We start from the raw sequence: 114601 nt of genomic DNA on the forward strand, positions 1-114601 counted from the left end.
CACAGAAAGGCCCCTGCATGCCGCATGCCCCTCAGCACGTGGACGCCGACGCCGGCTCCACCACCGCGGACGCCGTGGCGGATCTGGAAGCGGCCCTGCGGGGCGGCCCCTTCCACGTCGCCCTGCGGGCCGCGATCGCGGCCCGAGGGCTGCCCCTGCAACGCGTGCAGCACCATCTGTCGCGGCACGGGGTCAAAGTCGGCGTCACCAGTTTGAGTTACTGGCAGCAGGGCGCTCGCCGGCCGCAGCGCCCGGAGTCCCTGCGGGCCGTGCGGGCGCTGGAGGAGATCCTGCGGCTGCCGGACGAGTCGCTGATCCGGCTGCTCACGGAGACCGACGCGGATCTGGCCGCCGGGCAGCCCGCGGGGCGCTCCTACCGTGCGCTCATGGCGGCCTCGGACGTCCTGGAGAAGCTCTTCGGCGATCTTCAGTGCCCTCTCGACGACGGTCTGCACACGCTCGGCCACCACGAGCGGGTCCGGATCGGCGGGCACCGCGAGCTGCTCGGACGCGAGTCGCAGCACATCGTGCGGGCCCACCGCGACGGCGTGGACCGCTTCGTCGCCGTCCATCACGGGGACCCGGGGTGCGTGCCGGACCGGATGGCGGTGCAGGCCCTGGAGAACTGCCGCACCGGCCGGATCCGCCGCCACCACGACACCGGCGTCCTGGTGGCCGAGCTCCTCTTCGACACCAGGCTGCGGGCCGGCGACACCTTCCTCTTCCGCTACGGCGTGCGGGACGGCACCGCCGGGGCGTGCCGCGAGTACGTCCGCGGTTTCGACGCGCCGGGCGGCCAGTACGCCCTTCAGATCCACTTCGCCGAGGACGCGTTGCCGGTCCGCTGCCACCGCTTCTCCCGGCACTCCCCCGCCGCCCCGCGCAGCGGCCGTCAGGAGCTGCCGTTCAGTCACCGGCACCGCTCGGTCCACCTCGTCGAGCCGCGGGTACGGTCGGGCATGCTGGGCATCGGCTGGGACTGGGAGTGAACGGGCCCTCGCCCCGCCGGCCCCTGGTGCCACCGAGCTTTTCATGGAAGGAAACCGCCCCGTGATCGTCGTCGCCGGTGAGGCCCTGATCGACCTGGTGCCGCAGGGCACGGGCGCCCTCGCGGCGCTGCAACCGGCGCTGGGCGGCGGCCCGTTCAACACGGCGGTGGCGCTCGGCCGGCTCGGCTCCCCCACCGCCTTCTGCTCGCGTACCTCCCGTGACTCCTTCGGTGAGGCGCTGCTCGGCCGGCTGCGCGAGTCGGGCGTGGACGTCTCGCCGGTGCAGCGCGGTCCGGAACCGACGTCCCTCGCCGTCGCCACGCTCGACGGCGACGGCTCGGCCGCCTACTCCTTCTACGTCGACGGCACCGCCGACCGGCTGTTCGCCGCGCCGGCCGGCCTGCCCGCCGGGACGCGCGCGGTGTCGTTCGGCACCTGCTCGCTCGTCCTGGAGCCGGGCGCGAGCGCGTACGAGGAGCTGATGCGGGCCTCGGCCGCGCAGGGGCTGTTCACCGCGCTCGACCCCAACATCCGGCCCGGGCTGATCCCGGACGCCGACGCCTACCGGGCCCGCTTCAAGAGCTGGCTGCCCTCGGTGACCCTGCTCAAGTTGTCTCAGGACGACGCCCGGTGGCTGGGCGGCACCCCGCGCGAGTGGCTGTCGGCCGGTCCGGCGGCCGTCGTGGTCACGCACGGCGGCGACGGGCTCACCGCGCACACCGTGTGCGGTGACGAGTACGCCGAGTACACGGTGCCGGCCGAGAAGGTCGAGGTCGTGGACACGATCGGGGCCGGCGACACCGTGAACGCGGCCCTGCTGCACGGGCTCGCGGTGCGCGAAGCGCTGTCCCCGGCCGCGCTGGCGGCCCTGGGCCGCGACGGCTGGGAGCGGCTGCTGCGGTTCGCGGCCCGCGCTGCGGCGGTCACCTGTTCCCGGGCGGGCGCCGAACCTCCGTACGCGTCCGAGCTGGGAGAGTTCTGAGGGCCGTCGGGCGGCGGACTCCGAAAGCGCACCGGTGACCGGTGTGCCGACGACGGACGGCGGCCCGCGGGGGGTTCCCGCGGGCCGCCTCGGGCCTTGAGGGTCTTACCGCTTGGCCGCCGCCTTCTTACGGGCCGTCGTCTTCTTGGCCGGCGCCTTCGCGGAGGGCGTGGCGTCGCTGATCTTCTCCGGCGCCAGGATCTCGCGCAGGAACTTGCCGGTGTGGCTGGCCGGAACGCCGGCGACCTGCTCGGGCGTGCCCTCGGCGACGACCACGCCGCCGCCCGCGCCGCCCTCGGGTCCCATGTCGACGACCCAGTCGGCGGTCTTGATCACGTCGAGGTTGTGCTCGATGACGATGACCGTGTTGCCCTTGTCGACCAGGCCGGAGAGGACCTTGAGGAGCTTGCTGATGTCCTCGAAGTGCAGACCGGTGGTCGGCTCGTCCAGGACGTAGACCGTGCGGCCGGTGGAGCGGCGCTGCAGCTCGCTGGCGAGCTTGACGCGCTGGGCCTCACCGCCGGACAGCGTGGTCGCGGACTGGCCGAGCCGGACGTAGCCGAGGCCGACGTCCTTGAGGGTGTTGAGGTGGCGGGCGATCGCCGGAACGGCCTCGAAGAACTCCGTGGCCTCCTCGATCGGCATGTTCAGCACGTCGGCGATGGACTTGCCCTTGTAGTGGACCTCCAGGGTCTCCCGGTTGTAGCGGGCGCCGTGGCAGACCTCGCACGGGACGTAGACGTCCGGGAGGAAGTTCATCTCGATCTTGATGGTGCCGTCACCGGCGCAGTTCTCACAGCGGCCGCCCTTGACGTTGAAGGAGAAGCGGCCGGGCATGTAGCCGCGGACCTTCGCCTCGGTGGTCTCGGCGAACAGCTTGCGGACGTGGTCGAAGACGCCCGTGTAGGTGGCGGGGTTCGACCGGGGGGTGCGGCCGATGGGCGACTGGTCGACGTGGACGACCTTGTCGACGAGGTCGTCGCCGTCCACTCGGGTGTGCCGCCCCGGCACGTTCCTCGCGCCGTTCAGCTCGCGGGCGAGGTGCGTGTACAGGATGTCGTTGACCAGGGTCGACTTTCCGGAGCCGGACACGCCGGTGACCGCGGTGAACACGCCCAGCGGGAAGGAGACGTCGATGTCCCGCAGGTTGTTCTCGCGGGCGCCGTGCACGGTGAGCTGCCGGGACAGGTCGCGGGGGCGCCGGATGTCGGGCAGCGGGATCGCCTTCTTGCCGGACAGGTACTGCCCGGTCTGCGACGCGCTGTTGGCGAGCAGCTCCTTCAGGGAGCCGCTGTGCACGACCTCGCCGCCGTGCTCGCCGGCGCCGGGGCCGATGTCGACGATCCAGTCGGCGACCTTGATGGTGTCCTCGTCGTGCTCGACGACGATGAGCGTGTTGCCCATGTCGCGCAGCCGGACGAGGGTCTCGATCAGCCGGTGGTTGTCGCGCTGGTGCAGGCCGATGGACGGCTCGTCGAGGACGTAGAGGACGCCGACGAGGCCGGAGCCGATCTGGGTGGCCAGCCGGATGCGCTGGGCCTCGCCGCCGGAGAGCGTGCCGGCGGCACGGTTGAGGGAGAGGTAGTCCAGGCCGACGTCGACGAGGAACTTCAGCCGCTCGTTGACCTCCTTGAGGACCCGTTCGGCGATCTTCTTGTCGCGGGCGTCGAGCCGGAGTTCGCCCAGGAAGTCCGCGCAGTCGCTGATGGACATCGCCGAGACCTCGGCGATGGACTTGTCCATGATCGTGACCGCGAGGACGATCGGCTTCAGCCGGGTGCCCTCACAGGTGGGGCAGGGCACCTCGCGCATGTAGCCCTCGAAGCGCTCGCGACTGGCGTCGCTCTCGGCCTCGCTGTGACGGCGCTTGATGAAGGGGACGGCGCCTTCGAAGGGCGTCGTGTACAGACGCTCGCGGCCGTAGCGGTTGCGGTAGCGGACCTCGATCTGGGTCTTGTGGCCGTGCAGGAGCGCCTTCTTGGCCCGCTGCGGCAGACCGGCGAAGGGGATGTCCGTGCGGAATCCCAGCGCGTCGGCGAGGGCGCCGACCAGCCGGCCGAAGTAGTCCTTGGTGTGGCCGTGCGACCAGGGGTGGATGGCGCCCTCGTCGAGCGACTTGTCCTCGTCGGGCACGATCAGCTCGGCGTCGACCTCCATGCGCGTGCCGATGCCGCTGCACTCGGGGCAGGCGCCGAAGGGCGAGTTGAACGAGAAGGAGCGCGGCTCCAGCTCCTCGAAGGACAGGTCGTCGTAGGGGCAGTACAGGTGCTCGGAGTACATGCGCTCGCGCTCGGGGTCGTCCTCGGGGAGGTCGACGAAGTCGAGCACGACCATGCCGCCGGACAGGCCGAGGGCGGTCTCCACGGAGTCGGTGAGCCGGCGCTTGGCGCCGTCCTTCACCGTGAGGCGGTCGACGACCACCTCGATGGTGTGCTTCTCCTGCTTCTTCAGCGTGGGCGGGCTGGACAGCTGGACCGTCTCGCCGTCCACGCGAGCGCGGGAGTAGCCCTTGGTCTGCAGGTCGGCGAACAGGTCGACGAACTCGCCCTTGCGCTCGCGCACGAGCGGCGAGAGCACCTGGAAGCGGCTGCCCTCCGGCAGCTCCAGGACCCGGTCGACGATGGCCTGCGGCGACTGCCGCGTGATCGGGCGGCTGCACTCGGGGCAGTGCGGCTTGCCGATGCGCGCGAAGAGCAGTCGCAGGTAGTCGTACACCTCGGTGATGGTGCCGACCGTGGAGCGGGGGTTGCGCGAGGTCGACTTCTGGTCGATGGAGACGGCCGGGGAGAGGCCTTCGATGAAGTCGACGTCGGGCTTGTCCATCTGGCCGAGGAACTGGCGGGCGTACGAGGAGAGCGACTCCACGTAGCGCCGCTGGCCCTCGGCGAAGATCGTGTCGAAGGCCAGCGAGGACTTGCCCGACCCCGACAGGCCCGTGAAGACGATGAGCGAGTCGCGCGGGAGGTCGAGCGAGACGTTCTTGAGGTTGTGCTCGCGCGCTCCACGGACGATGAGACGGTCGGCCACGCCGGTCCGCACCTTTCTTGAGAGAAGTGACAGGGGCGGGGCCCCCGTCTTTCTCAGACTAGGGGGAGCCACTGACAACGCCGGTCGGGATGCATGGGTTCACAACAATCCCCGGCTCTCCAGCATGCCCGACGTCACCTCCGACCATATAGCACGCACATTCGATTTACGGGCGCTCTCCGCCTCCTTCACCCCGAGGGGTGGGCGGGATTAGGGTCAGCAGCATGATTGATCACGCTCATGACCTGGTGTGTGTACGGGAGGCGACGGAGCGGCTGCTGACCGCGGTCGCGAAGTTGGACGACGAGTCCGTGGCGACACCGTCCCGTCTGCCCGGCTGGAGCCGGGGCCATGTCCTCGCCCACCTGGCCCGCAACGCGGACGCCCTGGTGAACGTTCTGGCGGGCCGCCCCATGTACGTCGACGCCGCCGCCCGCGACGCCGACATCGAGCGGGACGCCCCGCGTCCGCTGGAAGCGCATCTCACCGACCTGCGGGAGAGCGCGGCCCGCTTCCAGGAGGCGGGCGCCGTGCCCGGCGACTGGTCGCGCACGGTGGAGCTGCGGAACGGCGTCACCGACTCCGCGTCCCGGCTGCCCTTCCGGCGGTGGGTGGAGGTCGAGCTGCACCACGTGGACCTCGGGATCGGGTACGAGCTGGAGGACGTGCCGGAGGAGTTCACCGAGCGGGAGACCGGCTTCCTCGCGGACCGGTTCGCCGGTCACCCCGACGTGCCGCCGACGCGCCTGACGGACGGCACGCGCGCGTGGCGGACCGGCCGGCCGGGCGACGCCCAGGAGACGAGCGTCACGGGCGCCCCGGCCGACCTCCTGGGCTGGCTCGCCGGCCGCCGCGACGGAGCCGCGCTGACCGCTTCCGGCGGAACTCTGCCCGCGCTTCCCCCGCTATAGGCTGCCGACATGACGTACAGCGGAGAGGTGCGGGTCGGCGGCCCGGCGGACGTGCACGAGCTGAAGGACCTGATGATCACCAAGATCGCGGTCGGCCCGATGGACAACAACGCCTATCTACTGCGTTGCCGGGCCACCGACGAGCAGTTGCTGATCGACGCGGCCAACGAGGCGGGGACGCTGCTCGGCATGATCGGTGACGACGGCATCGCGTCCGTCGTCACCACCCACCAGCACGGCGACCACTGGCAGGCGCTCGCCGAGGTGGTCGCGGCCACGCGCGCGCGTACGTACGCCGGCCGCGAGGACGCCGCCGGCATCCCCGTGCCGACGGACGTGCCGGTCGACGACGGCGACGTCGTCCGGGTGGGCCAGGTCGAGCTGACCGCGCGCCATCTCGTCGGCCACACCCCGGGCTCGATCGCCCTCGTCTACGACGACCCGCACGGGCACCCTCACGTCTTCACGGGCGACTGCCTCTTCCCGGGCGGCGTGGGCAACACCCGCAAGGATCCCGAGGCGTTCGCCAGTCTCATCCACGACGTGGAGACGAAGATCTTCGACGTCCTGCCGGACGAGACGTGGGTCTATCCGGGCCACGGGGACGACACCACGCTGGGCGCCGAGCGTCCGCATCTTCCGGAGTGGCACGCGCGCGGATGGTGAGCAAGGGGGCGCGCACTGACACTCGCGCGCCCCGTGTGAACGACGTGCACGCGCCGGGGCCGTACGCACACTCCCCGCCCCACCTGGTTGCGCGGTCAACTGGTCACAGCCCCGCGCGGGATGACGGCTCCCGCTCGGACGGGCCGCCGGCCTACGTTCCCCGCCCTCGGCCGGCGGCCCAGGCCCTCCCCGCGCCCCTGTTCACGCTGCTGCAACACCCGTTCCCAGCATGCGGACAAAAGGCCGGTTGACCTCGACAGACGCGGGTTTCGCTGTCACTCTCCCGCCATGCACCTCGCCCCGCGCACCCTGCGCCGCGCCGTCGTCGGCGTCACCGTAGCCCTCCTCGCCACCGCCGTCGGCTGCGCACCGCAACCGGAGGAGAAGGCCGCCGCCGCGCCGTCCGGTGCGGCCAAGAACGCCTGCGCCAAGGGCGCGCTGCCCACCAAGACCTCCGGCAAACTGACGGTCGCCACCGACACGCCCGCGTACGAGCCGTGGTTCAAGGACGACAAGCCCGCGAACGGCGAGGGCTTCGAGTCGTCGGTCGCCTACGCCGTGGCGAAGCGGCTCGGCTACGGCGAGGACGCCGTCGTCTGGCAGAGCGTGCCGTTCAACAAGGCCTTCGCGCCCGGCGAGAAGACCTTCGACTTCGACGTCAACCAGGTGTCGATCAGCGCCGAGCGCAAGCGGGCCGTGGACTTCTCCTCCGGCTACTACGACGTGCGCCAGGCGGTCATCGCGCTGAAGGGGTCCAAGGCCGCGGGCGCGAAGAGCGTCGCCGACCTCAAGGGCCTCAAGCTGGGCGCCCAGGTCGGCACCACCAGCCTCGACTACATCGACGGCGTGGTGAAGCCGACGCAGGCCGCCGCCGTCTACGCCAAGAACGACCAGGCCAAGTCCGCGCTGAGGAACGGCCAGGTCGACGCCGTCGTCACCGACCTGCCGACCGCGTTCTACATCACCGCGGCCGAGGTCACCGACGCCACCATCGTCGGCCAGTTCGAGAACCACGGCGGTACGCCCGAGCAGTTCGGGCTGGTGCTGGACAAGGGCAGCGCGCTCACCTCGTGCGTGTCGTCCGCCGTGGACGCCCTCCGCGCGGACGGCACCCTGGCGAAGATCGAGCAGCAGTGGCTCTCCGACGCCGTCGACGCCCCGGTCCTCAAGTGACCGTCGTCAAGGAGCAGTCCGGCCCGGAGGACGCCGGCGAACCGGACGAGAGCGGGGAGCGGGCGCCCGGCGGCGACGAGGCCGCTCAGGGCGACGGGTACACGCCCTCGCGGCGACGGCTGGAGCGGGAGCGCTACAAGCGCGCCCGTGCCCGCCGCGCCACGGCGCTCGCCGCCCTGTCGACCCTGGTCACCGCCGTCGTCCTCTACCTGGTCGTCGTCAGCGCGCCCGGCTGGCCGCGCACCAAGGAGACGTTCTTCGACGGACGGTACGCGCGCGAGGCGCTGCCGAAGGTCCTGGACGGGCTCTGGCTGAACGTACGCCTGCTGCTCGTCTGCGGGGCCGCCGTACTGGTGCTCGGCATGCTCATCGCCGTGGCCCGTACGCTGCGCGGCCCGGTGTTCTTCCCCCTGCGGGCGCTGGCGGCCGCGTACACGGACTTCTTCCGCGGACTGCCGCTCATCATCAACCTGATGATCGTGGTGCTGGGCGTCCCGGCGCTGCGCCTTCAGGGCGTCACCGTCGACCCGGTCCTGCTCGGCGGCACGGCGCTCACCCTGACGTACTCCGCGTACGTCGCCGAGGTGTTCCGCGCCGGCATCGAGTCCGTGCACCCCTCGCAGCGTGCCGCGGCCCGCTCGCTGGGGCTGACCAACCGGCAGGCGCTGCGGCACGTGGTGCTCCCCCAGGCCGTGCGCCGTCAGGTGCCGCCGCTGCTGAACGACCTGGTCTCGCTGCAGAAGGACACCGGTCTGGTGTCCATCGGCGGGGCGGTCGACGCGGTGCGGGCCGCCGACATCATCGTGGGCCGCAGTCTCAACTACACGCCGTACATCGTCGCGGGACTGGTCTTCGTGGCGCTGACCATCCCGATGACCCGCTTCACCGACTGGGTGACCGCCCGGATGGACCGTCAGCGGGCCCAAGGAGGACCACTGTGAGCGCGACGGCCCAGGACGGCTCGCCCCTGCTGCGGATGGAGTCCGTCCGCAAGACCTTCGGCGACTCCGTGGTCCTTCGGGACGTCGACCTGGAGGTCGCCCCGCACACGGTCACCGCGCTGATCGGCGCCTCCGGCTCGGGCAAGTCCACGCTGCTGCGCTGCGCCAACCTGCTGGAGGACATCGACGACGGCGCGATCTGGCTGGACGGCGAGGAGATCACCGACCCGCGCGCAGACCAGGACGCGGTACGGCGCCGGATCGGCGTGGTCTTCCAGGCGTACAACCTGTTCCCGCACATGACGGTGCTGGAGAACATCACCCTCGCCCCGCGCCGCGTGCACGGCGTCCCGCGCGCGCAGGCCGAGGAACGCGCCCGGGAGCTGCTGGAGCGGCTCGGGCTGGCCGGGAAGGCGGGCGACTACCCGGACCGGCTCAGCGGCGGTCAGCAGCAGCGTGTCGCGATCGTGCGCGCCCTCGCCGTACGCCCCCGGCTGCTGCTGCTCGACGAGATCACCGCGGCCCTCGATCCCGAGCTGGTGGGCGAGGTCCTGAACGTCGTCCGCGATCTGAAGGGCGACGGCATGACCATGGTGCTGGCCACGCACGAGATGGCCTTCGCGCGTGAGGTCGCCGACCAGGTCTGCTTCCTGGACGGGGGCGTGGTGCTGGAGCGCGGCACCGCCGAGCAGGTCTTCGGCGACCCTCGGCAGGAGCGCACACGGCGTTTCCTGCGGCGCACCGGAGCAGGGGCTTCGTAAGGGGCGTGGCCCTGGAGGCCGGTGCTTACGCGTCGGCCTGGGCCGCCCCCGCCAGCGCCGCCACCCGCTCCACGCCGAAGACATATCCCTGCACGCCGCAGCCCGCGATGACACCGTCGGCGCGCAGGGAGACGTAGGAGTGGTGCCGGAACGACTCGCGCCGGTGGATGTTGGAGATGTGGACCTCCAGCACCGGCAGGCCGTCGCAGGCGTTGAGCGCGTCCAGGATCGCGACCGAGGTGTGCGAGTAGGCGCCGGGGTTGATGACGATCCCGCAGTGGTTCAGCCGCGCCTCGTGGATCCAGTCCACCAGCTCGCCCTCGTGGTTGGACTGCCGGAAGTCGACCGTGCCGCCGTGCGCGGCCGCCGCCTTCGCGCACATCGTCTCGACGTCGGCGAGCGTGTCCGAGCCGTAGATCTCCGGCTGGCGCTGCCCGAGGAGGTTCAGGTTGGGGCCGTTGAGGATCATGATCGGGGCGTTGGCCAGGCTGCGGGGCACGGGGTCCTCCGGTTCGGTGAAGGCGGGCTGCTCCTCCCCCGTTTATCACGATGCGCCGCCATGGCACCGGCCGTACCCTCCCGGCATGACCATGATCTCGTACCCTCCCAAGCCCTCCCCCGGCGACCGCATAGCCGTCGTCTCGCCCGGCGCCGGCCTGCCCGGCCTCTTCCCGCGCCCCTTCGAACTGGGCCTGGAGCGGCTGCGCGAGGACTACGGGCTCGAACCGGTCGAGTACCCGGCCACCCGCAAGATGGGCGCGACGCCGCAGGAGCGCGCCGACGACCTGCACGCCGCGTTCGCCGACCCGGACGTGAAGGCGGTCATCGCGTCGATCGGCGGCGACGACCAGATCACCGTGCTGCCGTTCCTGGACCGGGAGTTGATCAGGGCCAACCCGAAGCCCTTCTTCGGGATGAGCGACAACACGAACCTGCTGATGTATCTGCGCAACACGGGGATCGTCGGCTACCACGGCGCGACCGTGATGACCGCGCTGGGCCGGCCCGTGCGCATGGACCCGCTCACCGCGGACTCGCTGCGCGCCGCGCTCTTCACCTCGGGCGAGTACGAGCTCAGGCCCGCCGAACGCTGGAACGACGTCGACCGCGACTGGGCCGAACCGGCCACCTTCGAGGCGGAACCGGAGACCCGGCCCGGCGGCGGCTGGATCTGGCGGAACGCCGACCGCGTGGTGGAGGGCCGCAGTTGGGGCGGCTGTCTGGAGATCGTCGGCTGGCTGCTGATGGCCGACCGGGAGATCGCGCGCGACCTCTCCGAGTACGACTCGGGGGTGCTGCTGCTGGAGACGTCCGAGGAAATGCCGAGCGGCGAGGAGGTCTTCCGGGTCCTGCGCAACATGGGCGAGCGCGGGCTGCTCCAGCGCTTCTCGGCGCTGCTGATGGGCCGGGCGAAGACCTGGCCCTTCGAAAGCCCCAACAGCCCGGAGGAGGCCGACCGTTACGCTGCCGGGCAGCGCGAAGCCGTGCTGCGCGCGATGCGTGTGTATGCCCCAGACACCATGATCGTCTTCGATGTGGACTTCGGTCACACCGGCCCGCAGTTGGTGATCCCCTACGGGGGCGTCGTGCGCGTCGACGGGCCCGCCCGGCGCATCACGGTCACGTACTGAGGAGGACGGCGCGCCTCCGCGCGCCCCCCGTAACCAGCGGTCACCGTGGGTAGTTGACGCGGCATGCACGACGTACGCACCGTGAGGGCGCCTTCCATGCCACGGCTCGCGGCCGCCTCGCTCGCCGGGACGGCCATCGAGTTCTACGACTTCTTCGTCTACGGGACCGCGGCCGCACTGATCCTGGGGCCGCTGTTCTTCCCGTCCTTCTCCCCCGCCGCGGGGACGCTGGCGGCCTTCGGGACGTTCGGCGTGGGCTTCCTGGCACGGCCGCTGGGAGCGGTGCTCTTCGGGCACCTCGGGGACCGGCACGGACGCCGGCCGGTCCTCGTCGTCTCCCTGCTGCTGACCGGCGGCGCGACGGTCGCCGTCGGGTGTGTGCCGACGTACGACACGATCGGTGTCGCCGCGCCCCTGCTGCTGCTCGGGCTGCGGTTCCTGCAGGGGCTGGGGCTCGGCGGGGAGTGGGGCGGCGCCGTCCTGCTGACCGCCGAGCACGCGCCCGCCGGGCGGCGGGCCCTGTGGTCGAGTTTCCCCCAGGTCGGGCCGGCGGTGGGCTTCGTGCTCGCCAACGGGGTGGTCCTCGCGCTGTCGGTGACGCTGAGCGAGTCGCAGTTCGCGCAGTGGGGGTGGCGGGTGCCGTTCTGGGCGGCGGGGGTGCTCGCCGCGATCGGGCTGTGGCTGCGCTCCGCCCTGCCGGAGAGCCCCCGGTTCCTGGAGATCGACGACCACGCGCGTGTGCCCCTGGTGGAGGTGATGCGCTCCCACTGGAGGCTCGTCCTGCTGACCGCCGGCGCGCTCGCCGTGGGGTACGCGATCTTCTACACCGTGACGACGTGGTCCCTGGCGTACGCCACCGAGCGGCTGGGAGTGAGCCGGAACGTCATGCTGGTCTGCGTGATGGCCGCCGTGGTGGTCAAGGGGGCGCTGACGCCGCTGATGGCGATGCTCGGCGACCGCCACGGGCGGCGGCCGTTGTGTCTTGTCGGGTGCGCGGCGGCCGCCCTGTGGATGTTCCCGATGGTCGCGCTGCTGGCGACCGGCGAACCGCTGCCCATGTTCCTGGGCATCGCGGGGGCGCTGATCGCGTTCGTCACGATGTTCGCCGTGATCGCGGCCTATCTTCCGGAGCTGTACGAACCGCGTGTGCGCTGCACGGGCGCGGCGGTCGGGTACAACCTCGGGGGCGTCCTCGGCGGTGCGCTCACCCCGCTCGCCGCGACGGCTCTCGCCGGGCACGGTGGGCGGGTCCCCTGGGGCGTGGGGGCGTATCTGACGGGCGTCGCACTGCTCAGCCTCGGCTGCTTCGCCCTGCTGCCGGAGACGCGCCCGGCGCCCGCGACGGTGGCGCGGACGGCTATGGATTGAGCGCCAGCTCCAGGTAGGCCGCGAAGATCACCAAATGCACCCCGCCCTGGAGCGGGGTGGCCCGGCCGGGCACCACGGTGAGCGAGCTGACGACGACGGTCAGCGCGAGCAGCACCATGTGGGTGGCGCCGAGGCCGAGGACGAGCGGCCCGGAAAGCCAGACGGAGGCGAGGGCGACCGCGGGGATGGTGAGGCCGATGCTGGCCATCGCTGAGCCGAGCGCGAGGTTGAGGCTGGTCTGCACACGGTCGCGGCGGGCGGAGCGCAGGGCGGCGATGGTCTCGGGGAGCAGGACGAGCAGGGCGATGACCACGCCGACGACGGCATGATGCAGTCCGGCCGCCTCGACTCCGTGCTCGATGGTCGGCGAGACGCCCTTGGCGAGGCCGACCACGCCGATCAGGGCCAGGCCCAGCAGCCCGAGGCTGATCAGCGCGGTCCGGGAGGACGGGGCGCCGGCGTGGTCGTCCGCGGTGATCACGTCGCCGTGCCGGGTGACGGGCAGGAAGTAGTCGCGGTGCCGCACGGTCTGGGTGGCCACGAACAGGCCGTACAGGACGAGTGACGACAGGGCGGCGAAGGTGAGCTGGACGCCGGAGAACTCCGGTCCCGGCTTGCTGGTGGTGAAGGTCGGCAGGACCAGGCTGAGCGTCGCCAATGTGGCCACGGTGGCCAGGGCGGCGCCGGTGCCCTCCGGGTTGAAGACCGCCGTTCCGTGCCGGAGCGAGCCGACGAGCAGGCACAGGCCGACGATGCCGTTGCAGGTGATCATCACGGCGGCGAAGACGGTGTCGCGGGCCAGTGTGGAGCTCTTGTCGCCGCCGTCCACCATCAGCGTGACGATCAGGGCGACCTCGATGATCGTCACGGCGATGGCGAGAACCAGCGAGCCGAACGGCTCGCCGACCCGGTGGGCGACGACCTCCGCGTGATGGACGGCGGCCAGGACGGATCCGGCGAGGACCGCGGTCACGACGACGACGATCACGCCGGGCAGGTCCCGGCCCCAGGTCAGGACCAGCATGACGACCGCGAGCACCGGCACGAGGGACGTCCACCGGGCCGTGACCGTCCTGAGCCGAGCCGTCATGCTGCGATGGTCCCAGAGCGGTACGGGCCGCGCACTCCGGCCGCCAGCACGGCCGGCCGGAGCGTGGAGCGCCGGGGTCGGCGCCCGGCGCTGTGCCGGGCGCCGCCTTCGAGGACCGCGTCAGACATCGACGCTGTCCTTCGGAGCGCCGTCGCTCGCCTGCCCAGCCTCCCCGGCCGCCGCCTGCTTCTTCGACGCCCGGAGGCTGGTGATCGTGGTGACGATCAGGACGGAGCAGATGACGCCCAGCGAGACCGGGATGCTGATCTCGGGGACGTGCACCCCGGACTCGTGCAGCGCGTGCAGCACCAGCTTCACGCCGATGAAGCCCAGGATGATCGACAGGCCGTAGCTGAGGTGGACCAGCTTCCTCAGCAGGCCGCCGATGAGGAAGTACAGCTGGCGCAGACCCATCAGCGCGAACGCGTTGGCCGTGAACACGATGTACGGATCCTGCGTCAGGCCGAAGATCGCGGGGATGGAGTCCAGGGCGAACAGGACGTCCGTGGAACCGATCGCCAGCATCACGACCAGCATCGGGGTCATGACCCGCTTGCCGTTCTGCTCGATCCACAGCTTGGTGCCGTGGTACCGGTCGGCCACGCCGAACTTGCGCTCGACGGCCTTGAGCAGCTTGTTCTCCTCGAACTCCTCGTCCTCCTCGTCGGCCCTGGCTTCCTGGATGAGCTTCCAGGCCGTCCAGATCAGGAAGGCGCCGAAGAGGTAGAACACCCAGGAGAAGCTGGCGAGGATGGCGGCGCCGGCGGCGATGAAGATCGCGCGCAGCACCAGGGCTATGAGGACGCCGATGAGCAGGACCCGCTGCTGGTACTGCGACGGGACCGCGAACTTCGCCATGATCAGGACGAAGACGAAGAGGTTGTCGACGCTCAGCGACTTCTCGGTGATGAAGCCGGCGAAGAACTCGCCGGCGGGCTGACCGCCGCCGAACAGGAACAGCCCGAGCCCGAAGAGTCCGGCGAGGACGATCCAGACGACCGTCCAGATGCCGGCTTCCTTGAGCGACACGTCGTGCGGCTTGCGGCCGATGAAGAAGTCGACCGCGATGAGGGCGGCTAGGCCCACGATGGTAAGGACCCACAGGCCCACGGAAACATCCACTGCGCCTCCGGCAGTACGTAACGGCAGGTGATCAGCGTCGTCGCGCTGCCGGAGGTCTCTTCCACCCCGGGCCCCGGCACGCCGAAGCGCGTGGGACCACACGGGCCGACGCCCCGGGATCTGGCCTGATCCGTATTGACGGGTACGCCGCAGCAGACAGGGAGTACTCCCCTCCGTTGAGAAAGACAGTACCCCAATCACCAAGGATTGGTAAAGGGCTTGGCAAAAGAAAGGCCAAGTCTGCTGTTCAGAGCGGCTTTACGAGGCTTTACGGATGCCCGGCGGGCCTCTCGGCCGGCCTCACCGGGGCCGGGAGCCCCGGGCTCGGGCGACCTGCGCCAGCACGGTGTCGAGCACCCGGCTGCCGGGCGGCGTCAGCGTCGGCTCGTAGGTCCAGGCATGCCCCACCCAGGGGTCGGCGAGGTGATCGTCGGGCACCGGCGTCAGACGCATCAGCCCGCGCCACAGCGGGTCCAGCAACGGTCCGTAACCGGCGGCGTCCTCCCGGTCGGCGACCATCATCAGGTGGACGCCGACGGCCGGACCCTCGTCGGCGAGATAGCGCAGCTGGTTGACGGCCCGGTCGTCGAAGCCGTGCGGGAAGTCGTTGACCACCAGGAGCTGCTGGGAGGTGTCGAAGCCGGGCGGAAGCGAGTCGGCCGCGCCGCCGCGCACCGCCATCTGCACCAGGTCGACGCGCTGGGTGAGACGGGCCAGCGCGTCCGTCACACCGGCCGCGCCCACCGCCGGCTCACCGGCGAGCACACCGGCCCGCACGAGCGGCGCCAGGCTCTGCGCACCCGACCCGGCCGGGTCGATGACGTGCACGGTGAACTCATCCGCCGGATGCACCGCAAGCAGCCGTGCCGTGTGCGCCACGGCCGACTCCAGGGCGAGGCGACGCAGTTCGTGGGAGTCGAAGAACGTGCCGTCGACCGACCCCGTCCGCCCGCTGTCGATCCACAGGCCCCGCTCCAGCGGCAGGCGGATCAGCATCGGTATGCGCAGCCGGTCGCTCTCGGGCAGGTGGAGATCGCCCAGGCGCAGGGCCATGGGCATCTCCATGGGGACGCGGTAGGCGTGCCAGACCGGGTTGTCCCAGCGCGCGTACGCCGGCGGAAGCGCCGGTTCCACCACGTCGGCCTCGGCGGTGAGCTGGGCCAGGTCGCGGTCCAGGACCTGGCGGGCCTGGTCGACGAGTTGGCTGTGCTTGGCGCGGGCGCTCTCCCGGGCGGCGTCGCCCTGTCCGCCGATCCGGCTACGCGGGTCGGACAGGAGCTCGTCGAGCTCCTTCTCCATCCGTGTGTCGGCGAAGTCGACGGCGCTGCGATAGGCGGCCGTGGTGCGGGCCAGGTCCTCGAACATGCCCCACACCTGGTTGTAGAGCCGCTCCTCCATGGACCAGCCGGTGGCGTCGCCCGCGACGGGCTGGGCGGGCTGCCCGGGCTGGGCCGGGGGCGCGGTGGGCGGTGGGGGCGGGGCGGTGTTCTGCCTGCGCGGGTGGCTGTAGTCGATCGGGCCGCCGGCGGCGGGCGTCTGCGGCGGGGTGGGCGGCGCGTTCGTGGGTCCGGGGCCCGTGACGTAGCCGGCCGGTGGTTCGGCGGGAGTCTGCGGGGGCTGTGTGCCGTTCGGACCGCTCTGGGACGGGCCGTAGGGGCCGGGGCCGCTCTGGGGGTGCTGTCCGGCGTGGGAAGAGCCGCTCTGGTCGGGGCCGGGCGCGGGGCCCGCCGTCTGCCGGGAGCGGCCGCCGTCGGGCGTGAGCGGGGGCGGGGCGGGCACCGAGCGGGCCATGCCCTGCTCCACCGCCTTGTCGATGCCGGCCGCGAGCTGCCCGGCCTGCGGCAGGCCCTGGTCGGTGAGGAGCTCGGCGAGACCGCCCGCGTAGCCCTGGCCGATGGCCCGCACCTTCCAGGCGCCCTGGCGCCGGTAGAGCTCCAGGGCGACGACGGCGGACTCCGCGCTCAGGCCGGTGATGGTGTAGCTGGCGACCTCTGTTCCGTCCAGGCCGGTGACCGCGACGAAGGGGGCCGGGACGGAGCCGAAGCTCGCGGGCCCCGCGACGCCCGTGGGCAGGGCGAGCAGCACTCCGACGCGGTGCACGGCCTCGGCGACGGCGTCCAGGTCGACGGCGAGGCGGTGCTCGGCGGCGGCCTGACGGGAGACCTCGACGCCGGGCAGGACGGGTGAGCCCGGGTGGGCCACCCATTCCACTCCGTGCACCGTGCCGTTCTCGTCGCCGAGCGTGGCCCCCACCACGATCGGCGTGCCGGCCGAGACCCTGATCTCGAGGCGGACCTCGACAAGCGGGTGGTTCTGTCCCCGCACCAGCTCGGCCGTCATCGCCTGTCGTCCCCCTGCGTCGCGTCGGTCGCGTCGGTCGTGTGTGGTGTTGTCGTGTGCCGCTGGGACCGTCGTCCTACAGCGCCGGCAGGATCGCGGGCATCAGGTCCTGGAAGGTACGGCCGTTGGCCGGCGTGCCGAGGGCCGTCATGTTCCAGCCCGAGCCCACCCGGTGCACCTTCGCCATGATCTGGGCCGTGTAGGCGCCGCCGCCCGCGAGCGTGTAGCGGGCCAGCTCCTGGCCGTTGGTCTCGTCGACCAGGCGGCAGAACGCGTTCTGCACCTCCTGGAACGTCTGGCCGGTGAAGGAGTTCACCGTGAAGATGATCTGGTCGATGTGGACCGGCACACGGGACAGGTCGACGAGGATCGCCTCGTCGTCGCCGCCCTGGCCCACACCGCCGACGAGGTTGTCGCCGGTGTGCCGCACGGAACCGTCGTCGCTCACCAGGTGGCGGAAGAAGACGACGTCGACCGGCTGCTTGTCCGCGAAGAGGACGGCGGAGGCATCGAGGTCGATCTCCCGGGTGCGGGAGCCGAACAGGCCGCGCCGAGGTGCAGCCTGCCATCCGAGACCCATGCGCACCGCGGTCAGGCTGCCTCCGTCGTTCTTCTGAAGACTGATGGCCTGACCCTTGGTCATGTTGACGGTCACGCGCTGATTCCCCTCTCGGCTGTCCCCTGTTGCCGCGGAACCCGCGGTTGACGAAAACCCTACGCAAGGGCACTGACAGTGCCGTACCCACGCCCGGACTTTGTGTCGTTCTTGCAACACAGAGCGTCCTGCGGCGGGCCCCTCCGGCACCTCAGGCCAGACCGGCCTCCTTCATCTGGCGCAGTTCCTTCTTCATCTCGGAGACCTCGTCGCGCAGTCGGGCCGCGACCTCGAAGTGGAGGTCCGCGGCGGCGGCCCGCATCCGCTCGGTCATCGCCTCGATCTGCTCGGCGAGTTCGGCCGCCGGACGGTCGGTGGGGACCGTCTCCTTGGCCTTGCCCTTCGCGGGCCTGGCCGGCTTCGCCGCCCCCAGGGCCTTGTCGCCGAGAGCGGGCACCGGCGCCTTGGCGCCCCGGCCGTCCTTCTTCGCGCGATAGCCCGTGCCGAGCAGCTGCTCGGTGTCGACCTCCTCGCGGGCGATCTGCGCCACGATGTCGTTGATCTTCTTGCGGAGCGGCTGCGGGTCGATGCCGTTCGCCTCGTTGTAGGCGATCTGCTTCTCCCGGCGGCGGTTGGTCTCCTCGATCGCCCGCTCCATCCCGGGGGTGATCTTGTCGGCGTACATGTGCACCTGACCGGAGACGTTGCGCGCGGCGCGGCCGATGGTCTGGATCAGCGAGGTGCCGGAGCGCAGGAAGCCCTCCTTGTCGGCGTCGAGGATCGCCACCAGGGAGACCTCGGGCAGGTCGAGGCCCTCGCGCAGCAGGTTGATGCCGACGAGTACGTCGAACTCGCCGGCCCGCAGCTCACGCAGCAGCTCGATCCGGCGCAGCGTGTCCACGTCGCTGTGCAGATAGCGGACCTGGATGCCGAGTTCGAGGAAGTAGTCGGTGAGGTCCTCGGCCATCTTCTTGGTGAGCGTGGTGACCAGGACGCGTTCGTCCTTCTCCACGCGCGCGCGGATCTCGTGCACCAGGTCGTCGATCTGGCCCTCGGTCGGCTTGACGACGACCTCCGGGTCGATGAGGCCGGTGGGGCGGATGATCTGCTCGACGACGCCGTCGCCGCGGGAGAGTTCGTACTTGCCGGGCGTCGCCGAGAGGTAGACGGTCTGTCCGATGCGCTCCTGGAACTCCTCCCACTTCAGGGGGCGGTTGTCGAGCGCGGAGGGCAGCCGGAAGCCGTGGTCGACGAGGGTGCGCTTGCGGGAGGCGTCGCCCTCGTACATGGCGCCGATCTGCGGCACGGTGACATGGGACTCGTCGATGACGAGGAGGAAGTCGTCCGGGAAGTAGTCGAGCAGGGTGTTGGGCGGGGATCCGGGCGAGCGGCCGTCGAAGTGCATCGAGTAGTTCTCCACGCCGGAGCAGCTGCCGATCTGGCGGAGCATCTCGATGTCGTAGGTGGTGCGCATGCGCAGGCGCTGGGCTTCCAGGAGCTTGCCCTGCTTCTCCAGCTCGGCGAGGCGCTCGACGAGTTCCTTCTCGATGTCGTTGACGGCCCGCTCCAGGCGCTCGGGGCCGGCGACGTAGTGGGAGGCGGGGAAGACGTACAGCTGGTCGTCGTCGCTGATGATCTCGCCGGTGAGCGGGTGCAGCGTGGACAGCGCCTCGATCTCGTCGCCGAACATCTCGATGCGGACGGCGAGTTCCTCGTAGACCGGGAAGATCTCGATCGTGTCGCCGCGCACCCGGAAGGTGCCGCGGGTGAACGCCAGGTCGTTGCGCGTGTACTGGATGTCCACGAAGCGGCGCAGCAGTTCGTCCCGGTCGATCTCCTCGCCGACCTTCAGCCGGACCATGCGGTCCACGTACTCCTGCGGCGTGCCCAGGCCGTAGATGCAGGAGACCGAGGCGACCACGACGACGTCGCGGCGGGTGAGCAGCGAGTTGGTCGCGGAGTGCCGCAGCCGCTCGACCTCCTCGTTGATCGAGGAGTCCTTCTCGATGTAGGTGTCCGACTGCGGGACGTACGCCTCGGGCTGGTAGTAGTCGTAGTACGAGACGAAGTATTCGACCGCGTTGTTCGGCAGCAGTTCGCGGAACTCGTTCGCCAGCTGGGCGGCCAGCGTCTTGTTCGGCGCCATGACGAGCGTGGGGCGCTGGAGCTTCTCGATCATCCACGCGGTGGTGGCGGACTTGCCGGTGCCGGTCGCGCCGAGCAGGACGACGTCCTTCTCGCCGGACTCGACGCGCTTGGCGAGTTCGGCGATGGCAGCGGGCTGGTCGCCGCTGGGCTGGTAGGGACTGACGACCTCGAAGGGCGCCACCGTGCGTTCGATGTGGGAAACGGGCCGCATGCCATCAACCGTACGACCCGGCACTGACAACGGGGTCCGATCAGCGGTTCTGCGGGGTCCGGGACTCGTGGGCGGTCACCTTGCTGCGGGTGCGCTGCGGGGGCCGCCGGGCGGTGTGCGCCGGGTGAGCGGGGCGGGCGGGGGCGCCCCGCCCGGTCCGTTCCGGCATCCGGTCGGGCCTGCCCATGACCATCAGCGGGTCGAACATCACGACGACGCCCGCGAGGCAGAGGAAGGCGAGGGGGCCGATCAGCATCGGCGCGAGCAGACCGGCCGGTGAGTCGCCCTGGGAGGGGGCGCCGGTGGTGTGCAGGTGGACGCTGAGGGCGGCCATGCCCGTGTAGTGCATGCCGGTCACGGCCAGTCCCATGACGAGGCTCGCGCCGACGCTCCACAGGAAGCCCCTGACCTGGCCGGCGGCCCACAGGGCGGCGGTGGCGGCGGCCATGGCTATGGCGACGGAGAGCGCCACCGTCAGCGTGTTGTACTCGAACCTGCCGTTGAAGCGCATCCCGGCCATGCCCAGGTAGTGCATGGACGCGATGCCCAGTCCGGTGATGGTGCCGCCGGTGAACAGCGCGGTCCCGGTCGCGCCCCGGTAGCCGACGATGAAGATCCCCACGCCCACCATGACGATCGCGACGCCCAGACTGGCGTAGGTCATCGGCTTGTCGTAGTGGATGGGGGCGCCCGCCACCGAGAAACCCATCATGGCGATGAAGTGCATGGTCCAGATGCCGGAGCCGATCGCCGCCGCGCCCAGGGCGAGCCACCCGGGGCGCCAGGAGTGGGCCACGAGCAGGGCTCTGGTCGTGCAGCGCAGGCCGAGCGCACCGCCGAGGCAGGCCATGAGGTAGGCCACCAGCGGTGTGACGAGTCCGTAGCTGAATCCGTCGACCGTGCCGTGCATGCGCGGTTGCCCTTCCGCCCTGTTGCTGGACTTCCTGAAGCGCGCCCCTTCCCAGATCGCGCGAGCGGCCGGGGATGACGCAGAAAGTATGACCCCCACCGCAATGGTCGAACGATTTTCCGGCAAAGAATCACGTCCTTGCCCCACTTGTGCGGCCTTGGTGAGCGGGCCAGGACGCCGTCTTTCCTTCTGTGGGCATCCTGAACCGCCGCCGCCGATGACTCTCCGCTGCCACAGTGGTGCTGAACGTGACATCTTGATGCGAGGAGTCCGCAATGCACGCGCGCGCAGTCGCCCCGGCCACCGCGCTCCTGGGCGCCGTCGCCCTCCTGCTCCCCGTCGTCGACGCCCCCGCGGCCGTCGGCGTCCGGCCTGCCCTGATCGCCCACCGGGGCGCGTCCGCCCGGGCCCCGGAGAACACCCTCGCCGCCGTCGACGCGGCGGCCGGCCTGGGCGTGTCGTGGGTGGAGAACGACGTGCAGCGCACCAAGGACGGTGAACTCGTCGTCGTCCACGACGAGAGCCTGGAGCGGACCACCGACGTCGAGGAGGTCTTTCCCGGGCGCTCCCCCTGGAAGGTGCAGGACTTCACGGCTGCCGAGATCGCGCGGCTCGACGCGGGCAGCTGGTTCGCCCCCGCGTACGCGGGCACGCGCGTGCCGACGCTGACGCAGTACGTCCGCCGTGTGGAGCGCCACCACCAGAGGCTGCTGCTGGAGATCAAGAACCCTGAGCTGTATCCGGGGATCGAACAGCAGATCCTCAAGGTGCTCGGCGACGAGGACTGGCTCGACCGGCGCCACCTGCGCGGCCGGCTGATCGTGCAGAGCTTCAGCGCGGCCAGCCTGCGCGCGGTCCACGACCTCGACCCGGCGGTGACGACCGGACTGCTCGGCAGACCGGCGGTGGCGGACCTGCCGGCCTGCGCCCGCTTCGCCGATCTGATCAATCCCTCGCACGTCTCCCTCTCGCCGGAGTACGTCGCCGCCGTGCACGCGACGGCCGGGCCGCACGGCAGGCCGTTGAGGATCTTCGTCTGGACCGTCGACGACGCGGCCCTCGCCCGCAGCGTGGCCGGCTACGGCGTCGACGGCCTCATCACCGACAAGCCCGACGTGGTCCGGCAGGCGCTGGCCTCGCCCTGAAGCCCGCCGGGCGCCCGGGGTGCGTTGTCAGTGGCGGGTCGTACGGTGGGCGCATGGACAGCCAGGGGCAGAACGAGCAGCGCGTCGTGTGGACCGTCGTCGGTACCGGCATCGGTCCGCTGCTGCTGGCCGCGACCGACGAGGGGCTGGTCAACGTCGTCTTTCACGCCGCCGACGCGGTGCGGGACCGGGCGCTCGGCCGTCTCGCGGACCGGCTGGGGGCGGAGCCGGTCGAGGCGCCCGCCGCCCCCCTGCTGGCGGAGGCGGCATCTCAGGTGGTGGCCTACTTCGCCGGCGCGCGCAAGGATTTCGAGCTGCCGCTGGACTGGTCGTTGATCTCCGGCTTCAACCGGCGGGTGCTGCGTGAGCTTGCCGCCGGCGTGCCGTACGGAGCGGTGGTGGGGTACGGCGAGCTGGCGAGACGGGTGGGGCAGCCGCGGGCCGCGCAGGCGGTGGGGCTGGCGATGGGCGCCAACCCGCTTCCCGTCGTGGTGCCCTGTCACCGGGTCGTGGAGAGCGACGGCGGGATCGGCGGGTTCGGGGGCGGACTGGAGGCCAAGCGGAAGCTGCTCGCGCTGGAGGGGGTGCTGCCCGAGCCGCTGTTCTGAGGCCGCGGGATGGGCGGGAAGGCAGGCAAGGGGGACACTGCGCCAGTGACCATTCATGACACGCACACGTATCCGTCCGGCCGGGGGCCGGCTCGGTCCAGCGACCGCCTCCACCAGGCCGGGTGGACGTCGTGACCGCTGTGGAGGGGGCCCTCCCGACCGTCAGCGCGGAGCTGCTGCCCGCGCTGCGACGCCGCACGACCGCGGTGCTGGTCGTCGGCCAGATCCTCGGCGGGCTGGGCGTCGCCACCGGCATCGCGTTGTCCGCCGTGCTGGCGCAGGAGGTCAGCGGCACCGAGGCGCTGTCCGGGCTCGCGGCCACCTCGACCGTCGCCGGCACGGCCGTGCTGTCGGTGCCGCTGGCCGCGCTGATGACCGCGCGGGGCCGCAGGCCCGGGCTGGTGCTGGCCTACCTCGTGGGTGCGCTGGGCGGCGGTCTCGTCGTGCTGGCGGCACGGATCGGGAGCTTCCCGCTGCTGCTGTGCGGGATGGCCGCGTTCGGCGCGGCGTCGGCGGCGAACCTCCAGGCCCGGTACGCGGCCGCCGACCTGGCGGAGCCGGACCGGCGGGCCCGGTCCATCTCGCTCGTCGTGTGGGCGACCACCGTCGGCGCGGTCCTGGGCCCGAACATCGCCGCGCCCGCCGGCCGCAGCGTCTCCCCCCTGGGGATACCCGCGGCGGCGGGACCGTTCCTGTGGGCGGCCGGGATCTTCCTGATCTCGGCGGTGGTGATCGCCGTCCTGCTGCGCCCGGACCCCCTGCTGACGGCACGGTCGCTCGCGCCCGAGGAGGAGCGGTCGGCCGAGGCCCGTTCCCTGCGCGCGGGGCTGTCCGCGGTGGCCTCCTCGCCCCTCGCGCGGCTCGCGCTGGTGACGGTCGCCGTGTCCCACACGGCGATGGTGTCGGTCATGTCGATGACCCCGGTCGCCCTCGCCCACCACGGCGCCGGCATCGATCTGATCGGGCTGGTCATCAGCGTGCACATCGCGGGCATGTACGCGTTCTCCCCGCTGATGGGGCGGCTGGCGGACCGGGTGGGGCGGCTGTCCGTCACGGGGCTGGCGGCCGGGCTGCTGGCCTGTGCGCTGTTCCTGTCCGGCACGGCGGGCGGCAGCAACGGGCAGACCGCCGCAGGGCTCTTCGTGCTCGGTCTGGGCTGGTCGGCGGGGCTGGTCTCCGGGTCGGCGCTGCTCACCGACGCCGTGCCGCAGCCCGCGCGGGCCGCCGCACAGGGGCTGTCCGACCTCGTCATGAACGCCTCGGCGGGCATCGGCGGAGCGGTCGCCGGCCTCGTGGTCGCCCGGGCGAGCTATGGATGGCTGAACCTGGTGGCGGCGTGTCTGCTCCTTCCGCTGGCCGCGCTGGCGCTGTTCACCCGGGGCAAGGTCCTGCGGGCGTAGCGCCGGCCTCGTGCGGCCGGTCATGCGCCTCGGGCCGGCCGTGCCGCTCGTGCGTCCCGGGCGGGTGTCGCCGGTCATGCGTCCCGGGCCGGTGGCGTCGCCGACAGGCTGCGGGGGTTTGACCGGGCGTCCCGCCCGCCAGAGATCCAGAGACGAGGCAGGACCGATCGACGGGAGGCCGGCTCGTGGTGCTGGTGGTGTCGGAAGAGGTGCGGGAGGCGGTCGACGCGCGTCGCCCCGTGGTGGCCCTGGAGTCCACGATCATCGCTCATGGGCTGCCGCGCCCACGCAACCTGCAGGTGGCGCGGGAGCTGGAGGCGGTGGTGCGTGCGGAGGGCGCTGTGCCCGCGACGATCGCCGTGCTGGACGGGCGCCCCCATGTCGGTCTGGACAAGGAGCAGTTGGAGCGGGTCGCCAACGAGGACGGCATCCGCAAGCTGGGCCACCGCGACCTGCCGCTCGCGGTCGCCTCCGGGGCGAGCGGCGCGACCACCGTCTCGGCGACGGCCCTGTTGGCCACCCTGGCGGGCGTCCGGGTGTTCGCCACGGGCGGGCTCGGCGGGGTGCACCGGGAGTGGACGGCGAGCCAGGACGAGTCGGCCGACCTCGGCCTGCTGGCGCGCACGCGGATCACGGTCGTGTGCGCGGGCGTGAAGTCCATCCTGGACGTGCCCGCGACCCTGCAGCGCCTGGAGACGCTGGGCGTCGCCGTGGCCGGGTACGGCACGGACCGCTTCCCCGGTTTCTACCTGTCCGACTCGGGTCATCCCGTGGACTGGAGGCTGGAGAGCCCTGCGCAGGTGGCGGACGTGATGCGCGCGCAGGACGAGCTCGGCGGGCCCGAGTCGGCGCTGATCGTCGCGAATCCCGTGCCCGAGGCGGAGCAGCTCGATCCCGGTCTGCACGCGCGCGTGCTGGCCGACGCGCTGCACGCGTGCGCGGCGGAGGGCGTCACCGGTCAGGGCGTCACCCCGTTCCTGCTCGACTACCTGGTCCGGCACACCGACGGCGCGTCGCTGAGCGCCAACCTGGCGGCGGTGCGGGGGAACGTGCGGCTGGCCGGGCGGATCGCGTCGGCGTGGGCCGGGGCGTGAGCGTGGGGCCCGCCGGGGCGGCGCCCGGCGCCGGCCCTGGCGGGGCCGGTGAGGGCGCCTCCGGCAGGGGCCGTGAGGGCGGTTCGGGCGGGGCGCTGCTGGTCGTGGGGGACGTCGTGACGGACGTCGTCGCACGGCATCGCGGACCGCTGGCCTCGGGCACCGACACGGCCTCCGTGATCCGGACCCTGCCGGGCGGGGCGGGCGCCAACGTGGCGTGCTGGGCGGCGCACCGGGGGTGTGCGGACGTACGGCTGCTCGGCCGGGTGGGGGCGGACGGGGCGGCCTGGCACGAGCGGGCGCTGATCGCCTGCGGGGTGCGGCCCCGGCTCGTCGTCGATCCCGAGGCGACGACGGGCACGGTGATCTGCCTGGTCGACACGGGGGCGGCGGGCGAGCGGACGTTCCTCACCGACAGCGGCGCGTCCCTCCGGCTGGAGCCGGACGACTGGTCGGACGCGTTGCTGGACGGGGTCGGCCGGCTGCATCTGTCGGGGTACCTGCTGTTCTCCGCGTCCGGGCGGGCGGTGGTGCGCACGGCGCTGGCGTCGGCACACGCGCGTGGCGTGCCGGTGAGCCTGGATCCGGCGTCGGCGGGGTTCCTGGTGAAGCTGGGCGTGGAGCGTTTCCTGACGCTCGTGCAGGGTGTGGACGTGCTGCTGCCGAGCCATGACGAGGCCTGTCTGCTGACGGGCCGGTCGGACGGGGCACAGGCGACGGCCGCCCTGAGCCGTCAGTTCCCGCTGGTCGTGACGAAGCACGGCGCGGACGGTGCGGTGGTGGCCCGGGGCGGCGCCGTGATCGCCCGCGTTCCCGCGGTCCCGGCCACCCCGTGCGACACCACGGGAGCCGGCGACGCCTTCACGGGCGCGTTCCTCGCGGCCCTGCTCGCCGGAGCCGCCCCGGGCGACGCGGCCGCCGAGGGCTGCGCGGCGGGCGCTCACGCGGTGGAACGCGTGGGCGGCAGACCGCCCGCGCCCGGCGACCACGCGACGCCGAGGGCGGACAGGACGGTCACCGGCTGAGCGCACCGCCGCCCGGGGCCACCGGCCGCCCCTCGGCCGGGCGCCCTATCCCTTCCGCCCCCACGCGGAGATCATCGGCGCAGTGGCCAGGTCCATACCGCCGGAGGCGACGTTGGCGAGGTGGCGGTCGATCTCCTGGTCGGTGGCGATGCCGGCGGTGACGAGGTCGGCGCGGATCTGACGGACCGTCGCCGACTCCAGGGCCGCGCAGGCGGGCGAGGTCAGCGGGAAGAAGGCGTCGGCCTCGACCTGTCGCAGCCCGGCCTCGCGCAGCAGGCGGGGAAGCTTGCGGCCGTAGGACAGGTCGGCGCCCCTGCGTTCCAGCAGCGAGCGGAACCCGTGCCGCAGCCGGTTGGCGAGCTGCTGCTCGGGGCCGTGCTCGTCGGGGCAGAGCAGGGGTTGCAGGGCGGGGTCGGCGTCCTCCAGCAGGAGCCGTCCGCCGGGACGCAGCGCCTTGACCATCGAGCGCAACGCCCGCTCCCGCTCCGGCACATGGACCAGAACGAGCCGGGCGTGCACCAGGTCGAAGCCCTCCCCCGGCGGCTCCTCGGCGCCGACGTCGTGCACGCGCGCCTCCACCGGCGGACGGGCGGCGGGCGTCAGCCGGGAGGTGTCGATGTCGGTGGCGACGACCTTCCCGGTCGGGCCGACCTTCTTGGCCAGCCAGGACACCACGGAGACGCCGCCCGCGCCGACCTCCCAGCAGCGCCAGCCCGGTCCGATCCCGAGCCCTTCGAGGTGGCGGAACGTCGTGGGGTCGAAGAGCGCGGCGAAGGCCTCGAAGCGTTCTCCCGCCTCGTCGCGTCGGTTGTCGAGGAGATACCCGTCGGTTCGCGTCATGCGGCGATCATCGCAGCCGTCCGGGCCGTCCGCGGTGGTCGACGCGGCCGGGTCGCCCCGGTCCGGGGCTTCGGCCGGCGATGAGCCGAGGGCGGGTCACCGAGGGGCCGACGGCGTGTCCACGCGGGTCACCGGGGGCCCGCGCCGGTCCTGGCGTAGACGCTCTCCACCCAGGTCGCCATCTGGTCGTCGGTCAGGTGCTGGGCGAGGTCGGCCTCACTGATCATGCCCACGAGGCGCTTGTCCTCGATGACGGGCAACCTGCGGATCTGGTGGTCCCGCATCTCCCGGAGCACCTCGTCGACTTCGGCGTCGGCGTCTATCCAGCGCGGGGTGCCCTTGGCCATCTGCCCGGCGGTGACCTTGGCGGGGTCATGGCCCCTGGCCACGCAGCCCACGACGATGTCCCGGTCGGTGAGAATGCCGCAGAGCCGCTCGTTCTCGTCGCTGATGGGCAGGGCGCCGACGTTCAGCTCGCGCATCAGCTGGGCGGCGCGGTCGAGGGTCTCGTGGGCGGGTATCCACTGGGCGCCCCGGTGCATGATCTGTCCGGCGGTGGTCATGGTGTTCCTCCCGGTGCGGGCGGCCGACGCGACGCGGATCGCGCCGCTCCCGGCGCCCTGGGGTGTCGTTTCGCGGCGTCCTTCGATTCTCACCGGCCGGATGGAGGGGCGCACCTTCGCTCGTGGCCTCAGCCGTTCCACGCGGGATGGCGCGGATCGTCGGTCCGTACGAGAACGTCGGCCGTGCCGGCCGGGTCCGTGTCCTGCTCGTAGCGCTCGAAGGCGGGGAGCGTCCAGTGGTCGGCCTCGGGGGTGCGGCGGCGCAGGGCGCCCGGGGAGAGGCGGAGGTGGACGGTCAGGTCGAAGGGGAACCAGTGCCGCAGAAGCAGGGGCCCGTGCAGCAACAGGACCCCGCCGGGCGGGAGTCGGACGTAGTCGCTGCGGGTGGCGCGGTCGGAGACGGGGTCCCGGAGGTCGGGCAGGATCCGGCCGTCGCCGCCGGCTTCGAGCGGGCCGAACACCTCGCGCCACAGCGCGCCGGTGTCGAACCAGCCGTCGTAGTAGGCCTCCACGTCCTGGTGGCCGTACTCCAGGCGGAGGGAAGCGGGGCGCAGGAAGCCGTGCGTGTCGACGACCCGGGACGGCCGGCCGCGTACGCGCAGGGCCTCGGCGACCCGCTCGGCGAGGTCCCCGGCGCGGGCCGCCGGGGCGCCGTCGAAGGCGACGCGCGGCCAGGGACTTCCGTCGCCCGGCTCCAGGTCGAGCAGCCGGTCGGCGAGGTGGTCGCCGAGCCGTTCCCAGGTGATCGCTTCGAGTCGCACACGGCCCATGATGCGTCAGGCGGGCCTCGCCGCCGACGGCCGGGGCGGGAGACGGCACCCGGCCGCGCGGCCCGGAACGCCTGCCTCACACGCCGGCGCGCAGCCGGGCCCGCCGCGGGGAAGGACACCGGCCGGCGCGCAGCCGGACTCACCACCGGGAAGGACACCAGCCGGCGCGCAGCCGGACTCACCCCAGGCAAAGACACCAGCCGGCGCGCAGCCGGACTCACCACCGGCAAGGACACCAGCCGGCGCGCAGCCGGACTCGTCGCGGGGAAGGAAGCCGGTATGCCGGCTCTCGCACCTCACCCGGGCCCCGGTGGGCTCCTCGTCCTGCAGCCGCTGCGCCGCCGCCACTGCGCGGGCTGCCGGCGCGGGCCGCTGCCGATGCTCGTCCTGGAGGACGGCGCGCCACGCTGCCTCGGCTGCGCCGATCTGGGGCACCTGGTGTTCCTGCCGCGCGGCGACGCGGCGCTGACGCGCAGGTCGCGGGAGGAGAGCGCGCTGTCGGCGGTCGTCGTCCGGTTCAACCGGCGCAAGGGGCGCTACGAGCGGCAGGGCGTGCTCGTCGAGGAGGCGGGGCTGGCCCGGGCCGAGGTGCGGTGCCTGGCGGACGCCGAGGCGCGGCGGCGGCGCAGGGCGCGCGACGCGCGGCTGCGGGCGGCGCGGGACGAACGGTTCGTGGAGGCGTTCGCGGCGGAGGTTCGGCGGCTGTTCCCCTGTTGTCCGGCCGAGCGGGCGTGGAGCGTCGCCGCGCACGCGTCGGTGCGGGGCAGCGGGCGGGTCGGGCGCACTGCGGCCGGGCGGGCACTGGCCGAGGGCGCGGTGGTGTCGGCGGTCGTGGCCTCCGTACGGCATCTGGACACGCCGTACGACCGGCTGCTGATGGGCGGCGTGCCGCGCCGGGAGGCGCGGCTGCGGATCGCGGCGGAGGTGGTGGCGGTGCTGCGGGCCTGGGGTTGGGAGGGGCGGTTCGGCTCCGCAGGGTCCTGAGCGCGCGCCCGGACTGCGCCCCCCACGCGTGCGCTGGACGCCGGCGTATGCGTTCGCGGCTCTGGGCCATGGCCGTCGGCGCCGCACGCGGGTTCAGTGGTGACGGACGGGGCGTGCGGGGTATCGGGGCAGCCAGGACCTGGAGGTGGAGTTGACATGATCGATGAGCCGTACTTCGTGCTGACGGTGCTCGGGGTGCTGGGGACCGGGCTGATGGCGGGCGTGTTCTGCGCTTTCTCCACCTTCGTGATGAAGGGGCTGGCCGCGTTGCCTCCCGCGCAGGGGGTGGCCGCGATGAACGCGGTCAACGCGGCCGCGACGACACCGGCGTTCATGGTCGTCTTCCTCGGTACGGCGGTGCTGTGCGCGATGATCGCGGTGGTGACGTTCGTGCTGTGGCCGGACGAGGGGGCCGTTCTGCTGCTGGTGGGCAGCGCGCTGTATCTGTTCGGCTCGTTCGGGGTGACCGTGGTGGCGAACGTGCCCCGCAACGAGACGCTGGCCGGGCTGGAGCCGGGCACCGCGGAGGCGGTCGCGTACTGGCCGGCGTACGTGCGGGAGTGGACGGTGTGGAACCACGCCCGCACCGTCGCCGCGGCCGGCGCGGCCCTCGCGTACGTGCTGGCGCTCGCCTGAGAGCGGGGGCTGTCTCCCGGTGGGCGAGAAAGCGCTGTCAGGGTCCTGCGCTCACCAGGGCCACGACGTATCGTGGCCGCAAGAGCGCCGTCCGAAGACGCGGCGCCGCCTGGAGACGCACGGCTCGCCGCACGCGTACGCAAGGAACACGGCCATGGCCGATCCCAAGGGATTCATGACCACGCCCCGCCAGGACTGGCCCCGCCGGCCCGTCGAGGAGCGGGTCCGGGACTGGGACGAGGTGTACGTCCCCGGAGCGCTGCTCCCCATCATCAGCGAGCAGGCCGATCGCTGCATGGACTGCGGCGTCCCCTTCTGTCACGACGCCTGCCCGCTCGGGAACCTGATCCCCGAGTGGAACGACCTGGTGTCGCGCGAGGACTGGCTCGCGGCAAGCGACCGGCTGCACGCGACCAACAACTTCCCCGAGTTCACCGGCCGGTTGTGCCCGGCGCCCTGCGAGGCGGGGTGTGTGCTCGCCATCAACCAGCCCGCTGTGACCATCAAGAACGTCGAGGCCGCCATCGCCGACCGGGCCTGGAGCGAGGGGTTCACACCGCCGCGGCCCCCGGACCGGCTGTCCGGTCGGACGGTGGCGGTGATCGGCTCGGGTCCCACCGGGCTGGCCGCGGCCCAGCAGCTCACCCGGGCCGGGCACACCGTCGCGGTGTACGAGAAGGACGACCGGCTCGGCGGGCTGATGCGGTACGGCATCCCCGAGTTCAAGATGGAGAAGCACCATCTGGAACGGCGCATCGGGCAGATGCGCGCCGAGGGGACCAAGTTCCGTACGTCGACCCAGGTCGGGCGCGATGTCATGGCCGCCGATCTGCGGTCCCGCTACGACGCGGTGGTGATCGCCACCGGCGCCACCGCCTGGCGCGAACTGCGTGTGCCGGGGCGGGAGCTGACCGGCATACACCAGGCCATGGAGTATCTGCCGCTGGCCAACCGGGTGCGCGAGGGCGATCTGGAGGCGTCCCCCATGTCGGCCGCCGGACAGCACGTCGTGATCGTGGGCGGCGGCGACACCGGGGCGGACTGCCTGGGGACGGCCGTCCGGGAGGGCGCCGCGTCGGTGACCCAGCTGGACATCTACGCCCAGCCGGGAGAGGAGCGCGACGAGGACACCGACCCCTGGCCCACCTATCCGAAGGTCTACCGGCTCTCGGCGGCGCACGAGGAGGCGCGCGATCTTCGCACCGCGCCGGCGGCGGACGCGGACGCGCGCCTGTTCGCCGCGTCCACGCTCCGCTTCAGCGGCGACGAGAGCGGGCACGTCCGCTCGCTGCACCTGGTGGAGGTGGACGCGCGCCGCAGGCCGGTGCGGGGCAGCGAGCGGACGCTCCCCGTCGACCTCGTGCTGCTCGCCCTGGGCTTCTCCGGGCCCGACCGGGAGGACGGGCTCGTCGAGCAGCTGGGGCTGGCCCTGGAGCCGCGCGGCACGATCACACGGGACGCCGGTTTCGCGACGAACGTGCCCGGGGTGTTCGCGGCCGGGGACGCGGCGCGCGGGCAGTCGCTGATCGTCTGGGCGATCGCGGAGGGCCGGGCGGTGGCCGCGGCCGTCGACCGCCATCTGACGGGGAGTTCACGCCTGCCGGCGCCGATCGGGCCGTACGACCGGCCGATGAGCGTCTGACGGTGCGACCGGCCGATGAGTGTCTGACCGTACGCCCGGCCGATGAGCGTCTGACCGTACGCCCGGCCGACGGGCGTCCGAGTGCCGCGGCGTCGCCCGCGCCCGCCCGTAGGGCGTCAGGGGCGTTCGTCGGTGCCCGCCACCTTGCCCGTCGCCAGGGCGACCCGGTTCCAGGTGTTGATCGTGCAGATCAGGGCGATCACCTGGGCGAGCTCCTCGTCGTCGAACCGGGCCGCGGCCTCGGCGTAGACGTCGTCGGGGACGCCGCCGTCGGCCACGCGCGTGATCGCCTCCGTGAGCGCCAGCGCGGCCTGCTCCCGCTCGGTGAAGAAGTGCCGGGCCTCGCGCCAGACGGGGACCATGTGCAGCCGGTCCTCGCTCTCGCCGGCCTTGCGGGCGTCGTTGGTGTGCATGTGCAGGCAGTACGCGCAGTGGTTGAGGTGGGAGGCGCGGATCTGGATGATTTCGACGAGTGCCGGGTCGACGCCGTCGCGGGCCGCCGCGTCGAAACCGACGAGAGCGCGGAAGGCCTTTCGGGCGGACTTCCCGAAGTCGAGGCGGGTGCGCGCGGCCTCGGCGGTGGCGATGTCGGGGGTGACCACGGCGCCGTCCGTGTGCGCCGCCGTAGCGGTGGTCGTGGTGCCGGCCGTGTGCGTCGTCGTGTTCGTCATGTCCCTCAACCTACGGGCCGTAAAGACCCCTTGTAGGGTGCATTTCCATGGGGGAATCATGGGTCAATTACGCGGAGCGCATCGGTGTCGACCTGCATCTGGAGCTGTCCGCGCCGGGCGGTCGGCGGGCAGCGCTGACCGGGGCGCTGCGGGAGGCCGTGCGCGCCGGGCGGCTGGCCCCGGGGACCCGGCTGCCGCCGTACCGGTCGCTCGCCGCCGACCTCGGCGTCGCCCGCAACACGGTGGCCGACGCCTACGCGGAGCTGGTGGCGGAGGGCTGGCTGACGGCTCGCCAGGGCTCCGGCACCCGGGTCGCCGACCGCGCGGAGCCTGCGCGGGCCGCGGCGCGGGCGCCCAGGAGGACGCCACCCCGCGCGCGTGGGCCGCGGCACGATCTGCGGCAGGGCAGTCCGGACGCGTCGTCGTTCCCGCGCGCGGCCTGGCTGGCGTCCTACCGGCGGGCTCTGCAGGGGGCGCCCAGCGAGGTGTTCGGACCGGGCGATCCGGCCGGCCGCCGGGAGCTGCGGGAGGCGCTGGCCGAGTATCTGGCACGCGCGCGTGGCGTGCGCGCCGATCCCGGGCGCATCGTGATCTGCTCCGGTTTCGCGCACGCCCTGCGGCTGCTGTTCGAGCCCGGCCACGCGAAGGGCAAGGGCAGCGGCGGGCCGGGGGACGCGGTGCTGCGCGGCCCGCTGGCGGTGGAGGCCTACGGGCTCGGCTTCCACCGGCGGTTGCTGACGGCGGCGGGCGTGCGGACGGTCCCGCTCCCCCTCGACGACGACGGGGCGCGCGTCGGACTGCTGGAGCGCGAGCGGGGCGTCCTGCTCACCCCGGCGCACCAGTTCCCGACCGGCGGCCCGTTGCACCCAGGTCGGCGCGCCGCCGTCGTCGACTGGGCACACGCGCGGGACGCCGTGGTGCTGGAGGACGACTATGACGGCGAGTTCCGCTACGACCGCAAGCCGGTCGGCGCCGTGCAGGGCCTCGATCCCGAACGGGTCGTCCACATCGGCTCGGTCAGCAAGAGCCTGTCCCCGGCGCTGCGGCTGGGCTGGATGGTGCTGCCGGAGCGGTACGTGGACGGCGTCCTCGCGGTCAAGGGGGAGCGGGAGGCGTGGGCGAGCGTCCTGGACCAGCTGAGCCTGGCCGACTTCATCGCCTCCGGGGCCTACGACCGTCATGTGCGGCGTATGCGGCAGCGGTACCGCAGGCGCCGGGACCGGCTGGTCGAGGCGCTGGCGGAACACGCGCCGCACGTCGAGGTGACGGGGGTCGCCGCCGGGCTGCACGCGGTGCTGCGGCTGCCGCCGGGCACCGAGCGCTCCACGCTCAAGGCCGCGGCCTGGCAGGGCGTCGCACTGGACGGGCTCGCGGAGTTCCGGCATCCGCAGGCGCGCACGGCGCACGACGCGGACCCGGCGGTCGGGGACGGACTGGTCGTCGGATACGCGACACCTCCCGAGCACGCCTACGGGGCGGCACTGGACGCGCTGTGCGCCGTGCTGCCGCCGCCGTAGGGAACGCCCCTCGGCGGGGGCGCGTCAGAGCTTGCGGCCCACCGCCCCGTACCCCGGGATGACGCCGTCGTCCTGGCCGGGCACGGGCTCGCCGAGTTCGGGGTGCCAGTCGGGCACCACGGCGACACCGGGCTCGACCAGGTCGAGGCCGTCGAAGAAGCGGGCGAACTCCTCACGGGAGCGCAGCGCGAGGGTGACGCCGGCCGCCTTGAGCTTCGCCGTGGCCGCCGCGGACTCCTCGGGGGTGAAGTCGGCGGTGGCGTGGGTCATCATCAGGTAGCTGCCGGACGGCAGTTCGGCGAGGAGCCGGCCGACCAGGTCGTGCGCGCCGTCCTCGTCAGGGACGAAGTGCAGCAGGGCGACCAGCGACAGGGCCACGGGCCGGTCGAAGTCCAGGATCTTCCTGGCCCCCTCGACGATGGCGGCCGGGTCGCGGACGTCCGCCTGGAGATACTCCGTGACGCCGTCGGGAGTGCTGCGCAGCAGCGCGGCCGCGTGGGCCAGCACGATCGGGTCGTTGTCGCAGTAGACCACGCGCGCGTCGGGTGCGACCTCCTGGGCGACCTGATGGAGGTTCGGCTCGGTCGGGATGCCCGTGCCGATGTCCAGGAACTGCCGTACGCCGTGGTGGGCCAGCCAGCGGGTGGCCCGGTGCATGAAGGCGCGGTTGACGCGTGCCATGACCGGCACGCGCGGGTCGAGGGCGAGCATCTGCCGGCCCATCGCCTCGTCGACGGGGTAGTTGTCCTTGCCGCCGAGGTACCAGTCGTACATGCGCGCCGGATGGGGCGTGCTGGTGTCGATGTGGACGGCGGCGGTGGGGTCCGGCCCGGTCATGAGGCACTCCGTAGGACACAGTGGGTGATCAAGTAAGGACCAAAATAGGGAAGTTGAGCATCAGAAGGACAGTCGAAGGGCATGCAAGGGGCGAGATCGGGTCAGGACAGCAGGAAGTCCGCCTTCCCCGCCTTGGCGCCCTCGATGAAGGCCGTCATCTCGTCGGTGGTGTAGATCAGCGCCGGACCGTCGGGGTCGGTGGACTGACGGACGGCGATCCGGCCGTCGGCGAGCTTCATCGCCTCCAGGCAGTTCCCGCCGTTGCCGCCGCTCCACGGCTTGTGCCAGCCTTCGCTGCCCAAGTCCCGCGCGGGCATGCCGTTGTAGACCCGTTCGCGCGGCTTGATGCGATCCATTCACAGCTCCTTGCGGAGATCCTCGAGGATCTCCTTCGTGCGATGTGCGGTGGCGGCCTGCGCCGCCATGCGGTCCATGACCTCGAGGTGGGTCGCCACCTCGGTGCGCGCGTCCAGGTAGACGGCGCCGGTCAGGTACTCGCTGTAGACCATGTCGGGAAGCTCCGGCACGGCGAATCGGAAGAGCACGAAGGGCCCGTACGTGCCGGGGTGCGGCCCGTTCGCGAACGGGGCGACCTGGAGGGTCACGTTCGGGAGCCTCGTGGCGTCGATCAGTTTGCCGATCTGCGCGCGCATCGCCTCCGGGCAGCCGACGGGGCGGCGCAGCACGGTCTCGTCCATGACGACCCACAGGCGGGGCGCGTCCGGGCGGGTGAGCAGGTCCTGGCGGCGCATGCGCAGGTCGACGAGGCGCTCGATGTCCTCCGGCCGGGCCTGGCCGACCGCCCCCGAGGTCAGGACGCCGCGCGCGTAGTCCTCGGTCTGGAGCAGTCCGGGGATGAAGTGCGGCTCGTACTGGCGGATGAGGGAGGCCGCGCCCTCCAGGCTGACGTGCATGGAGAACCAGCCGGGCAGCACATCGTGGAACCGCTGCCACCAGCCCGGCCGGTTGGCCTCCTCGGCCAGCTGGACGAAGCCCTCGGCCTCGTCGTCGCTCACCCCGTACGCCTTGAGCAGCAGTTGGAGGTAGGGGATCTTGAGCCCGACCTCGGCCGTCTCCATACGGCGGACCGTGGCGGGGGCGACGCGGAGGATGCGGGCGGCTTCCTCGCGTCGGAGGCCGGCGCGTTCCCGCAGGTCCAGCAGGCGCCGGCCCAGGACCACCTGTCCCACCGTCGGCGCGGACCGCGGTTCGCTCACGCTCCACCTCCAAACGAAGAGCAGGGGCCGGACGGTCACTTGAGCCACCCTCGGCCCGACCGGCCGGTCACGGAAGAGATTCCTGACAGCCTTACGGCGCCGCGCGAAGACCGATTCGGAGACCTGTACGAATGGGTACGGATCTCCGGTGCTCGCAACTGGCGCCGTTCCCTGTGCTGTTGCGAGCAGTGTGCCACGGCGCCTCACCGCGTCACACAGCACTCTGCATTTTTCAGAGTGACACTTGCCAAGTGTTCATGGCGGGGCGATAGTGGCAGGCGTGATTCCGTCCGCGCCTTTAGGAACAGACGCCGCAGGCCGCCCCCAGGGTCTCGGTGCCGCCGGGGGGGCAGGCCCTGACCAGGCCGCCGCCGAGCGCCGGTTCCGATTCGAGCTGGCCGCCCATCCGGGCTCTCCGGCCCGGGCCAGACGCCTGGCGCGGGAACGGCTCACCGGCTGGTCGGTGTGCGAGGACACCTGCGACACGGCCGCCCTGGTCGTCTCCGAGCTGGTCACCAACGCCATCGTGCACACCGCGAGCGGCGTCGTCGTCTGCGAGCTGCAGGACGGCGACGACCTCGTGCGCATCGCCGTGCGCGACGAGGGCTGCGCCCCCGGCGAACCGCTCCCGTCCCCGCAGCGCCCCCATGAGGAGCACGGCAGAGGGCTGTTCCTCGTCGACGCCCTGTGTCGCGCGTGGGGGGTCGAGGACTGCGGCCCCGGTCTGCTCGTCTGGGCCGACCTGCCCCGCCACCCCGAGAGCGCGGACGCCGACGACACCCCGGGCGAGCTCTGCCCCACGCCCGCTGGGGACGCGGAGCTCTCCGTCGGCCTCGCCGACACGAGCTTCGCCCGCACTGACGATCTCGACGCCGGCCACGACGCGCCGCGCGGCGACCTCGGCTGGGGCGCCCGCCCCAAGCCCGGGCCGGCGGGCGGTCCACGGGACGACGAGGACGCCGCCGAGCACGGCGAGCAGTCCCACGGGGACCGGCGAAGCCACCCGGGCCGCCAGGCGCAGCACGGCTCCCAGAGTTTCGAGGCGCCCGGCTGGAAGACCGTGCGCGCCCGATGGCCGCACCCCTCCCCGCAGACGCGCCCCCTCCCCGTCGTCGCCCAGCAGCGCCGCCGCACCCCGGAGCCGGAGGTCCCCGCGGGGGCGAACGACCGCTCTCCGGGCGCGGCCGCCCGGCTGCAGCCGGCGGCGGGGGCGACTCAGCCCCTGGGGGGTTCGTTCGGCCACGACCGGGACCCCGACCGGGATTCCGTGTGAGCGCCCTGCGCGGTGGGGCTCCCGCCATGGGCCTCGACACGCTCGTGCGGCTCCGGCGCGCCCAGGGCGACCAGGCGCGGACGCCCCGCCGGCTCGCCGTGCCCGACGGCATGACGGCTCCGCTGGGCTGCGACGCCGTCGCCGCCCCGGCCCGCCTGGGCCCGCTGGTCCTCCCCCGGCTGCCGCTCGTGGGCTGCGTGTACGCCGATGAGACGCACTGGTGGTGGCTGGTCCCGGCCGACTCCGACCACGCCCTGGAGTGGCCCGCGCCCGCGCACTACGCCACGGGCGCGCTCCTCGAGGACGCCCCGCGGTCCCCCGCGCTCATCCACCGGCCCGACGGGATCCTCCCGTACACCCCGCCGATACCCCTCTATCTGACGCTGTGCCGTCTCACGGGCACCGCGCCGGCCTGGTCCCGCCCGGTGACCGCGTGACCCGGGACGCCCCGGCTCTCTGAGCGCCCCCCGGCGTGAAGCACACGCCGAGGCGTCCTCGTACCCGGGCGGCGACCCGGGCGCACACCCGCGCGCGCCTCCTCCCCCGCCTCGCGCCCTGCCCTCGCGCAGCCCGTCCCGCGATAGTGGCCACTTGCCCACGATCGGGGGAGGTCGACGGTGCGGAAGGCGAAGCCGCCGAGGAAACCGAAGGCACGGCGCGCGGACGGGCGTGACGTCTCCGAGTCGGAGCAGCTGCTGTTCGGCGGCCCGCTGCGCTACGACACCGGCTGGAACCAGCACCAGGAGGCGTTCCTGGAGCTGGACTTCCGGGCCATGATCAGCAGGCTGCCCGCCCTCCTGGGCGTCAGCCTCCGGCTGGCCCGGCAGGCCGATCCGCGGGCCGCCGGGATCGTCGTGGGCGCCGAGGTGGGCCGGGGCGTGGCCGAGGCCGTGGGCCTGCTCGCGGTGAACACGATCCTGGGCCGGCTGGTGGGCGGCGGCGCGATCGAGGACCGGTTGCGCGGCGCCGTCCCCGCGCTGACCGTCATGGCAGCCGTCCTCCTGGTCGGGGCGGTGCTGCGGGCGGCGTCGACGTACGCCACCGGACGCCTGGAGCCCAAGGTGGAACGGGTGGCGACCGAGCTGTACCTGGAGCGCGCGGCGGCGGTGGAGCTGTCCGCGATCGAGGACCACGCCTTCCACAAACTGCTGGACACCGCGCAGTACGGCGCCCGGTCCAGCCGCTACATGATCAGCCACGGGACGCGCGTGGTGAACGCGATGATCTCGCTGGTCGCGGCGGCCGGCGTGCTGACCGTGCTGCATCCGCTGCTGCTGCCGCTGCTCGTCACGATGACGCTGCCCAGCGCCTGGAGCGCCCTGATCAACGCCCGTCGCCGGTACGAGTCCTTCCACACTTGGGTGCAGCACGCGCGCGCGGGGCATCTCATCGCGAGTCTGCTCACCGAACCGGAGGCGGCCCCGGAGATCCGCGTGCACGGCGTCGGGCCCTTCCTGCTGCGGCACTTCCGGGCGATGTCGGAGACCGCGGAGGCGGAGCAGGCCCGGCTGGCCCGACTCGCCGCCCGCACCGGTCTGTTCGCTGCGGCCTGGACCGGCCTCGCGACGGTCGCGACGTACGCCACGCTCGGCGGACTGCTGCTCACGGGGACGATGGCGCTGGCGGTGGCGGGCACGGCCGTGATCGCCATCCGCAGCGGTTCCACCAGCTTGAACACCCTCGTCCTGGAGATCAACCAGCTCCACGAGGAGGCCCTGTTCGTGGGCGATCTGCAACGCCTGTACGGGGAGGCCGCCGAACGGGCGATCCCTCAGGGCGGTGCCGCCCTGCCCGAGGACCCCCGGGAGATCCGCTTCGAGAACGTCACCTTCGGCTACCCGGGGGAGTCGGCGCGCCCGGCCCTCGACGACGTCAGCCTCACCCTGCCGCTGGGGCGGATCGTCGCGCTCGTCGGCGAGAACGGATCGGGCAAGACGACCCTGGTGAAGCTGCTGGCCGGTCTCTACCAGCCGGACCGGGGGCGGATCCTGTGGGACGGCGTCGACGCGGCCGGGGCGGACCGGCGGCTGCTGGCCGAGCGCATCGCGATGGTGGCCCAGGACTTCAAGCGGTGGCCGTTCACGGCCCGGGTCAACGTCGCGGTGGGGCGTTCCTCCGCGCCGCTGACCGAGGGCCGGCTGGCCGCCGCGATCGGGGAGGCGGGCGCCGAGGACGTGGTCGCCGATCTGCCGCGCGGCCTGGACACCCTGCTCGCCCGGCACTTCAGCGGCGGGCACGAGCTGTCCGGGGGCCAGTGGCAGCGGCTGGGCATCGCGCGGGCCGCGTACCGGCGCGGGCGCATCCTGATCGTGGACGAGCCGACGGCGGCCCTGGACGCGCGGGCGGAGCTGGAGGTGTTCGAGAAGATCCGCGCCCTGGCGGACGGCGGCCAGACGGTCGTCCTGATCACGCACCGGCTGGCGTCGGTACGCCACGCGGACCTGGTGCACGTCCTGGAGCAGGGCCGGCTCGTGGAGTCCGGCACGCCCGAGGAACTACTGGCCGGCGGCGGTGTCTACGCGGAGCTGTACGCGCTCCAGGCGGAGCAGTTCGCGAACCCCCCGGCCGCGGCGCACACGCCCGACCGGCAGGCGGGCCAGGGCCGCGGCGCGCCCGTGCGGGACGCCGTCACTCCGTGACGTCGCCGCCGCGGACGACCACCAGGAACGTGTCCGTCGCGAGGTCCATGACGACCTCGGCGGCCAGCCCCTCCATGCGCCGCGCGTGCGCGAACTCCTCGGCCGGCCACGATCCCCGCGGCCCGCCCGCGGGAAAGCGTTCGAGCACTGTTCGCCCGTTCACCATCTCGCACCTCCAGGAAGCGTTGTCCTGTAGGAGTTAACGCTGTCCGGAGCCGAAACGCCTCGCGCGGTGACGGTACTGAGACGTACTTGACACGCGCCCGGTGCGGACCGTGAGGATCCGGTCACTTCGCGAACATGACGAGCACATTGCACACCGGAAAGATCACCCTTCGCGATCCGCCTCACACGGCGACGGCCGGCCCCTGCGGGCCTTCCACCGGCAGTCCGAGGCGGTCCCGGTGCGCCGACAGTTCCTCGAGCAGCTCGGCGAGTTGTCCGCTTTGTCGGCTGCTGAGGCTTCCGGTCTCATCGAGGTGGACGGCGCAGGCGGTGGTCGTGTCGACGAGCCGTTCGAGGAGAGCGGCGATCTCGTCGGCGCCCTCCGTGTGCCGGGCGAGCGCGGGAAGTTCGGCGGCGGAGAGGGCGATGGCGGTCCGGGCCTCGGCGAGCGTGCGGTAGGCCTCGCGGCGCAGGGTCCAGCGGACGGCGCGGACGTCGGAGCGGTCGGGGGCGTACAGGGCACTGCCGGAACTGTCGGTGCCGCCGGTGCTCGGGAGGGGGCGGGCGGCACCCGAGTGGTCGGTTCCGTAGGGGGTGTTGACGCCGTCGCGGGTGTCGGGGCCGTCGAGGACATGGACGAGGTAGGCGTGCGCGGCGGTCGCGGCGGCGGTGAGCCGGGCCTGCACCTGCCCACCGCGCTCCCCCGGCATCGGCAGGTGCCCCACGATCAGCACGATCGCGCAGGCGAGCAGGGTCTCCGTGATACGGCTGACGGAGGCCTGCGGTTCTCCGCCGACCATGACGAGGGCCAGGACGAGGACGGTGACGACGGAGGTCTGCGCGGCGAAGTGCCGGGTGGAGACCGGTACGAGCGCCCCACAGAGGGCGACCAGCGCCACGAGCCCCTCCGGGCGGGGCAACACGGCGGCGAACGCCGCGAAGAGCAGCGCGCCGAGGACGGTTCCGGCGGCCCTGCACAGCACCCGGGACACCAGCGGCCCGAGGTCGGGCTTGACCAGGAAGACGGCGGTGGCGGGCAGCCAGTACCAGTGCGTGTGCTGCCCGTACCAGTGCGAGTGGTACAGGCCCTGGGCGACGGCCGCGCTCGCCCCGAAGCAGAGGGCGACCCGCAGCCCGTACTCCCGTCCGCCGACCCCGAAGACGGTCCGCAGCAGGTCCCGCGCGCCGCGCCGCCGCGTGTGCAGATCGCCCCCGCCGCCCTGGTCGAAGGCGTCGGCGGCCCGCAACAGGGCGTCGTCCAGGGCCCGCAGTGCGGGTACCGACCGGGAGGGGGCGGGCAGCGGCCCGGTGGACGCGTTGCCGCGTACGGCGGCGGCGAGGCGGCGCGGGCCCTCGGAGGCCCGCTCGGTGAGGGGTTCGCCGGCCCAGGCGAGGGCGGTCGCCGCCTCCGCGAGGGGCAGCGCTGCGGCGTACTGCGCGTGCAGCCGCCGTTCGGCGGCGGAGCTGGCGTACCGCCGCAGCCGGGGCCCGGCCAGGGAGTCCTGCGCGTGGTCGAGGGCGGCGGTCAGGGCCGCGCGACGGGCGAGGGCGTCCTCGGTGCCGGTCGCGTCCAGCAGCTCGGCGACGGCGTCGTACACGGTGGCGACGGCGGCCCGCTCCCCGTCGAAACGGAAGTCGAGGCGGGAGCCGGGGCGGAATGCGCCGAGCCTTTCGTGGCGGGGCTCCCCCGGTCCTTGGGGCGCGCGGCGGAAGTCGCCGGCCAGCGCGCCGGGCGTGGGCAGGACGAGCCGCAGCACGAGCAGCCAGCCGGCCCCGGCGAGGAAGGCGAGGGCGCGCACCCAGCCGCTGTCGGGCAGCGGCATCCCGGCCCCGATCGCCGCGGCGACGAGGAGTTGGGTGCCGGCCCCCGAGGCGACCGGCCCGATCGCGCTGATCCCGCCGGCGAGCAGCCCCAGTCCGGTGAACACGAACGTCAGCGCGACCGCCCCGACGTGCTCGCCCGCGTACGTCCCGGCGAGCAGCCCGGCCGCTCCCGCCAGCGCGGGCGCCCCGAGCCGCCGCACCGAGGCGCGCCGGCTGCCGGGCCGGTCGTTGATGCCGGCGAGCATGGCGGCGACGGCGGCGACCACCCCGAGGGAGACCCGGTCGACGAGCACCGCGACCAGCAGCAGCGGTCCCGCGGCGAGCGCCCCGCGCACGACGGCGCTCCACGGCACGGGTCCGCGCTGCGCGCGCAGGGCGTGAGCGAGCCAGGGCGGCAGAGCGGCGCGTACGCGAACGGGAAGGGACGGGCGCGGGGACACGGAGCTCCTGTCGGTTCGAGGGCGGGGTGTGCCTTCGGGCGACGGCGACCGGGGCGGGGTGCTGAGCTGTGTATCCACGGTACGGCCCGAACCGCGGGAAACCAGGGCCGCTCACGTTGCGACGAGGTGACACCCGGCCCGAATCCCGTGTTCTTTATGAACGCAACTCCCCGCGGGGACGCTCCGGAAATCCGCAGGCCGACGCTCCTCGGAGGCCCTAGACTCGCTCGGCCCTTCGGGCACGGGTTCGAGGGGGATGACTCGGTGGACGGGATGGGGAGAAGCTGCATGGTCAGCAGACGTGGGCTGTTGAGTGGCGCCGCGCTCGTGGGGGCGGGCGCGATGACCGGAGTGCTGGGCGGGGCGGGGGCCGCCGTGGCCGACGCCCCGCTCGGCACCCCGTTCACGCCGGTCGGCGTACCGCACCTCGCGGAGGCGGAGCGGATGGTGCAGTACCAGCGGCTGCTCGCGGCCGGCTATCTGCCGGGCGGCCTGGCCGGGCACTGGCCGCTGGACGGCTCCGGCGCGGACCGCTCCGGGCTGGGCCGGCCCCTCACCCTCGGCGCGGGCGCGAGCTGGTCGGCCCTGCGGGCCGGCGGCGAACTGAGCCTCGACGGCGGCCATGCCGCCACCGCGTCCGTCCTGGACACCACGGCCCCCTTCACCGTCTCGGCCTGGGTCCGGCTCGCGAACGACGCCGCCCTGACGTCCATGCACACCGCGGTCAGTCAGGACGGGGCCGCCTGCAGCCGCTTCCTGCTCCAGTACGACGACAGCGCCGGCAAGTGGGCGTTCAAGGTCCGCGGCGAGGACCAGAGCGTCAAGATCTCCGCCTTGTCCGCCACCGCCCCCGAGCCGGGCCGGTGGACCCATCTGACGGGCGTCTGGGACGGCTCCCGCGTCCACCTGTACGTGAACGGCACCCTGGAGGGCAGCGCCGACGCGACCCTCTCCTGGGCCGCGTCCGAGGGCTTCAACGTGGGCCGGGCCCGCTGGAACGGCGCGTACGTGAACTTCTTCAAGGGGGCCGTGGACGACGTCCGCGCCTACGGCCGCGCGCTGAGCGCCCCCGAGGTCTTCCTCGTCAGCGGCCGGCAGGCGGCCGAGAACAACCGCTACCTGATCGGCTCCCCCTCGACCGTCACCTGGGGCACCCCCGACGACCTGACCAGCTGGATCGCCAAGGCCCGCTGTTCGTCCTTCGTCACCTGGGTGCTCCGGCACACCTACGGCTGGGCCTCAGACGCCTACTTCACCCAGTACTTCCAGGACCGGATCCCCGAGGCCGCCGACTACCGGCAGGCCTTCGCGGCCGGCACGGCGGGTCCGCGCTTCCAGCAGATCCGCAAGGTCACCGACCTCCAGCCGGGCGACCTCGTCGCGGTGGACTACCGGGGCGAGGTCGAGGGCAACACCGGCCACATCGTCATGGTCCGCGAGGTCAAGGGCGTCTTCACCGGGGTCGCGGACTTCGCCGGCGAGACGCAGTACGCCGTCGAGGTCGTCGACTGCACGGCCGAGCCGCACGGCGTGTACGCGCTGACCAACTACCCGAAGTATCCCGACACCCGCATGGTCAGCCTCGTGAAGGAGGAGAACCACGAGGGCGTCGGCATCGGTCACATGATGTTCTACGCCTCCCAAGCCACCGGGGAGTTCTCCCGGTACCGGTGGAGCGTCAACACCCACAAGGACAACGCCTACCCGGTCTCGCAGCGACCGCTCGCCGCAGCCCGCGTCGTCTGACCCTCCCGCGGACCGGCCACGGACGCGTCGGCGGCGGGACGGGCCCGGGTGAAAGCTCCCGTGCTCCTACGGCAGTCCCGCCGCTGTCGCCGCCGTCCGCAGGACGTCCCTCAGCATCTGCGGGGTGAGCCGCCCGGTGAAGGTGTTGCGCTGGCTCACATGGAAGCAGCCGAAGAGTTCGAGGCCTCCCAGCTCCACCCGCTTCCCATGGGCGAAGGCCGGTCGCGGGCGGGGCACGGACCAGCCCGCCTCGGTGAACGCCGGCAGCGCCGCCTGCCACCCGAACGCGCCGAGCACCACGACCGCCCGCAGCGTCGGCCGTAGCAGCCGCAGTTCCTGGACCAGCCAGGGCCGGCAGGTGTCCCGTTCCCCCGGGGTGGGCTTGTTGGCGGGCGGCGCGCAGTGCACCGGCGACGTCACGCGCACACCGTGCAGGGCCAGTCCGTCCCCTGCGGACACGGACGTCGGCTGCGAGGCGAGCCCCACGTCGTACAGCGCCCGGTAGAGGACGTCACCGGAGCGGTCTCCGGTGAACATGCGGCCGGTGCGGTTGCCTCCGTGCGCGGCCGGGGCGAGCCCGACGATCAGCAGACGGGCGTCGGGCGGACCGAAGCCGGGCACGGGGCGGCCCCAGTACGTCCAGTCCGCGAAGGCCGCCCGCTTGGTGCGGGCCACCTCCTCGCGCCAGTCCACCAGCCGGGGGCAGGCCCGGCAGCCCGTGACGCGCCGGTCCAGTTCGGCGAGGGCGTCCATGTCCCCACCGTACGGCCCCACCGCGCGGGACCGTTCACGCCCCGCGTCGCACGAGCCGCAGCAGATCGGTGTTGGAGCCGCGCCGCGTCCAGGCGATCAGGGCCAGGGGGACGAGCAGGATCAGCGGGGTCGCCGCGTTCTGCCCGTCGAACACGGCGACCTGCACGACGAACGCGCCCACCATCAGCGCGCCCAGCGCCACCGCCGCCACCGACTGCAGCACCGGCACCAACAGGGCCACCGCGCCGGCCAGTTCGAGGACGCCGATCGCGTACATGCCCGCGCTGCCCCAGCCCATCTCCTCGAAGGCCTCGGACGCCGTCGGATGGGCGATCAGCTTCGGCAGCGCGCTCGCGATCCCGTAGAAGAGGGCGAGCAGCACCTGCAGTCCGCGCAGCGCGATCCGGGCGGCCCGAGGCCGGCCGGTGGTCCCGGAGACGACGGAACCGGAGGAGGCGGTGGGAGCGGGGGAAACGGCGGAGGGAAGCGAAGCGGGGGTCTCGGACATGGGGGTCTCCTGTTGGGAAGCGGTCCGTCGTGCTGTCACGGAGGTAGACCGGCCCCTCGCCCCGAACTCATCGCCGCCGGGCGACTCCTTTCACTCCGCCCGCGCCGCCGGCACCGCCCGCACCCAGATCCGGTCCTCCGTCAGATACCTGTCCACTCTCAGTCCCGCCTCCTTCAGCGCGTCCTCGAACTGTTCCCGGGTCAGCGGCCGGGAGCGGAAGGTCTGCGTCCAGACCGCGTCCGGGAACACGTACTCGGCGCGCACGGTGTTGACCCCATCGCCGACGGGCTCGGCGGAGACGATGCGCAAGACGAACCCGGTCGGATCGACGCGCTCACGGGGCAGGTCGGTGTGGTAGTCCTCGCCCTCCCGCTGGATCAGCACGCAGCCGCCGTCGGCGACGTGCCGCGCACAGGTGCGCAGCAATCCCCGCCGCACCTCGGCGTCCCCGGTGTGCACGAGGAACGACGCGAGCATCACCACGTCGAACCTCTCCCCCAGGTCGAGTCCCTCGATGGGGCCGCATATCGTGCGCGCCCCTCGGACCCGGTCCAGCATCTCGGGGGACTCGTCCACAGCGGTGACCGTGAAACCGCGCTCAACCAGCGCGTGGGTCACACGCCCGACGCCGCTGCCCAGCTCCAGGATGTGCGCCCCGGCCGGGACCGCCGCGGCGATGATGTCGGGTTCGTCCCGCACGGGCAGCCGGCTGTAGAGCTCCACCGCGCAGCCGTCCGGAGTGATGGCCCCAGGGCCCGTCCCGTCGTGCCCCTCACGCATTTCGAGTGTCATACCCGCCCAACGCCCCGCCCCCGACGCGGCGTTCCCCGTCGCGCGCCGATCACTCGTCAGAGGGACAGCCACCCCGTTCTGACGTACCAGTGCTCCCCGTACCGCAGATGGCCGAGGACCGCCCGTTGCAGGACGGTCCGGCGCGGGAGCCGCTCCAGCGGCACGTCGGTGGTGCCGAAGACGAAGCGGACGGGCGTCATGTCCTCCGGCTCGGCCGGCTCCTCGCCCAGTTGGAACCGCTCCTGGAAGCGGACGATGTTGGAGTCATCGGGCAGGTACCGCTTCAGCTGAGGGTCGAGCAGCCAGGAGGCGCAGGTCGCCACGGAGCAGGGCTCCTCGGCGTGGTGGCGGGCGAAGAAGTCCCGGGCAAGGGCCAGGGAGCGGTCGCAGGCACGCGGGGACAACGGGCCCATGAAGTCGGGCACGTGGACGCTCAAGGCGGGGTCGTCAAGCCCGGGCGCGAGGCCGGCCGCCGCGATCGAGTCGCTCGTGCGCCCATCGATCCGGGAGCGCTGGAACTGCAGCCGTCCCAGTTGGTACAGCTCACCCCGCAGGTGCAGGGACAGCCAGCGGGCCGACAGAATGCCGCCCGTGCCGTGCCACCGGCGGTGCAGCGGGACGGCGCGGCCGACGTCAGGCGAGCGTGCGCCGGGAGACCTCCTCCGGGACGCCCAGCTTCCGGTGGTGGGCGCGGGCGTGGGGCAGCGCGCCGACCAGCACGTACAGCGGGAAGAACCGGGCGAGGGCTCCGGACGCGCCGGGGAGGCCGGGCACGTCGGCTCCACCACGGTTTCCGCGCCGTCGCCCCGCGGGCCCGCCCGCGACGCAGCAGCACGGATCTGACTCCCCTCTTCGCGATCACCGCCTCTTCTGGAGAACGCCCGAGCCGAAGAGTACGTTTCATAGGAGGAGTGATGATCCGATGCGTACAGGCAGTGAGCCGACGACGGCGCGCAGTCCGCTGAGGATGCGGTTGTGGCTGACCGTGTGGGGGCTGCTCTGGGCGGCCTTCGGCACGGTCGCGTTCGCGCTCGCCGGGCGGGCCGGATGGGCCGCCGCCTGCGGGGTGCTGTGGCTGGTGATCACCGTCGACCTGGCGATGATCGTGCGGCATCTCCGCCAGGGGCCCCACTACCAGCCGGGCCGCGACGTCCCGCCGTACACGCCGCCGGAACACCGGCATCCGTGACACGACACCGTCCGGCGGGCGGCGAGGGCCCGCGCCGGGGGCCCTCAGGAGTCGAAGCGCGCCGCTTTCAGGTACTGCGGGTTGGGGTCGAGCGCGGCGGCCAGCCGGAAGTGACGTTTGGCCTGGTCGCTCCGCCCCTGCCGCTCGTAGGTGCGGGCGAGCGCGAAGTGCGCGAACGCGTTGTCCGGCTCGCGCTCCAGGACGATCGTGAACTCGAGCTCGGCGGGCCGCAGTTGAGCGGCGGCGAAGAAGGCACGCGCGCGCAGCAGCCGGGCCGCCGTGTTCTCGGGGTAGGCGGCGATGACGCCGTCGAGCAGCTTCACCGCGCCCCGCGGGTCCCGTGCGGCGAGCAGTTGCTCGGCGGCACGGAAGTCGATGACATGCGTCTCCGGAGTTCGTCCGGTCGAACCGCTGGTTTCGGGCACGGAAAATTCCTTCCCTCGCTGCACGCGTTCAACGCGTCGGGGGACCGGCGCTATTCCGGGGGCCGCGGGCCGGGAGAAACCTCAGGCGGCGCGTGCCCGGCGCTCCAGGTCGGCCCACACGTCCTTCACGCGCGCTTCCAGCTCGGCCAGCGGTACGTCGTTGTCGATGACGACGTCGGCGATCTCCCGGCGCTGCTCGCGCGTCGCCTGGGCCGCCATGCGTGCGCGTGCGTCGTCCTCGGTCATGCCGCGCAGACGGACCAGGCGGTCGAGCTGGGTCTCGGGGGCCGCGTCGACGACCACCACGACGTCGTAGAGGGCTGCGAGGCCGTTCTCGGTGAGGAGCGGGACGTCGTGGACGACGACGGCGTCCTCGGGCGCGGCGGCCTGAAGTTCGGCGGAGCGGGCTCCCACCAGGGGGTGCACGACGGCGTTGAGCGCGGCGAGCTTGTCCGGGTCGGCGAAGACGAGGGAGCCGAGCCGGGGGCGGTCGAGGCTGCCGTCCGCCGCGAGCACGCCCTCCCCGAAGGTCTCGACGATCGCGGCGAGGCCCGGTGTGCCGGGCGCGACGACCTCGCGCGCGATGCGGTCCGCGTCGATGAGCACGGCCCCGCACTCCACCAGCAGCCGTGACACCTCGCTCTTGCCGGCGCCGATGCCCCCGGTCAGGCCCACTGTCAGCATGTCGTGCAGCTTACGGCCTGCCACCGGCAGCCCGCCCGGCGCTCCCGGCATCCGCCTCCGCGCCGGCCCCGCCCGCACCGCCGCGCCGGGCGGGGCTCAGCCCTCGCCCTCCCGCTCCGCGAGGAACTTCTCGAACTCCCGTCCGATCTCGTCCGCCGAGGGGATGTCGACGGGCTCGGCGAGCATGTTGCCCCGGGTCTCGGCGCCCGCGGCGGCGTCGTACTGGTGCTCCAGGCCCTGGACCAGGGCGGTGAGCTCGTCGTCGCCCTCCTGGATCTGGCGGTCGATCTCGGTCTGGGTGCGGTGGGCCTCGTTGCGCAGGGAGTGCGCGATGCCCGGCAGGACCAGCCCGGTGGCGGCGGTGAGCGCCTCCACGACGGTGAGGGCGGCGTCCGGGTAGGGGGAGCGGGCGATGTAGTGGGGGACATGCGCGGCGATGCCGAGGACGTCGTGGCCGGCTTCCATCAGGCGGTACTCGACGAGCGCCTCCGCGCTGCCGGGGACCTGAGCCTCGTCGAAGGGGCTGCGATGGCCAGGGACGAGGTCCGTGCGGTTGCCGTGCGGGGTGAGCCCGACGGGGCGAGTGTGCGGGACGCCCATGGGGATGCCGTGGAAGTTCACGGACAGGCGCACGCCGAGCCGCTCGACGATCTGCCGGACGGCGACGGCGAAGCGCTCCCACTCCACGTCCGGCTCGGGGCCGGACAGCACCAGGAAGGGGGCGCCGGTGGTGTCCTGGACGAGCCGCACCTCGATGGCGGGCTCCTCGTAGTCGGTCCACCGGTCGCGCTTGAACGTCAGCAGCGGGCGGCGGGCCCGGTAGTCCACCAGCCGGTCGTGGTCGAAGCGGGCGACGACCTGGTGGGGCAGCGCGTCGAGGATCCCGTCGACGATCTGCTCGCCGGTCTCCCCCGCGTCGATGTATCCGTCGAAGTGGTAGAGCATGACCAGTCCGGCCGACTCCTGGGCGAGCGCCATGTCGACGACGGCCAGCCCCTTCGGCTCCCATGCGTACAAACCCTGCGGATCAAGCACTTGGACCGCTCCTCCTCGTGTTCCCTCTTCTCAACACGCGTGAGGACAGGGGCATTCCCACTTCGGCCCATGATCACGTGGATCCGTCCCCGGCGCGGGCGCGTTCCCTTCGGCAACGGCTGAGGGGCCGTACCCCGGAAGGTACGGCCCCTCAGTCAGGAGCTGGTGCTCAGTCGGACGTCAGCTCTGACCGCCGGCGAGCTTCTCGCGCAGAGCGGCGAGCGCCTCGTCCGAGGCGAGCGCACCGGAGGTGTCCGCGCCCTCGGAGGAGTACGAACCGCCACCGGCGGCCGGAGCCGCACCGGCCGCTTCGCCGCCCTCGGCAGCGGCCTTCTCGTCCGCCTCGCGGGACTTGATGACCTGCTGCTGGTGCTGCTCGAAGCGGGTCTGCGCCTCGGCGTACTGGTGCTCCCACGCCTCGCGCTGGGTCTCGTAGCCCTCGAGCCAGTCGTTGGTCTCGGGGTCGAAGCCCTCGGGGTAGATGTAGTTGCCCTGGTCGTCGTAGGACGCGGCCATGCCGTACAGGGTCGGGTCGAACTCGACCGTGGACGGGTCGGCGCCGAAGGCCTCGTTGGCCTGCTTCAGCGAGAGGCTGATGCGGCGACGCTCGAGGTCGATGTCGATGACCTTGACGAAGATCTCGTCGTTGACCTGGACGACCTGCTCCGGGATCTCCACGTGGCGCTCGGCCAGCTCGGAGATGTGGACCAGACCCTCGATGCCCTCGTCCACGCGGACGAACGCACCGAACGGAACCAGCTTCGTGACCTTGCCGGGCACGACCTGGCCGATCTGGTGGGTGCGGGCGAACTGCTGCCACGGGTCTTCCTGGGTCGCCTTCAGCGACAGGGAGACGCGCTCGCGGTCCATGTCGACGTCGAGGACCTCGACCGTGACCTCCTGGCCGACCTCGACGACCTCGGAGGGGTGGTCGATGTGCTTCCAGGACAGCTCGGAGACGTGGACCAGACCGTCGACGCCACCCAGGTCCACGAAGGCACCGAAGTTGACGATCGAGGAGACCACACCGGAACGGACCTGACCCTTCTGGAGGGTCGTGAGGAACGTCTGGCGGACCTCGGACTGGGTCTGCTCCAGCCAGGCACGGCGGGACAGGACCACGTTGTTGCGGTTCTTGTCCAGCTCGATGATCTTGGCCTCGAGCTCCTTGCCCACGTAGGGCTGGAGGTCGCGGACGCGGCGCATCTCGACCAGGGAGGCCGGGAGGAAGCCACGGAGGCCGATGTCGAGGATGAGACCACCCTTGACGACCTCGATGACGGTACCGGTGACGATCCCGTCCTCTTCCTTGATCTTCTCGATGGTGCCCCAGGCACGCTCGTACTGGGCGCGCTTCTTCGAGAGGATCAGGCGGCCTTCCTTGTCCTCCTTCTGGAGGACAAGGGCCTCGATCTCGTCACCGACGGCGACGACCTCGTTGGGGTCGACGTCGTGCTTGATCGAGAGCTCGCGGCTCGGGATCACACCTTCGGTCTTGTAACCGATGTCGAGCAGGACCTCGTCCCGGTCGACCTTCACGATGACGCCGTCGACGATGTCGCCGTCGTTGAAGTACTTGATCGTCTCGTCGATCGCGGCGAGGAAGGCTTCCTCGTTACCGATGTCGTTGACCGCAACCTGCGGGGTGGTGGCGGTGGTCTCGGTGCTGCTCGTCATGTGGGAAAGGGCTCCGGTACGGACATTGAGTCGTAGGTACTGCTACGCCGGGAGCCCGTATCGCTCTGAAGAAGCCGGACAGCCTAGGAAGCGCCCCACCGGTGAACCGGTGATGACGCCTCGACAACCGAGGGGACATACGACAGATGCGAGCGCAGCCTGCTACGTCTGAGGTGCGCAGGCCCGCAGCGCAACTTGTAGCATACGGGGGCAGCCGGGCAGGGTCAATGCACGAAGGCGCACACCCGGGGCAGAACGCCGCAATCCCGGCACAAGAAACGTCCTACGAGGCCGGCCGGGCCGGAAAGACCTCTTCCGCGACACCTCCCTGACGGGATGAACGGAAGAGTACGACGAGGGAGCAGATCATCCAAGAGCCCGATGCGTTCGAACCGGAAGCCACCCGGCGCGACTCCGGTGTCACGGAGAGTTCCCGCGCCAATCGCGGCTGGTGGGACCGGAACGCGGACGACTACCAGATCGAGCACGGCACCTTCCTGGGCGACGACCGCTTCGTGTGGTGCCCGGAAGGCCTCGACGAGGTGGAGGCCGAGCTGCTGGGCCCGGCCGAGGAGCTGAAGGGCAAGGAGGTGCTGGAGATCGGCGCCGGCGCCGCCCAGTGCTCGCGCTGGCTGGCCGCCCAGGGGGCCCGGCCCGTCGCCCTGGACCTCTCCCACCGCCAGCTCCAGCACGCGCTGCGCATCGGCGCGGCCTTCCCGCTGGTGTGCGCGGACGCGGGCGCGCTGCCCTTCGCGGACGCCTCCTTCGACCTGGCGTGCTCGGCGTACGGCGCGCTGCCGTTCGTGGCGGACCCCCGGCTGGTGCTGGGCGAGCTGCGCCGGGTGCTGCGCCCGGGCGGCCGTTTCGTCTTCTCCGTCACGCATCCGGTCCGCTGGGCCTTCCCCGACGAGCCCGGCCCCGAGGGGCTGTCGGTGTCCGCCTCCTACTTCGACCGCACGCCCTACGTCGAGCAGGGCGAAGACGGCCACGCCGTGTACGTCGAGCACCACAGGACGCTCGGCGACCGCGTCCGCGACATCGTGGCGTCCGGCTTCCGCCTGGTCGACCTGGTCGAGCCGGAGTGGCCGTCCTGGAACACCTCGGAGTGGGGCGGCTGGTCCCCGCTGCGCGGGAACCTGATCCCGGGCACGGCGATCTTCGTGTGCGAACGGGACTAGAGCGGCTCTCCCGATACCTCCGCACGCGCGCGTGCGGAGGTATGGGGCGCTCTGCCGGTCGTACGACACTGGGGGCGTGATCCGTGACGACGCCCTGGACGCGCTGCCCGTGCGGGCCGCCCTGCCCGCCCTGACCGACGCCCTGGACGGGCCCGGCGTCGCCGTGCTGGCCGCGCCCGCGGGCACCGGCAAGACGACTCTGGTGCCGCTCGCGCTGGCGGGCCTGCTGGGCGGGTCGCCGGACCGGCGGGTCGTGGTGGCCGAGCCCCGGCGGATCGCGGCGCGGGCCGCGGCCCGGCGGATGGCATGGCTGCTGGGCGAGCGGCCCGGCGACGGCGTCGGATACACCGTGCGCGGGGAACGTGTCGTCGGGCGGCACACACGCGTGGAGGTCGTCACCACCGGCGTGCTGGTGCAGCGCCTTCAGCGCGACCAGGAGCTGACCGGCGTCGACGTCGTCATGCTCGACGAGTGCCACGAGCGGCATCTGGACGCGGACACGGCGGCCGCGTTCCTGTGCGACGTACGGGCGGCCCTGCGCCCCGAGCTGCGGCTGGTGGCGGCGTCGGCGACGACGGACACCGCGGGGTGGGCCGAGCTGCTGGGCGGTGCGCCGGTGGTGGAGGCGCACGGGGCGTCGTACGACGTCGAGGTGGTCTGGGCGCCTCCGGCCCGACCGCTGCGCCCGCCGCACGGGATGCGCGTCGATCCGGCACTGCCGGCGCATGTGGCGTCGGTGGTGCGGCGGGCGCTGGCCGAGCGGCCCGGGGACGTGCTGTGCTTCCTGCCCGGCGTCGGGGAGATCGCCCGGGTGGCGGGGCTGCTCGGGGGCCTGGACGGGGTCGACGTGCTCCAGGTGCACGGGCGGGCGCCGGCGGCCGTGCAGGACGCGGTGCTGGCGCCGGGCGTGCGACGCCGGGTGGTGCTGGCCACCTCGGTGGCGGAGTCCTCGCTGACGGTCCCCGGGGTGCGGGTGGTCGTCGACTCGGGGCTGGCGCGGGAGCCGCGGGTGGACCACGCGCGCGGGCTGAGCGCGCTGACGACCGTGCGGGCCTCCCAGGCGGCCGGGCGGCAGCGGGCCGGGCGCGCGGGGCGTGAGGCGCCGGGGACGGTGTACCGCTGCTGGACGGAGGCGGAGGACACGCGTCTGCCGCGCTTCCCCTCCCCCGAGATCAAGGTGGCCGATCTGGCGGCGTTCGCCCTTCAGGCGGCCTGCTGGGGCGATCCCGACGCTTCGGGGCTCGCGCTGCTGGACCCGCCGCCGGGCGGGGCGATGGCGGCGGCGCGGCGTCTGCTGACGGCGGTGGGGGCTGTGGGCGGCGACGGCCGGGCCACGGACCGCGGGATGCGGCTGTCCCGTCTGGGCCTGCACCCGCGGTTGGGCCGTGCCCTGTTGGACGGGGCCGCGTTCGTGGGGGCCGAGCGGGCGGCGGAGGTGGTCGCCCTGCTGAGCGAGGAGGCTCCGCGGGAGTACGGCGACGATCTCGCCGCCGCCCTGCGCCGCGCCCGGCGCGGAGGCGACGCCTACGCGGGGAGGTGGCGTGCGGAGGTGCGGCGACTGGGGTCCGTCGCCGCCGCGGAGGACTCCGGCGGGCCCGCTGACGGCCCCTCGCCGGCCGGTGTCGTGAGGCCGGGTCAGGGCGTCCGGGACGATCAGGTGGCCGGGCTGGTGGCCGCCCTCGCGTTCCCGGAGCGGATCGCGAGGCTGGACGGCGGGTCGTACCTGATGGTCTCCGGCACCCGGTGCGAGGTGCCCGACGGGTCCCCGCTGCGGGGCGTCGCCTGGCTCGCCGTGGCCGTCGCCGACCGGCCCCTCGGCAAGGGGCACGCACGCGTGCAGCTCGCGGCGGCGGTCGACGAGGACATGGCGCGCTCCGCGGCCGGCGCGCTGCTCGACGCGCGGGAGGAGGTCCACTGGGCCGAGGGGGACGTCGTCGCGCGGCGCGTGGAGCGGCTCGGCGCGGTGGAGCTCGCGGCCCGTCCGCTGAAGGACGCCGACGGGGCTCTCGTCCGCGAGGCGCTTGTCGAAGGGCTGCGGCGGGAGCGGTTCAGGTTGCTGCGCTGGTCCGCGGAGGCGGAGGGCCTGCGGCAGCGGCTGGCGTTCCTGCGGCTGCACCTGGGCGAGCCGTGGCCCGACATGGCCGACGCGTCGCTGCACGCGCGTGCGGGTGAATGGCTGGAGCCGGAGCTGAGCCGGGCCCGGCGGCGCGCCGATCTCGCGCGGATCGACGCCGGGCAGGCGCTGGCCCGGCTGCTGCCGTGGGCGTCGGGCGAGGCGGCGCGGCTGGAGGAGCTGGCGCCCGAGCGGATCACCGTGCCCAGCGGATCCAGCATCCGGATCGACTACGGCGATCCCGAGCGGCCCGTGCTCGCCGTCAAGCTGCAGGAGATGTTCGGCCTCCAGGAGTCGCCGCGTGTCGCGGGGGTGCCGCTGCTGGTGCACCTGCTCTCGCCCGCGGGACGACCGGCGGCCGTCACGGCGGACCTCGCCTCGTTCTGGAAGGACGGCTACCACGGCGTACGGGCGGAACTGCGCGGCCGGTACCCGAAACATCCGTGGCCGCAGGACCCGGCCGGCGCCGAGCCGACCCGGCACACCAACGCGCGGCTCAGGCGGTGACCGGCTCCGGTTCGGCGGGCTCCTCGGGCGCGGACTCGCCGGGGCGGCGGCCGCGGGCCTCCAGCCAGAGGGCGAGGGCCAGCAGGGCCGCGCCGAGGAGCAGGAAGCCCCAGGGCAGGTAGGACGTCATCAGCAGGACGACGGTGCGGTTGGCCTTGACGAGGTCGACGGTGTGCTCGATGTAGTCCTCGCGCATCTTCACGTGCCCGGCGAACGCCGTCACCCGTTCGCGGTCGCCGAGCAGGGTGCCGCCGCGCAGTTCCTCCTTGTGGATCTCCTCGCCGTAGACGGGCGCGCCGGTGAGGGGTTCGACCCAGAACCTGCGAACGGTGGTGTACCAGCGGGTGGTGCCGGTCGCGGCGACGGTCTCGGGGGTGATGCCGGCGACCGGCATGGTCTTGGGCATGGGGACCTTGGTCCACGGGATGGTCTGCTCGAAGTAGTAGACCTCCACGCCGCGGAAGTCCTGGGTGCCCTTGTAGTGGATGGGGGCGGTGATCCTGGCCTGTGCGTCGAAGTACTCGTAGTCCCGCTTCTCCGTCAGGAACGGCCACTTGAACTCCAGTCCCTCGCGTCGGACGGGGTCGCCGTCGACCGCCTCGCCGGGGGCGTGCACGGGTTCCTGGGTGTGGGCGTCGAAGATGTAGCGCTCGGGGACCTTGGAGACCATCTTGCCGTCGGGTCCCTGCACGTAGGACAGGCCGTCCCAGACGACGACGTCCCGGCCGACCGTCTTCTCGATCCGCTCGGAGGCCTCCACGTCGCCCTTGAGGGTCTGGACGATGGTGACCTTGGGGACCGTGCGGGCGGTCATGGTGCCGTAGTCCAGGAGGGTGGCGTCGCGCGCCTCCAGGACCATGATCTGGTACTCCCCGGCGGGGATCTTGGCCAGGCGCGGGAAGGCGTACCAGCGCAGCAGCGGGGACAGCGCCGCGAAGAACACGGCGAGGGCGAGCAGGACCAGGCCGGCCTTGCGGCGCATCTCGGCCTCCCTCCCGGGCGGTCAGGGGTGTGGGGGCACCGTCGTCAGCATGGGTTCCGGGGAGGTCTGTCCGGCCGGAGCGCCCACGGCGGTGACGGCGAGGACCACGATGAGCGCGAGGACGAGGCCGGACGCGGCGGCGATCAGAGCGCGCATGCGGTCCTCCCGGGGTGTGCGGCGCGGCGCGGTGTGCCGCCTCACGCCGGTGTCGGCGCGAGAGAGCAGCGGACCTGATGGTGTGTCAGGTCGGGCACCGTAGCAACGGGGGGCCGAGATGAGAACACGTCGGACACGACGACGGCGCCCCGCTCGCAGAGAGGGGCGCCGTCGTCGGTGCCGGGGCGGGTGGCGTCAGGAGCCGGTCGACGCCGATCCCGAGGGGCTCGCCGAGGTGCTCCCGGAGGGCGTCGTCGAGGCGCCGCCGGAGGGGCTCGTCGAGGTGCCGCCGGACGGGTCCGGGGTGCCCTCCGAGGGGTCGGGGGTGCCCTCGGACGGGTCGGGGGTCGTCGGCGCGGGCGCCGTCACCGTGAGTTCGACGGTGAGGGTGGCGCCGCCGGTGGTGGTGACGCTCAGCAGGTACGTGCCGGCGTTGTCGTCGGCGTAGAGCTTCGGCAGCTTCAGCAGGCCGTCGGCGTCGGTGCGCAGGCCCGTCAGGCTGCGGACACGGTTGCCGGCGGCGTCCTTGAAGTAGGGGCCCTTGTCGTTCGCGGTCGTGCCGCCCGCCGCCGAGAGGGTGGCGGTGGCCGCGACCTTGCCCGCCGCGGCGCCCTTATAGGTGGCCTTCACCTCGACCTGGTCCGCGAACTCGCCGCCCGCGACGCAGGTCAGCGCGGTGCTGCTGGTGCGGGCCAGGGCGTCGGCGGCACGGGCGGCGACGGTGGCCGTGTACTGGAGGGCGGGGACCGTGCGGCCCACGACCGTGGCGCGCACGGTGAACGTCCCGGTCTTCTCGCCCGCCCGCAGCGCCGGGGCGACGGCGACACCGGCGCTGTCGGTCAGGACCGTGGCGACGCTCTCGCCGCCGGTGAAGGCGGCGTCGCCGCCGCCGGTGACGGTGAAGCGGATCCTGACCTTGCCGACGCCCTTGCCGGCCTTGGTCTCGGCCCGCGCGCTGATCTTCTCGCCGAACGCGTCGCCCGCCGTGGCGGTGAGCTTCGTCGTGCCCGCGGCCTCGAGGTGGTCGACGGTGTCGGTCGGAGTGGTGGGAGCGGGCGGGGTGGGCGGCTTGGTGGGCGGCTTCGTCGTACCGCCGCCGGGCTTCCCGGGCGGCTTGGGGCCGGCCGGGGGCGTCGTCGACGGCGGGGTGGTGGCCGACGGCGGAGTGGGCGACGGGGACCACGGGGAGGGGGTCGTACCGCTGCCGGCGCCGCCGTCGCTGCGGCTGCCCGGGAGCGCGCCGGTGCCGTCGGGGATCTCGTGGGTGCCCTTGCGGTAGTAGTCCAGCCACGACAGGACGGTGTTGTAGTACTCCGTCGATTTGTTGTAGCTGAGGATCGCCTTGCGCATGCCGGACGTGGTGGCCATGTCCCAGTCGTAGCGGCACAGGTAGTGCCCGGCGGCGAGCGCGGCGTCGTAGATGTTGTTGGGGTCCTTCTTGCCGTCGCCGTTGCCGTCGCGGCCGGCCCACGCCCAGGTGGACGGGATGAACTGCATGGGGCCAACGGCGCGGTCGAAGGTGGTGTCGTTGTCGTAGGCGCCGTCGTCGGTGTCGCTGATGTTGGCGAAGCCGACGCCGTTGAGGACCGGGCCGAGGATGGGCGACAAGGTGGTGCCGTCGGCGCTGACGCGGCCGCCGCCGGCCTGCCCGGACTCCACCTTCCCGATGGCGGCCAGGAGTTGCCAGGGCATGTTGCAGCCCGGCTTGGACGCCTTGAGGGCGTCCGCCGCCTTCTTGTAGGCATCCAGGACGGTCGCGGGGATGCCGGTCTCGCTGCCGCCGGCGCCGGTCGGGGTGGTGCCGGGGCTCTGGGCGGGCGAGGGGGCCGGGCTGTTCAGGGGCGGCAGGTCCGTGTAGTACGGCGAGTTGCCGGTGGCGCTGCCCTCGGTGGCGGAGTCTCCTGACGGAGCGTCGGCGGCGGTGCGTCCGCCCGGCGTGTCGGCCGTGACGTCCGGCGCCTGGGACGCCGCCAGAGCCGCGACCGCCAACGCGGCCACGGTGGTGTTGACCGCTCCCTTGCGCAGCCTGCTGCCGAAATGCGCCGACATGAAGTGAACCCCTCCCGTGGACACTCGAGCGCCCGTGTTCGTCTGTTTCGCCCGTCCTGGTGGGACGGCCTTGTTCCGCTCGCCCTGTTGGGACGATCAACTGCCTGAAACGGTTGCCCCCGCGGGGGGTATTCACCGTTTCGCCCTGCACTGCCCACTTCAGCTGTTCGACCCCGCTTCAGGCGAGGCGACCAGGTGACCCTACGACAACTTCTTTTGCACCGGCACCCGTTCGAACCCTCCATTCACCGAGTGCTCACGCCCGCGTGGGTTGTCGGAGGCTTCCCGCATACTGGTCGCAGCGTCGCACTCATGGCCGGCCGGTCCGGCAACGACCATCGCGGGGAGCCGGGTTGCCGTTCACGTTGAGTCATGCGGCCGCCGTGCTGCCCGCCATGCGCACCGACGGGAGCGGGCGCGGCCCGCTGGTGCCGTCCGTCCTCGTGGCGGGCTCCTTCGCCCCCGACATGACCTACTACGCGGCGAGCGTCCTGGACGGCGCGATGGAGTTCGGGGACGTCACCCACTCCTTCCCCGGCGTGTTCTCCGTCGACGTGATCATGGCCTGGGCGCTGGTGGCGCTGTGGCTGCTGGTGCGCGAGCCCCTCGTGGCGCTGCTGCCCAGGGCCCGTCAAGGCCGCACGGCCGCCCTGACGCGCTGCGGCGCGCCCCGCGCGCGGGTCGGCCCGGCCGTCCTGCTGCGGTGGTACGCGTCGGCGGTGCTCGGTGCGCTGACGCACGTGGTGTGGGACGCGTTCACCCATCTCGACCAGTGGGGCATGCGGCTGTTCCCGGTGCTGGGCGAGACGGTGGCGGGCTGGCCGCTGTACTGGTACCTGCAGTACGGCGGTTCGGCGGTCGCCGCGGTGGCGATCGCCGCGTTCCTGGCGTCCGCCCTGCGCCGGACACCGCCGGCCGAGCCGCTCGGCGTACCGGCGCTGTCCGCGCGGGACCGCTGGTGGGCGGGGGTCGTGATCGGCGGCTGCGCGGTCGTCGCCGCGGTGCAACGGACGACGCGCTGGTGGGAGTACTGGGGGCCCCGGGCCGAACCGTACGAGATCGTTCCGACCCTGTGCTTCGGCACGGGCGCGGGCCTGCTCCTGGGCGTCCTCGCCTACGCCACCGCGGTACGCCTGCGCCGCCCGGCACCCCGGCAACAGACGCAGCGCGGGGAGGGAGTCGGCGTCAGCTGAGAGAGCGGCCGCGGCGACCGGCACGGCGACGACGCGCGACCGCCGCAGGCCGGCTGACGGGTGCGCCGGTGCGCCAGGGCGGCCGGGTCAGCGGTGACCGAGAGGGCTGTGACCCGGGGGCAGATCCACGATGAAGATCGTGAGGCGGCGGGCCGTGCGGGGCCTGATGCGTCCGCGCAGGGCGCTCAGGGCGCCGAGGGCGAGGGCGAGGTAGCCGCGGATCACGTCGGCCCGCGGCCGTCGCCGTGGGCTGACCCGGGCGAGGAGGCCGAGCCCCCGGCGCCCCAGCCGTACGGCCATGGAGGCCGCCTCCGCTACCAGGGCGACGGGGACACGGGGGCGGGCGGCGCCGGGCGCGAAGGCGGGCAGCGGTGGCCGCCCCCAGGGTCTCGCCCCCGGGCCGACCTGCGGCTTCGCGGCGGCCATGGCGTGCACGCGTGCGGGGGCCGTACGGCGGTGAAGCATGCGTATACCCATGGCGGCATCCTGACGGCCCGGCGTCCCGGGGGCGTTCTGACGGGGGCCGGCCGGGTGAGGCTCCCCGGGAGAGGGCAAGGGCGGCGGCGTCTCCTCGTAGCCGTCGTGGTCGCCGACCCGCACCCCGGCCTCGACGCCGCGGCCGTCCTCCAGGACGGAGCAGACCGCGTGACCGCCTCGAAAGCGGTAGCCGAGCCGGGGGCCCGGCCGTGCAGGAAACGCAGCTGCTTGAAGACGCCGCCCGCGAACTCCTCGACGGAGGAGGCCTCGGCGTCGAGCGCGGCGGGCGCGGGCCGCAGGGCGCGGTGCTGCACGGCCCGCCGGCGGTGGAGGCCTACGCGGAGCAGATCACACTGCGCCCGGGATCGGGGGCGCGCACGCCACGCGCGCGTGCCGGCCGCCGGGGCCGGCCGGCGGTCACGGGGTGTGCCGCGGGTCGTGACTCCAGCCGCGCGGCGGGAGGGCGCCTCCCCGGAGCCGCCCGTCGCCCCTGCGTCCGCCCGCCGTCCGCAGGGCGCGGGGGTGGCTGACTGCTCAACCCCCGAGCCTCCGGGTGAGACTCCCCCGCGGGGACGCCACGCGCGCGCCGGCCGGCGTCACGGGGTGTGCCGCGGGTCGTGACTCCAGCCGCGCGGCGGGAGGGCGCCGCCCGTCGCCGCCCGTCGCCCCTGCGTCCGCCCGCCGTCCGCGGGCGCGGGGGTGGCTGACTGCTCAACCCCCGCGCCCCTGGGTGGGGCTCCCCGCGGCGGTGGTCAGTGGGCCGCCGACTCCCAGTCCCGGCCCGCTCCCACTGAGACGTCCAAGGGGGCCCGGAGGCGGACCGCCGTGGACATCTCGCGGCGGACCAGTTCCTCCACCGCCGTGCGCTCGCCGGGTGCGATCTCCAGGACGATTTCGTCGTGGACCTGGAGCAGCATCCGGGACGTCAGGCCGGCCTCCCGCAGCGCGCCGTCCACCTTCAGCATCGCGATCTTGACGATGTCCGCCGCGGTGCCCTGGATGGGGGCGTTGAGCGCCATCCGCTCGGCCGCCTCACGCCGCTGGCGGTTGTCGCTGTTGAGGTCGGGGAGGTAGCGGCGGCGGCCGAAGAGGGTCGCCGTGTAGCCGGTGGCCCGCGCCTCGTCGACCGCCCGGCGCAGATAGTCCCGCACCCCGCCGAAGCGCTCGAAGTAGGCGTCCATCAGGGCGCGGGCCTCCGCCGCCTCGATGCTGAGCTGCTGGGACAGCCCGAACGCCGACAGTCCGTAGGCGAGCCCGTACGACATCGCCTTGATCTTGCGCCGCATCTCCGCGTCCACCGCCGAGTGCTCGACGCCGAAGACCTGGGAGGCCGCCGTGGTGTGGAGGTCCTCGCCCGAGGTGAACGCCTCGATCAGGCCCTCGTCCTCGGAGAGGTGGGCCATCACGCGCAGTTCGATCTGGCTGTAGTCGGCCGTCATCAGGGACTCGAAGCCCTCGCCCACGACGAAGCCGCGGCGGATCGCCCGGCCCTCGTCGGTGCGGACGGGGATGTTCTGCAGGTTGGGGTCGGTCGACGACAGACGGCCGGTGGCTGCGACGGTCTGGTTGAAGGTGGTGTGGATGCGGCCGTCCGCGGCGATCGTCTTGATCAGGCCTTCGACGGTGACGCGGAGCTTCGCCTGCTCCCGGTGGCGGAGCATGATGACCGGCAGTTCGTTGTCGGTCTGCGTCGCGAGCCACGCCAGCGCGTCGGCGTCCGTGGTGTAACCGGTCTTCGTCTTCTTCGTCCTGGGCAGGGCCAGCTCGCCGAAGAGGACTTCCTGGAGTTGCTTGGGCGAGCCCAGGTTGAACTCGTGCCCCGCGGCCGCGTGCGCCTCCTTCACCGCCTGCTGGACGGCGCCGGCGAACATCTGCTCCATGGCCTCCAGGTGGGGCCGGTCGGCGGCGATGCCGTGCCGTTCCATCCTGGCGAGGAGGACGGACGTGGGCAGCTCCATGTCGCGCAGCAGGTCGGCGGCGCCGACCTCCTCCAGCCGGCCCCGGAACGCCTCCCCGAGGTCGAGGATCGCGCGGGCCTGCACCATCAGCGCCTCCGCCTCGGCGCCGTCGTCCGCGCCGAAGGCGAGCTGGCCGTCGGCGGTGGCGGCGGGCGCCAGCTCCCGGTGCAGGTACTCCAGGGACAGCGCGTCCAGGTCGAAGGAGCGGCGGCCCGGCTTGACGAGGTAGGCGGCGAGGGCGGTGTCCATGGAGACGCCGGCGACGCTCCAGCCGTGCTCGGCGAAGACCCGCATGGCGCCCTTGGCGTCGTGCAGGACCTTGGGACGGTCCTCGGCGGCCAGCCAGGCCGCCCACGCGCGGTCGTCGCTCTCGTCCAGCTCGGACGGGTCGAACCAGGCCGCGGCTCCGCCGGCCGCGGCGAGGGCGACCTCGGCGACCGAGCCGGTGCCCAGCGCCCAGGTGTCGACGGTGGCGACGCCCAGCGGGCCGTCGCCGTGCTCGGCGAGCCAGCCGGTGAGCTCACCGGTGCCGAGGACCGTGCCGTCCAGGTCGACGCCGGCGGCGACGACCGGGCTCACCTCGGCCTCCTGGCCGCCGGGGTCGACGGCGAGGAGCCGCTCGCGCAGCGAGGGGTTGCGGATCTCCAGGGTGTCCAGGACCAGCGCGACGGCCGTGCGGTCGTACGGGGCGCGTGCGAGGTCGGCGACCTCCTTGGGCAGCTCCACGTTCCGCTCCAGCTCGGTGAGGCGGCGGTTGAGCTTGACGGACTCCAGGTGGTCGCGCAGGTTCTGCCCGGCCTTGCCCTTGACCTCGTCGACACGCTCGACCAGCTCGGCGAACGAACCGAACTGGTTGATCCACTTCGCGGCCGTCTTCTCGCCGACGCCGGGGATCCCGGGCAGGTTGTCGGAGGGGTCGCCGCGCAGGGCCGCGAAGTCCGGGTACTGGGCGGGCGTCAACCCGTACTTCTCGACGACCTTCTCCGGGGTGAACCTCGTCAGCTCCGAGACGCCCTTCGTCGGGTAGAGCACCGTGGTGTGCTCGCTGACCAGCTGGAAGGAGTCACGGTCGCCGGTGACGATGAGCACCTCGAAGCCGTCGGCCTCGGCGCGGGTGGCGAGCGTGGCGATGACGTCGTCGGCCTCGAAGCCGTCGATCGCGAACCGGGAGACGTGCATCGCGTCGAGCAGCTCGCCGATCAGCTCGACCTGGCCCTTGAACTCGTCGGGGGTCTTGGAGCGGTTCGCCTTGTACTCGGTGAACTCCTCAGAGCGCCATGTCTTGCGGGACACGTCGAAGGCGACCGCGAAGTGCGTGGGCGCCTCGTCACGCAGGGTGTTCGCCAGCATCGACGCGAAGCCGTAGATCGCGTTCGTCGGCTGGCCCGTCGCGGTGGTGAAGTTCTCCGCGGGCAGCGCGAAGAACGCGCGGTAGGCCAGCGAGTGCCCGTCCATGAGCATCAGGCGGGGCCGGTCGCCGCCGGGGTTGGTCTCGGTCTTCTTCGATGCTGTCTCTGCCACGCCCCCGATCCTGCCACGCCCCACTGACACTCGGCCCCGCCCCTCTGCCCCCACCGCCCTCTCCCCCAGCCACCGCTGTCAGTGCGGCGTGCGAGGATCGCAGTCGGAAAAGACTCGCGCCAGCGAAGGGGGAGCGCCGCGATGGCAACGAAGCCGCCCAAGGCCGATCCGGTTCAGGACGCGCCGCAGGTCGCCGAGCCGAAGCACACGGCGGCGGGCCTGCCGGCGGTCGGGCACTCGCTGCGGATCGCCCAGCAGCAGATGGGCGTGAGGCGCACCGCGCTGACGCTGCTGCGCGTCAACCAGAAGGACGGCTTCGACTGCCCGGGCTGCGCCTGGCCGGAGCCGGAGCACCGGCACACCGCGGAGTTCTGCGAGAACGGCGCGAAGGCGGTGGCCGAGGAGGCGACGCTGCGCCGGGTCACCCCGGAGTTCTTCGCCGCGCACCCGGTGGCGGACCTGGCCGCCCGCAGCGGCTACTGGCTGGGCCAGCAGGGCCGGCTGACGCACCCCATGTACCTGCCGGAGGGCGCCGAGCGCTACGAGCCGGTCAGCTGGGAGCGCGCCTTCGACATCGTCGCGGAGGAGATGTCCGCCCTCGCCTCCCCCGACGAGGCCGTCTTCTACACCTCTGGCCGCACCAGCAACGAAGCCGCGTTCCTGTACCAGCTCTTCGCCCGCGAGCTGGGCACGAACAACCTGCCGGACTGCTCCAACATGTGCCACGAGTCCTCGGGCTCGGCCCTGTCGGAGACGATCGGCGTCGGCAAGGGCAGCGTCCTGCTGGAGGACCTCCACCGGGCGGACCTGATCATCGTGGCCGGCCAGAACCCGGGCACGAACCATCCGCGCATGCTCTCCGCCCTGGAGCGGGCGAAGGCGAACGGCGCGAAGATCATCAGCGTCAATCCGCTGCCCGAGGCGGGCATGGAGCGCTTCAAGAACCCGCAGACCCCCAAGGGCCTCACGGCCGGCGCCGCGCTCAACGACCTGTTCCTGCAGATCCGCATCGGCGGCGACCAGGCCCTCTTCCGCCTGCTCAACAAGCTGATCCTGGAGGCGGGAGGCGCCCTGGACGACGCGTTCATCCGGGAGCACACCCACGGCTTCGAGGAGTTCGCCGAGGCCGCCCGCGCCGCCGACTGGGACGAGACGCTCGCCGCGACGGGACTCACGCGCGCGGAGATCGAGAGCGCCCTGCGGATGGTCCTCGCCTCCGAGCGCACCATCGTGTGCTGGGCGATGGGCCTGACCCAGCACAAGCACTCGGTGCCCACGATCCGCGAGGTGGTCAACTTCCTGCTGCTGCGCGGCAACATCGGCCGCCCGGGCGCGGGCGTCTGCCCGGTGCGCGGTCACTCGAACGTGCAGGGCGACCGCACCATGGGCATCTTCGAACGTCCGGCGCCGGCGTTCCTGGACGCCCTGGAGAAGGAGTTCGGCTTCGCGCCCCCGCGCACGCACGGCTTCGACGTGGTGCGGGCGATCCGCGCGCTGCGCGACGGCGAGGCGAAGGTGTTCTTCGCGATGGGCGGGAACTTCGTCGCCGCCTCCCCCGACACGGAGGTCACCGAGGCGGCCATGCGGCGCGCGCGGCTGACCGTGCACGTGTCGACGAAGCTCAACCGCTCGCACGTGGTCACGGGCGCGCGGGCGCTCATCCTGCCCACCCTGGGCCGGACCGAGCGCGATGTCCAGGGCGGCGGCGAGCAGTTCGTGACCGTGGAGGACTCCATGGGCATGGTGCACGCCTCCCGGGGCCGCCTCCAGCCGGCGAGCGGGCGTCTGCTGTCGGAGCCGGCGATCGTGTGCCGGCTGGCGCGCCGGGTCCTCGGCGAGGACAGCCGGGTGCCGTGGGAGGAGTTCGAGAACGACTACGCGACGATCCGTGACCGCATCGCGCGCGTGGTCCCCGGCTTCGAGGACTTCAACGCGCGGGTGGCGCGTCCCGGCGGCTTCGTCCTTCCGCACGCCCCGCGCGACGAGCGCCGCTTCCCCACGGTCACCGGCAAGGCCAACTTCACGGCCGCGCCGGTGGAGTACCCGAAGGTGCCGGAGGGCCGGCTGCTGCTGCAGACGCTGCGCTCGCACGACCAGTACAACACCACGATCTACGGCCTGGACGACCGCTACCGGGGCATCAGGGGCGGACGCCGGGTGGTCCTCGTCAACGCCGAGGACGCGCGGGTGCTCGGGGTGGCCGACGGCTCGTACGTCGACCTGGTGAGCGAGTGGCGGGACGGCACGGAGCGGCGGGCGCCCGGCTTCCGGGTCGTGGTGTATCCGACGTCGCGCGGGTGTGCGGCGGCGTACTACCCGGAGACGAACGTCCTGGTGCCGCTGGACGCCACCGCGGACACCAGCAACACGCCGGCCAGCAAGTCCGTCGTGGTCCGTCTGGAACAATCGACGACCGACTGAGCGTTTGCTCAGCCAGTGCGGCAGTCGACCTGCCGTACCGGTCACGACGAACGGAGCAGGTCCGCGATGGGCGAGCAGCAGCACGTGAAGTTCCCGCAGGAGGTCCTCGACGAGTACGCGGCGCTCGGCGTCGATCTGACGGCCCTGTTCTCCGCCGGGCACCTCGGCACGCGCATGGGCGTGCAGATCGTGGAGGCGTCGCCGGAGCGGGTCGTGGGCACGATGCCGGTCGAGGGCAACACCCAGCCGTACGGTCTGCTGCACGGCGGCGCCTCCGCGGTCCTCGCCGAGACCCTCGGCTCGGTCGGCTCGATGCTGCACGGCGGGAGCTCCAAGATCGCCGTGGGCGTCGACCTCAACTGCACGCACCACCGCGGGGCCCGCTCCGGCCTGGTCACCGGCGTGGCCACACCCGTCCACCGGGGCCGCTCGACGGCGACGTACGAGATCGTGATCACCGACGAGTCGGACCGCCGCGTCTGCACGGCCCGCCTGACCTGCCTCCTGCGCGACGTGAACCCGGGCGACGGGGTGCAGGCGGCCGCGAAGGCCTGAGACCCCACCCGTCCGCAGCCGTTGCCCGATGCCGCCGGGCGGCCTAGCGTCGGCACATGGCATCGGGAGGGGTCCTCTCGCCGGGGGCGGCGCGCCTGCTCGCACTGGCGTTCACGGTGAGCGTGTCGGCAGCCGGTTGCGGCGGCCCGGGCGGCCCCGCGCCCGGGAGCACGCCGTCGGCCGTCACGCCGCCTCCCGAGGCGCTGTGCGCCCGTGTCGTCGCCCACTGGTCCCGTGAGGTGCTGGACAGCGGCACGTACGGGGACTACCAATCGATGGGGCTGTCCAACGGGCAGTACGACATCCTGCGCACGGTCGTGGACGCCGCACGGGCCGCCCGACGGAGCCAAGGGGCCCGGGCGGCCGACGAGTTGATCGACCGTCAGGCCCTCGCGGGCTGTGTGCGGTGGTACCGCTCGGGCGGACCCGGCGAGGGGCCGTGGACTTGAGCGGCGTAGGCCCGCTGGAGCCGGGAGAGGGCACCCGCGCGCGGGAGGCCGAGGACGAGACCCCCACGGCGTCCCCCGCGCGCCTTCCCGGCCGTGCGGCCCGCCTCTACGCCGGCCGCCGACGGGCCGTCCTCGCCGCCGCGGGGGCCGCGGCGCTCCTCGCCGGCGTCGGGCTGCTCCACGCGACCCGCCCCGAGGGCCACGAGCCGCCTCCCGGCCCACCGCCGCCGTCACCGTCGCAGGTGGTGGACATCCGCTATGTGGGCCTGCGCGCCGGTCAACCCACCGCCCGCTCCCACTCCTTCGCCTTCGAGGTACTGCTGAGCGTGGCCTCCGGCCCGCCCGTCACCACGACCCGCGTGTCCCAGCCGTACGCCGGAATCACGCTCGCCACCGACCCGCGGCCGCCTTTCCGCACGGCGCCGGGCTCCGTCCGCACGATCGTCGTCACGATGCGGGTGACCGAATGCGGGAAAGTGCCCAAGGACGCCGGCCTGCCTTTCCTGGATGTAACTCTGCGTAATGCGCGCGCAATGGAAGACCACAGCTACATCCTGGGCCCCCGCTATGCGCGGGACCTCTCCCATGTCCTGCAAGTCGCCTGTAGCAACGATTTCGGGTAATCACCAAAACGCCCGAGACGCCTGAACCCCTCGGTGCGCGTCCTGCGATTTCTCACTATGCGGACAGGGCGAATCAGGCTGAATTCATCTCTTCCACCCCCTCGGTACCGCTCTGCATTACCTCGTGTCATAACAAGAGCGTCACAGCCTTGGTCAGGACCTCCTCCACGTTCCCTTCACCCGTTTAGAGTCACGCCCAGTCACCGCACGGTCGGAAAACCCCTTGCCGACCGAGCGTTCGACTCGGCCTCTTCCAGGGGGGAGGGCCGTGCCAGGGAAAGGACTGGATCGTGCGTCAACGTTCGTTCATCGCCATCACCGCCGCGCTGGCTGCGGGAGCACTCACCCTCACCGCGTGCGGCTCGCGCGGCGACGACGGCGACAAGGGCACCGACTCGGGCAGTGGCGGCACCACCGTCACCATCGGCGTCGACGCGCCCCTGACCGGCGACCTGTCCGCCATGGGCCTCGGCATCAAGAACTCCGCCGACCTCGCCGCCAAGACCGCCAACAAGAAGGGCTACGTCAAGGGAATCACCTTCAAGGTCGACTCCCTCGACGACCAGGGCCAGCCGTCCGCCGGACAGCAGAACGCCACCAAGCTCGTCGCCGACAAGAACGTCCTCGGCGTCGTCGGCCCGCTCAACTCCAGCGTCGCCGAATCCATGCAGAAGGTCTTCGAGGCCGCCTCCCTCGTCGAGGTCTCCCCCGCCAACACCGGCCCCTCCCTCACCCAGGGCCCCAACTGGCAGAACAGCAAGACCCGCCAGTACAAGTCCTACTTCCGTACCGCGACCACGGACGCCATCCAGGGCCCGTTCGCCGCGCAGTACGTCTACACGACCGCCAAGAAGACCAAGGTCTTCGTCATCGACGACAAGAAGACCTACGGCGCCGGCCTCGCCGCCACCTTCACCACGGAGTTCAAGAAGCTCGGCGGCACCGTCGTCGGCACCGAGCACATCAACCCCGACACCAAGGACTTCGCCGCGGTCGCCACCAAGGTCAAGAAGTCCGGCGCCGACGTCGTCTACTACGGCGGCGAATACCCGCAGGCCGGCCCGCTCAGCAAGCAGATCAAGGCCGCCGGCGCCAAGATCCCGCTGGTCGGCGGCGACGGCATCAAGGACGACACCTTCCTCAAGCTGGCCGGCGCCAACGGCACCGGCGACCTCGCGACCTCCGTCGGCGCGCCCGTCGAGGACCTGCCCTCGGCCAAGCAGTTCGTCACCGACTACAAGGCCGCCGGCTACAAGGACGAGTACTCCGCCTACGGCGGCTACGCCTACGACTCCGCCTGGGCCGTCATCGAAGCCGTCAAGAAGGTCGTCGACGACAACGGCGGCAAGCTCCCCAGCGACGCCCGCGCCAAGGTCATGGCCGCCATGCAGAACGTCTCCTTCGACGGCGTGACCGGCAAGGTCTCCTTCGACGAGTACGGCGACGCCACCAACAAGCAGCTCACCGTCTACACCGTCGAGAACGGTGCCTGGAAGACCGTCAAGTCGGGCACCTTCACCGGCTGACACCCACCCCGCACCACCCACGAGCCGCGCGGGGCGCTGTTCCACTGGCGCCCCGCGCGCACTCACATCCGGCCACATCCGTCGAACTATCCGAACCGTCTCGGAGGACATGCGGTGAACGAACTGCCGCAGCAGCTGGTCAACGGCCTGCTACTGGGATCCATGTACGGCCTTGTCGCCATCGGCTACACAATGGTCTATGGCATTGTCCAGCTCATCAACTTCGCCCACGGCGAGATCTTCATGACCGGTGCCTTCGGCGCCCTCACGGTCTACCTCTGGCTTCCCGGCGGCACCACCATGTGGCTCGCCCTGCCCCTCATGATCGTCGGCGCGATCATCGTCGCCGTCACCATCGCCGTCGGAGCGGAACGGTTCGCCTACCGCCCCCTGCGCAACGCCCCCCGCCTCGCCCCCCTCATCACCGCCATCGGCCTCTCCCTCGCCCTCCAGCAGGCAGTGTGGGCCTGGTACCCCGACGCCAAGTCCGCCCGCACCTTCCCCGAGATCCCCGGCGGCCCCTTCGAACTCGGCGACGTCACCATCCAGACCGGCGACATCTTCCTGCTCTGCGCCGCCCCCGTCAGCATGGCCTTCCTCGCCTACTTCGTCATGAAGACGCGCACCGGCCGCGGCATGCAGGCCACCGCCCAGGACCCGGACACCGCCAAGCTCATGGGCGTCAACACCGACCGGATCATCGTCCTCGCCTTCGCCCTCGGCGCCGCCTTCGCCGCCGTCGGAGCCGTCGCCTACGGCCTCAAGTACGGCCAGATCGACTTCCGCATGGGCTTCATCCTCGGCCTCAAGGCGTTCACCGCCGCCGTCCTCGGCGGCATCGGCAACATCTACGGCGCCATGATCGGCGGCATCGTCCTCGGCGTCGCCGAAACCCTCGCCACCGCCTACATCGCCGACATCCCCGGCATGGACAAGTTCGGCAGCCAGTCCTGGGCCGACGTCTGGGCCTTCGTACTCCTCATCCTCGTACTGCTGTTCAGGCCACAAGGCCTGCTCGGCGAGCGCGTCGCGGACAGGGCGTGAAACCCATGACGACACAGACCACCACACCCCGGACCCTGGCCACCCCCGCCGCGGCCACCGGCCTCGTCCCCCTCCCCGAGAACATCGGACGAGCCCTCGCCCTCGGCGGCAGCGCCCTCGCCGTCATCTCCACCTTCCTCGCCTGGACCTGGACCAGCGCCTTCCCCGGCGACCTCACCGTCTACGGCTACCCCGGCGGCCTCCAAGTCCTCGTCCTCATCACCGGCGCCCTCACCACCCTCTTCTGCCTCTCCTCCTACGGCGTGCAAGGCCTCGGCTGGCTCACCCCCGCCGGAGCGGACGCAGCCATCAAAGTCAGCGCCCTCGCCACCTTCGCCACCGCCTGGTACACCGTCCTCGCCATCAGCGTCGACCTCGGCGGCCTCGTCAACCTCGAACCCGGCGGCTTCATCGTCGCCCTCGCCACCCTCGCCGCCCTCACCGGCGCCCTCGCCCTGCCCTTCGAACGCCCCGCGCCGGAACTGATCGACCCCGACGACACCGGCTGGGAACTGTTCAAGCACAACGCCCGCCACCAGCGGGACAACATCAAGGCCGCCTTCAAGTCCGGCACCGCCAAGCCCCTCGGCAAGCTCCCGTCCTACGCCGAGATCCTCATCATCGTCGGCGTCCTCGCCCTCGGCCTCGTCGTCTTCACCTACGGCATCGGCACCGAGTACGACGAACTGTTCATCGGCTTCCTCATCAGCGCCGGCCTCGGCTTCGCCGCACTCACCAAGTCCGGCCTCGTCGCCCAGGCGTCCCAGATCACCTCACGCCACCAGAACATCACCATCTGCGGCGCGTTCGTCGCCGCCGCCCTCTTCCCCTTCACCCAGACCGACGACCAGTACGCCACCATCGGCGTCTACATCCTCATCTTCGCCACCGTCGCCCTCGGCCTGAACATCGTCGTCGGCCTCGCCGGCCTCCTCGACCTCGGATACGTCGCCTTCCTCGGCGTCGGCGCCTACGCCGCCTCCCTCGTCTCCGGATCGCAGAGCTCCCCGTTCGGCGTCCACTTCCCCTTCTGGGCCGCCGTCCTCGTCGGCGCCCTCGCCTCGCTGGTCTTCGGCGTCCTCATCGGCGCCCCCACCCTGCGCCTGCGCGGCGACTACCTCGCCATCGTGACCCTCGGTTTCGGTGAGATCTTCCGCATCACCGCCAACAACCTCGACGGCACCTCCGGACCCGACATCACCAACGGCTCCAACGGCATCTCCTCCATCCCCGACCTCGACGTCCTCGGGTTCGACTTCAGCAAGCAGCACGACATCGCGGGCTTCGCCATCGGCCGGTTCGCCAACTACTTCTTCCTGATGCTGATCATCACCGCCGTCGTGGTGCTGGTCTTCCGGCGCAGCGGCGACTCCCGCATCGGCCGCGCCTGGGTCGCCATCCGCGAGGACGAGACCGCCGCCCTCGCCATGGGCATCAACGGCTTCCGCGTCAAGCTCATCGCGTTCGCCGTCGGCGCCTCCCTCGCCGGCCTCGCCGGCACCGTCCAGGCCCACGTCACCTACACCGTGACCCCCGAGCAGTACCTCTTCGCCGGCGCCATCCCGCCCAACTCCGCCTTCCTGCTCGCCGCCGTCGTCCTCGGCGGCATGGGCACCATCAGCGGACCCCTCATCGGCGCCGCCCTGCTCTACCTCATCCCCAACAAGCTCCAGTTCCTCGGCGACTACCAGCTCTTCGCCTTCGGCGTCGCCCTCATCCTGCTGATGCGCTTCCGGCCCGAGGGCCTCATCCCCAACCGGCGCCGCCAGCTGGAGTTCCACGAGGAGGCGGAAGCGCCCACCGTCCTGACGAAGGCAGGGGCCTGACCACCATGACCACCGACACCATCACCCAGACCGGGCAGACCGTCCTCGACGCCCGCGGCGTGACCATGCGCTTCGGCGGCCTCACCGCCGTGAGCGACGTGAACCTCACCGTCAACAGCGGCGAGATCGTCGGCCTGATCGGCCCCAACGGCGCCGGAAAGACCACCTTCTTCAACTGCCTCACCGGTCTCTACGTCCCCACCGAAGGCGAAGTCCGCTACAAGGGCACCGTCCTGCCGCCCAAGTCCTTCAAGGTCACCGCCGCCGGCATCGCCCGCACCTTCCAGAACATCCGCCTCTTCGCCAACATGACCGTCCTGGAGAACGTCCTCGTCGGCCGGCACACCCGCACCAAGGAAGGCTTCTGGTCAGCCGTCCTCAGGCTCCCCGGCTTCCACAAAGCCGAAGCCGCCTCCCGCGAACGCGCCATGGAACTCCTCGAGTTCGTCGGCCTCGACGCCAAGGCCGACCACCTCGCCCGCAACCTCCCCTACGGCGAACAGCGCAAGCTCGAGATCGCCCGCGCCCTCGCCAGCGAACCCGGCCTCCTCCTCCTCGACGAGCCCACCGCCGGCATGAACCCCCAGGAGACACGAACCACCGAGGAACTCGTCTTCGCCATCCGCGACAAGGGCATCGCCGTCCTCGTCATCGAGCACGACATGCGGTTCATCTTCAACCTCTGCGACCGCGTCGCCGTCCTCGTCCAAGGACAGAAGCTCATCGAAGGCGACAGCACCACCGTCCAGGGCGACGAACGCGTCATCGCCGCCTACCTCGGCGAACCCTTCGAGAACGCCCCCGGCGCGGAAGAAGTCGCCGAGGTCGAAGCCGCCGAAGCGAACGCCGAAGCCACCGCCGAAGCCGACGCAACGACGGACGCCGCGCCCGGCAAGGAGAACGACCGATGACCGCACTGCTCGAAGTCGAGGACCTCCGAGTCGCCTACGGCAAGATCGAAGCCGTCAAGGGCATCTCCTTCAAGGTCGACGCCGGCGAGGTCGTCACCCTCATCGGCACCAACGGCGCCGGCAAGACCACCACGCTGCGCACCCTCTCCGGCCTGCTCAAGCCGGTCGGCGGCCAGATCAAGTTCAACGGCCGCTCACTCAAGAAGATCCCCGCCCACAACATCGTCTCGCTGGGACTCGCCCACTCCCCCGAAGGGCGGCACATCTTCCCCCGCATGACGATCGAGGACAACCTCCGCCTCGGCGCCTTCCTGCGCAACGACAAACCCGGCATCGAGAAGGACATCCAGCGCGCCTACGACCTCTTCCCCATCCTGGGCGAACGCAGGAAGCAGGCCGCGGGCACCCTCTCCGGCGGCGAACAGCAGATGCTCGCCATGGGCCGCGCGCTCATGTCCCAGCCCAAGCTGCTCATGCTCGACGAGCCGTCGATGGGCCTCTCCCCCATCATGATGCAGAAGATCATGGCGACCATCGCCGAGCTGAAGTCCCAGGGCATGACGATCCTGCTCATCGAGCAGAACGCCCAGGCCGCCCTCTCCCTGGCGGACCACGGCCACGTCATGGAGGTCGGCAAGATCGTCCTCTCCGGCAGCGGCCAGGACCTCCTGCACGACGAGTCCGTCCGCAAGGCCTACCTCGGCGAGGACTGACCCAGGGTTCTCCCGCGCACGGCCGAGGCCCGCACCCCACTTTCTCCGGGGTGCGGGCCTCGCCGTAGTGCCGGCCTCTCAGCCCTTGGACGCCTTCTTCTCCTCCGCGTCCTCGATGACCGCCTCCGCCACCTGCTGCATCGACATCCGCCGGTCCATCGACGTCTTCTGGATCCACCGGAACGCCGCCGGCTCCGTCAGCCCGTACTCCGTCTGCAGGATCGACTTCGCACGGTCCACCAGTTTCCGCGTCTCCAGCCGCTGGGTGAGATCCGCGATCTCCTTCTCCAGCTCCTTCAACTCCGTGAACCGTGACACCGCCATCTCGATCGCCGGCACGACGTCGCTCTTGCTGAACGGCTTCACCAGGTACGCCATCGCCCCCGCGTCCCGCGCCCGCTCCACGAGGTCGCGCTGCGAGAACGCCGTCAGCATCAGCACCGGCGCGATCCGCTCCTCCGCGATCTTCTCCGCCGCGGAGATGCCGTCCAGCTTCGGCATCTTCACGTCCAGGATCACCAGGTCCGGCTGGTGCTCACGGGCCAGCTCGATCGCCTGCTCGCCGTCACCGGCCTCACCGACGACGCTGTAGCCCTCTTCCTCCAGCATCTCTTTGAGATCGAGCCGGATCAGGGCCTCGTCCTCGGCGATGACGACACGGGTCGTCAGCGGAGGCACGTGCGACTTGTCGTCGTCGGGCGCGTCTACGGGCTGGGGCGACTCGGGGGCGGTCACGGGGGGCTCCTCGTTCAGGGCAGGGGTACTGCTGACAAGAGCGTACCTAGCTGCGGTAAGGTAGTGGACACGGAGTCGAGGCGAACCTTCGATTCCCTGGGCCCCGGTAGTCCAATTGGCAGCAGACAATGGTCTCAAACACCATACAGTGTGGGTTCGAGTCCCACCCGGGGCACTTTTCCTTCATTTCCAACCTTGACCAAGAAAAGCGGACGGGCACATTCTCGTGAACATCCGCATTCCCTTACGCACGGTTGAGATCATTCACCCACAGTGTTTCTATGCACCATCACGGCACTGAAGTTCGACAAATCGCCCTCACGCTCCTGCGGAACGGGGCGCGCAATGCGGACGTCGCTCGCCAGTTCAACATCCCACTCGGGACGATCAGTTACTGGAAGCACATGGACCGCGCGAAACGCGGCGAGTGTCCCGGTCGAACTCTCCCGCCATGCCCGCGATGTGAAGGCTGGCTGAACCTGCCCGCCTACTCCTACCTCCTCGGCCTCTATCTCGGCGACGGCCACATCATCCAGAACCGCGCCATGCGAACGCCAAGCCTCTCCATCGCCTGCGCGGATGCACACCCAGGGCTCATGGACGAGTGCGAAAGGGCCATGCGGCAGGTCCTGCCCGGAAATTCCGTGTGCAGGGTGCGCCGACAGGGCTGCCGGGAAGTGAAGGTGTACTCCAAGCACCTGTGGTGCCTCTTCCCCCAGCACGGCCCCGGCAGGAAGCATGAACGCCAGATCGCCCTCGAACCCTGGCAGCAGACCATCGTCGACAGCCACCCCTGGGATTTCATCCGGGGCCTCATCCACTCCGACGGCTGTCGCATCACCAACTGGACGACTCGCCTCGTCGCCGGTGTGCGCAAGCGCTACGAATATCCCCGGTACTTCTTCACCAACAAGTCGGACGACGTCCGGGAGCTCTTCACGGACACCCTCGACAAGCTGGGCGTCGAGTGGACCCGGTGCACCCGCCACGGCAACCCGTACAACATTTCCGTCGCCAAGAAAGCCTCCGTCGCCCTGCTCGACGCCCACGTGGGACCCAAGCACTGATCTACCGGGGGCTGTCGTCCTCGCCGACGTGGTGCACCCGTACCAGGTTCGTCGAGCCGGAGACTCCCGGCGGGGAGCCGGCTGTGATCACGACGATGTCGCCCTTCCGGCAGCGGCCGTACCGCAACAGCATCTCGTCCACCTGGTCGACCATCGCGTCCGTCGAGCCGGCCTGCGGGCCCAGGAACGTCTCCACGCCCCAGGTCGCGCTGAGCTGGGAGCGGGTCGCCGGTTCCGGGGTGAAGGCGAGGAGCGGGATGGGTGAGCGGTAGCGCGAGAGGCGGCGGGCGGTGTCGCCGGACTGGGTGAAGGCGACGAGGAACTTGGCGTCGAGGAAGTCGCCGATCTCGGCGGCCGCGCGGGCGACCGCGCCGCCCTGGGTGCGGGGTTTGTTGTTCTCGGTGAGGGGCGGGAGCCCCTTGGCGAGGATGTCCTCCTCGGCCGCCGTGACGATCTTGGCCATGGTGCGGACGGTCTGGACGGGGTGTTTGCCGACGCTGGTCTCGCCGGAGAGCATCACCGCGTCGGTGCCGTCGATGACGGCGTTGGCGACGTCGGAGGCTTCGGCACGGGTGGGGCGGGAGTTGTCGATCATGGAGTCGAGCATCTGGGTGGCGACGATGACCGGCTTGGCGTTGCGCTTGGCGAGTTTGATCGCGCGTTTCTGGACGATGGGGACCTGTTCCAGTGGCATCTCGACGCCGAGGTCGCCGCGGGCGACCATGATGCCGTCGAAGGCGGCGACGATGTCGTCGATGTTCTCGACGGCCTGGGGTTTCTCGATCTTGGCGATGACGGGGAGGCGGCGGCCTTCCTCGTCCATGATGCGGTGGACGTCGGTGATGTCGTTGCCGGTGCGGACGAAGGACAGGGCGATGACGTCGAAGCCGGTGCGCAGCGCCCAGCGCAGGTCGTCCTCGTCCTTTTTGGACAGGGCGGGGACGGAGACGGCGACGCCGGGGAGGTTGAGGCCTTTGTGGTCGGAGATGACGCCGCCGTCGAGGACGCGGGTGTGGACGCGGGGGCCGTCGACGTCGGTGACTTCGAGGGTGACTTTGCCGTCGTCGACGAGGATGCGTTCGCCGGGGGTGACGTCGGTGGCGAGGCCGGCGTAGGTGGTGCCGCAGGTGTGGCGGTCGCCTTCGACGCCTTCTTCGACGGTGATGGTGAAGGTGTCGTCGCGTTCGAGGAGGACGGGGCCTTCGGTGAAGCGGCCGAGGCGGATCTTGGGGCCCTGGAGGTCGGCGAGGAGGCCGACGCTGTGGCCGGTCTCGTCGGCGGCCTTGCGGACGCGCCGGTAGCGCTCCTCGTGTTCGGCGTGGCCGCCGTGGCTGAGGTTGAATCGGGCGACGTCCATTCCGGCTTCCACGAGGGCTTTGACGCGGTCGTAGGAGTCGGTGGCGGGGCCCAGGGTGCAGACGATTTTTGCTCGGCGCATGTGGTGAGCCTATGTCTTACCGCCGGGTAAGGCCTTGGCGGCAGGTGGCTGGTCAACGTCCTTTGGGTGAAGGGTGGTTGACGGGCGCGGAATTGTGCGGGCGGCTGCTCTTATGAGCATGTTTTCGCGTTCTTCGAATTCCCCGAAAGGGTGAATTGGGGGCTGCGGGGAGGTCTTCGCGGCGGCGGATCTTGGGTGAATGCGCTGGAGTACGGGGTGGGCCGTGCGTGCTCCTGGTGGTCGTTCCCGCTTGGCCATGGGGTGGGGTGGAGTGACCGGGATCACCAGATCGCGCTCTCCGGGGTCTGTTCCGGTTCGCCATGCGCAGGTCAGAATCTACGCGCGTTGCCGGTTTGGCCGGCAGGCGTTCGGGATCGTCCTTCGAGGAGAGCAACACATGCCGTTCAACCGCCGGAAGTTCTTGAAGAAGTCCGCCGTGACGGGCGCGGGGGTGGCGATCGCGGGGGCCGCCGCGGCTCCGGCGGCCCAGGCGGCGGAGGGGACGAAGCCCGCGAAGCCCGCGAAGCGGTACGCGTTCACCGTGATGGGGACGACGGACCTGCACGGCAACGTCTTCAACTGGGACTACTTCACGGACCAGGAGTTCGACGACAAGGCGCACAACGACGTCGGTCTGGCGAAGATCTCCACGCTGGTGAACCGGATCCGCGAGGAGAAGGGCCGTGGGAACACGCTGCTGATCGACGCGGGCGACACCATCCAGGGCACGCAGCTGTCGTACTACTACGCGAAGGTCGACCCGATCACCGCCAAGGGCGGTCCGGTGCATCCGATGGCGCAGGCGATGAACGCGATCGGCTACGACGCGGCGGCGCTCGGCAACCACGAGTTCAACTACGGCATCCCGGTGCTGCGCAAGTTCGAGAAGCAGTGCGATTTCCCGCTGCTGGGGGCGAACGCGCTGGACGCGAAGACGCTGCTCCCGGCGTTCGCGCCGTACAGCATGCACCGGCTGCGCAACCCGCACGGTCCGGACGTGAAGGTGGCGGTGCTGGGGCTGACCAACCCGGGGATCGCGATCTGGGACAAGGCGAACGTGCAGGGGAAGATGACGTTCCCGGGTCTGGAGGAGCAGGCGGCGAAGTGGGTGCCGAAGCTGCGGTCGATGGGTGCGGACGTGGTCATCGTGTCGGCGCACAGCGGTTCGTCGGGGACGTCGTCCTACGGTGACCAGCTGCCGTACATCGAGAACGCGGCGGCTCTGGTGGCGGAGCAGGTGCCGGGGATCGACGCGATCCTGGTGGGTCACGCGCACACGGAGATCCCCGAGTACTTCGTGGCGAACAAGGAGACCGGCAAGCAGGTGGTGCTGTCGGAGCCGTTGAAGTGGGGGCAGCGGCTGACGCTGTTCGGCTTCGAGCTGGTGCGGGACAACGGCGGCTGGACGGTCGAGAAGGTGGGTGCGCGGGTCCTGAACTCCAACACGGTGGAGGAGGACCAGAAGATCGTGGGGCTGCTCGGTGACGAGCACAAGAAGGTCGTGGCGTACGTCAACCAGGTCATCGGGTCGAACGCGGCGGAGATGCGGTCGGTGGAGGCTCCGTACAAGGACGTGCCGATCATCGACCTGATCAACCACATCCAGGCCGACACGGTGAAGCAGGCGCTGGCGGGCACGCAGTACGGGGCGCTGCCGGTGCTGTCGCAGGCGGCGGCGTTCTCGCGCACCGCGGTGATCCCGGCGGGTCAGGTGACGATCCGGGACGTGGCGGGTCTGTACGTGTTCGAGAACACGCTGGAGGCGCGTCTGATGACGGGTGCGCAGATGAAGGCGTACCTGGAGTACTCGGCGAACTACTACGTGCAGACGGCGGCGGACGCGGTGGTGGATCCGGCGAAGCTGACGAACGCGAACGGCACTCCGGACTACAACTACGACGTGGTCAGTGGTCTGACGTATGAGATCGACATCGCGAAGGCTGCGGGTTCGCGGGTGTCGAACGTGCGGTTCGGGGGTGCGCCGCTGGCTGACGACGCTCAGTTCGTGTTCGCGGTGAACAACTACCGCGCCAACGGCGGCGGCAACTTCCCGCATGTGGCGGCGGCGAAGCTGGTGTGGTCGAACTCGGACGAGATCCGCAACACGATGATCTCGTGGGTGAAGGCGAAGGGGTCGATCGACCCGGCGGAGTTCGCGTCGGTGGACTGGAAGCTGACGCGGAACGGGACGCCGGTGTTCTAGGTCTGGGCGCTTCGTCCGGAGGTGGTTGTCGGTAGGTGGTGTCAGATCCCGTCCGCCAGGGGGATGAGCTCTGCGGGGCGGCGGGTGGGCGGGATCTGGGGCCGGTGTTGTTCGAGGCCGAAGGTGGTGAAGGCGGTTCGGTGCGGGAGGGGGTAGTGCTCCTTCCCGGTGAGGGTGTTGAGGATGGAGGCGCTGCGCCAGGCGGCGAGGCCGAGGTCGGGTGCGCCGACGCCGTGGGTGTGGCGTTCGCCGTTCTGCACGAAGACGTGGCAGCCGGTGTCGGTGATGACGGGGTCGAGGATCAGGCGGAAGTCGGCGTCGATGCGGGGGCGGTGGGCGTTGTCGCGGCGGAGGTAGGGGTCGAGGCCGGCGAGGAGGGTGTCGAGGGGGCGTTCGCGGTGGCCGGTGGCGAGGACGACGGCGTCGGTGGTGAGGCGGGCGCGGGTGTTCTGCTGGACGTGTTCGAGGTGGAGTTCGATTTTGGTGGTGGCGATGCGTCCTGCGGTGCGGACGCGGACGCCGGGGGTGAGGACGGCGTCGGGCCAGCCGCCGTGCAGGGTGCGGCGGTAGAGCTCGTCGTGGATGGCGGCGAGGGTGTCGGCGTCGACGCCTTTGTGGAGTTGCCATTGTGCGGCGACGAGGTGGTCGCGGGTGGTTTCGGGGAGGGCGTGGAAGTAGCGGGTGTGGTCGGGGGTGAAGTGTTCGAGGCCGAGTTTGGAGTACTCCATGGGGGCGAACGCTTCGGTGCGGCCGATCCAGTGGAGGCGTTCGCGGCCGGTGGGGCGGTGGCGCAGGAGGTCGAGGAAGACCTCGGCTCCGGATTGTCCTGAGCCGACGACGGTGACATGGCCGGCGGCGAGGAGGGCGGTGCGGTGGTGGAGGTAGTCGGCGGCGTGGACGACGGCTGCGCCGGGGGCGTCGACGAGGGGGCGCAGGGGGTCGGGGATGTGGGGTTCGGTGCCGATGCCGAGGACGACGTTGCGGGTGCGGGTGCGGCCGAGGGCTTGGGCTTCTCCGTCGGTGTCGAGGTGGACGAAGTCGACTTCGAAGAGTTCGTGTTCGGGGTTCCAGCGGACGGCGTCGACGTGGTGGCGGAAGTGGAGTGCGGGGAGGTGGTCGGCGACCCAGCGGCAGTAGGCGTCGTGTTCGGCGCGTTCGGTATGGAGGCGTTCGGCGAAGTAGAAGGGGAAGAGGCGGTCCTGGGCTTTGAGGTAGTTGAGGAAGGACCAGGTGCTGGTGGGGTCGGCGAGGGTGACGAGGTCGGCGAGGAAGGGGACTTGGACGCGGGTGCCGTCGAGGAGGAGGCCGGGGTGCCAGGTGAAGGCGGGTCGTTGTTCGTAGAAGGCGGTGTCGAGGTCGGTGAGGGGGTGGGCGAGGGCGGCGAGGGAGAGGTTGCAGGGGCCGATGCCGATGCCGACGAGGTCGCGGGGGGTGTCGGCGGTGAAGTCGGTGTGGTGGGTGGGGGCTTGTGGGGGTGGTGGCGTGTTCATGCGTGGGGGGCTCCTCCGTGGCGCGGGGAGTCCCAGTGTGTCGCCGGTCGCGGCGACACGCCGTGGCCGGATGGGAAGTGGACCCGAAAGGGGGAGGGCGGGCCCGAGGCCGCCCTCCCCGGGTGGCTCCGGGCCCGCCCTCAGTGGCCGCAGGCCCGCCCTCTGGCGGCCGCTGTCACGCTCCGCGTACCCGCAGGGCCCGTGCGAGGTCGTCGAGCTGGTCGTGGAGCTTGCGGCGCAGTGACGGGGTGAGGTCGGCGTCGCGCAGGCAGGTCTCGCCCAGGGCGAGGTTCTCGGCGTCGACGGCGTAGGCGGGGAAGGCCCAGCGGCCGGCGGCGTCGGCGATGGCGGGGCCCCGGCGGGTGGCGAGGGCGGCCGCGTCCTCGTAGAAGCGGGGCACGTACGCGCGTACCAGGTCGGCCTGTTCGGGCTGCCAGAAGCCCTGGGCGGTGGCGGTGAACAGGTAGTTGGAGAGGTCGTCGCCGTCGAACATCGCCGTCCACGCCGTTTCCTTGGCGTGTGGGTCGGGCAGGGCGGCGCGGCAGCGGACGGCGCCTTCCTGGCCGTCGGCGGAGGGGTCGCGTTCGAGTTCGGCGGCGATGGCCGCTTCGTCGGTGGCGCCGAGGACGGCGAGGCGGGCGAGGACGCGCCAGCGCAGGTCGGGGTCGAGTTCGGGGCCGCCGGGGACGGTGCCGTCGGCGAGCCAGGCGGCGATGGTCTCGGGGTGGGCGGCGGCGTCGATGAAGTGGCGTACGGCGACGAGGCGCAGGCCGGGGTGGTCGCCGTCCTCGGTGCGGCGGATGAGGTCGCGGCAGAGGGAGGAGAGGGCGGCGAGGGCGGCGGGGCGTTCTTCGGGGGTGACGTAGCGGTCGGCGACCTGGCCGGACGCGAAGGAGAGGACGCCTTGGACGAGGGCGAGGTCGGTTTCCTGGGGGAGGTGGGCGCGGGCGGTGTCCAGGTAGGCGGTGGGGGTGAGTTCGCCGTCGCGGACGGCGTCGCGCAGGGCGTTCCAGACGACGGCGCGGGTGAGGGGGTCGGGCAGGCCGGAGAGGGCGGTGCGGACGGTGTCGTAGGAGGCGGGGTCGAAGCGGACCTTGGCGTAGGTGAGGTCGCCGTCGTTGAGGAGGAGCAGGGCGGGGCGTTTGCCGATGGGGCGGGGGGTGTGCTGGGGGATGTCGATCTCGAGGCGTTCGCGCAGGGTGAGGTGGCCGTCTTCGTCGGAGAGGTCCTGGTCGTAGAGGCCGACGGCGATGCGGTGGGGGCGGCTGCCGGTGTGTTCGACGGTGAGGGCGCACTGGCCGGCGTCGGCGGTGACGGTGGGGGTGAGAGTGTCGACGCCGGTGGTGCGCAGCCAGGCGTCGGCCCAGGCGTGGACGTCGCGTTCGGTGCTGGAGGCGAGGGAGTCGATGAAGTCGGCGAGGGTGGCGTTGGCGAAGCGGTGGCGGGCGAAGTGGGTGTTGATGCCGGCGAGGAAGTCCTTCTCGCCGAGCCAGGTGACGAGTTGGCGCAGTGCGGAGGCGCCCTTGGCGTAGGAGATGCCGTCGAAGTTGAGGAGGGCGGAGGCGGTGTCCTCGACGTTCTCGGGGGCGACGGGGTGGGTGGAGGGGCGTTGGTCGGCGTCGTAGCCCCAGGCTTTGCGGACGACGCCGAACTCGGTCCAGGTGGCGGTGAAGCGGGTTGCTTCGGCGGTGGTCTGGTATCCCATGTATTCGGCGAAGGACTCGTTGAGCCAGATGTCGTCCCACCATGCGAGGGTGACGAGGTCGCCGAACCACATGTGGGCCATTTCGTGGGCGATGACCATGGCGCGGGTCTGGCGTTCGGTGTCGGTGACGGCGGAGCGGTAGACGAAGTCGTCGCGGAAGGTGACCAGTCCGGGGTTCTCCATGGCGCCGGCGTTGAACTCGGGGACGAAGGCCTGGTCGTAGGAGTCGAAGGGGTAGGGCTCTTCGAACTTCTCGTGGTAGCGGTCGAAGCATGCGCGGGTGACGTCGAGGATCTCGTCGGCGTCGGCGTCGAGGTAGGGGGCGAGGGAGCGGCGGCAGTGGATGCCGAAGGGGAGGTCGCGGTGCTCGGTGTGCACGGAGTGCCAGGGGCCGGCGGCGACGGCGACGAGGTAGGTGGAGATGGGCGGGGTGGGGGCGGCTTTCCAGGTGCCGTCGGTGTGTTCGGTGATGCCGTTGGCGAGGACGGTCCAGCCGTCGGGGGCTTTGACGGTGAGTGTGAAGACGGCTTTGAGGTCGGGCTGGTCGAAGGCGGCGAAGACGCGTTGGACGTCGTCCATGAACATCTGGGTGTAGACGTAGGTCTCGCCGTCGGAGGGGTCGGTGAAGCGGTGCATGCCCTCGCCGGTGCGGGAGTAGCGCATGGTGGCCCGGACGGTGAGTTCGTGGTCGCCGGCGGCGAGGTTCTTCAGGGGCAGGCGGTTGTCGTCGAGGAGTTCCGGGTCGAGGGGTTCTCCGTCGAGGGTGACGGTGTGCAGGGTGGCCGGCTTGAGCTCGACGAAGGTGTCCGCGCCCGTGCGCGCGGCGAACCGGATGACGGTCAGGGACTCGAAGGTCTCGTCGCCGGTGGTCAGGTCGAGTTCGACGGTGTAGTCGCGGACGTCGAGGAGCTGGGCACGGGTTTGCGCTTCGTCGCGCGTCAGTACGGACATGGGGGCCATGCTGCCTGATGGCGCGACGGGGGCACAGGGGCGGATCGGTACGCGCCGTTTGTCGCTTCTCGCGCCGGAGCCGCCGTTCTACGGCGCTGTGGGTGCGGTGGGAAGCGGGGGGTGGGGGTCGGTGTCGCGTTGGAGGGGGACGCGGGTGTCGGGGGCGGCGTCCGTGGGGTCTTTCACCAGTGCGCGCAGGGTGCGCACCTCGTGTTCGAGGGCGAGGTGGCGTCGGTGGGCGTCGTAGAGATAGCGGACCTTGGTGCGCAGCGCCCAGGGGTCCACGGGTTTCATGACGAGGTCGGCGACGCGTAGTTCGAAGGCGGCGGAGGTCAGCTCGTGGTCGGGGCCGAAGCCGGTGAGCAGGATGACGGGGATGTGCTGGGTCTGTTCGAGTCGCCGCATGTAGCGCACGACGTCGAGTCCGCTGACGCCGGGCATGCGCACGTCGAGCAGGAGCAGGCCGACCTGTCCGCGCAGTACCTGCTTGAGTGCTTCGTCGCCGCTGGTGGCGCGGGCGAGGCGGTATCCCAGGGGGGCCAGTGCGCTTTCGAGCGCGTACAGCGTGTCCTGGTGGTCGTCGACGATGAGGATCTTGGCATCCGGCGGCATGACCCGACGTCCCTCCGCGATGGGACCACCAGCTTACGTCCGAACGCTGACGGGCAGTGCTCGTCGGCTGACAGGGCGTACCGGCGGGTTCGCGGGGGTGGGTGCGCCGGGGCGGGGGCCGGCGGGGCGGGGGCTGTGCCGTGGGCTCGCGCTCGGTGTGGTCTTTCGAGGTCAGCCGGTGGTGGGGGACGCGCCGTTGACGGTGTCGTCGGCGATGCGTTCGTGGTGGCGGATGACCTCGGCGATGATGAAGGTGAGGAACTTCTCGGCGAAGGCCGGGTCGAGTTTGGCGCTCTCGGCGAGGGCACGGAGCCGGGCGATCTGGCGGCCCTCACGCGCGGGGTCGGCGGCGGGCAGCTGGTGGCGGGCCTTGAGGTGTCCGACCTGCTGGGTGGCCTTGAAGCGTTCGGCGAGCATGTGGATGACGGCGGCGTCGATGTTGTCGATGCTGTCCCGCAGCCGTTCGAGCTCTTCGCGGACGGCGGGGTCCACGTCGCCGGTTGCGGTGCCGCTGGCGTTGCTGGTGGTCATGGGCGTTCACCCTAGTCCGTCGTCCCTGGTGGCGGGGTGGGCGGGAGGTGGGGCCGGCGGGCGGTGGGGCCGGCGGGCGGTGGGGCCGGCGGCGGTCGGGGTTCTCGTGTCGCGGGATCCTCGTACAGTGGAGACGGCTGCACGGCGTGCCGGGACGTCTTGGGGGTACGGGCGTGGCGAACGGTGGTCCGGTCGAGCACGGCTACCCGCATCTGGAGACGGTGCGGGCCGCCGTCACCGCGCTGTACAGGCGGTTGTCGTACGACACCGTCCACCGGTTCGCGGTCAGCGTGGCCCCGGCGGACGTGGCGTTCTGCGATTCCGACGACCTGCATCTGGGGGCGCAGCGGGTGGCGCGTGAGCTGGTGCGGCACTACGGGCTGCCGGACGCCCGGATGATCGTCGGCTTCCGTGAGATGCGGCACGCGGCGAACGTGGAGCTCGCGGCGGGCCCGGAGTACTTCATCGAGCTCAACGACCGGTTCCGCACGCACCGGCGGGACATCGGCGCGGCTCTGGCCCACGAGATCATGCATGTCTTCCTGCACCGGCTGGGTCTGTCCTTTCCCGGGACCCGGGAGAACGAGATCCTCACGGACACGGCGACGACGTATCTGGGTGCGGGCTGGCTGCTGCTGGACGCCTACCGGGAGGACGCGGCCTCGTCGCAGAAGCTGGGGTATCTGACTCCGGAGGAGTTCGGGTACGTGCTGGCGAAGCGGGCTTCTGTCTTCGGGGAGGATCCGTCGACGTGGTTCACCAGTGCGCAGGCGTACACGGCGTATGTGCGGGGGCGGGAGCGGGCGCGGCTGGACGAGCGGCAGCCGCCGCTGTCGGCGGCGGGGTGGTCGGGGCGGCGGCGGTACGCGCGTGACCGCCGGCACGCGCAGGACCACCGGCCGCTCGCCGCCGTCGCGGACACGCCGTACGTCTTCGTCCCGGACGCGGACGGTCCGCTGCGGGTGGCGTTCTCATGTCCGACGTGCCATCAGCGGATCCGGGTGCCGGTACGCGGGCGCGTGCGGGCGCGGTGCGGGTTGTGCCGGACGGTGCTGGAGTGCGACACGTAGTCGACGGACGGGGGTCTCTTCGGCAGCGCGTGGCCCGGACCGGGGCCGTGGCCGGGGCTGAGCCGGGGCCGGGACGTGGGCCGGGGCCGGGACGTGGGCCGGGGCCCAGACCATGGGCCAGGGCCGGGACCGGGGCCGAGGCCAGGGCCGGGACCTCGGCCGAGGCCGGGACCGGGACCAGGGCCGGGACCGGGACCGGGACCCGGGCCGGGACCGGGACCAGGGCCGGGACCGGGGCCGAGGCCAGGGCCCGGACCGGGGCCGAGGCCAGGGCCCGGACCGGGGCCGGGACGTAGGCCGGGACCGCGGTCCGCTGTCATGCCCCGTACACCGTCCCCGGCGGCTCCGTCCGCTCCAGCAGCATGCGTGCCGTCTCCCCCGCGTCCGCCGGGGTCCAGCGTGCGCCCTTGTCCATGGTCGGGCCGGCGCGCCAGCCTTCCATGACGGTGATGCGGCCGCCCTCCGTCTCGAACACGCGGCCGGTGACGCCCGCGCTGGCGGCGGAGCCGAGCCAGACGACCAGCGGGGAGACGTTCTCGGGGGCCATCGCGTCGAAGCCCGCGGCGGGCGCGGCCATGGTGTCGGCGAAGGTGCGCTCTGTCATACGGGTGCGGGCGGCGGGGGCGATGGCGTTGACCTGGACGCCGTAGCGGGCGAGTTCGGCGGCGGCGACCAGGGTCAGGGTGAGGATGCCGGCTTTGGCGGCGCTGTAGTTGCCCTGTCCGACGGAGCCGAGCAGTCCCGCGCCGCTGCTGGTGTTGATGATCCGGGCGGCGGGTGCGCGACCGGCCTTGGCCTCGGCGCGCCAGTGCGCGGCGGCGTGCTTGAGGGGCAGGAAATGGCCCTTGAGGTGGACGCGTACGACGGCGTCCCAGTCGTCCTCGTCGAGGTTGACGAGCATCCGGTCGCGCAGGAAGCCGGCGTTGTTGACGAGGGTGTCGAGGCGGCCGTACGTCTCCAGGGCGGTGGTGACGAGGGAGGCGGCGCCCTCGGCGGTGGCGATGTCGCCGGTGTGGGCGACGGCCTCGCCGCCGGCCGCGCGGATCTCGGCTGCGACGCGGGCGGCGGGGGTGTCGCGGGCGGGGCCGGCGGGGCCGCAAGCGCCGTCCGGGCCGACGTCGAGGTCGTTGACGACGAGCCGGGCGCCTTCGGCGGCGAACGCGAGGGCGTGGGCGCGGCCCAGGCCCCGTCCTGCGCCGGTGACGACGACGACCCGTCCGGTGCACAGTCCTGTCATCTCACTTCTCCTTGTCTGCCGTCGTCCGCCGGCGCCGCGTCGGCCGCGTCGAGGAACGCGGGCCGCTCGCCGCCGCCGTGGACGAGGAGGCCGGCGCCGCTGATGTAGGCGGCGGCGTCGGAGGCGAGGAAGACGGCCGCCGCGCCGATGTCGCGGGGCTCGGCGAGGCGGCCGAGCGGGACGGTGCGGGAGACGGCGGCGACGCCGTCGTCGTCCCCGTAGTGGAGATGGGACCGCTCGGTGCGGACCATGCCGGGGACGACGGTGTTGACGCGGACGTCCGGCGCCCATTCCACGGCCATCGAGCGGGCGAGGCTCTCCAGGCCGGCCTTCGCGGCGCCGTAGGCCGCGGTGCCGGGCGAGGGCCGGGAGCCGCTGACGCTGCCGATCATCACGATCGAGCCGCGGGCGCGGCGGAGGTGCTCGTAGGCGGCGAGGGACACGGTCAGCGGGGCGACGAGGTTGAGTTCGAGGACGCGGACGTGGTGTCCGGCGTCGGTGGGGGCGAGGGGGCGGTGGGGGGCGCCGCCCGCGTTGTTGACGAGTACGTCGAGGCGGGGCAGGCCGGTGAAGAAGCGGCGTACGGCTTCGGCGTCCCGGACATCCAGTGGGGCGAACTCGGTTTTCGGCAAGGGGAGTTCGGGGGGACGGCGGGCGCAGACGATGACATGGGCGCCGGCTTCGGCGAAGGCTTGCGCGATGCCGGCGCCGACGCCGCGGGTGCCGCCGGTGATGACGGCCGTTCTGCCGTGCAGTGAGTTGTCCACAGGCCCTCCCGCTCGTCCGCGGCTGCTGCTAGCTTCGATCCATCACACCTAACAAATGTTTGGTGGAAAGGTAGCTGAGTGCGAAGGTAGCTGATGCGTCCATGGGTGTCTCCACCTCGTCCCCGGAAAAGGGGATTTCCGTCGTCACGGTCGACTTCCCGCCGGTGAACGCCGTGCCGGTGGCCGGCTGGTTCGCCCTGGCCGAGGCCGTGCGCGCGGCCGGCCGCGACCCCGAGGTGCGGTGCGTGGTACTGGCCGCCGGGGGGCGGGGCTTCAACGCGGGCGTGGACATCAAGGAGATACAGGCGCGGGGGGAGAGTGCGCTGGTGGGGGCCAACCGCGGCTGCTTCGAGGCGTTCGCGGCGGTGTACGAGTGCGAGGTGCCGGTGGTGGCGGCGGTGCGGGGCTTCTGTCTGGGCGGCGGGGTGGGGCTGGTGGGGAACGCGGACGCGATCGTGGCGGGTGAGGACGCGGTGTTCGGGCTGCCGGAGCTGGACCGGGGAGCCCTGGGCGCGGCGACGCATCTGGCCCGGCTGGTCCCCCAGCATCTGATGCGCACGCTGTACTACACCTCGCGCACGGTCACGGCGCGGGAGTTACGGGCGCACGGCGCGGTGTGGCGGGTCGTGCCGCCCGACGAGGTGGCCGCGGGCGCGCTGGAGCTGGCCCGGGAGATCGCCGCGAAGGACGGGGAGCTTCTGCGGCTGGCCAAGGCCGCTCTCAACGGGATCGATCCGGTGGACGTCCGTCGCAGCTACCGCTTCGAGCAGGGGTTCACCTACGAGGCCGGGGCGAGCGGGGTGGGCGAGCGGGTCCGTGCGCGCTTCGGCGGGGCCGACAGCGCCGGGAAGGGGGAGCGCGGGTGAGCGACAAGACGATGACCGCGCAGGAGGCGGTGTCCCGGCTGGAGAGCGGGATGACGCTGGGGATCGGCGGCTGGGGTTCGCGGCGCAAGCCGATGGCGCTGGTCCGCGCGCTGCTCCGCTCCGATGTAGGGGACCTGACGGTGGTGTCGTACGGCGGCCCGGACGTGGGCATGCTCGCGGCGGCCGGCCGGATCAGGAGACTGGTGACCGCCTTCGTCACGCTGGACTCGATCCCGCTCGAACCGCACTACCGGGCGGCGCGGGAGCGGGGGGCCTTCGAGCTGACGGAGGTCGACGAGGCGATGTTCATGTGGGGGCTGCGGGCGGCCGCCCACCGGATGCCGTTCCTGCCGGTGCGGGCGGGGCTCGGTTCGGACGTGATGCGGGTCAACCCCGATCTGCGGACGGTGACGTCGCCGTACGAGGACGGGGAGACGTTCGTGGCGATGCCCGCGCTGCGGCTGGACGCGGCGCTGGTGCACGTCAACCGGGCCGACCGGCTGGGCAACGGGCAGTACCTGGGGCCCGACCCCTACTTCGACGACCTGTTCTGCGAGGCGGCGGACGCGGCGTTCGTGTCCTGCGAACGGGTCGTCGACACGGCGGAGTTGACGAAGGAGGCGGCCCCGCAGTCGCTGCTGCTCAAGCGGCACACGGTGACGGGTGTGGTCGAGGCCCCGAACGGGGCGCACTTCACGTCCTGCGCGCCCGACTACGGCCGGGACGAGGCGTTCCAGAAGCGGTACGCGACCACGGCGTGGCCGCAGTTCGCGGCCCGGTACCTCGCCGGGGACGAACGGGCGTACCAGTCGGCGGTCGGGGAGGAGTCGTGAAGGAGCGGGAGCGGGCCGGACGGGGAGCGGCGGAGCGCGGGGGGCCGGCGCAGGTGCCGGGCGGCTCGACGCAGGTGCGGGGCGGCTCGACGCAGGTGGAGGCCGGCGCGATGGTCGCCACCCGCGCCGAGTACTGCGTCGTCGCCTGCGCGGAGGTGTGGCGGGGGGTGGGTGAGGTCCTGGTGAGTCCCATGGGGCTGATCCCCTCGGTCGGGGCCCGGCTCGCCCGGCTCACCTTCGCTCCCCAGGTGCTGCTGACCGACGGTGAGGCGCTGCTCGTCGGCCCGGACGGCGCAGTCGAGGGCTGGCTGCCCTACCGGCAGCATCTGGCGCTGGTGACGGGAGGGCGGCGGCACGTGATGATGGGGGCGAGTCAGATCGACCGGTTCGGCAACCAGAACATCTCGTGCATCGGGGACTGGGCCCGGCCGGCCCGGCAGTTGCTCGGGGTGCGGGGAGCGCCCGTCAACACCCTGAACAACCCGACGAGTTACTGGGTGCCGAGGCACTCGCGGCGCGCGTTCGTGGAGAAGGTCGACATGGTGTGCGGGGTGGGGTACGACCGTGCGGGCGACGCCCCGTACCACCGTCTCGTGCGGGTCGTCACCGATCTGTGCGTCCTGGACTTCGGCGCCCCCGACCGTTCGATGCGGCTGGTCTCGCTGCATCCGGGGGTGAGCGTGGATGAGGTGCGGGAGGCGACGGGGTTCGCGCTCGCCGTCCCGGAGGAGGTGCCGTACACCCGGGAGCCGACGGTGGAGGAGCTGCGGCTGATCCGTGAGGTGATCGATCCGGGCGGCGCCCGGGCGCGGGAGGTCGCGCACTGATGGAGACCGCGTTCACCCGGCTGGTCGGAGTCCGGTGTCCGATCGTGCAGACGGGGATGGGGTGGGTGGCCGGACCGCGGCTGGTGTCGGCGGCGGCGAACGCCGGCGCACTGGGCGTCCTCGCCTCGGCGACGATGACCGTCGACGGTCTGCGGGAGGCGATACGCGAGGTGAAGTCCCGTACGGACGCGCCGTTCGGGGTCAATCTGCGGGCGGACGCGCGGGACGCCGGGGACAGGGTCCGGGTGATGGTGGACGAGGGGGTGCGGGTGGCGTCGTTCGCGCTGGCCCCGTCCCGGGAGCTGATCTCCGAGCTGAAGGAGGCCGGTGTCGTCGTGATCCCCTCGGTGGGGGCCCGTCGGCACGCGGAGAAGGTCGCGGCGTGGGGTGCGGACGCGGTGCTGGTGCAGGGGGGCGAGGGCGGCGGGCACACCGGGGAGGTGGCGACGACGGTGCTGCTGCCGCAGGTCGTGGACGCCGTGGACGTGCCGGTGGTGGCCGCGGGCGGCTTCTTCGACGGGCGGGGCCTGGTCGCGGCGCTGGCGTACGGGGCGGTCGGCGTCGCGATGGGCACGCGGTTCTTGCTGACGTCGGACTCGACGGTGCCGGACGCGGTGAAGGCCCGCTATCTGGCGGCGACGGTCCGGGACGTGACGGTGACGCGGGCGGTGGACGGTCTGCCGCACCGCATGCTGCGTACGGAGCTGGTGGAGTCGCTCGAGCGGTCGGGTCGGGTGCGGGCGCTGGCGCGGGCGGTGCGGCATGCGGCTCGGTTCCGGCGGCTGTCGGGGCTCGGGTGGGGGCAGATGGTGCGCGAGGGGCTGGCGTTGCGGCACGGCAAGGACCTGTCGTGGAGTCAGGTGTTGCTCGCCGCGAACACGCCGATGCTGCTGCGGTCGGCGATGGTGGACGGGCGGACGGATCTGGGGGTGATGGCGGCCGGGCAGGTCGCGGGGGTGATCGAGGATCTGCCCTCGTGCGCGGAGCTGGTGGAGCGGCTGATGGCCGAAGCCTGGTCGGCCATGGGCGGGTTACCGGTGTCCGGTGGTTCGATGCCGGCTGACGGGGGCGATCCTCGACGGCGGTCGGACTCAAGGGTGAACGCCGTCGGTGAAGGCGCCGGCGAGGATGCCGGCGGACGACGTCCGCCCCCGCTCAGCCGGTGACGCGCGCTCAGATGCGTTCGATGATGGTGACGTTGGCCTGGCCGCCGCCCTCGCACATGGTCTGGAGGCCGTAGCGGCCGCCGGTGCGTTCCAGTTCGTTCAGGAGGGTGGTCATGAGTTTGGCGCCCGTCGCGCCGAGCGGGTGACCGAGGGCGATCGCGCCGCCGTTGACGTTGACCTTGGCGGGGTTCGCGCCGGTCTCCTTGAGCCAGGCCAGAACGACGGGTGCGAACGCCTCGTTGATCTCGACGAGGTCGATGTCGTCGATGGACAGGCCCGTCTTCTTCAGGGCGTGGGCGGTGGCGGGGATGGGGGCGGTGAGCATACGGACGGGGTCCTCGCCGCGCACCGACAGGTGGTGGACGCGGGCGCGGGGGGTCAGGCCGTGCTCACGCACCGCGCGTTCGGAGGCGAGCAGCAGGGCGGCCGCTCCGTCGGACACCTGGGAGGAGCAGGCGGCGGTGACGGTCCCGCCGGGGATGACGGGCTTGAGTGCGGCCATCTTCTCCAGGGAGGTGTCGCGGCGGGGCCCTTCGTCCACGGTGACGTCGCCGTAGGGGACGGTCTCGTGCTCGAAGCGGCCCTCGTCGACGGCCCGGAGCGCCCGCCGGTGGGAGCGCAGCGCGAACTCCTCCTGGTCGGTGCGGCTGATGCCCCACTTGGCGGCGATCATCTCGGCGCCGGCGAACTGGTTGACGGGCCGGTCTCCGTAGCGGGCGCGCCAGCCCTCGCTGCCGGCGAAGGGGCCCTGGGTGAAGCCGAGCGGTTCGGCGGCCTGCCGAGTGGCGTAGGCGATGGGGATCTGCGACATGTTCTGCACGCCGCCCGCGACGACGAGGTCCTGCGTGCCGGAGAGCACGCCCTGCGCGGCGAAGTGCACGGCCTGCTGGGAGGATCCGCACTGCCGGTCGACGGTGACGCCCGGCACCTCCTCGGGCAGTCCGGCGGCGAGCCAGCAGGTCCGGGCGATGTCGCCGGCCTGCGGACCGACGGCGTCCAGGCAGCCGAAGACGACGTCCTCGACGGCGGCCGGGTCGACTCCGGCCCGCGCGACGAGGGCTTTCAGGACGTGCGCGCCCAGGTCGGCGGGATGGACGCCGCTGAGCCCTCCCCCGCGTCGCCCGACGGGCGTGCGGACCGCTTCGACGATGTAGGCCTCGGCCATGTCATCCACTCCCCTGGGGAATCAGCTTGCGCGGTCATTCGCGTACGGCGATCCCGTCCAGCACCATCGACAGGTACTGGCGGGCGATGTCCTCCGGGCTGTGCTGTCCGCCGGGCCGGTACCAGGAGGCGGCGACCCAGACGGTGTCGCGCACGAACCGGTAGGTGAGCCGGATGTCGAGGTCGGCGCGGAAGGCCCGGTCGGCGACCCCGCGTTCCAGCGTGGACAGCCACGTCTTCTCGAACCTGCGCTGTGACTCGGCGAGGAACGCGAACCGTTCCTGGGCGACGAGTTGCCGGCTCTCCTTCTGGTAGATGGCGACGGCGGCGCGGTGCCGGTCGATCTCCCGGAAGGACTCGGTGACGAGCGCTTCGAGCGTCTCGCGCGGGCCGAGCCGGGCGCCGAGGACGGTGTCGTAGCCGTCCCAGAGTTCGTCGAGGAAGGTGCGCAGGATCTCCTCCAGCATCGACTCCTTGGAGTCGAAGTGGTAGTAGAGGCTGCCCGCGAGCATGCCCGCGTGGTCCGCGATCTTGCGGACGGTGGTGGCGTTGTAGCCCTGTTCGGCGAAGACCTCGGCGGCGGTGTCGAGGAGTTCGCCGCGGCGGTCGCGGACGCCGCCGGCCGCGGGCGGCTCCGGGGCGGTCACCTGGGGCTTCTTCTTGGTAGGCACGCGTTCATTGTCGCCTCCGCCTCAGGCCCGCTGGCTGCTGACCGACACGACTTCGCCGGTCAGGTACGAGGAGTAGCCGGAGGCGAGGAACACGATCACGTTGGCGACCTCCCAGGGCTCGGCGTGGCGCCCGAAGGCCTCGCGCGCGGTGAGCTCCTGGAGCAGTTCGGGGGTGGTGACCTTGGCGAGGTGCGGGTGCATGGCGAGGCTGGGGGCCACCGCGTTGACCCGTACGCCGTACTCGGCGGCCTCGACGGCGGCGCAGCGGGTCAGCGCCATCACGCCGGCCTTGGCGGCCGCGTAGTGGGCCTGTCCTGCCTGGGCGCGCCAGCCGGCGACGGAGGCGTTGTTGACGATCACTCCGCCGGTGGGCCGCATGCGTATGAGGGCGGCGCGGGTGCAGCGGAAGGTGCCGTTCAGTGTGACGTCCAGGACGCGCGTCCACTGCTCGTCGGTCATCTCGGTCAGCTGTGCGGTTCCGCCGAGGCCGGCGTTGTTGACGACGACGTCCAGCCGTCCGTGCGCGTCGAGGGCGGTGTCGAACAGGGCGCGGACCTGGTCCTCGTCCGTCACGTCGCACGGCAGGGCGGTCACCGCGGCGTCGCCGAACTCGGCGGCGAGCGCGGCGTGGTGTTCCTTGAGGCGGCGCGTGTGGGCGTCGCTGATCAGCACGCGGGCGCCCTCCTGGAGGAAGCGGCGGGCGGTGGCGCCGCCGATGCCCGCGCCGGCGGCGGCGGTGACGACTGCGGTGCGGCCCGCCAGCAGTCCGTGTCCGGGGACGTAGGCCGGAGTCTCGACGCCTGTCATAGGGCCACGCTAACCTACCAAACACTTGTTAGGGAAGGACGTCGTCGATGGATCTCGCCTTCACACCGGAAGAGGAAGCGCTCAGGGCAGGGGCCCGCGCCTGGCTGGCCGCGCATGTGCCGTCGTCGCCCCTGCCCTCACTGGAGACGGAGGCCGGTTTCGCCGCCCACCGCGCCTGGGAGGCCGAGCTCGCCGCGGACGGCTGGTCGGTGGTGAACTGGCCGACGGCGTACGGGGGGCGGGACTGCGGGCTGATCGGCTGGCTGCTGTTCGAGGAGGAGTACTACGCGGCCGGCGCGCCCGGACGTGTCAACCAGAACGGCGTGAGCCTGCTGGCCCCCACCCTGTTCGAGCACGGCACCGAGGAGCAGCGCGACCGTGTCCTGCCGTCGATGGCGACCGGCGAGGAGGTGTGGGCGCAGGCCTGGTCGGAGCCCGACGCCGGCTCGGACCTGGCGTCCCTCAGGTCCAGGGCGGTGCGCACGGCAGGCGGCTGGCTCCTGAGCGGGCAGAAGACCTGGTCCTCCCGCGCCGCCTTCGCCGACCGGGCCTTCGGGCTGTTCCGCAGCGACCCGGACGCGCCCAAGCCCCACCAGGGCCTCACCTACGTCATGTTCGACCTGCGGGCGCCGGGCGTCACGGTCCGTCCGATCGGCCGGCTCGACGGGAAGCCGGCGTTCGCCGAACTGTTCCTGGACGAGGTGTTCGTGCCGGACGAGGACGTCATCGGCGAGCCCGGGCAGGGCTGGCGCATCGCCATGGCCACGGCCGCCAACGAACGCGGCCTCACCCTGCGCTCCCCCGGCCGCTTCCTGGCGAGCGCGCACCGGCTGCGGGAGTTGTGGCGGGCCCGGGGCGCCCCCGGGTGGGCGCGGGAGCAGGTCGCCGACGCCGTGATCGGGGCCCGCGCCTACCAGTTGTTCACCTTCGCGGCCGGGTCCCGCTTCCTCGCGGGCGAGTCGCTGGGGCCCGAGTCCAGCCTGAACAAGGTGTTCTGGTCCGAGTACGACATCGCGCTGCACGAGACGGCCCTCGACCTGCTCGGCGCGGACGGCGAGCCGGTCGACGCCGACTGGGCCGAGCGGTACGTGTTCGCGCTCGCCGGCCCGATCTACGCCGGGGCCAACGAGATCCAGCGCGACATCATCGCCGAACGCCTGCTCGGCCTGCCGAAGGGGCGCCGCTGATGCGTTTTCTCCTCGACGCCGAACAACGGGACTTCGCGGCCTCCCTGCACGCGATGCTCACCGCCGCCGGCACACCCTCGGTGATACGGGACTGGACTCGCGGCGACCCGGCGGGCGGCCGAGCGCTGTGGTCCCGCGTCGCGCAGGCGGGCGTGTTCGCGCTGGCGGTTCCGGAGGAGTACGAGGGGCTGGGCCTGCGGCCCGTCGAAGTGGCCGTGGCCTTCGTGGAGTTGGGGCGGCACGCGGTGCCGGGGCCGCTCGTGGAGACGGTGGCCGCCGCGGTGCTGCTCGCGGGGACCCCTCACGCAAAGCGCTTCCTGCCGGGGATCGCGGCCGGGGAGACGATGACGACGCTGGCGTACGACGGTGTGCCCGCTCTGGACGGCGACGCGGCGACGCTGCACCTGTCCCTCTCCGCCGACGGGCTGCGTATGGCCCCCGGCGCGGGCCCCGTCCGCACCGGCCTCGACCCCGCCCGCCGCCTCACCGCCCTCCTCCCGGGCGGCGAACTCCTCACCTCGGCGCCAGCGTCCCCCCTGCTGTGGGCCCGCCTCGCCACCGCCGCCCAGGCCCTGGGCGTAGGTCTGACACTGCTCGACCGCACCGTGGCCTACGTCGGGCAGCGCATCCAGTTCGGCGTGCCGATCGGCTCCTTCCAGGCGGTCAAGCACCGGCTGGCGGACGCGAAGATCGCCCTGGAGTTCGCCCGGCCGCTGGTCCTGGGAGCCGCGCTCACCATGACCCCGGCCGACGTGGCCGCCGCGAAAGTCAGCGCCTGCGAGGCGGCGTACACGACCGCCCGCGCCGCCCTGCACCTGCACGGCGCGCTCGGCTACACAGCCGAACACGACCTGTCGCTGTGGCTCACCAAGGCCCAGGCCCTACGACAGGCCTGGGGCACCCCCCACGCCTGCCGCACCACCGTCCTCGACGCCCTGTGACCCGACGGGCCCCGCACATGCGGCGGCGCCTGCCCGGGGTCCGGTCGGGGACTGGGCAGGCGCCGCCTGTGTTCCGTACGCCGTTGTACGGGACGTGTGTGAGGTTCCGTCAGACCGTCAGGGCGCGGTCCGTCGGGCGGATCGGGGCCGGCAGGTCGCTGGCTCCGTTCAGGTGGCGGTCGACGCCGCGGGCGGCCGAGCGGCCTTCCGCGATCGCCCACACGATGAGGGACTGGCCGCGGCCGGCGTCGCCGGCGACGTACACGCCGGGGACGTTGGTCCGGAAGTCGGCGTCGCGGGCGATGTTGCCGCGCTCGTCGAGCTCCAGGCCGAACTGCTCGACCAGGCCGTTCTCGCGGTCGGTGCCGGTGAAGCCCATGGCGAGGGTGACCAGCTGGGCGGGGATCTTGCGCTCGGTGCCCGGCTTCGGGGTCAGCTTGCCCTCGATGAACTCCACCTCGGTGAGGTGCAGCCACTGGACGTTGCCGTCCTCGTCGCCCTCGAAGTGGGTGGTGGAGACGGCGTAGACCCGCTCACCGCCCTCCTCGTGCGCCGAGGTGACCTTGTAGAGCATCGGGAAGGTCGGCCACGGCTGCGCCACGGCGTTCCGCTCCTCGCCCGGGCGGGGCATGATCTCCAGCTGGGTGACGGAGGCCGCGCCCTGACGGTGGGCGGTGCCCACGCAGTCCGCGCCGGTGTCGCCGCCGCCGATGACGACGACGTGCTTGCCCTCGGCGGAGATCGGGGGCGCCACGAAGTCGCCCTCCTGCACCTTGTTGGCCAGGGGCAGGTACTCCATGGCCTGGTAGACGCCCTTGAGCTCGCGTCCGGGCACCGGCAGGTCGCGGGCGGTGGTGGAGCCGGCGGCGATGACGACGGCGTCGTAGCGCTTCTTCAGGTCGGTCGCCTTGAGGTCGCGGCCGATCTCCACGCCGGTGCGGAAGCGGGTGCCCTCCGCGCGCATCTGCTCGATACGGCGGTTGATGTGCCGCTTCTCCATCTTGAACTCGGGGATGCCGTAGCGCAGGAGGCCGCCGATACGGTCCGCGCGCTCGTAGACGGCGACGGTGTGGCCGGCCCGGGTCAGCTGCTGGGCGGCGGCCAGACCGGCCGGGCCCGAGCCGATCACGGCGACCGTCTTGCCGGACAGACGCTCAGGCGCCTGCGGGGCGACGTCACCGGTCTCCCATGCCTTGTCGATGATCGAGACCTCGACGTTCTTGATGGTCACCGGCGACTGGTTGATGCCGAGCACGCACGCCGCCTCGCACGGGGCAGGGCACAGCCGCCCGGTGAACTCCGGGAAGTTGTTCGTCGCGTGGAGCCGCTCCGAGGCGGCCGCCCAGTCCTCGCGGTAGGCGTAGTCGTTCCACTCGGGGATCAGGTTCCCCAGCGGACAGCCGTTGTGGCAGAACGGGATGCCGCAGTCCATGCACCGGCTGGCCTGCTTGCTGATGATCGGCAGCAGCGAGCCGGGGACGTAGACCTCGTTCCAGTCCTTGAGCCGGACGTCGACGGGGCGGGACTTGGCGACCTCACGCCCGTGGTTCAGGAAGCCCTTCGGGTCAGCCATTGATCGCCGCCTCCATCATCTTCTCGGTGATCTCGGTCTCGGAGAGACCGGCCTGCTCGGCGGCGACCTTGGCGGCGAGCACTGCCTTGTACGTGCTGGGGATGATCTTGCTGAAGCGCTCCACGGCGTCGTCCCACTCGGCGAGCAGCTTCCCGGCGACCGTCGAGCCGGTCTCCTCGGCGTGGCGGCGCACCACGTCGTGCAGCCACTGCTTGTCGGTGTCGTCCAGGGCCTCGACGGCGTCGACGTTGCCCACGTTGACGTTGTCGCGGTCCAGGTCGATGACGTAGGCGATGCCGCCCGACATACCGGCCGCGAAGTTGCGGCCCGTCTCGCCGAGAACCACCGCGTGACCGCCGGTCATGTACTCGCAGCCGTGGTCGCCCACGCCCTCGGAGACGACCGTCGCGCCGGAGTTGCGGACGCAGAACCGCTCACCGGTGCGGCCGCGCAGGAACAGCTCGCCGCCGGTCGCGCCGTAGGCGATCGTGTTGCCCGCGATCGTCGAGTACTCGGCGAGGTGGTCGGCGCCCCGGTCGGGGCGGACGATCACACGGCCGCCGGAGAGGCCCTTGCCGACGTAGTCGTTGGCGTCGCCCTCCAGGCGCAGCGTGACACCGCGCGGCAGGAACGCGCCGAAGGACTGGCCCGCGCTGCCGGTGAAGGTGATGTCGACGGTGTCCTCGGGCAGGCCCGCGCCGCCGAACTTCTTCGTCACCTCGTGGCCGAGCATGGTGCCGACCGTGCGGTTGATGTTGCGGATCTGGACCTGGGCGCGCACCGGCTGGGCGTCGGTCGCGGAGTCCGCGGCCAGGGCGTCGGCGGCGAGCTTGATCAGCTCGTTGTCGAGCGCCTTCGCCAGGCCGTGGTCCTGGGCGACGACCTGGTGCATCGCCGCGCCCTCGGGCAGTTCGGGCACGTGGAAGAGGGGCTCCAGGTTGAGGCCCTGCGCCTTCCAGTGGTCGACGGCCCGCGCCACGTCGAGGACCTCGGCGTGGCCGACGGCCTCCTCGATGGAGCGGAAGCCCAGCTCGGCCAGCAGCTCGCGGACCTCCTGCGCGATGAACTGGAAGAAGTTCACCACGTGCTCGGCCTTGCCGGTGTAGCGCTCGCGCAGCGTCGGGTTCTGGGTGGCGATGCCGACCGGGCAGGTGTCCAGGTGGCAGACGCGCATCATGACGCAGCCGGAGACGACGAGCGGCGCGGTCGCGAAACCGAACTCCTCGGCGCCGAGCAGCGCGGCGATGATCACGTCGCGGCCGGTCTTGAGCTGGCCGTCGGTCTGCACGACGATCCGGTCGCGCAGGCCGTTGAGCAGCAGGGTCTGCTGGGTCTCGGCGAGGCCGAGCTCCCAGGGGCCGCCCGCGTGCTTCAGCGAGGTCAGCGGGGAGGCGCCGGTGCCGCCGTCGTGGCCGGAGATGAGGACGACGTCCGCGTGCGCCTTCGACACGCCCGCCGCGACCGTGCCGACGCCGACCTCGGAGACCAGCTTCACGTGAATCCGCGCCTGCGGGTTCGCGTTCTTCAGGTCGTGGATCAGCTGCGCCAGGTCCTCGATGGAGTAGATGTCGTGGTGCGGCGGCGGGGAGATCAGGCCGACGCCGGGGGTGGAGTGCCGGGTCTTGGCCACCCACGGGTACACCTTGTGGCCGGGCAGCTGGCCGCCCTCGCCGGGCTTGGCGCCCTGGGCCATCTTGATCTGGATGTCGTCCGCGTTGACCAGGTACTCCGAGGTCACGCCGAAGCGGCCGGAGGCGACCTGCTTGATCGCGGAGCGGCGCGCCGGGTCGTACAGGCGCTCCGGGTCCTCGCCGCCCTCACCGGTGTTGGACTTGCCGCCCAGCTGGTTCATGGCGATGGCGAGGGTCTCGTGCGCCTCCTGGGAGATGGAGCCGTACGACATGGCGCCGGTGGAGAAGCGCTTGACGATCTCGGAGACGGGCTCGACCTCGTCGATGGAGATCGGCGCGCGGCCCTCGCTCTTGAAGCCGAACAGGCCGCGGAGCGTCATGAGCCGCTCGGACTGCTCGTTCACACGGTCCGTGTACTTCTTGAAGATGTCGTAGCGGCCGGTGCGCGTGGAGTGCTGGAGGCGGAAGACCGTGTCCGGGTCGAACAGGTGCGGCTCGCCCTCGCGGCGCCACTGGTACTCGCCGCCTATCTCCAGGGCCCGGTGGGCCGGCGCGATGCCGGACGCCGGGTAGGCCTTGGCGTGGCGGGCGGCGACCTCCTCGGCGACGACGTCGATGCCGACGCCGCCGATCTTGGTGGCGGTGCCGTCGAAGTACTTCTCGACGAAGGCCTCGTCGAGGCCGACGGCCTCGAAGACCTGGGCGCCACGATAGGAGGCGACGGTGGAGATGCCCATCTTGGACATGACCTTCAGGACGCCCTTGCCGAGGGCGTAGATCAGGTTGCGGATGGCCTTCTCGGCCTCGATGTCCGACAGGAAGGTGCCCGCGCGGACCAGGTCCTCGACGGACTCCATCGCCAGGTAGGGGTTGACGGCGGCGGCGCCGAAGCCGATCAGCAGGGCGACGTGGTGGACCTCGCGGACGTCGCCGGCCTCGACCAGCAGGCCCACCTGGGTGCGCTGCTTGGTGCGGATGAGGTGGTGGTGGACGGCCGCGGTGAGCAGCAGCGACGGGATCGGCGCGTGCTCGGCGTCGGAGTGCCGGTCGGACAGGACGATCAGGCGGGCGCCGTTGTCTATGGCGGCGTCGGCCTCGGCGCAGATCTCCTCGATGCGGGCGGCCAGCGCGTCGCCGCCGCCGTGCACCCGGTACAGGCCGGAGAGGGTCGCGGCCTTGAAGCCGGGCATGTCGCCGTCGGCGTTGATGTGGATGAGCTTGGCCAGCTCGTCGTTGTCGATGACCGGGAACGGCAGGGTGACGCTGCGACAGGAGGCGGCCGTCGGCTCCAGGAGGTTGCCCTCGGGGCCGAGCGACGAGCGCAGCGAGGTGACGAGCTCCTCGCGGATGGCGTCCAGCGGCGGGTTGGTGACCTGGGCGAACAGCTGGGTGAAGTAGTCGAAGAGCAGTCGCGGGCGCGAGGACAGCGCGGCGATCGGCGAGTCGGTGCCCATCGAGCCGATCGGCTCGGCGGCGGCCTTGGCCATCGGCGCGAGGATGACGCGCAGCTCTTCCTCGGTGTAGCCGAAGGTCTGCTGGCGGCGGGTGACCGAGGCGTGGGTGTGCACGACGTGCTCGCGCTCGGGCAGGTCGCCCAGCTCGATCTCGCCGGCCTCCAACCATTCGGCGTAGGGGTTCTCGCCGGCGAGCTGCGCCTTGATCTCGTCGTCCTCGATGATGCGGTGCTCGGCGGTGTCGACGAGGAACATGCGGCCGGGCTGGAGGCGGCCCTTGCGGACGACCTTCGCCGGGTCGATGTCGAGGACGCCGACCTCGGAGCCGAGGACGACGAGGCCGTCGTCGGTGACCCAGTAGCGGCCGGGGCGCAGGCCGTTGCGGTCGAGCACGGCGCCGACCTGGGTGCCGTCGGTGAAGGTGACGCAGGCGGGACCGTCCCAGGGCTCCATGAGCGTGGAGTGGAACTGGTAGAAGGCGCGCCGGGCCGGGTCCATGGAGTCGTGGTTCTCCCACGCCTCCGGGATCATCATCAGCACGGAGTGCGGCAGCGAGCGCCCGCCCAGGTGGAGGAGTTCGAGCACCTCGTCGAAGGACGCCGAGTCGGAGGCGTCCGGGGTGCAGACGGGGAAGAACCGCTCGATGGCCTTGTCGTCCGTACCGAAGAGGTCCGAGACCAGCTGCGACTCCCGGGCGCGCATCCAGTTGCGGTTGCCCTTGACGGTGTTGATCTCACCGTTGTGCGCGACGAAGCGGTACGGGTGGGCGAGCGGCCAGCTCGGGAAGGTGTTCGTGGAGAAGCGGGAGTGGACCAGGGCGACGGCCGAGGCGAAGCGGCGGTCGGACAGGTCGGGGAAGAACGGCTCCAGCTGGCCGGTGGTGAGCATGCCCTTGTGGACGATGGTCCGCGCGGACAGCGAGGGGAAGTAGACGCCGGCCTCGCGCTCGGCGCGCTTGCGCAGCACGAAGGCCTTGCGGTCGAGGGCGATGCCCTCGCTGGCGCCGTCGGCGACGAAGATCTCCCGGAAGGCGGGCATCGTCGAACGCGCGGTCGCGCCGAGCAGCTCGGGGGCGACGGGGACCTCGCGCCAGCCGAGGACGGTGAGGCCCTCTTCGCCGGCGATCGTCTCGATGCGCGAGACGGCTTCCTGGGCGCCGTCCTCGGGGAGGAAGGCGATGCCGACGGCGTAGGAACCGGCCTCGGGCAGGTCGAATCCGGCGACCTCGCGGAAGAAGGCGTCCGGCACCTGGGTGAGGATGCCCGCGCCGTCGCCGGAGTCCGGCTCGGAGCCGGTGGCGCCGCGGTGTTCGAGGTTGCGCAGGACGGTCAGCGCCTGCTCGACCAGCGTATGGCTCGCCTCGCCCGTCAGGGTGGCCACGAATCCGACGCCGCAGGCGTCGTGCTCGTTGCGGGGGTCGTACATACCCTGCGCAGCAGGGCGAGCATCCATGAAGGACCAGTTTCGGCCATTCGTGGAGTGCTGGGACGGCTGGCGCGGCGTACGCATCGGCTCTCCCGTCGTCGTCAAGTGGCATATGCAGATTGCCGAGGGACGACGTTGGCCCTCTGCGTCGGTGCAAAATTTCGTGCAGGTTACATGATGGAGCGGTTCTCGGGAAGCGGATACGCCGTTCCAGCATGCGGACACCGTGGGGGTGCGGAGGGGTACCGCGACACGGCTTGAAGTATGTGGGTGCCGAGGGGGACGGGATCGATCGGATCGGTGTCCATCGGCGATGGAGGCGGAGGGAGCGACGTCGCTCATCCCGCGAGTGCGCGGCAGGCGTCATTGCCCACAGCGCTTACGGCTCATGCCCGGTGGTCATGCGGTCGAAACCAGCGAGTAACGGCTACTTATGCACCCCCTCGCATAAGTAGCATCCGCGTCATCCTACGGCGGTTCCGAACAGGCTGCCCAGGGCGTACGTCACACCGGCCGCCGCTCCACCGAGGGCGAGCTGACGCAGACCGCTGTACCACCAGCTGCGCGCCGTCACCCTGGCCACGACCGCACCGCACAGGAAGAGCCCGAGCAGCGCGAGCAGCACGGCGGGCCACAGAGCGCTCGCACCCAGCAGATACGGCAGGACGGGCAGCAGCGCACCGAGCGCGAAGGCGCCGAAGCTCGACACGGCGGCGACCGCCGGCGAGGGCAGGTCGCCCGGGTCGACGCCCAGCTCCTCACGGGCGTGTATCTCCAGGGCCTGCTCGGGATCGCGCGACAGCTGCCGGGCGACCTGCCGGGCGAGGGAGGCCTCGACACCCCGCGCCTCGTACAGCGCGGCCAGCTCGGCCTCCTCGTCCTCGGGGTGCTTGCGCAGCTCCCGGCGTTCGACGTCGAGCTCGGCCTCGACGAGTTCGCGCTGCGAGGCGACGGAGGTGTACTCACCGGCGGCCATGGAGAACGCGCCGGCCGCGAGCCCGGCGAGCCCGGTGAGCACGATGCCCGCGCGGCCGACCGACCCGCCGGCGACGCCGGTCATCAGGGCGAGGTTGGAGACCAGGCCGTCCATCGCACCGAAGACCGCGGGACGCAGCCAGCCCCCGTTCACGTCGCGGTGGGTGTGGTTGTCACGGTGCGCCTCGTGCAGCGCGGCTTCCGTTTCGATGATGGCCACGGGACTCCCCCATAACTGAGCCTAAGCTAACTTTGGACGTCTTCTACTCTTTTACAACGTCCACAGTACGGCCGTGATTCCCCGCTCGCCAGCAAGGAGAGGCTGCCTTAACCTGCGCTTTCCTCTTGTTTCGCTCATCTGATCGACCTTCCGCACAGATGTCGACCGGGTGACATGGTGACCGCGCAGGCTCGGGTCAACCGCCGACGGTGGGACACATCCGCAAAGGGCTCCGCGCCCGTGCGCAGCCCCCTCAGGAGAGGCCCCGTATGGCATCGACCGCCTGCATCACCTCGGTGACGGCGCCGGGGGACGCCGCCGGACTGCGCGAACGGGCCCGCGGCGCACTGCTCGGCCTCGCCGTCGGAGACGCCCTCGGCGCACCGGCCGAGAACATGAAGCCCTCACAGATCCGCGCCCGCTGGGGCCGCGTCACCGGGTACGTCGCCGAGAAGCCGGCCGGCACGGACGACACCGAGTACGCGATCTTCTCGGGGCTGCTGCTGGCCCGGCACGGCTCCGCGCTCACCCAGGCCCATGTGGAGGCGGCCTGGCACCAGTGGATCGCCGGCCGCGCCGAGGGACCCTTCCGCGGGGCGGGCTTCAGCGAGCGCGGCACCCTGGAGAACCTCCGGCGAGGGCTGGCCGCGCCCGTCTCCGCCCAGCACCGGCACGCCTGGAGCGACGGCCTCGCCATGCGTGCGGCGCCCTTCGGCGTCTTCGCCGCCGGCCGCCCCGCCGAGGCGGCCCGGCTCGTCGCCGTCGACGGCTCGGTCAGCCACGACGGCGAGGGCATCCACGGCGGCCGGGCGGTGGCGGCGGGCGTCGCGGCGGCGATGGCGGGCGCCTCCCCCGTCGCCGTCGTCGCCGCCGCCCTGGCCGTCATCCCGGAGGACTCCTGGACGGCCCGCTCCCTGCGCCGCGCGGTCACGGTCGCCCATCGCGGCGAACGGGCTGTCCGTTCCGCCGTCGTGATCGGCGGCTACCCGTGGACCGATCTGGCCCCCGAGGCCGTGGCGCTCGCGTTCGGCGCGTACGCGGCGGCGGACGGCGACTTCCGTGACGCCGTCCTGACGGCCGTGAACATGGGCCGCGACGCCGACACCACGGCGGCGGTGGCGGGCGCGCTGGCCGGCGCGACCCAGGGCGTGTCCGCCATCCCGCCCGAATGGGCGGCCCCGATCGGCCCGGCGCGCGGCACATGCCTGCCCTCCATGGCGGGCCACCACATCCTGGACGTGGCGGAACTGCTGGTCCCCGGCGAGGACCGCAGATGGGGCACCACCGGCTCCGCCCCCGCCCCCCACAAGGCGGAGGCCCTCTCATGACCCCTCCGGCCCCTTGGACCGAAGCCACCCCACCGGCGGCGCAGCCGGAGGAAACCACCCTCGCGGCACCGCCGGACGACACCACACTCACGGTGCCGCCGGACGACACCGCACACGCAGCGCAGTCGGCCGACGCCACACTCACGGCACCGCCGGCAAGCCCCCCACCCGTCACCCAGCCGGACGACACCGCACCCCCGGCACGTCCGGACGAAGCCGCACCCCCGGCACCCCCGGCACCGCCGGCACGATCGAACACACGCGCACCCGCCGCACGGCCCGACGAAGTCGCGGTCGCCGACGATGGGGGCGCCCCACAGGGGCCACCCGCCCCCGGCGACGAAACCCGCGCGGGCGGTGCGGGTGGAAAACATCATCGGGCCGAAGGCGAAGCCGAGGCCGGAAAGCCGGCCGGCCGCCGCCGGGCCCCCCGCATCGAGGGACTCCTGCTGGGCCTGGCCGCAGGCGACGCCGCCGGATGGCCGGCCGCCCGTCACCGAGCCGCCCGCATGCCGGAGTGGACCCGCCGCCTCACCCGCGAGCTGGACACCTTCGCCGAGCAGAACGCGACGACCACGCTCCCCGTCCCCATCGCCCTCAACCAACCCCCCGAACCCCTCCGCCTCGGCCCCTCCGACGACGCCGAATGGGCGGCCTTCGCCGCCGAGGCCGTCCTGCGCGCCGGCGACGACACCGCCCTGGGCGACCTCAGCCGGGACCGCCGGATGCGCGCCGCCATCGACCTCACCTGGAACGCCCTCGCCGCCGAGGTAGCCGCCGCGGCCGAGCGCGCCCCGGAGACCGAGTCGGCCGTACTGCCCCTGCGCGCCCGCATCTCCGTACGGGCCGGGCTCGGCAACCTCGCCACCGGTCTGCGCCCGCCCGCGACCGGGCACGACAACCCGCACTACTTCGACGACGCCGCCTGCGTACGCGCGTGCGTGCTCGCCGTGGCCCACCCCGGCGACCCGCGCCGGGCCGCCGGGCTCGCCGAATTCGACGCCCGCTACACCCAGGACGGGGACGGCGTGCACGGCGCCCGGGCGATGGCGGCGGCTCTCTCGCTCGCGCTGGCCGGCGGCCGGACGCGGGAGTGCGTCACGGCCGCCCTCGCCGAGCTGCCCGAGGAGACGGAGATCGGCCGCAACGCCCGCCACGCGCTGCAGCTCGCGCACCGCGCGGAGAGCGCCTTCGCACTGGTGCCGTTGCTCGAACACCAGATCGTCGACCATGTGTACAGCTACGGCATCGCGGCCGCCGAGACCGTCCCGGTCGCCCTGGCCCTCACTCTCGCCGCCGACGGACGGATCGCCGAGGCGGTGCCGGCGGCGGCCTGTCTGTCCCGGGTGGCGGACTCCGCCCCCGCCCTCGCGGGCGCGCTCACCGGCGCGCTGGGCGGCGCCGCCGCGATCCCCGACTCCTGGCGCGCCGCCTGCCGCACCCTCGCCGGCTGCGCGCTGCCCCGCCTCACCGACACCGACCTGGTGGAACTCGCCGGGCTCCTGGAAACCACGCGACCGGCCCCGCCGGAGGGATGATTCGGGCCATGACCGACGAAAATCGGAGAACACCCCGCACACCACCCGAAGCGTCACACGCCGCGCCGCCCGCCACGTCCTGCGGCCCCGGCCCGGCGCTGGAGGAGCGCGTCGCCGGCGCCCTCGTCGGCGCGGCCGTCGGCGACGCCCTCGGCGGCCCGGTCGAGGGCTACTCCCCCGACCAGATCCTCCAGCGGCACGGCGGCCGCGTCCACGGCGTCGTGGGCCCCTGGCACGGCGACGACTGGCGCACCGCCCGCCCCCTCGCCCCGTACCACAAGGGCGACGGGCACGTCACCGACGACACCCTGATGACGCACGCGCTGGTCCGCGTCTACGCCACGGTCCGCGACCACCTCGACGCGTACGCGCTCGCCGACCACCTGGTCCCCGACCTGATGACGAACCCGCGCTGGATCCCGGAGCTGGAGGCGGAGACGCTCCCGCTGCACCGTGTCTTCCTCGCGGAGAAGTGGCTGGTGGCACGGCTGCACTACGGTCACGTCGATCCCCGCGAGGCAGGCGTCGGCAACATCGTCAACTGCGGGGCGGCGATGTACACGGCCCCCGTCGGCCTGGTCAACGCCGCGAACCCGGCGGCCGCGTACGCCGAGGCGATCGACCTCGCGGGCGCCCACCAGTCGTCGTACGGCAGGGAGGCGGCCGGCGTCCTCGCGGCGGCGGTCGCGGCGGCCTCGGCGCCCGGGGCGACGCCGGACTCGGTGGTGACGGCCTGTCTGGCCCTGGCCAAGGACGGCACCCGGACGGCGATCGAGAAGGTGTGCGAGACGGCGGCCCGGTACACCGACTTCGAGTCCGCCCTGGCCCCGCTGCGTGCGGCCGTGGCCCCTTACGACACGGTGGGTCCGGACTACAGATCCCCTGCCCCGAACGCCCGCCGGCCCTCCCGTGTGCACGCGATCGAGGAACTCCCCGTGGCACTGGGCATGCTGGTGGTGGCCGGCGGCGACTACCGGCACGCCGTCCTGGGCGCGGTGAACTACGGCCGCGACTGCGACTCGATCGCGACGATGGCCGGCGCGATGGCCGGCGCCCTGGGCTCCCCCGTCCCGGACGAGTGGTCCAAGCAGGTCGCGGAGGCGAGCCGGCTGGACCTGTGGGAGCCGGCCCGCACGCTCACGGAGGTCGCCCGGGAGATCTTCGCCCGTGACGTCCGCGCCCGCCGGGCCCACGAGAGCGCCTTCACCGCCCTCGGAGGTCCGCGATGCTCCGACTGACCTGGGCCCAGCCGGAGGACCTCCTCGGCCACGAACTCCGGCAGGCCGCCCAGGACGGCCGCAACGCCTCGGCCGTCGCCGCCGTCGCGGCCCGCTGGAAGAGGGCCGGCGGCTGGGACCCCCCGGCCCGGGCCGGCGCCTCCCCCGAGCCCGCCTCCCCCTACCTCCGGCTGCTCGCGGAGGACCTCCTGGACGAACTGGCCGACCTGCCCGCCGCCACGGCGGAGAACGAGCCCACCGGCCTGGACGGCATCCGGCGCCTCTGCCCGCACTGGCCCCACCCGGCCGCCGCGGCCCCCGCCCCGGAGGTCGCCCCCGCCGCCCTGGAAGCCGCCTGGCTCGGCCGGGCCGCCGGCTGCCTCCTCGGCAAACCCGTGGAGAAACTGCCCCTCGACGGCATCCGCGCCCTCGCGAGGTCCACCGGGAACTGGCCGCTGAACGGGTACTTCACCGCCCGCGGCGTCCCGGCCGACCTGCTCGCCGCGCACCCCTGGAACCGCCGCTCGGCCGGCACCTCCCTCGCCGAGAACATCGACGGCATGCCCGAGGACGACGACCTCGACTACCCCCTGCTCAACCTGCTCCTGCTGCAACGCCACGGCAGATCCTTCACCACCGCCGACGTCGCCCGGCTCTGGCTGGAGGAACTCCCCGCCGGCCGCGCCTTCACCGCCGAACGCCTCGCCTACCGCAACCTGCTGTGCGGCGTCGAACCCCCGCGCACCGCCCGCCACCGCAACCCCTTCCGCGAGTGGATCGGCGCCCTCATCCGCGCCGACATGCACGGCTGGACCAACCCCGGCGACCCGGCCGCCGCGGCGGAGCAGGCGTACCGCGACGCCACCCTCACCCACACCGCCAACGGCGTCTACGCGGCCATGTTCACGGCCGCCGCCATCGCCACCGCCGCGACCGGCGCGCACGACGTCCACGCCTGCCTCGCCGCCGGCCTCACCGTCGTACCGCCCCGCTCCCGGCTGGCCCGCGCCGTCACCCACGCCGTCCGGCTCGCACGGTCCCACGACGACTTCGACACCGTCGTGGACGAACTCCACACCGCGTACGGCACGACCCACCACTGGGTCCACGCCGTCCCCAACACCGCCCTGATCGCCGCCGCCCTCACCCACGCCGACGGGGACTTCACCGGCTCCATCACCCGTGCCGTATCAGGGGGTTGGGACACCGACTCCGACGGCGCCACCGCCGGCTCGATCGCCGCGCTGCTCGCCGGCGACCCCGCCGCCCTCCCCGACCGCTGGACGGCGCCCCTGAAGAACCGCCTCGCCACCTCGGTCGGCGGCTTCGACGGCGCCGGCTTCGACACCCTCGCCCACCTCACCCACCGGGAGGTCGCACGCCCATGACCGACATCGTCGTGCTCGGCAGCACCAACATGGACCTCGTCGCCTACGTCGCGAAGCCCCCGCAGCGCGGGGAGACCGTCACCGGGCGGGAGTTCCGCACGGTCCCCGGCGGCAAGGGCGCCAACCAGGCGATCGCCGCAGCCCACGCGGGCGCCACCGTCTCGATGATCGGCGCGGTCGGCAACGACGCCTTCGGCTCCCGGCTGCGCTCCACCCTGGAGCACTCCGGCGTCGACACCGACCATCTGCGCACGGTGGAGGGCCCCTCCGGCACCGCGCACATCGTCGTCGACGACGAGGGCGGCAACGCGATCGTCGTCGTCCCCGGCGCGAACGGCACCGTCGACCACCTCGTGCCCGGCGACGAGGTCCTCATCGCCTCCGCCGACGCCCTGCTGCTCCAGTTGGAGGTCCCCCTCGCGGCGGTCGTCGCCGGCGCGCAGGCGGCCCGCGCCCACGGCGTCCGGACCGTCCTCACGCCCGCCCCCGCCCAGCACCTGCCTCCCGAACTCCTCGACACCACCGACCTGTTGGTGCCCAATGAGCACGAGGCCACCATCCTCACCGGCCGCATCGACCCGCGTGAGGCCGCCCTCGCCCTCCTGGACAGCGTCCCGGAGGTCGTCGTCACCCTCGGCGCGTCCGGCTGTCTGTACGCGACCCGCGGCGCCGAACCGCTGACCGTCCCCGCGCCCCGCGTCACCGCCGTGGACTCCACCGGCGCGGGCGACACCTTCGTCGGCGCCCTCGCCGTGGCCCTCGGCGAGAGGCGTCCCGTACGGGAGGCGCTCGCCTGGGCGGCGGCCGCCGCGGCGCTGTCGGTCCAGCGGTGGGGCGCGTCGGCGTCGATGCCGTACCGATCCGAGATCGACAAGCAGCACGCCTCGTGACCGCGACCCGGACGGCCACCGCGTCCCCGGCGCCGCCCCCGCTGCACGGTCTGCGCGTCCTGGACCTGGCCACCCTCTTCGCCGGGCCCCTCGCGGCCACCATGCTCGGCGACTTCGGCGCCGAGGTCGTCAAGGTCGAGCACCCGGACAAGCCCGACCCGTCCCGAGGGCACGGTCCGGCCAAGGACGGCGTCGGACTGTGGTGGAAGCTCCTCGGGCGCAACAAGCGCGCGATCACGCTGAACCTGTCCCGGCCGGGCGGCCGGGCCGCCCTGCTGCGCCTCGCCGCCACCGCGGACGTGATCATCGAGAACTTCCGTCCCGGGACCCTGGAGAAGTGGGACCTCGGCTGGGAGGAGCTGTCGGCGGTCAATCCCCGGCTGATCCTCACCCGGGTCACCGCCTTCGGCCAGTTCGGCCCGTATGCCCACCGTCCCGGCTTCGGCACCCTCGCCGAGGCGATGAGCGGCTTCGCCGCGATCACCGGCGAACCGGACGCGCCGCCGACCCTGCCGCCGTTCGGCCTCGCCGACTCCATCGCGGCCCTGGCGACGGCGTACGCCGTGATGACGGCGCTCGCCGCCCGCGACCGCACCGGCGAGGGTCAGGTCGTCGACATGGCGATCATCGAGCCGATCCTGACCGTCCTCGGCCCCCAGCCCCTCTGGTACGACCAGCTGGGCTACGTCCAGGAGCGCACCGGCAACCGGTCCGCCAACAACGCCCCGCGCAACACCTACCGCACGGCGGACGGCGGCTGGGTCGCCGTGTCGACGTCGGCCCAGTCGGTCGCCGAGCGTGTCATGCGGCTGGTCGGCCGCCCCGACCTGATCGACGAGCCGTGGTTCACGACGGGCGCCGGCCGGGCCGCCCACGCCGACGTCCTCGACGAGGCGGTCGGCCGCTGGATCGCCTCGAACACCGTCGTCGACGTCCTGGCCGCCTTCGAGAAGGCCGAGGCGGCCGTCGCCCCGGTCCAGGACGTCCGGGACGTGATGACGGACCCGCAGTACCTGGCCCTGGACACGCTCACCACCGTCGACGATCCCGAACTGGGCCCGATCCGGATGCAGAACGTCCTCTTCCGGCTCTCATCGACGCCCGGCTCGATCCGGTGGGCGGGCCGCCCGCACGGCGCGGACACCGAGAGCGTCCTCGCCGAGGCCGGCCTCACCCCCGCCGACCTGGCCTGCCTGCGCGCGGAGGGCGCCCTGTGACCTTCCCGCTCACCTGGCTCTACGCCCCCGGGGACCGCCCGCACGTCGTCGCCAAGGCCCTTGGCTGCGGCGCGGACGTCATCGTGATCGACCTGGAGGACGCGGTCGCCCCGGACCGCAAGGAGTACGCCCGCGCGGCGACCGCCGAACTCCTCGCGGACGTGCCGCCGGTGCCGGTGCACGTCCGGATCAACGCGCTGGACGGCCCGCTGGCCCCGCACGACCTCGCGGCGGTGGCGGGACTGCCCGGAGTGTCGGGGCTGCGGCTGCCGAAGGTGACCTCGCCGGGGCAGATCACCCGGATCGCGGAGGCGACCGCCCCCTCGGGCGGCGGCGCGCCTTCGCTGTTCGCCCTGGTGGAGACGGCTCTGGGCATCGAACGCGCCCACGCCGTGGCCTGCGCCCATCCGGCCCTGCGCGGCATCGCGCTGGGCGAGGCGGATCTCCGGGCCGACCTGGGCGTACGGGCGGACGCGGGGCTCGACTGGTGCCGCTCCCGGGTGATCGTCGCCGCCCGGGCCGCCGGTCTGCCCCCGCCGCCGCAGTCCGTGCACCCCGACACCCGTGACCTGGAGGGCCTGGCGGCCTCCTGCGCCCGCGGCCGCACCCTCGGCTTCCTGGGCCGCGCCGCCATCCACCCCCGTCAGCTGCCGATCATCGAGCGGGCCTACCTGCCGACGCAGCGGGAGCTGGAGGAGGCGGAGACGATCGTGAAGGCGGCGGCGACCCAACAGGGCGCCCAGGCCCTCCCGGACGGCCGGTTCATCGACGCGGCGGTGGTGGCCGCGGCTCAGCGGACGCTGTCCCTGGCCCGCAGCGACTGACCCCCGGCCCGGAAACGCGCTGAGGGCGCCCGGAGTCTCCGGGCGCCCTCAGCGTCGTACCGCGTCAGCCGGCCCCGCCGTCGGGCCGACCGGCCGTCAGCTCTTCTTGCCGGCGGACTCGGCCCCGGTCCCTGCTTCGGTCTTGGCCTTGGACTCGGCTTCGGTCCCGGCCGCGGTCCCGGCACTCTTGGCGTCGGTCTCGGTCTCCGCCTTGGCCTCGGTCTCGGGCTTCAGCTCTTTCGCCTCGCCGGAAGAATCAGAAGAGGCGACCTTGTCCGCCTTCTCTTTCTCCGTCTTGCCGTCCGTCTCCGCCTTGCCGGCCTTCTCGGTCTCGGCCGACTCGGCCTCGCCGTCGCCGGCCGCGTCACCGCCGGGGGCGGCCTCGGGCTCCACGATCTCCTCGCGTCCCGGCCGCTTCTTCGCCGATACCACGAGGTAGACCACCGCGAGCAGGAACACGAGCATCGCGGTCCAGTTGTTGAGCCGCAGGCCCAGGATGTGATGAGCGTCATCGACGCGCATGTACTCGATCCAGAAGCGGCCTACGCAGTACGCGGCGACGTACAGCGCGAACGCCCGCCCGTGGCCGAGCTTGAAGCGGCGGTCGGCCCAGATGACGAGGAGGGCGACGCCGACGCACCACAGCGACTCGTACAGGAACGTCGGGTGGTAGTACCCGGGTACCCGGCCGTCCGCGGCGGAGGTGATGTGCAGGGCCCACGGCAGATCCGTTTCGCGCCCGTAGAGCTCCTGGTTGAACCAGTTGCCCCAGCGGCCGATGGCCTGGGCGAGAGCGATACCGGGCGCGATGGCGTCGGCGTAGGCGGGCAGCGGGATGCCCCGGCTGCGGCAGCCGATCCACGCGCCCACCGCGCCGAGCGCGATCGCGCCCCAGATACCGAGGCCGCCCTCCCAGATCTTGAAGGCGTCCACCCAGTCACGGCCCTCGCTGAAGTACAGCTCGTAGTCCGTGATCACGTGGTAGAGCCGGCCGCCGACCAGGCCGAAGGGCACGGCCCAGACCGCGATGTCGGCCACCGTGCCGGCCCGCCCGCCCCGGGCGATCCAGCGCCTGTTGCCGAGCCAGACCGCGACGAAGACGCCGATGATGATGCAGAACGCGTAGCCGCGCAGCGGGACGGGGCCGAGGTACAGCACTCCGCGCGACGGGCTGGGAATGTAGGCAAGTTCCATGGCAGGGTCGACGCTACCGTGCCGGGCCGGGCGCACGGCAGCCAGCCCGGCTACGGCTGCGTAACAGGCGGACGGGAGAGCCCCTCAGCCCTGGGCCGCCTCCTCCACCATCTCCTTCAGCTTCGCGGGCGTCATCGACTGGTCCGCGTAGATGTTCTTGCCGTTGAACAGCACGGTGGGGGTGCCGCTGAAGCCGCCCTTCTGGAAGGCCTCGTTGGACTTCACGACCCAGCTGTTGTGCTTGCCGTCCTCGACGCAGGTACGGAACGCGGGCGTGTCGAGGCCGTCGACCTTGCCGGCCAGTTCGATCAGCTCGCTGTTGCGGGCGTAGGCGTCGTCGGTCTCGGGCGGCTGGTTGCGGAACAGCACGTCGTGGTAGGCGGGGAACTTCCCGGCGTCCTGTGCGCAGGCGGCTGCGTTGGCGGCGTTCCTGGAGCCGGTGCCGCCCATGTTGCCGTCGATGAGGGTGACCAGGTGGTACTCCACCTTGAGCTTGCCCGCCCCGGTCAGTTCGTGGACCGTCGAGCGGTAGTTGTTCTCGAAGCCCTTGCAGGCGGGGCAGCGGAAGTCCTCCCACACGGTGAGCGTGGCCTTGGCGTCGTCCGCACCGGCCGGGATCGCGAGGGCGTCCTTGCCCTGTGCGCCCGAGGGCGCCACGACCGGGCCCGCGCTGTCCCGGCCGTCGTCCTTGCCGGCGTTGGCCGCGACGACGCCGATGACCGCCGCCAGGCCCAGCACGCACACCACGCTCGCGGTGACGATCAGCGTCCGGCGCCGCCGCTCCCCGGCCTTCTGCTTCTCGCGCTCGACCGCCAGCCGCTCCCTGGCGGTGCGCTTCCCTTCACGATTCTTCTCGCTCACACCCCGGAAACGAACCGGGGAGGCGCTGCGCGCCTCCCCGGCCCCAGGTCCACCCGTTCGAGTGACCGAACGAGGCAATTCCGTGGTGGATCCCTCTACGTCACGCCTGGCCGCGCACGCCCTTCGCCAGGTCGCCGGCGAGCGCGCGGACGGCTTCGACGCCTGCCGCGTCGTCCGGGGCGTCCAGCATCCGCTTGACGAAGGCCGAGCCGACGATCACACCGTCGGCGAAGCCGGCGACCTCGCGGGCCTGTGCCGCGTCGGAGACGCCGAGGCCGACGCAGACGGGCAGGCCGCTGCCGGTGGCCCGGGTGCGTTCGACGAGGTCCTGGGCCTGCGCGCCGACCGACTCACGGGTGCCGGTGACGCCCATCAGCGAGGCGGCGTAGACGAAGCCGCTGCCCGCCGCGGTGATCTGCGCGAGCCGCTCGTCCTTGCTGCTGGGCGCCACGACGAAGACGGTCGCCAGGCCGTGCTTCTCGGCGTGCTCCCGCCACAGCGCCGCCTCCTGCACGGGCAGGTCGGGCAGGATCGCCCCCGCCCCGCCCGCCTCGGCGAGCTCGGCGGTGAACCGCTCGACGCCGTAGCGGTCGACGGGGTTCCAGTACGTCATGACGAGCACCGGCTTGCCGGTGGCCGCGTGGGCCTCGCGGACCGTGCGCATCACGTCGGCGATCCTGACGCCGCCGCGCAGGGCGATGTCGTCGGCGGTCTGGATGACCGGGCCGTCCAGGACGGGGTCGCTGTGCGGCAGACCGACCTCGACGACGTCGGCGCCGCCGTCGAAGACGGCCTTGATCGCTTCGATGCCGCCGTCCACGGTCGGGAAACCGGCCGGGAGGTAGGCGATGAGGGCGGAGCGGCCCTCCGCCTTGGCGGCGGCGAGGGTGTCCGTCAACAGCTGGATGTTGCCGCTCACTTGGCGTCCCCCTCGATCTCGGCGGTGCCGGAGGCGTCGTCGGCGACCTCCGCGTCGGTGTCGTACAGGCCGAAGTAGCGCGCGGCGGTGTCCATGTCCTTGTCGCCGCGGCCGGAGAGGTTGACGACGATCAGACCGTCCGGGCCCAGCTCCTTGCCGACCTCCAGGGCGCCGGCCAGCGCGTGGGCGCTCTCGATGGCCGGGATGATGCCCTCGGTGCGCGACAGCAGGCGCAGCGCCTGCATGGCGGCGTCGTCGGTGACCGCGCGGTATTCGCCGCGGCCGGTGTCCTTGAGGTAGGAGTGCTCGGGGCCGATGCCCGGGTAGTCCAGTCCGGCGGAGATGGAGTACGGCTCGGTGATCTGGCCCTCGTCGTCCTGGAGGACGTAGGAGCGGGAGCCGTGCAGGATGCCGGGCTCGCCCGCGGTGAGGGTGGCCGCGTGCTCGCCGGTCTCCACGCCGTGTCCGGCGGGCTCGCAGCCGATGAGGCGTACGCCGGCGTCGGGGATGAAG

General features: G+C 72.3%; 99 protein-coding genes, 1 tRNA gene, 2 pseudogenes and 1 riboswitch (1 of these 103 only partly in view). Of the genes and pseudogenes, 52 read left to right on the forward strand and 50 right to left on the reverse strand.

Features of this window, described 5'->3' with window-relative positions; genetic code table 11:
- Positions 1-17 precede the first annotated feature (17 nt).
- The gene (locus ACIRS4_RS07600; RefSeq protein WP_404191458.1) at positions 18-989 is read left to right on the forward strand and encodes a hypothetical protein; all 972 of its coding nucleotides are present in this window, start codon (positions 18-20) and stop codon (positions 987-989) included.
- A 61-nt stretch (positions 990-1050) separates the two neighbouring features.
- Positions 1051-1971 carry a carbohydrate kinase gene (locus ACIRS4_RS07605; protein WP_404191461.1) on the forward strand — a complete coding sequence of 307 codons (921 nt, stop codon included), beginning with the start codon at positions 1051-1053 and terminating at the stop codon, positions 1969-1971.
- Positions 1972-2076: 105 nt separating this feature from the next.
- On the opposite strand, the gene uvrA is transcribed toward ACIRS4_RS07605, so the two are convergent.
- Positions 2077-4998: an excinuclease ABC subunit UvrA gene (uvrA, locus tag ACIRS4_RS07610; RefSeq protein WP_404191464.1), complete on the reverse strand. Its 2922-nt coding sequence runs from the start codon at positions 4996-4998 to the stop codon at positions 2077-2079.
- Positions 4999-5222: 224 nt separating this feature from the next.
- On the opposite strand from uvrA, the gene ACIRS4_RS07615 reads away from it, so the two are divergent.
- The 5 genes from ACIRS4_RS07615 to ACIRS4_RS07635 all read left to right on the forward strand — a co-directional run bounded on the left by ACIRS4_RS07615 (position 5223) and on the right by ACIRS4_RS07635 (position 9450).
- Entirely contained in the window at positions 5223-5909 is a 687-nt protein-coding gene (locus ACIRS4_RS07615) for a maleylpyruvate isomerase family mycothiol-dependent enzyme (protein WP_404191466.1), read from the forward strand.
- A 9-nt stretch (positions 5910-5918) separates the two neighbouring features.
- The gene (locus ACIRS4_RS07620) at positions 5919-6575 is read left to right on the forward strand and encodes an MBL fold metallo-hydrolase (RefSeq protein WP_404191469.1); all 657 of its coding nucleotides are present in this window, start codon (positions 5919-5921) and stop codon (positions 6573-6575) included.
- A gap of 288 nt (positions 6576-6863) precedes the next feature.
- Positions 6864-7748, forward strand: coding sequence for an ABC transporter substrate-binding protein (locus ACIRS4_RS07625; protein WP_404191472.1), 885 nt, complete (start codon positions 6864-6866; stop codon positions 7746-7748).
- Positions 7745-8689, forward strand: a complete 945-nt coding sequence (locus tag ACIRS4_RS07630; protein ID WP_404191474.1) for an amino acid ABC transporter permease — start codon at positions 7745-7747, stop codon at positions 8687-8689. The genes ACIRS4_RS07625 and ACIRS4_RS07630 overlap by 4 nt, the downstream gene beginning before the upstream one ends.
- Positions 8690-8724: 35 nt before the next feature.
- Positions 8725-9450: an amino acid ABC transporter ATP-binding protein gene (locus ACIRS4_RS07635; RefSeq protein WP_404192091.1), complete on the forward strand. Its 726-nt coding sequence runs from the start codon at positions 8725-8727 to the stop codon at positions 9448-9450.
- 25 nt (positions 9451-9475) lie between these two features.
- On the opposite strand, the gene aroQ is transcribed toward ACIRS4_RS07635, so the two are convergent.
- The gene (aroQ, locus tag ACIRS4_RS07640) at positions 9476-9949 is read right to left on the reverse strand and encodes a type II 3-dehydroquinate dehydratase (RefSeq protein WP_404191477.1); all 474 of its coding nucleotides are present in this window, start codon (positions 9947-9949) and stop codon (positions 9476-9478) included.
- Positions 9950-10034: 85 nt separating this feature from the next.
- On the opposite strand from aroQ, the gene ACIRS4_RS07645 reads away from it, so the two are divergent.
- Both ACIRS4_RS07645 and ACIRS4_RS07650 read left to right on the forward strand, forming a co-directional pair.
- Positions 10035-11081, forward strand: coding sequence for a S66 peptidase family protein (locus ACIRS4_RS07645; RefSeq protein ID WP_404191479.1), 1047 nt, complete (start codon positions 10035-10037; stop codon positions 11079-11081).
- 96 nt (positions 11082-11177) lie between these two features.
- On the forward strand, positions 11178-12449 hold the full coding sequence (locus ACIRS4_RS07650) for an MFS transporter (RefSeq protein ID WP_404191482.1): 1272 nt from the start codon (positions 11178-11180) through the stop codon (positions 12447-12449).
- Here the strand turns inward: ACIRS4_RS07650 and ACIRS4_RS07655 are convergent.
- From ACIRS4_RS07655 to ACIRS4_RS07680, 6 genes are all read right to left on the reverse strand, one after another.
- Positions 12439-13539, reverse strand: a complete 1101-nt coding sequence (locus ACIRS4_RS07655; protein ID WP_404191485.1) for a calcium:proton antiporter — start codon at positions 13537-13539, stop codon at positions 12439-12441. The two genes, ACIRS4_RS07650 and ACIRS4_RS07655, sit on opposite strands and share 11 nt — an antisense overlap.
- Before the next feature lie 120 nt (positions 13540-13659).
- Entirely contained in the window at positions 13660-14661 is a 1002-nt protein-coding gene (locus ACIRS4_RS07660; RefSeq protein WP_404191487.1) for a TerC/Alx family metal homeostasis membrane protein, read from the reverse strand.
- Between the two features lie 300 nt (positions 14662-14961).
- Entirely contained in the window at positions 14962-17001 is a 2040-nt protein-coding gene (locus ACIRS4_RS07665; RefSeq protein WP_404191490.1) for a TerD family protein, read from the reverse strand.
- A gap of 76 nt (positions 17002-17077) precedes the next feature.
- A complete protein-coding gene (locus ACIRS4_RS07670) occupies positions 17078-17656 on the reverse strand; it encodes a TerD family protein (RefSeq protein ID WP_351915773.1) in 579 nt (192 codons plus the stop codon).
- 151 nt (positions 17657-17807) lie between these two features.
- Positions 17808-19955: an excinuclease ABC subunit UvrB gene (uvrB, locus tag ACIRS4_RS07675; RefSeq protein ID WP_404191493.1), complete on the reverse strand. Its 2148-nt coding sequence runs from the start codon at positions 19953-19955 to the stop codon at positions 17808-17810.
- Between the two features lie 40 nt (positions 19956-19995).
- The gene (locus ACIRS4_RS07680; RefSeq protein ID WP_404191496.1) at positions 19996-20865 is read right to left on the reverse strand and encodes an MHYT domain-containing protein; all 870 of its coding nucleotides are present in this window, start codon (positions 20863-20865) and stop codon (positions 19996-19998) included.
- A 275-nt stretch (positions 20866-21140) separates the two neighbouring features.
- Between ACIRS4_RS07680 and ACIRS4_RS07685 the strand changes: the two genes are divergently transcribed.
- The 5 genes from ACIRS4_RS07685 to ACIRS4_RS07705 all read left to right on the forward strand — a co-directional run bounded on the left by ACIRS4_RS07685 (position 21141) and on the right by ACIRS4_RS07705 (position 26137).
- Positions 21141-22010 carry a glycerophosphodiester phosphodiesterase gene (locus ACIRS4_RS07685; protein ID WP_404191499.1) on the forward strand — a complete coding sequence of 290 codons (870 nt, stop codon included), beginning with the start codon at positions 21141-21143 and terminating at the stop codon, positions 22008-22010.
- 53 nt (positions 22011-22063) lie between these two features.
- Positions 22064-22618, forward strand: coding sequence for a methylated-DNA--[protein]-cysteine S-methyltransferase (locus tag ACIRS4_RS07690; RefSeq protein WP_404191501.1), 555 nt, complete (start codon positions 22064-22066; stop codon positions 22616-22618).
- Between the two features lie 131 nt (positions 22619-22749).
- Entirely contained in the window at positions 22750-24018 is a 1269-nt protein-coding gene (locus ACIRS4_RS07695; protein WP_404191504.1) for an MFS transporter, read from the forward strand.
- Between the two features lie 185 nt (positions 24019-24203).
- The gene (locus ACIRS4_RS07700) at positions 24204-25112 is read left to right on the forward strand and encodes a pseudouridine-5'-phosphate glycosidase (RefSeq protein ID WP_404191507.1); all 909 of its coding nucleotides are present in this window, start codon (positions 24204-24206) and stop codon (positions 25110-25112) included.
- A gap of 2 nt (positions 25113-25114) precedes the next feature.
- Positions 25115-26137, forward strand: coding sequence for a carbohydrate kinase family protein (locus tag ACIRS4_RS07705; protein WP_404192094.1), 1023 nt, complete (start codon positions 25115-25117; stop codon positions 26135-26137).
- 45 nt (positions 26138-26182) lie between these two features.
- Here ACIRS4_RS07705 and ACIRS4_RS07710 read toward each other — a convergent pair whose 3' ends face one another.
- The 3 genes from ACIRS4_RS07710 to ACIRS4_RS07720 form a co-directional block, all read right to left on the reverse strand.
- Complete coding sequence (locus ACIRS4_RS07710) at positions 26183-26977, reverse strand: methyltransferase (protein WP_404191510.1); 795 nt, start codon at positions 26975-26977, stop codon at positions 26183-26185.
- A 128-nt stretch (positions 26978-27105) separates the two neighbouring features.
- A complete protein-coding gene (locus ACIRS4_RS07715) occupies positions 27106-27540 on the reverse strand; it encodes a CBS domain-containing protein (protein WP_404191513.1) in 435 nt (144 codons plus the stop codon).
- 128 nt (positions 27541-27668) lie between these two features.
- A complete protein-coding gene (locus tag ACIRS4_RS07720) occupies positions 27669-28310 on the reverse strand; it encodes a uridine kinase (protein ID WP_404191516.1) in 642 nt (213 codons plus the stop codon).
- A gap of 279 nt (positions 28311-28589) precedes the next feature.
- Between ACIRS4_RS07720 and ACIRS4_RS07725 the strand changes: the two genes are divergently transcribed.
- The 3 genes from ACIRS4_RS07725 to ACIRS4_RS07735 all read left to right on the forward strand — a co-directional run bounded on the left by ACIRS4_RS07725 (position 28590) and on the right by ACIRS4_RS07735 (position 31572).
- The gene (locus tag ACIRS4_RS07725; protein ID WP_404191519.1) at positions 28590-29294 is read left to right on the forward strand and encodes a DUF2293 domain-containing protein; all 705 of its coding nucleotides are present in this window, start codon (positions 28590-28592) and stop codon (positions 29292-29294) included.
- Between the two features lie 156 nt (positions 29295-29450).
- Entirely contained in the window at positions 29451-29930 is a 480-nt protein-coding gene (locus ACIRS4_RS07730; protein ID WP_404191522.1) for a DUF1772 domain-containing protein, read from the forward strand.
- 154 nt (positions 29931-30084) lie between these two features.
- Positions 30085-31572, forward strand: coding sequence for a glutamate synthase subunit beta (locus ACIRS4_RS07735; protein ID WP_404191525.1), 1488 nt, complete (start codon positions 30085-30087; stop codon positions 31570-31572).
- A gap of 116 nt (positions 31573-31688) precedes the next feature.
- On the opposite strand, the gene ACIRS4_RS07740 is transcribed toward ACIRS4_RS07735, so the two are convergent.
- Entirely contained in the window at positions 31689-32243 is a 555-nt protein-coding gene (locus ACIRS4_RS07740) for a carboxymuconolactone decarboxylase family protein (RefSeq protein ID WP_404191528.1), read from the reverse strand.
- Positions 32244-32290: 47 nt separating this feature from the next.
- Here ACIRS4_RS07740 and ACIRS4_RS07745 point away from each other — a divergent pair, with 47 nt between their 5' ends.
- The gene (locus ACIRS4_RS07745) at positions 32291-33760 is read left to right on the forward strand and encodes a PLP-dependent aminotransferase family protein (RefSeq protein ID WP_404191530.1); all 1470 of its coding nucleotides are present in this window, start codon (positions 32291-32293) and stop codon (positions 33758-33760) included.
- 24 nt (positions 33761-33784) lie between these two features.
- Here ACIRS4_RS07745 and ACIRS4_RS07750 read toward each other — a convergent pair whose 3' ends face one another.
- The 3 genes from ACIRS4_RS07750 to ACIRS4_RS07760 all read right to left on the reverse strand — a co-directional run bounded on the left by ACIRS4_RS07750 (position 33785) and on the right by ACIRS4_RS07760 (position 35814).
- The gene (locus ACIRS4_RS07750; RefSeq protein WP_404191532.1) at positions 33785-34597 is read right to left on the reverse strand and encodes an SAM-dependent methyltransferase; all 813 of its coding nucleotides are present in this window, start codon (positions 34595-34597) and stop codon (positions 33785-33787) included.
- 101 nt (positions 34598-34698) lie between these two features.
- Entirely contained in the window at positions 34699-34953 is a 255-nt protein-coding gene (locus ACIRS4_RS07755) for a DUF397 domain-containing protein (RefSeq protein ID WP_130437322.1), read from the reverse strand.
- Positions 34954-35814: a helix-turn-helix transcriptional regulator gene (locus ACIRS4_RS07760; protein WP_404191535.1), complete on the reverse strand. Its 861-nt coding sequence runs from the start codon at positions 35812-35814 to the stop codon at positions 34954-34956. It lies immediately after the preceding gene.
- A 271-nt stretch (positions 35815-36085) separates the two neighbouring features.
- Between ACIRS4_RS07760 and ACIRS4_RS07765 the strand changes: the two are divergent.
- The 3 genes and pseudogenes from ACIRS4_RS07765 to ACIRS4_RS07775 all read left to right on the forward strand — a co-directional run.
- Positions 36086-36835 (forward strand): annotated as a pseudogene (locus ACIRS4_RS07765) (ATP-binding protein); the annotation flags it as partial.
- A 278-nt stretch (positions 36836-37113) separates the two neighbouring features.
- A complete protein-coding gene (locus tag ACIRS4_RS07770; RefSeq protein ID WP_404192096.1) occupies positions 37114-37524 on the forward strand; it encodes a hypothetical protein in 411 nt (136 codons plus the stop codon).
- A gap of 180 nt (positions 37525-37704) precedes the next feature.
- Entirely contained in the window at positions 37705-39726 is a 2022-nt protein-coding gene (locus tag ACIRS4_RS07775; protein ID WP_404191538.1) for an ABC transporter ATP-binding protein, read from the forward strand.
- On the opposite strand, the gene ACIRS4_RS07780 is transcribed toward ACIRS4_RS07775, so the two are convergent.
- Positions 39716-39892: a hypothetical protein gene (locus ACIRS4_RS07780; protein WP_165430301.1), complete on the reverse strand. Its 177-nt coding sequence runs from the start codon at positions 39890-39892 to the stop codon at positions 39716-39718. The genes ACIRS4_RS07775 and ACIRS4_RS07780 overlap by 11 nt on opposite strands.
- Before the next feature lie 181 nt (positions 39893-40073).
- Complete coding sequence (locus tag ACIRS4_RS07785; RefSeq protein ID WP_404191541.1) at positions 40074-42155, reverse strand: FUSC family protein; 2082 nt, start codon at positions 42153-42155, stop codon at positions 40074-40076.
- Between the two features lie 288 nt (positions 42156-42443).
- Between ACIRS4_RS07785 and ACIRS4_RS07790 the strand changes: the two genes are divergently transcribed.
- On the forward strand, positions 42444-43901 hold the full coding sequence (locus ACIRS4_RS07790; protein WP_404191544.1) for a LamG domain-containing protein: 1458 nt from the start codon (positions 42444-42446) through the stop codon (positions 43899-43901).
- Between the two features lie 66 nt (positions 43902-43967).
- Here the strand turns inward: ACIRS4_RS07790 and ACIRS4_RS07795 are convergent, their stop codons facing one another.
- The 5 genes from ACIRS4_RS07795 to ACIRS4_RS07815 all read right to left on the reverse strand — a co-directional run bounded on the left by ACIRS4_RS07795 (position 43968) and on the right by ACIRS4_RS07815 (position 46728).
- A complete protein-coding gene (locus tag ACIRS4_RS07795) occupies positions 43968-44654 on the reverse strand; it encodes a uracil-DNA glycosylase (protein WP_404191546.1) in 687 nt (228 codons plus the stop codon).
- Between the two features lie 34 nt (positions 44655-44688).
- Positions 44689-45162, reverse strand: coding sequence for a DoxX family protein (locus ACIRS4_RS07800; protein ID WP_404191549.1), 474 nt, complete (start codon positions 45160-45162; stop codon positions 44689-44691).
- Positions 45163-45252: 90 nt separating this feature from the next.
- Positions 45253-45942 (reverse strand): class I SAM-dependent methyltransferase, encoded by a 690-nt coding sequence (locus tag ACIRS4_RS07805; RefSeq protein WP_404191552.1) that lies wholly within the window; start codon positions 45940-45942, stop codon positions 45253-45255.
- Between the two features lie 68 nt (positions 45943-46010).
- Positions 46011-46568: a hypothetical protein gene (locus ACIRS4_RS07810; RefSeq protein WP_404192099.1), complete on the reverse strand. Its 558-nt coding sequence runs from the start codon at positions 46566-46568 to the stop codon at positions 46011-46013.
- Between the two features lie 19 nt (positions 46569-46587).
- Positions 46588-46728, reverse strand: a complete 141-nt coding sequence (locus ACIRS4_RS07815) for an acyltransferase domain-containing protein (protein WP_404192102.1) — start codon at positions 46726-46728, stop codon at positions 46588-46590.
- Between the two features lie 148 nt (positions 46729-46876).
- Here ACIRS4_RS07815 and ACIRS4_RS07820 point away from each other — a divergent pair, with 148 nt between their 5' ends.
- Positions 46877-47143, forward strand: a complete 267-nt coding sequence (locus ACIRS4_RS07820; protein WP_404191555.1) for a DUF6343 family protein — start codon at positions 46877-46879, stop codon at positions 47141-47143.
- Positions 47144-47187: 44 nt separating this feature from the next.
- Here the strand turns inward: ACIRS4_RS07820 and ACIRS4_RS07825 are convergent, their stop codons facing one another.
- The 4 genes from ACIRS4_RS07825 to rpsA all read right to left on the reverse strand — a co-directional run bounded on the left by ACIRS4_RS07825 (position 47188) and on the right by rpsA (position 50964).
- Positions 47188-47568, reverse strand: coding sequence for a tetratricopeptide repeat protein (locus ACIRS4_RS07825; RefSeq protein ID WP_356684479.1), 381 nt, complete (start codon positions 47566-47568; stop codon positions 47188-47190).
- A gap of 81 nt (positions 47569-47649) precedes the next feature.
- Positions 47650-48252, reverse strand: a complete 603-nt coding sequence (coaE, locus tag ACIRS4_RS07830) for a dephospho-CoA kinase (protein WP_404191559.1) — start codon at positions 48250-48252, stop codon at positions 47650-47652.
- A 96-nt stretch (positions 48253-48348) separates the two neighbouring features.
- Positions 48349-49287, reverse strand: a complete 939-nt coding sequence (locus ACIRS4_RS07835; RefSeq protein WP_404191561.1) for a PAC2 family protein — start codon at positions 49285-49287, stop codon at positions 48349-48351.
- Positions 49288-49467: 180 nt separating this feature from the next.
- On the reverse strand, positions 49468-50964 hold the full coding sequence (rpsA, locus tag ACIRS4_RS07840; protein ID WP_130437310.1) for a 30S ribosomal protein S1: 1497 nt from the start codon (positions 50962-50964) through the stop codon (positions 49468-49470).
- A 365-nt stretch (positions 50965-51329) separates the two neighbouring features.
- On the opposite strand from rpsA, the gene ACIRS4_RS07845 reads away from it, so the two are divergent.
- Both ACIRS4_RS07845 and hrpB read left to right on the forward strand, forming a co-directional pair.
- Complete coding sequence (locus tag ACIRS4_RS07845; protein ID WP_404192105.1) at positions 51330-52142, forward strand: class I SAM-dependent methyltransferase; 813 nt, start codon at positions 51330-51332, stop codon at positions 52140-52142.
- Between the two features lie 76 nt (positions 52143-52218).
- Positions 52219-54762, forward strand: coding sequence for an ATP-dependent helicase HrpB (hrpB, locus tag ACIRS4_RS07850; RefSeq protein WP_404191564.1), 2544 nt, complete (start codon positions 52219-52221; stop codon positions 54760-54762).
- Here the strand turns inward: hrpB and ACIRS4_RS07855 are convergent.
- The 3 genes from ACIRS4_RS07855 to ACIRS4_RS07865 form a co-directional block, all read right to left on the reverse strand.
- Positions 54752-54892, reverse strand: a complete 141-nt coding sequence (locus ACIRS4_RS07855) for a hypothetical protein (protein ID WP_404191567.1) — start codon at positions 54890-54892, stop codon at positions 54752-54754. The two genes, hrpB and ACIRS4_RS07855, sit on opposite strands and share 11 nt — an antisense overlap.
- Positions 54875-54995: riboswitch (Fluoride riboswitch) on the reverse strand. It overlaps the preceding gene by 18 nt.
- A 770-nt stretch (positions 54996-55765) precedes the next feature.
- Complete coding sequence (locus ACIRS4_RS07860; RefSeq protein ID WP_404191570.1) at positions 55766-55900, reverse strand: SPW_0924 family protein; 135 nt, start codon at positions 55898-55900, stop codon at positions 55766-55768.
- A 195-nt stretch (positions 55901-56095) separates the two neighbouring features.
- On the reverse strand, positions 56096-57949 hold the full coding sequence (locus tag ACIRS4_RS07865; RefSeq protein WP_404191573.1) for a lytic transglycosylase domain-containing protein: 1854 nt from the start codon (positions 57947-57949) through the stop codon (positions 56096-56098).
- 353 nt (positions 57950-58302) lie between these two features.
- On the opposite strand from ACIRS4_RS07865, the gene ACIRS4_RS07870 reads away from it, so the two are divergent.
- The gene (locus ACIRS4_RS07870) at positions 58303-59142 is read left to right on the forward strand and encodes a DUF4184 family protein (RefSeq protein WP_404191576.1); all 840 of its coding nucleotides are present in this window, start codon (positions 58303-58305) and stop codon (positions 59140-59142) included.
- 87 nt (positions 59143-59229) lie between these two features.
- On the opposite strand, the gene ACIRS4_RS07875 is transcribed toward ACIRS4_RS07870, so the two are convergent.
- From ACIRS4_RS07875 to polA, 3 genes and pseudogenes are all read right to left on the reverse strand, one after another.
- Positions 59230-59619, reverse strand: coding sequence for a hypothetical protein (locus ACIRS4_RS07875; RefSeq protein ID WP_404192107.1), 390 nt, complete (start codon positions 59617-59619; stop codon positions 59230-59232).
- An 87-nt stretch (positions 59620-59706) separates the two neighbouring features.
- Positions 59707-59906: pseudogene (locus tag ACIRS4_RS07880) on the reverse strand (hypothetical protein); the annotation flags it as partial.
- Between the two features lie 465 nt (positions 59907-60371).
- The gene (polA, locus tag ACIRS4_RS07885) at positions 60372-63098 is read right to left on the reverse strand and encodes a DNA polymerase I (RefSeq protein ID WP_404191579.1); all 2727 of its coding nucleotides are present in this window, start codon (positions 63096-63098) and stop codon (positions 60372-60374) included.
- A 141-nt stretch (positions 63099-63239) separates the two neighbouring features.
- Between polA and ACIRS4_RS07890 the strand changes: the two genes are divergently transcribed.
- The 9 genes from ACIRS4_RS07890 to ACIRS4_RS07930 all read left to right on the forward strand — a co-directional run bounded on the left by ACIRS4_RS07890 (position 63240) and on the right by ACIRS4_RS07930 (position 73166).
- On the forward strand, positions 63240-65519 hold the full coding sequence (locus tag ACIRS4_RS07890; protein WP_404191582.1) for an FdhF/YdeP family oxidoreductase: 2280 nt from the start codon (positions 63240-63242) through the stop codon (positions 65517-65519).
- 66 nt (positions 65520-65585) lie between these two features.
- Entirely contained in the window at positions 65586-66074 is a 489-nt protein-coding gene (locus ACIRS4_RS07895) for a PaaI family thioesterase (protein WP_404191584.1), read from the forward strand.
- 56 nt (positions 66075-66130) lie between these two features.
- Positions 66131-66523 (forward strand): hypothetical protein, encoded by a 393-nt coding sequence (locus ACIRS4_RS07900; RefSeq protein ID WP_404191587.1) that lies wholly within the window; start codon positions 66131-66133, stop codon positions 66521-66523.
- Positions 66520-67146, forward strand: coding sequence for a Tat pathway signal sequence domain protein (locus ACIRS4_RS07905; protein ID WP_404191590.1), 627 nt, complete (start codon positions 66520-66522; stop codon positions 67144-67146). The genes ACIRS4_RS07900 and ACIRS4_RS07905 overlap by 4 nt, the downstream gene beginning before the upstream one ends.
- A gap of 290 nt (positions 67147-67436) precedes the next feature.
- Positions 67437-68672 (forward strand): branched-chain amino acid ABC transporter substrate-binding protein, encoded by a 1236-nt coding sequence (locus ACIRS4_RS07910; protein ID WP_404191593.1) that lies wholly within the window; start codon positions 67437-67439, stop codon positions 68670-68672.
- 114 nt (positions 68673-68786) lie between these two features.
- The gene (locus ACIRS4_RS07915; RefSeq protein ID WP_404191595.1) at positions 68787-69716 is read left to right on the forward strand and encodes a branched-chain amino acid ABC transporter permease; all 930 of its coding nucleotides are present in this window, start codon (positions 68787-68789) and stop codon (positions 69714-69716) included.
- A gap of 5 nt (positions 69717-69721) precedes the next feature.
- Entirely contained in the window at positions 69722-71542 is a 1821-nt protein-coding gene (locus ACIRS4_RS07920) for a branched-chain amino acid ABC transporter permease (protein WP_404191598.1), read from the forward strand.
- A gap of 5 nt (positions 71543-71547) precedes the next feature.
- The gene (locus tag ACIRS4_RS07925) at positions 71548-72453 is read left to right on the forward strand and encodes an ABC transporter ATP-binding protein (protein WP_404191601.1); all 906 of its coding nucleotides are present in this window, start codon (positions 71548-71550) and stop codon (positions 72451-72453) included.
- On the forward strand, positions 72450-73166 hold the full coding sequence (locus ACIRS4_RS07930; RefSeq protein WP_404191604.1) for an ABC transporter ATP-binding protein: 717 nt from the start codon (positions 72450-72452) through the stop codon (positions 73164-73166). The genes ACIRS4_RS07925 and ACIRS4_RS07930 overlap by 4 nt, the downstream gene beginning before the upstream one ends.
- 78 nt (positions 73167-73244) lie before the next feature.
- Here ACIRS4_RS07930 and ACIRS4_RS07935 read toward each other — a convergent pair whose 3' ends face one another.
- Positions 73245-73901 (reverse strand): ANTAR domain-containing response regulator, encoded by a 657-nt coding sequence (locus ACIRS4_RS07935; protein WP_130437293.1) that lies wholly within the window; start codon positions 73899-73901, stop codon positions 73245-73247.
- Between the two features lie 100 nt (positions 73902-74001).
- On the opposite strand from ACIRS4_RS07935, the gene ACIRS4_RS07940 reads away from it, so the two are divergent.
- A tRNA-Leu gene (locus tag ACIRS4_RS07940) sits at positions 74002-74076 on the forward strand.
- A 106-nt stretch (positions 74077-74182) separates the two neighbouring features.
- Positions 74183-74968: a helix-turn-helix domain-containing protein gene (locus ACIRS4_RS07945; RefSeq protein ID WP_404191608.1), complete on the forward strand. Its 786-nt coding sequence runs from the start codon at positions 74183-74185 to the stop codon at positions 74966-74968.
- A gap of 1 nt (position 74969) precedes the next feature.
- Here ACIRS4_RS07945 and pyk read toward each other — a convergent pair whose 3' ends face one another.
- Complete coding sequence (pyk, locus tag ACIRS4_RS07950; protein ID WP_404191611.1) at positions 74970-76406, reverse strand: pyruvate kinase; 1437 nt, start codon at positions 76404-76406, stop codon at positions 74970-74972.
- Between the two features lie 397 nt (positions 76407-76803).
- Between pyk and ACIRS4_RS07955 the strand changes: the two genes are divergently transcribed.
- Positions 76804-78609 carry a bifunctional metallophosphatase/5'-nucleotidase gene (locus ACIRS4_RS07955; RefSeq protein ID WP_404191614.1) on the forward strand — a complete coding sequence of 602 codons (1806 nt, stop codon included), beginning with the start codon at positions 76804-76806 and terminating at the stop codon, positions 78607-78609.
- Positions 78610-78650: 41 nt separating this feature from the next.
- Here the strand turns inward: ACIRS4_RS07955 and ACIRS4_RS07960 are convergent, their stop codons facing one another.
- The 4 genes from ACIRS4_RS07960 to ACIRS4_RS07975 form a co-directional block, all read right to left on the reverse strand.
- A complete protein-coding gene (locus ACIRS4_RS07960; protein ID WP_404191617.1) occupies positions 78651-80099 on the reverse strand; it encodes a lysine N(6)-hydroxylase/L-ornithine N(5)-oxygenase family protein in 1449 nt (482 codons plus the stop codon).
- Positions 80100-80274: 175 nt separating this feature from the next.
- Positions 80275-82755 (reverse strand): aminopeptidase N, encoded by a 2481-nt coding sequence (gene pepN / locus ACIRS4_RS07965; RefSeq protein ID WP_404191619.1) that lies wholly within the window; start codon positions 82753-82755, stop codon positions 80275-80277.
- Positions 82756-82842: 87 nt separating this feature from the next.
- Positions 82843-83367: a two-component system response regulator gene (locus ACIRS4_RS07970; protein ID WP_404191622.1), complete on the reverse strand. Its 525-nt coding sequence runs from the start codon at positions 83365-83367 to the stop codon at positions 82843-82845.
- Between the two features lie 171 nt (positions 83368-83538).
- A complete protein-coding gene (locus ACIRS4_RS07975) occupies positions 83539-83898 on the reverse strand; it encodes a chorismate mutase (RefSeq protein ID WP_404191625.1) in 360 nt (119 codons plus the stop codon).
- Positions 83899-84071: 173 nt separating this feature from the next.
- Between ACIRS4_RS07975 and ACIRS4_RS07980 the strand changes: the two genes are divergently transcribed.
- Complete coding sequence (locus ACIRS4_RS07980; protein ID WP_404191628.1) at positions 84072-84968, forward strand: hypothetical protein; 897 nt, start codon at positions 84072-84074, stop codon at positions 84966-84968.
- 316 nt (positions 84969-85284) lie between these two features.
- Here ACIRS4_RS07980 and ACIRS4_RS07985 read toward each other — a convergent pair whose 3' ends face one another.
- Together ACIRS4_RS07985 and ACIRS4_RS07990 are read right to left on the reverse strand one after the other, a co-directional pair.
- On the reverse strand, positions 85285-86205 hold the full coding sequence (locus tag ACIRS4_RS07985) for an SDR family oxidoreductase (protein ID WP_404191631.1): 921 nt from the start codon (positions 86203-86205) through the stop codon (positions 85285-85287).
- Positions 86202-86972 (reverse strand): SDR family oxidoreductase, encoded by a 771-nt coding sequence (locus ACIRS4_RS07990; RefSeq protein WP_404191634.1) that lies wholly within the window; start codon positions 86970-86972, stop codon positions 86202-86204. The genes ACIRS4_RS07985 and ACIRS4_RS07990 overlap by 4 nt, the downstream gene beginning before the upstream one ends.
- A 101-nt stretch (positions 86973-87073) precedes the next feature.
- On the opposite strand from ACIRS4_RS07990, the gene ACIRS4_RS07995 reads away from it, so the two are divergent.
- The 4 genes from ACIRS4_RS07995 (at position 87074) to ACIRS4_RS08010 (ending at position 90664) form a co-directional block, all read left to right on the forward strand.
- On the forward strand, positions 87074-87838 hold the full coding sequence (locus ACIRS4_RS07995; protein ID WP_404191637.1) for an enoyl-CoA hydratase family protein: 765 nt from the start codon (positions 87074-87076) through the stop codon (positions 87836-87838).
- On the forward strand, positions 87835-88671 hold the full coding sequence (locus ACIRS4_RS08000; protein WP_404191640.1) for a CoA transferase subunit A: 837 nt from the start codon (positions 87835-87837) through the stop codon (positions 88669-88671). Before ACIRS4_RS07995 ends, ACIRS4_RS08000 begins: the two co-directional genes overlap by 4 nt.
- Before the next feature lie 110 nt (positions 88672-88781).
- Complete coding sequence (locus ACIRS4_RS08005; RefSeq protein WP_404192110.1) at positions 88782-89498, forward strand: CoA-transferase subunit beta; 717 nt, start codon at positions 88782-88784, stop codon at positions 89496-89498.
- Complete coding sequence (locus tag ACIRS4_RS08010; protein ID WP_404191642.1) at positions 89498-90664, forward strand: NAD(P)H-dependent flavin oxidoreductase; 1167 nt, start codon at positions 89498-89500, stop codon at positions 90662-90664. Before ACIRS4_RS08005 ends, ACIRS4_RS08010 begins: the two co-directional genes overlap by 1 nt.
- Positions 90665-90671: 7 nt before the next feature.
- Here the strand turns inward: ACIRS4_RS08010 and ACIRS4_RS08015 are convergent, their stop codons facing one another.
- Genes ACIRS4_RS08015 through ACIRS4_RS08025 form a run of 3 tightly spaced genes read right to left on the reverse strand, consistent with a single transcriptional unit; the run spans position 90672 to position 93306 of the window.
- A complete protein-coding gene (locus ACIRS4_RS08015) occupies positions 90672-91829 on the reverse strand; it encodes an acetyl-CoA C-acetyltransferase (RefSeq protein ID WP_404191645.1) in 1158 nt (385 codons plus the stop codon).
- A gap of 34 nt (positions 91830-91863) precedes the next feature.
- Positions 91864-92499 (reverse strand): TetR/AcrR family transcriptional regulator, encoded by a 636-nt coding sequence (locus ACIRS4_RS08020; RefSeq protein WP_404191648.1) that lies wholly within the window; start codon positions 92497-92499, stop codon positions 91864-91866.
- A 21-nt stretch (positions 92500-92520) separates the two neighbouring features.
- The gene (locus ACIRS4_RS08025) at positions 92521-93306 is read right to left on the reverse strand and encodes an SDR family oxidoreductase (RefSeq protein ID WP_404191651.1); all 786 of its coding nucleotides are present in this window, start codon (positions 93304-93306) and stop codon (positions 92521-92523) included.
- A 47-nt stretch (positions 93307-93353) separates the two neighbouring features.
- Here ACIRS4_RS08025 and ACIRS4_RS08030 point away from each other — a divergent pair, with 47 nt between their 5' ends.
- Positions 93354-94493, forward strand: coding sequence for an acyl-CoA dehydrogenase family protein (locus ACIRS4_RS08030; RefSeq protein ID WP_404191654.1), 1140 nt, complete (start codon positions 93354-93356; stop codon positions 94491-94493).
- On the forward strand, positions 94493-95434 hold the full coding sequence (locus ACIRS4_RS08035; RefSeq protein WP_404191657.1) for an acyl-CoA dehydrogenase family protein: 942 nt from the start codon (positions 94493-94495) through the stop codon (positions 95432-95434). Before ACIRS4_RS08030 ends, ACIRS4_RS08035 begins: the two co-directional genes overlap by 1 nt.
- A 109-nt stretch (positions 95435-95543) precedes the next feature.
- Here ACIRS4_RS08035 and ACIRS4_RS08040 read toward each other — a convergent pair whose 3' ends face one another.
- The 3 genes from ACIRS4_RS08040 to ACIRS4_RS08050 form a co-directional block, all read right to left on the reverse strand.
- A complete protein-coding gene (locus ACIRS4_RS08040; RefSeq protein WP_404191659.1) occupies positions 95544-97007 on the reverse strand; it encodes a glutamate synthase subunit beta in 1464 nt (487 codons plus the stop codon).
- Positions 97000-101601 (reverse strand): glutamate synthase large subunit, encoded by a 4602-nt coding sequence (gene gltB, locus ACIRS4_RS08045; protein WP_404191661.1) that lies wholly within the window; start codon positions 101599-101601, stop codon positions 97000-97002. The genes ACIRS4_RS08040 and gltB overlap by 8 nt, the downstream gene beginning before the upstream one ends.
- A 379-nt stretch (positions 101602-101980) precedes the next feature.
- The gene (locus ACIRS4_RS08050; RefSeq protein WP_404191664.1) at positions 101981-102712 is read right to left on the reverse strand and encodes a VIT1/CCC1 transporter family protein; all 732 of its coding nucleotides are present in this window, start codon (positions 102710-102712) and stop codon (positions 101981-101983) included.
- Between the two features lie 269 nt (positions 102713-102981).
- Here ACIRS4_RS08050 and ACIRS4_RS08055 point away from each other — a divergent pair, with 269 nt between their 5' ends.
- From ACIRS4_RS08055 to ACIRS4_RS08085, 7 genes are read left to right on the forward strand one after another with little or no spacing between them, the layout of a single operon-like run.
- Entirely contained in the window at positions 102982-104040 is a 1059-nt protein-coding gene (locus ACIRS4_RS08055) for an ADP-ribosylglycohydrolase family protein (protein WP_404191667.1), read from the forward strand.
- Positions 104037-105578: an ADP-ribosylglycohydrolase family protein gene (locus ACIRS4_RS08060; RefSeq protein WP_404191669.1), complete on the forward strand. Its 1542-nt coding sequence runs from the start codon at positions 104037-104039 to the stop codon at positions 105576-105578. The genes ACIRS4_RS08055 and ACIRS4_RS08060 overlap by 4 nt, the downstream gene beginning before the upstream one ends.
- 8 nt (positions 105579-105586) lie before the next feature.
- Positions 105587-106816 (forward strand): ADP-ribosylglycohydrolase family protein, encoded by a 1230-nt coding sequence (locus ACIRS4_RS08065; protein WP_404191672.1) that lies wholly within the window; start codon positions 105587-105589, stop codon positions 106814-106816.
- Entirely contained in the window at positions 106804-108183 is a 1380-nt protein-coding gene (locus tag ACIRS4_RS08070) for an ADP-ribosylglycohydrolase family protein (protein ID WP_404191674.1), read from the forward strand. Before ACIRS4_RS08065 ends, ACIRS4_RS08070 begins: the two co-directional genes overlap by 13 nt.
- Positions 108180-109073 carry a ribokinase gene (gene rbsK, locus ACIRS4_RS08075; protein WP_404191677.1) on the forward strand — a complete coding sequence of 298 codons (894 nt, stop codon included), beginning with the start codon at positions 108180-108182 and terminating at the stop codon, positions 109071-109073. The genes ACIRS4_RS08070 and rbsK overlap by 4 nt, the downstream gene beginning before the upstream one ends.
- Positions 109070-110290: a CaiB/BaiF CoA transferase family protein gene (locus tag ACIRS4_RS08080; RefSeq protein ID WP_404191680.1), complete on the forward strand. Its 1221-nt coding sequence runs from the start codon at positions 109070-109072 to the stop codon at positions 110288-110290. Before rbsK ends, ACIRS4_RS08080 begins: the two co-directional genes overlap by 4 nt.
- Entirely contained in the window at positions 110287-111114 is an 828-nt protein-coding gene (locus ACIRS4_RS08085) for an HpcH/HpaI aldolase/citrate lyase family protein (protein ID WP_404191682.1), read from the forward strand. Before ACIRS4_RS08080 ends, ACIRS4_RS08085 begins: the two co-directional genes overlap by 4 nt.
- 96 nt (positions 111115-111210) lie before the next feature.
- On the opposite strand, the gene lgt is transcribed toward ACIRS4_RS08085, so the two are convergent.
- The 4 genes from lgt to trpB all read right to left on the reverse strand — a co-directional run.
- Entirely contained in the window at positions 111211-112308 is a 1098-nt protein-coding gene (lgt, locus tag ACIRS4_RS08090; RefSeq protein ID WP_404191685.1) for a prolipoprotein diacylglyceryl transferase, read from the reverse strand.
- 84 nt (positions 112309-112392) lie between these two features.
- On the reverse strand, positions 112393-113169 hold the full coding sequence (locus ACIRS4_RS08095; protein ID WP_404191688.1) for a DsbA family protein: 777 nt from the start codon (positions 113167-113169) through the stop codon (positions 112393-112395).
- A gap of 100 nt (positions 113170-113269) precedes the next feature.
- Positions 113270-114088 carry a tryptophan synthase subunit alpha gene (gene trpA, locus ACIRS4_RS08100; RefSeq protein WP_404191690.1) on the reverse strand — a complete coding sequence of 273 codons (819 nt, stop codon included), beginning with the start codon at positions 114086-114088 and terminating at the stop codon, positions 113270-113272.
- Positions 114085-114601 carry the 3' end of a tryptophan synthase subunit beta gene (gene trpB / locus ACIRS4_RS08105; protein ID WP_404191693.1) on the reverse strand. The gene runs 767 nt beyond the window's last position, so only the last 517 of its 1284 coding nucleotides appear in the window; its start codon lies beyond the right edge, outside the window; its stop codon occupies positions 114085-114087. The genes trpA and trpB overlap by 4 nt, the downstream gene beginning before the upstream one ends.

The organism is Streptomyces sp. NPDC101166 (assembly GCF_044768125.1).
GTDB lineage: Bacteria > Actinomycetota > Actinomycetes > Streptomycetales > Streptomycetaceae > Streptomyces.

Bases quoted from the DNA above. Each gene is read 5' to 3' on its own strand.
- ACIRS4_RS08060 (WP_404191669.1), top strand. From the start codon at position 104,037: ATGACCCCTCCGGCCCCTTGGACCGAAGCCACCCCACCGGCGGCGCAG.
- ACIRS4_RS07805 (WP_404191552.1), bottom strand. From the start codon at position 45,942: ATGCGTGAGGGGCACGACGGGACGGGCCCTGGGGCCATCACTCCGGAC.
- ACIRS4_RS07860 (WP_404191570.1), bottom strand. From the start codon at position 55,900: ATGCGCGCTCTGATCGCCGCCGCGTCCGGCCTCGTCCTCGCGCTCATC.
- ACIRS4_RS07865 (WP_404191573.1), bottom strand. From the start codon at position 57,949: ATGTCGGCGCATTTCGGCAGCAGGCTGCGCAAGGGAGCGGTCAACACC.
- rpsA (WP_130437310.1), bottom strand. From the start codon at position 50,964: ATGACGAGCAGCACCGAGACCACCGCCACCACCCCGCAGGTTGCGGTC.
- ACIRS4_RS08065 (WP_404191672.1), top strand. From the start codon at position 105,587: ATGACCGACGAAAATCGGAGAACACCCCGCACACCACCCGAAGCGTCA.
- ACIRS4_RS07795 (WP_404191546.1), bottom strand. From the start codon at position 44,654: ATGGACGCCCTCGCCGAACTGGACCGGCGCGTCACGGGCTGCCGGGCC.
- ACIRS4_RS07780 (WP_165430301.1), bottom strand. From the start codon at position 39,892: ATGGTGAACGGGCGAACAGTGCTCGAACGCTTTCCCGCGGGCGGGCCG.
- ACIRS4_RS07750 (WP_404191532.1), bottom strand. From the start codon at position 34,597: ATGACCGGGCCGGACCCCACCGCCGCCGTCCACATCGACACCAGCACG.
- ACIRS4_RS07715 (WP_404191513.1), bottom strand. From the start codon at position 27,540: ATGACCACCGCCGGACAGATCATGCACCGGGGCGCCCAGTGGATACCC.
- ACIRS4_RS07995 (WP_404191637.1), top strand. From the start codon at position 87,074: ATGGGTGTCTCCACCTCGTCCCCGGAAAAGGGGATTTCCGTCGTCACG.
- ACIRS4_RS07985 (WP_404191631.1), bottom strand. From the start codon at position 86,205: ATGACAGGACTGTGCACCGGACGGGTCGTCGTCGTCACCGGCGCAGGA.
- ACIRS4_RS07665 (WP_404191490.1), bottom strand. From the start codon at position 17,001: ATGACGGCCGAGCTGGTGCGGGGACAGAACCACCCGCTTGTCGAGGTC.
- uvrB (WP_404191493.1), bottom strand. From the start codon at position 19,955: ATGCGGCCCGTTTCCCACATCGAACGCACGGTGGCGCCCTTCGAGGTC.
- lgt (WP_404191685.1), bottom strand. From the start codon at position 112,308: ATGGAACTTGCCTACATTCCCAGCCCGTCGCGCGGAGTGCTGTACCTC.
- ACIRS4_RS07690 (WP_404191501.1), top strand. From the start codon at position 22,064: ATGGACAGCCAGGGGCAGAACGAGCAGCGCGTCGTGTGGACCGTCGTC.
- ACIRS4_RS07960 (WP_404191617.1), bottom strand. From the start codon at position 80,099: ATGAACACGCCACCACCCCCACAAGCCCCCACCCACCACACCGACTTC.
- ACIRS4_RS07855 (WP_404191567.1), bottom strand. From the start codon at position 54,892: ATGACGTCCTACCTGCCCTGGGGCTTCCTGCTCCTCGGCGCGGCCCTG.
- ACIRS4_RS07725 (WP_404191519.1), top strand. From the start codon at position 28,590: ATGCCGGCTCTCGCACCTCACCCGGGCCCCGGTGGGCTCCTCGTCCTG.
- ACIRS4_RS07680 (WP_404191496.1), bottom strand. From the start codon at position 20,865: ATGCACGGCACGGTCGACGGATTCAGCTACGGACTCGTCACACCGCTG.
- ACIRS4_RS07740 (WP_404191528.1), bottom strand. From the start codon at position 32,243: ATGACGAACACGACGACGCACACGGCCGGCACCACGACCACCGCTACG.
- ACIRS4_RS08025 (WP_404191651.1), bottom strand. From the start codon at position 93,306: ATGACAGGCGTCGAGACTCCGGCCTACGTCCCCGGACACGGACTGCTG.
- ACIRS4_RS07635 (WP_404192091.1), top strand. From the start codon at position 8,725: ATGGAGTCCGTCCGCAAGACCTTCGGCGACTCCGTGGTCCTTCGGGAC.
- ACIRS4_RS07625 (WP_404191472.1), top strand. From the start codon at position 6,864: ATGCACCTCGCCCCGCGCACCCTGCGCCGCGCCGTCGTCGGCGTCACC.
- ACIRS4_RS08030 (WP_404191654.1), top strand. From the start codon at position 93,354: ATGGATCTCGCCTTCACACCGGAAGAGGAAGCGCTCAGGGCAGGGGCC.
- ACIRS4_RS07970 (WP_404191622.1), bottom strand. From the start codon at position 83,367: ATGCCGCCGGATGCCAAGATCCTCATCGTCGACGACCACCAGGACACG.
- ACIRS4_RS07820 (WP_404191555.1), top strand. From the start codon at position 46,877: ATGCGTACAGGCAGTGAGCCGACGACGGCGCGCAGTCCGCTGAGGATG.
- ACIRS4_RS07955 (WP_404191614.1), top strand. From the start codon at position 76,804: ATGCCGTTCAACCGCCGGAAGTTCTTGAAGAAGTCCGCCGTGACGGGC.
- ACIRS4_RS08010 (WP_404191642.1), top strand. From the start codon at position 89,498: ATGGAGACCGCGTTCACCCGGCTGGTCGGAGTCCGGTGTCCGATCGTG.
- ACIRS4_RS08005 (WP_404192110.1), top strand. From the start codon at position 88,782: ATGGTCGCCACCCGCGCCGAGTACTGCGTCGTCGCCTGCGCGGAGGTG.
- ACIRS4_RS07895 (WP_404191584.1), top strand. From the start codon at position 65,586: ATGGGCGAGCAGCAGCACGTGAAGTTCCCGCAGGAGGTCCTCGACGAG.
- ACIRS4_RS07925 (WP_404191601.1), top strand. From the start codon at position 71,548: ATGACCACCGACACCATCACCCAGACCGGGCAGACCGTCCTCGACGCC.
- ACIRS4_RS07800 (WP_404191549.1), bottom strand. From the start codon at position 45,162: ATGTCCGAGACCCCCGCTTCGCTTCCCTCCGCCGTTTCCCCCGCTCCC.
- ACIRS4_RS07945 (WP_404191608.1), top strand. From the start codon at position 74,183: ATGCACCATCACGGCACTGAAGTTCGACAAATCGCCCTCACGCTCCTG.
- ACIRS4_RS07745 (WP_404191530.1), top strand. From the start codon at position 32,291: ATGGGGGAATCATGGGTCAATTACGCGGAGCGCATCGGTGTCGACCTG.
- ACIRS4_RS07710 (WP_404191510.1), bottom strand. From the start codon at position 26,977: ATGACGCGAACCGACGGGTATCTCCTCGACAACCGACGCGACGAGGCG.
- pyk (WP_404191611.1), bottom strand. From the start codon at position 76,406: ATGCGCCGAGCAAAAATCGTCTGCACCCTGGGCCCCGCCACCGACTCC.
- coaE (WP_404191559.1), bottom strand. From the start codon at position 48,252: ATGCTGACAGTGGGCCTGACCGGGGGCATCGGCGCCGGCAAGAGCGAG.
- ACIRS4_RS07975 (WP_404191625.1), bottom strand. From the start codon at position 83,898: ATGACCACCAGCAACGCCAGCGGCACCGCAACCGGCGACGTGGACCCC.
- rbsK (WP_404191677.1), top strand. From the start codon at position 108,180: ATGACCGACATCGTCGTGCTCGGCAGCACCAACATGGACCTCGTCGCC.
- ACIRS4_RS07650 (WP_404191482.1), top strand. From the start codon at position 11,178: ATGCCACGGCTCGCGGCCGCCTCGCTCGCCGGGACGGCCATCGAGTTC.
- ACIRS4_RS07685 (WP_404191499.1), top strand. From the start codon at position 21,141: ATGCACGCGCGCGCAGTCGCCCCGGCCACCGCGCTCCTGGGCGCCGTC.
- ACIRS4_RS07875 (WP_404192107.1), bottom strand. From the start codon at position 59,619: ATGGGTATACGCATGCTTCACCGCCGTACGGCCCCCGCACGCGTGCAC.
- ACIRS4_RS07770 (WP_404192096.1), top strand. From the start codon at position 37,114: ATGGGCCTCGACACGCTCGTGCGGCTCCGGCGCGCCCAGGGCGACCAG.
- ACIRS4_RS07600 (WP_404191458.1), top strand. From the start codon at position 18: ATGCCGCATGCCCCTCAGCACGTGGACGCCGACGCCGGCTCCACCACC.
- ACIRS4_RS08040 (WP_404191659.1), bottom strand. From the start codon at position 97,007: ATGGCTGACCCGAAGGGCTTCCTGAACCACGGGCGTGAGGTCGCCAAG.
- ACIRS4_RS07930 (WP_404191604.1), top strand. From the start codon at position 72,450: ATGACCGCACTGCTCGAAGTCGAGGACCTCCGAGTCGCCTACGGCAAG.
- ACIRS4_RS07900 (WP_404191587.1), top strand. From the start codon at position 66,131: ATGGCATCGGGAGGGGTCCTCTCGCCGGGGGCGGCGCGCCTGCTCGCA.
- ACIRS4_RS07615 (WP_404191466.1), top strand. From the start codon at position 5,223: ATGATTGATCACGCTCATGACCTGGTGTGTGTACGGGAGGCGACGGAG.
- ACIRS4_RS07645 (WP_404191479.1), top strand. From the start codon at position 10,035: ATGACCATGATCTCGTACCCTCCCAAGCCCTCCCCCGGCGACCGCATA.
- ACIRS4_RS07790 (WP_404191544.1), top strand. From the start codon at position 42,444: ATGGTCAGCAGACGTGGGCTGTTGAGTGGCGCCGCGCTCGTGGGGGCG.
- ACIRS4_RS07735 (WP_404191525.1), top strand. From the start codon at position 30,085: ATGGCCGATCCCAAGGGATTCATGACCACGCCCCGCCAGGACTGGCCC.
- ACIRS4_RS08015 (WP_404191645.1), bottom strand. From the start codon at position 91,829: ATGGCCGAGGCCTACATCGTCGAAGCGGTCCGCACGCCCGTCGGGCGA.
- gltB (WP_404191661.1), bottom strand. From the start codon at position 101,601: ATGCGTACGCCGCGCCAGCCGTCCCAGCACTCCACGAATGGCCGAAAC.
- ACIRS4_RS08070 (WP_404191674.1), top strand. From the start codon at position 106,804: ATGCTCCGACTGACCTGGGCCCAGCCGGAGGACCTCCTCGGCCACGAA.
- ACIRS4_RS08055 (WP_404191667.1), top strand. From the start codon at position 102,982: ATGGCATCGACCGCCTGCATCACCTCGGTGACGGCGCCGGGGGACGCC.
- ACIRS4_RS07890 (WP_404191582.1), top strand. From the start codon at position 63,240: ATGGCAACGAAGCCGCCCAAGGCCGATCCGGTTCAGGACGCGCCGCAG.
- pepN (WP_404191619.1), bottom strand. From the start codon at position 82,755: ATGTCCGTACTGACGCGCGACGAAGCGCAAACCCGTGCCCAGCTCCTC.
- ACIRS4_RS07755 (WP_130437322.1), bottom strand. From the start codon at position 34,953: ATGGATCGCATCAAGCCGCGCGAACGGGTCTACAACGGCATGCCCGCG.
- ACIRS4_RS07655 (WP_404191485.1), bottom strand. From the start codon at position 13,539: ATGACGGCTCGGCTCAGGACGGTCACGGCCCGGTGGACGTCCCTCGTG.
- ACIRS4_RS07720 (WP_404191516.1), bottom strand. From the start codon at position 28,310: ATGGGCCGTGTGCGACTCGAAGCGATCACCTGGGAACGGCTCGGCGAC.
- ACIRS4_RS07920 (WP_404191598.1), top strand. From the start codon at position 69,722: ATGACGACACAGACCACCACACCCCGGACCCTGGCCACCCCCGCCGCG.
- ACIRS4_RS07620 (WP_404191469.1), top strand. From the start codon at position 5,919: ATGACGTACAGCGGAGAGGTGCGGGTCGGCGGCCCGGCGGACGTGCAC.
- ACIRS4_RS07730 (WP_404191522.1), top strand. From the start codon at position 29,451: ATGATCGATGAGCCGTACTTCGTGCTGACGGTGCTCGGGGTGCTGGGG.
- ACIRS4_RS08035 (WP_404191657.1), top strand. From the start codon at position 94,493: ATGCGTTTTCTCCTCGACGCCGAACAACGGGACTTCGCGGCCTCCCTG.